Here is a 115,343-nt window from a genome sequence, read left to right on the forward strand (position 1 = left end):
GGAGCGATGAGACGACGAACGACACGAGAGCGGACAGCAGGATGCCGACCAGGATGAGCGGGAAGTCCCCCCGCGCGGCGACGCCGAAGTAGGCGATGATGCTGCCCGGCGAAGCCGGCCCGACGAGCCCGAGTCCGAAGGCCGAGAACCAGGCGATCCCCGTGGCGCCACCGGCGACGGCGGCGATGAGCAGGATCGGCTTCATGAGGATGTAGGGGAAGTAGATCTCGTGGATGCCGCCGAAGAAGTGCACGATGATCGCGGCGGGGGCCGACGGGCGGATGGCACGCGGGCCGAAGAAGAGGAACGCGAGGAGGATGCCGAGCCCGGGGCCGGGGTTCGACTCGAGCATGAACAGGATGGACTTGCCGGCGTCTGCGGACTGGATGGCGCCGAGCGGGGTCAGGAAGCCCTGGTTGATGGCGTTGTTGAGGAACAGCACCTTCGCAGGCTCGATGATGATCGAGGCCAACGGCAGGAGACCGAGGTTGACCAGGAACTCGACGGCCTCACCGAACCGGTCGGTGAGCCACGTCGTGATCGGGGCGAGGCCGAAGAAGGCCGCGATGGCCATGGCCGCACCGATGATGCCGAGCGAGAAGTTGTTGACCAGCATCTCGAACCCGGACTTGATGCGACCCTCGACGAGCTTGTCGAACTGCTTCAGCACCCAGGCGGCCAGCGGGCCGACGATCATGGCGCCGAGGAACTGCGGAACGTCCGTCGCGGAGATGACACCGAGGACGGCGACGGCGGCGATGACCGCTCCACGCTGACCGTGGATCATGCGACCACCGGTGTAGGCGATCAGGATCGGCAGCAGGTACGTGATGATCGGACCGACGATGCCGCCGTAGGGCTCGCCGGCGGAGTCCGTTCCGAAACCGCCGAGCTGCGGGACGGGCGTCCACCCGGTCTCGATGAACAGAGCCGTGATGAGACCCCAGGCGATGAACGCGCCGATGTTCGGCATGATCATGCCGGAGAGGAAGCCTCCGAACCGCTGTACGCGAGCGCGCACACCGGTCCCGGTGACCGTGGGGGTGAATTCGGACATGAGGGCGGTACTCCTTCGTACTCAGTGACGAGCGTGGGGGTGCGGGAGGGGGATGGTGCTTCGGGTGGGGCTGTGGGGGGAGGTCGTCATCAGACGATCACGACCCTGGGGCCGGCACGCTCGACGTCGTCGGCGAGCTCGCCGTCGACCCCGGAGTCGGTGACGATCGTGTCGACGTCGGAGAGCGGGGAGACCTTCGCGAAGTCCTCGCGGCCGAACTTCGTGTGGTCGGCGAGGACGACGGTCCGCCTGGACGACGCGAGGAGGGCGCGCTTGACCCGCGCCTCGGCGAGATCGGGCGTGCTGAGCCCTCGCTCGACGGAGACGCCGTTCGTCCCGACGAAGGCCACGTCGGCGAAGACGTCGGCGAGCTGGCTGCGCGTCCAGTCCCCGACCGAGGAGTACGTCCTGGTGCGGATCAGTCCACCGAGGAGGTGCAATGTGACGTTGGGCCGGCTGATGAGGATGGTCGCCACGGCGAGCGAATGGGTGACGACCGTCAGCACGCGGTCCACAGGCAGCAGCTCGGCGAACCGGATGGCCGTCGTGCCGGCGTCGATGATGATCGAACCCTCTTCGGGCAGCTCATCGAGCGCAGCTCGGGCGATGCGGTCCTTCTCGGCCGCCGCGGTGCCCTCACGATCGACGACGGGGGGCTCCATGCCGAGGCGCTCGACGGCGATGGCGCCACCGTGGACACGTCGGAGGACGCCACGCCGTTCGAGCTCGGTCAGATCCCGGCGCACTGTCTCGGGCGCCACCGAGAGGTCACGGGCCAGACCCGCCACCTCGACCCGACCTCTGCTCAATGCCGTATCGAGGATCTGCTGATGACGCTCAGGTGCGTACATGCGAGACCTCGTCGTCGTGCGGGGATGACTCACCGGAAGGAAGTCATCAGCTGTTCAGTGAATTAAGAGCCGTTTGGTGCCCGACGTTCACCGAGCAGATTTCATATAAGCCCGTTTGTGTCTGTTCGTCAAGTCGGGACCGCGTTTCTGCTTTGTTTGCGCCCGCTTCGAGTCGTCGCCGGGGCTTGAGGCGCGCGCAGGCTGCCACGGTCGCGCCCGAGTGTGCCCACTCCGAGCGGATCGAGCCGTTCTGGACCGACGCGGCGGGTCGGCGGGCCGACGATCGCGTCGGGCGGGCCGTCAGTGCGCCGCGGCGTCCCAGCTCTCACCGAGACCGACGCTGACGTCGAGAGGCACTCGGAGGTCGGCGGCACCGCTCATCTGGCGGCGGACGATGTCGCGGATCGCGTCGACCTCGCCGGGTGCGACCTCGACGATCATCTCGTCGTGCACCTGCAGGAGCACACGCGACGCGAGTTCACGAGACCCGATCTCGGACTGCACTCCGAGCATGGCGATCTTCATGATGTCGGCGGCCGAGCCCTGGATCGGGGCGTTCAGCGCTGCACGTTCGGCGTTCTCGCGCAGCACCCGGTTGGGCGACTTGAGGTCGGCGAAGGGTCGACGGCGACCGAAGATGGTCTCGGTGTAGCCGTCTTCGCGGGCCTGCTCGACGACGTTGCGCAGGTACTCGCGGACGGCCCCGAAACGCGCGAAGTAGTCCGTCATCAGCTGCTTGGCCTCGGAGCTCTCGATCCGGAGCTGCTTCGACAGGCCGAATGCGCTCAAGCCGTAGGCGAGACCGTACGACATGGCCTTGACCTTCGTCCGCATGGCGGGTGAGACGTCGGCCGGTTCGACCCCGAAGATGCGGGCACCCACGAAGCGGTGGAGGTCCTCACCCTCGTTGAACGCCTGGATCAGGCCCTCGTCGCCCGAGAGGTGCGCCATGATCCGCATCTCGATCTGCGAGTAGTCGGCCGTCAGCAGGGTCTCGTACTCCGGGCCGTGGATGAACGCGGCCCGGATCTCACGACCGACGGCGGCCTTGACCGGGATGTTCTGGAGGTTCGGGTCGACCGATGAGATCCGCCCGGTGGTCGTGCCGGTCTGGTCGTACGTCGTGTGGATGCGTCCGTCGTCGGCGATCGACTTCTCGAGCGTCTCGATGATCTGCCGCAGCTTGGTGGCATCGCGGTGCTTGAGGAGGAGATCGAGGAACGGGTGGGGATGCTTCTCCTGCAGGTCGGCGAGAGAGGCCGCGTCGGTGGAGAAGCCCGTCTTCGTCGCGCGGGTCTTCGGCATCTCGAGCTGCTCGAACAGCACCTCCTGCAGCTGCTTCGGGGAGCCGAGGTTGACCTCGCGGCCGATCTCCGCGAACGCCTCGGTGGCGAGTCCGGCTGCGGACTCGCCCAACCGCACGGACAGGGCCTGGAGCGTCGGGCGATCAGCGGCCACCCCGGTGAGCTCCATGTCGCCGAGCACCGGGACGAGCGGGAGCTCGATCTCCGTCAGGACGCGCCGCGACCCTTCATCGAGTGCGTCGACCAGGGAGTCCGAGAGGCGCAGCACGAACCACGCCTCGGATGCCACGCTGAAATCGTCTTCGCTGGCGACGAGCTGGTTGGGGTCGCCGACGGGGAGCGACTCGCCGAGCTGCTCGTAGACGAGGTCCGAGAGGGCGAACGACGTGCGGGCCGGTCGGAGGAGCCAGGCGGCGACACGGGGATCGCCGACGACGCCCGTGAGATGCAGACCCACTCGCGACAGTGCCTTGTAGGCGCGCTTGGCGTCGTGGACGACCTTGGGGGTCTCTCCGTCGAGCCAGGCCTCGAGGGCCACGTAGTCGCCGCGCCCGGCGGCCCACGGGATGTACGCCGATTCGACCCGCGTCGAGAGGCCGAGCCCGACGACGCCATCGTTGCCGTACTCGACCACGAGCCCCACGGGGCTCTGCGGGTCGGAGGCGTGCTTCTTGAGCCAGAAGGCGAGCTCTTCGTCGACGAGGGTCCGGACGACGGGCATGCCGACCGGTGCTGCCGTCACGGCGGGCTCGGACGCCTCGCCGGTCGACGAGGACTCGGACAGGAGGAGGACGCGCTCGAGCAGCGTCCGGAACTGCAGCTTGTCGAACAGCTCTCGGACCGCAGCCTCGTCGATGCCCCGGCGCTCGAGGTCGGCCGGCCCCACGGGCAGCTCGACATCGGTGACCAGACGGTTCAGGCGACGATTGCGGATCGCGTTCTCTTTCTGCTCTCGCAGCTTCTGACCGACGACGCCCTTGATCTCGTCGGCGCGCTCGATGATCTGGTCGAGCCCCCCGTAGAGGTTGATCCACTTGACCGCGGTCTTCTCGCCGACCTTGTCGATGCCGATCAGATTGTCGCTGGTCTCGCCGACCAGGGCGGCCACCTCGGGATACTGATGCGGCTCGATGCCGTAGCGCTCGAACACCTTGTCGCGGTCGTAGCGGGTCAGTTCGCTGACGCCCCGAGCCGAGGGGTAGAGGAGGGTGACGTCGTCGTTCACCATCTGGATGGCGTCTCTGTCGCCGGAGACGACGAGCACTCGGAAGCCCTCGTCTCGACCGCGCGTCGCGAGGGTCGCGAGGATGTCGTCCGCCTCGAAGTCCTCTTTGGTGATGGTCGTGATGCCCATCGCGTGAAGGGCCTCCTCCAAGAGGGGGATCTGACCGACGAACTCGGGCGGGGTCTCGGAGCGCGTGCCCTTGTACTCGGGGTACTCGCGGGTGCGGAAGGAGAATCGCGAGATGTCGAACGCGACGGCCAGGTGCGTGGGCTTCTCAGCTTTGAGAAGACTCAGAAGCATCGAGATGAAGCCGTGGATCGCGTTGGTGTGCTGGCCCTCGCGGTTGACGAAACTGTCGACCGGTAGGGCGTAGAACGCGCGGAAGGCCAGCGAATGACCGTCGATGACCAGGAGGGTAGGCTTTGCTTCGTCCGACACCCCGTCAGCCTAGCGGGCACCTCCGACACGGCCGTCGGGGAGATCCACCGGACCACGGCCCCACGGAGCGCAATGACCTCCCACTCCCCCGCCGCCTCCTCCGAGGGCGCCGCCCATCAGGTCGGCGGATCCGGTGCCGTGCGCCCCGAGCTCAGTGACGCGGCGTCCGAGCTCTTCGGTCGTCGTGGAGTCGGCGACCTCGCCGAGAAGATGGGGATCGAGATCCTCGAGATGAGCGCCGAGCGCGCCGTGGCGCGGATGCCCGTCGCCGGCAACACGCAGCCGGTCGGCATCCTGCACGGCGGGGCGCACGTCGTCCTCGCGGAGACCCTCGGCTCCATCGCGTCGACGGTCCACGCTGGCCCGGGGCGGCTGGCCATGGGGATCGAGCTCAACGCGAGTCACAGTGGCTCGATCTCGACCGGCTGGGTCATCGGCACCTGCACCGCGATCCACCTGGGCCGGACGCTGGCGACGCATCAGATCGTGATGACGGACGAGGCAGGGCGGCTCCTCTCCACCGTCCGCATCACGAACTTCCTGACGGACGCGCGCTCCTGATCGGGAGCCGCAGCGGACGACGCGACAGACGGATCGAGGCCGCCACCCCGTGGGGTGGCGGCCTCGTCTCGCGACTCGGGTCTACTTCTTGGCGCTGAGCTGCTCGATGATCGCCTGTGCGACGTCGTGCATCGTGAGTCGGCGGTCCATCGACGCCTTCTGGATCCAGCGGAAGGCCTCGGGCTCGGTCAGCCCCATCTTCTCGTTGAGCAGGCCCTTGGCCCGGTCGACGAGCTTGCGGGTCTCGAAGCGCTCGACGAGGTCGGCGACCTCGGCCTCGAGCGTGATGATCTGCGTGTAGCGCGACAAGGCGATCTCGATCGCCGGCAGGAGGTCGTTCGGTGTGAACGGCTTGACGACGTAGGCCAGGGCTCCGGCCTCGCTCGCCCGTTCGACGAGCTCCTTCTGGCTGAAGGCCGTCAGGAGGACGACGGGCGCGATGTGGTTCTTGCTCAGCGTCTCGGCCGCGCTGATGCCGTCGAGCTTCGGCATCTTGACGTCCATGATGACGAGATCGGGCCGGAGCTCGGTGGCGAGGGCGACGGCGGTCTCGCCGTCTCCGGCCTCGCCGACGACCTCGTAGCCGTTGTCGCGGAGGATCTCGACGATGTCGAGCCGGATGAGGGACTCATCTTCGGCCACGACGACACGACGGGGTGCTGCTGGGGTTGCTTCCTGGTCACTCACGAAGCAGAGCCTACGGTATTCTTGCCTCGGTCGTCGTGAGCCGGATTGGCGGAATGGCAGACGCGGAGCACTCAAAATGCTCTGTCCGAGAGGGCGTGTGGGTTCGAGTCCCACATCCGGCACGAACGCGGCCAGCGACTTTTTCCGACATCTCCGTCGATGAAGTGGCGTGCGGGCCGGTCTTGTGCACTACAGTTGCATCACTGGTTGTTGTGTTACGCATTTGTATCTCGCGACGTTCCAGGTCGGACTTCTCCGGAAGTCGGGTCAGGTGGCGTCGTTCTCAGAGGGAGCGGACAAAAAGGCACCGCGACGAGCGTTCTCGAAATCGGGAATGACAACTCTGAAAATATAAGGAACAAGAAAAATGGCTACAGGTACCGTTAAGTGGTTCAACTCCGAAAAGGGCTTCGGCTTCATCACCCCCGACGACGGATCCACTGACGTCTTCGCGCACTTCTCCGCGATCGCCGGCGACGGCTACCGCAACCTGGAGGAGAACCAGAAGGTCGAATTCGACACCGCTCAGGGCAACAAGGGCCTCCAGGCCGAGAACATCCGCGTCATCTGACTCGGCGGCGTCCTCGAGGCGCCGGTGATCTCGGGTCCGCCCGATATCGACGAGAAAGCCCCGATCCACTCCGGTGGGTCGGGGCTTTCTTCTGTGTCGCCGACGTCTCGCCTCATTCGCGGCCTGGTGGGAGACCGAGGAGGCGCGCGACCGTCTCGTAGTCCCGAGCCGCTTCGAGATGCTCTGCTCCCGAGGCCGTCGCGTCCGCTCGCCGGTACCGCGACACGAGCGTCGACCAGAGAACGAGCTCGTCACCGGTCGAGTCGTCAGGAGCCGACGACGCGACGTCCTCCGGGACCTCGATGGCGTGCGAAGCCCGGGGAGCCGCCTGCCCTTCGCCGGTCGCCGCCCCGACGAGCGAATGCGTCCCCGCTGCGAGGAGGGCCCCGACGAGCGCGCCCATCGTGAAGCACAGCAGGAGCGAGAGGAGCGCGGTGACATGCCAGCCGCCCGCGGCGGCGATCACGGCGAAGGCGACCCCGCCGCCGACGGCTCCTGTCACGACCCAGTGAGCCGCGCCTCCCGGGGGCGTCGGACCGGACAGCTCGATGGCGGATCGGGAACGCAGGGCTCGCGCCGATTCGGACACGCTGAGATCGGATCCGCTCGGGACGACGTACAGGCGTCCGTCGAAGACGAAGCACGCTGGGTGAGAGGGGCCGACCGACATGGCCACAGGGTACGCCCCGAGCACACGACGCCGCCGAGTCCGTCGAGGACCCGGCGGCGCCGGTGCGGTGCTGGTGTGTCCGGCTAGGCGAGCTCGGCGTAGGCCGGAGCCGCCTCGCCGTGCGCGTCGCCGACCCGGTGCACGCGGAGGTCGTTCGTCGACCCGGCGATTCCCGGAGGGGTGCCGGCGATGACGATCACCTTGTCACCGACGTCGGCCAGTTTCTTGCCGAGCAGGATGTCGTCGACCTGCGCGAACATGGCGTCGGTGTGGGTGACGTTCTCGACCAGGTGCGACTGGACGCCCCAGCTGAGGGCCATCCGGCGACGGGTCGCCTCGTTCGGGGTGAAGGCGAGGATCGGGATGGAGTGGCGGAGGCGCGACATCCGACGGACGGAGTCACCGGACTCCGTGAACACGCAGAGGAACTTCGCCTGGACGAAGTCGGCGACGTCGGCGGCGGCGAGGGTGATCGCGCCACCCTGCGTGCGCGGCTTGGTACCGAGGGGCGGGATGCGCTCGAGTCCGTGCTCTTCGGTGGACTGCACGATGCGGGCCATGGTCTGGACCGTGATGACGGGGTACTCCCCCACGCTGGTCTCGCCGCTCAGCATCACGGCGTCCGTACCGTCGAGGACGGCGTTGGCGACGTCGGACGTCTCGGCTCGCGTGGGGATGGGGCTCGAGATCATCGACTCGAGCATCTGCGTGGCGACGATGACGGGCTTCGCCATGCGACGGGAAAGCTCGACCGCGTGCTTCTGCACGATCGGCACGGCCTCGAGGGGGAGCTCGACGCCGAGGTCGCCGCGGGCGACCATGATGCCGTCGAACGCGTCGATGATCGCCTCGAGGTTGTCGACCGCCTGGGGCTTCTCGATCTTCGCGATGACCGGGACCTTCCGGCCCTCCTCCGCCATGATCTCGTGCACGCGGTCGACGTCGTCCGCATCGCGCACGAACGACAGGGCGATGAGGTCGGCACCCAGGGTCAGCCCCCACCGCAGATCGGCTTCGTCCTTCTCGGACAGCGCGGGCACGTTCACCGCGACGCCGGGGAGGTTGATCCCCTTGTTGTTCGAGACGGTGCCGGCGACGACGACCTCGGTCGTGACGGTCGTGCCGTCGGACTCGAGCACGCGGAGCTTGACGCGACCGTCGTCGATGAGCAGCGGATCGCCGGCGCTGACGTCGGCGGGCAGGCCCTTGAACGTCGTGCCGCAGATGTCTCTCGTGCCGAGGATGTCCTCGGTCGTGATCTTGAAGACGTCGCCCACGGCGAGATCGTGCGGGCCGTCGGAGAACTTGCCGAGCCGGATCTTCGGCCCCTGGAGATCGACGAGGACCGCGACGGGACGCCCGGCGTCGTCCGCCGCCTGACGGACGTTCTTGTACACGCTCTCGTGGACGTCGTAGCTGCCGTGGCTGAGGTTCATCCGGGCCACGTCGACACCCGCGTCGATGATCGCTCGGATGTCGTCGTAGCTCGATGTCGCCGGCCCGAGGGTGGCGACGATCTTTGCGCGTCTCATGTGTTCCTAACGTCTGGGGATGGTGTCGGACGACTCAGGCCCGCCGTATTAGCTTATTCCCGCCCGGGCGGACGATCAGACCGAAATGGAGCGATCGGTGGGTGCGACCGGGAACGGCAGAGTCGTCTGACCCTCGAGATAGGCGTCCACCGACGATGCGGCCGCCCGCCCCTCGGCGATCGCCCACACGATCAGCGACTGACCACGACCCGCGTCGCCGGTGACGAACACGCCGGCCTCGCTCGTCTCGTAGGTCTTGTCGCGGACCAGCGCGCCGCGACCGTCGAAAGGCAGTCGCAGCTGCGCCTCGAGCTCGTCGCGCTCGGGGCCCGTGAAGCCGAGCGCCAGGAGGACGAGGTCGGCGGGGATCTCCCGCTCGGTGCCCGCCTTGGGCACCCGGCGGCCGTCGAGGTACTCGGTCTCGGCGACGCGGATCGCCCGCACCTCGCCGACGTCGTTGCGGAGGAACTCCACCGTCGACGCGAGGAACATCCGCTCGCCGCCCTCCTCGTGGGCGCTCGAGACCTCGAACACCGTCGGGAACATGGGCCACGGCTGGGTCTCGGGCCGCTCCTCCGGAGGCTGTTGACCGATGGCGAGGTTCGTGACCGAGAGAGCGCCCTGACGGTGCGCCGTGCCGATGCAGTCCGCGCCGGTGTCGCCGCCCCCGAGGACCACGACGTGCTTGCCCTCTGCGGAGATCTGGTCGACGACGGTGTCGCCTGCACCGACCCGGTTCTGCTGGACGAGGTACTCCATCGCGAAGTGGATGCCCGACAGATCACGGCCCGGGATCGGCAGATCGCGGGGCACCGTGGCCCCGGTGGCCACCACGACGGCGTCGTACCGCGCCCGGAGGTCGTCCCAGGCGATGTCGCGACCGATCTCGACGCCCGCTCGGAAGCGGGTGCCCTCGGCCTGCATCTGCGCGAGACGGAGCTCGATCTGCTTCTTCTCCATCTTGAAGTCCGGGATGCCGTAGCGCAGCAGGCCGCCGATGCGGTCGTCGCGCTCGTAGACGGCGACGGTGTGACCGGCGCGGGTCAGCTGCTGCGCAGCCGCGAGCCCGGCCGGGCCGGACCCCACGACGGCGACGGTCTTGCCGGTCAGACGCTCGGGCGGGTGGGGGGTGACCCAGCCGTTCTGGAACGCCTGGTCGATGATCGAGACCTCGACCTGCTTGATGGTCACGGGCGGCTGGTTGATGCCCAGCACGCACGACGATTCGCAGGGGGCGGGGCAGAGGCGACCGGTGAACTCGGGGAAGTTGTTGGTCGCGTGCAGGCGCTCGATGGCCTGTCGGCCCTCGCCGCGCCACATGAGGTCGTTCCACTCGGGGATCAGGTTGCCGAGCGGGCAGCCCTGATGGCAGAAGGGCACGCCGCAGTCCATGCAGCGGCCGGCCTGCCGGCGGAGCTCGCCCGACTCCTGCTGCTCGTAGACCTCTTTCCAGTCCATGAGCCGCACCGACACGGGACGCCGCTTCGGGAGCTCACGCTTCTGCGTCTTCAGGAATCCCTTGGGATCAGCCACCGGTCACCTCCAGGATTCGCTTCCAAGCTTCGTCGCCATCGGGGTCGAGACCCTCGTCGACGGCCGTCTGCCGGGTGGCGAGGACGGCGGCGTAGTCCCGCGGGAGGACCTTGACGAACTCCGAGACGGTCGTCTCGAGGTCGGCGAGGAGTCTCTCGGCCACGGGCGACCCGGTCTCGGCGAGGTGCCGAGAGAGCAGATCGGTCAGGATCTCGGCGTCGGCGCTGCCGAGCGGGTGGAGCTGCAGCTCGCCGGAGGCGAGCGCGTCGGAGTTGACCCGCTCCGTCCGCAGACGGTGCACGTAGGCCGTGCCTCCGGACATGCCCGCACCGAGGTTCCGGCCGGTGTCGCCGAGGATGACCGCGAGACCACCCGTCATGTACTCGAGCGCGTGGTCGCCGACGCCCTCGACGACGGCGCTGGCACCCGAGTTGCGGACCAGGAAGCGCTCGCCCACGATGCCCCGGATGAACATGCTCCCCCGGGTGGCTCCGTAGCCGATGACGTTGCCCGCGATCACGTTGGCCTCGGCCGTGAACGTGCTCGAGCGGTCGGGACGGACGACGATGTCGCCGCCGGAGAGACCCTTCCCGACGTAGTCGTTGCTGTCACCCTCGAGTCGGAGGGTGATGCCCGCGGGGAGGAACGCCCCCAGCGACTGACCCGCCGAGCCCGTGAGGGTGACGTCGATGCTGCCCTCGGGGAGTCCGTTCTCGCCGTACCGCACGGTGACCTCGTGACCGAGCATCGTGCCGACCGCGCGTTCGGTGTTGCGGATGGGGAGTCGGAGTTCGACCCGCCCGCCGTTCTCGAGCACGGACATGCTCTGCTCGATGAGTCCGACGTCGAAGTGCTTCTCGAGCTCGTGCTCCTGCGGGCGGTGGTTGCGTCGAGGCTCGTCGTCGGCGAACGCCGGACCGACGAGCACCGGCGCGAGGTCGAGACCGGAGGCCTTCCAGTGGTCGATGGCCCGGTCGACGTCGAGCACGTCGGTGCGGCCGATCGCCTCGTCGAGGGAGCGGAATCCCAGCTCGGCCAGGTACTCGCGCACCTCCTGGGCCAAGAACTCGAAGAAGTTGACGACGAACTCGGGCTTGCCCGAGAACCGGGCGCGGAGCTCGGGGTTCTGCGTCGCGACGCCCACCGGGCAGGTGTCGAGATGGCAGACGCGCATCATGATGCAGCCCTCGACGATCAGCGGGGCCGTCGCGAAGCCGAACTCCTCGCCGCCGAGCAGCGCCGCGATCATCACGTCGCGACCCGTCTTCATCTGGCCGTCCACCTGGACGACGACTCGGTCGCGCATGCCGTTCAGCATGAGCGTCTGCTGCGTCTCGGCGAGGCCGATCTCCCAGGGGGTGCCCGCGTGCTTCAGCGAGTTCAACGGGCTGGCACCCGTTCCGCCGTCGTGCCCCGAGACGAGGACGACGTCGGCGAGGGCCTTGGTGACCCCCGCGGCGACCGCGCCGATGCCCGACTGGCTGACGAGCTTCACATGGACCCGAGCGGTCGGATTCGCCCGCTTGACGTCGAAGATCAGCTGCTTGAGGTCTTCGATCGAGTAGATGTCGTGGTGCGGCGGCGGCGAGATGAGACCGACGCCGGGGGTCGCGTGACGAGTCCGGGCGACCCAGGGGTAGACCTTGGTCGGCGGCAGCTGGCCGCCCTCTCCGGGCTTGGCGCCCTGCGCCATCTTCAGCTGGATGTCGGTCGCATGGGTCAGGTACATGCTCGTGACGCCGAAGCGTCCGGATGCGACCTGCTTCACGGCGCTGCGGCGTTCGGGGTCGAGCAGACGCTCGACGTCTTCTCCGCCCTCACCCGTGTTGGACTTGCCGCCCAGACGGTTCATGGCGATCGCGAGAGTCTCGTGCGCCTCCTTCGAGATCGACCCGTAGCTCATCGCACCCGTGGAGAAGCGCTTGACGATGGCCTCGATCGGCTCGACCTCGTCGAGCGGGATCGACGGACGGACGCCGTGCTTGAAGGCGAACATGCCGCGGAGGGTCATGAGGTCTTCGGCCTGGTCGTCGACGAGCTTCGTGTACTCGCGGAAGATGTCGTAGCGGCGGGTGCGCGTCGCGTGCTGCAGACGGAAGACCGTGTCGGGGTTGAAGAGGTGCTTGGGCCCCTCGCGACGCCACTGGTACTCACCGCCCGTCGCCAGACGCTCGTGGGCGACGACGGAGCCGTCGGCCGGGTAGGCGCTGAGGTGACGCTCCTTGTTCTCGGCCGCGATGACGTCGATGCCGATGCCGCCCAGCATCGTCGAGGTGCCCGTGAAGTAGGTGTCGACGAACTCGCGGCTGAGGCCCACGGCCTCGAAGGCCTGCGCCGCCGCGTAGCTCGAGACGGTCGAGATGCCCATCTTCGACATGATCTTCAGCACGCCCTTGCCGAGCGCCTTGATGAGGTTGTGCACGGCGTCTTCGGGCGACAGACCCGTGATCATGCCCGACCGGACGAGGTTCTCGCTGGTCTCCATCGCGAGGTACGGGTTCACCGCCGACGCGCCGTAGCCGATCAGGGTGGCGACGTGGTGGACCTCGCGCACGTCGCCGGCCTCGACGATCAGCCCGACCTTCATCCGGTTCTCGGTGCGGATCAGGTGATGATGCACGGCGGCGATCATCAGAAGCGAGGGCACCGGCGCGAAGTCCTGGTTCGAGTCGCGGTCGGAGAGGACGATGAAGCGCGCCCCGGCCTCGATCGCGTCGTCGACCTCGTTGCACATCGCCGCGATGCGCTTCTCGAGCGCACGAGGTCCCTTGTCGGAGCGGTAGAGACCCCGGATGGTCGACGTGGCGCGCGAGCCGGGGCTCGGGTCGATGTGCTGGATCTTCGCCAGCTCGTCGTTGTCGATGACCGGGAAGTCCAGGATGACCTGGCGCGCATGCTCGGGTGTGGCCGCGAGAAGGTTGCGCTCTGGGCCGAGGCCGAGCTTCAGCGAGGTCACGACCTGCTCGCGGATCGAGTCGAGCGGCGGGTTCGTCACCTGGGCGAACTGCTGCGTGAAGTAGTCGAACAGGAGGCGCGGGCGCTCGGACAGGACGGCGATGGGCGTGTCGCTGCCCATGGCCCCGAGGGGCTCGGCGCCGGTCTTCGCCATCGGGGCGAGGAGGATGCGCACCTCTTCTTCGGTGTATCCGAAGGTCCGCTGGCGCCGCGTCACCGACGCGGGGGTGTGGACGATGTGCTCGCGGTCGGGGAGGTCGGACAGGTGGATGCGCCCCTCGGCCAGCCAGTCGCCGTACGGAGCCTCCGCCGCGAGGTCGCGCTTGATCTCGTCGTCCTCGATGAGTCGCCCGGCCTCGGTGTCGACCAGGAACATCTTGCCGGGGCGCAGGCGCCCCTTGCGGACGACCTTGGCGGGGTCGATGTCGAGGACGCCGATCTCGCTGGCGAGCACGACGAGCCCGTCGTCGGTGACCAGGTAGCGGCCCGGACGGAGACCGTTGCGGTCGAGCGTCGCCCCGACGACGGAGCCGTCGGTGAAGGTGATGGCGGCGGGGCCGTCCCACGCCTCCATGAGCATCGAGTGGTACTCGTAGAAGTCGCGCAGCTCGGGGTCGATGTCGACCTGGTTCTCCCACGCCTCGGGGACCATCATCATGATCGCGTGAGGGAGCGACCGGCCGGTCAGGCTGAGCAGCTCGACCACTTCGTCGAACGAGGCGGAGTCGCTGGCACCCGGGCTGACGATCGGCAGGAGCGGCTTAAGGTCGCCGATCAGCTCGGACTCGAGCTGCGACTGCCTCGCGCGCATCCAGTTGCGGTTGCCGCGGACCGTGTTGATCTCGCCGTTGTGCGCGATCATGCGGAACGGCTGGGCGAGAGGCCACGACGGGAACGTATTCGTCGAGTACCGCGAGTGGACGATGGCCAGCTTCGAGGCGAAGCGCTCGTCGCTGAGGTCGGGGTAGAACGGCTCCAGCTGGAGTGTCGTCACCATGCCCTTGTAGACCATGGTGCGACTGCCGAGGGAGGTGAAGTAGGCGGAGAGCTTGCGCTCGGCGCGCTTCCGCAGACGGAAGGCGCGGCGGTCGAGCTCGACGCCCGACAGGCGCCGACCGTCGGCGCCTCTCTGACGGCTCGCCAGGAAGAGCTGCTCGAAGGCGGGCATGGCGTTGCGCGCCAAGGTCCCGAGTTCGTCCGGGCGCACGGGCACGTCGCGCCACCCGAGCACGTCGAGGTGCTCCAGATCGGCGATGCGCTCGATGCCGGTCTTCAGCTCGGCGCGCTCCTGCTCGTCGAGGGGCAGGTAGGCGATGCCGACCGCGTACTCCCCCGCCTCGGGCAGCTCGAAGTCGACCTCGTCGCGGAAGAACGCGTCGGGGATCTGGCAGAGGATGCCGGCTCCGTCGCCGGTGCCGGCGTCCGATCCGATGGCACCGCGGTGCTCGAGATTGCGCAGGGCGCCGAGGGCCGCGTCGATGATGTCGTGCCCGGCGGTGCCCCGGAGGGTCGCGACCATGGCGAGACCGCAGGCGTCCTTCTCATTGCGGGGGTCATAGAGCCCGACCGCGGAGGGGACCGTGCTGAACTGCTGATGGGCTGGCGTGGGGGCCATGGAATCCGTCCTCACGAAGAGATCCTGTAGGAGTCGGGACGTCGTCGGCCCGTGTCACTGGACGTCGCCGCGGAGGTGCGGCTGACGTCGGTCGCCGACCGGACGGTGGATCGGTTGTCCGGTGGTGCTTCGGCTCAGCGGAGTTGCCCTGACAGCTTGTGGCGGTCGTGAGGTGGTTCTCGATGCGGGAGCGGCTCCGGCTGGAGGGAGGCCGTGACTCGGTCGAGTCGTGGGATCCCTGGCCTGGTGCGGTGGTACCGGGGCGGTGTGCCCTAGGACCGCGGTGTCGTATCGGCGGTGTCGTCCGATGCTCCGACGGCGACGAGTTCGGGGTCGTCGTCGTCCGCTTCCGTGCGTCGCGAGTCTAGCTCAGTGTCGCGATCGATCGGGGACCGCCCCGGGGCGTAGGCGCTGGGCACCCGACCGGGGTGCCGGCGCGTGGCGACCACGTAGATGACGATGCCCAGGAGGATCGCGGCGAAGCTCATCCAGACGTTGGTGCGGATGCCGAAGAAGAGCAGGCTGGGGTCGGTGCGGATCGACTCGAACCAGGCCCGGCCGATGCCATACCAGACGAGGTAGAACGACAGCGCCTTGCCCCATTCGAGGGTCGTCTTGCGCTCGATCAGCAGCAGGATCGCGACACCCGCGAGCATCCACACGATCTCGTAGAGGAACGTCGGGTGGAACAGCGTGCCCTCGGGGAGCCCGGTGGGGTACGCCGGGTTGCTCGACTGGATCTCGAGACCCCAGGGCAGGTCGGTCGGCATGCCGAAGAGCTCGTTGTTGAACCAGTTGCCCAGTCGACCGCAGGCCTGAGCCACGAGGAGCCCGGGGGCCAGGGCGTCGGCGAAGGTCCAGAAGCGCAGACCCGAGTACCGGCAGCCCAGCCAGACGCCGAGGGCGCCGAACAGGAGGGCGCCGTAGATCGCGAGACCGCCCTCCCAGATGAAGAACACGTGGACGTACTGGTCGGGCGACGAGAAGTAGTCGCCCGGGTGCGTGATGACGTGGAAGAAGCGACCGCCGATGATGCCGAGCGGAACGGCGAACAGCATGACGTCGATCACGACGCCGCTCTCGGCCCCGCGGCGCTTCAGGCGCTGGTTCGTGATGATGCCGGCGATGACGATGCCGGCCAGGATGCAGAGGGCGTAGGCGTGGATGCGCAGCGAACCCGGCACCGAGGCGCCGAAGGTCTCGTTGATCCAGGCCGTCACGTCGAAGTACTGCCATTCGGCGGACGGACTCGGGATGCTCAGGGGAACGAACACGGGCGGAAACGCCTTTCACGGGGAACACGGGGTGTCGGCGGGCCGACGCGGGAAGACTCTAGCGCGAGCAGGAGTCAGCGTGAGACGGTGGCGCCCGACGACAGATCGGCTGCGACCTCGGCGAGGGCGTCGAGCCCGCCCTCGGCGAGGGCGCGCACGAAGGCCGAGCCGATGATCGCCCCGTCGGCGTAGGCGAGGACCTCACGCACCTGGGTGGCGGTCGAGATGCCCAGACCGACGCACGCGTACTCGACACCTGCCTCACGAAGGCGGTCGACGAGGGTGTGCGCCGCGGAATCGACGTCGGTGCGGGTGCCGGTGATGCCCATCGTCGACACCGTGTAGACGAATCCGCGGCTGGCCTCCACCGACTGGCGGAGTCGAGCCTCGCTGGAGGACGGCGCGGCGAGGAAGACCCGATCGAGGTCGGCGGCCTCGGCGGCGGCGATCCACGCGGAGCCCTCGTCGGGGATGAGGTCGGGGGTGATGAGACCGGCACCGCCCGCAGCGGCGAGGTCGTCGGCGAAGCGCTGGACGCCGTACTGCTCGACCGGGTTCCAGTACGTCATGACGACGACCGGGGTGTCGACACGGGAGGTGATCTCGCGGACGGCCGTGAAGACGTCGCGGACTCGAAAGCCCTCGGCGAGTGCCTTCTGCGTTGCAGCCTGGATGACCGGTCCGTCCATGACGGGATCGGAGTACGGCATGCCCAGCTCGATGACGTCGATGCCGTTCTCGGCGAGCGTCACGGCGGCCTCGATGCTCGTCGCCAGATCGGGGAACCCCACGGGGAGGTATCCGATCACGGCGCCGGACCCGGCTTCGCGACGAGCTCGGATGGCCGCCGCCACCTTGCTGCCCGTGGGGGCGTCGGCGCCGCTCACAGCTGCTGCGCCTGCTCGTCGAGGACGCCGAAGTAGCGGCTGGCAGTCGCCACGTCTTTGTCGCCTCGGCCGCTCATCGAGACCAGGATCGTCCAGTCGGGGTGACGCTGACCGAGCTTGATCGTGCCGGCGAGGGCGTGCGCCGTCTCGATCGCGGGCAGGATGCCCTCGGTCTGAGTGAGGAGCTTGAACGCGGCCATCGCCTCGGCGTCGGTCACGGGCTCGTAGTGGGCCCGTCCGCTCTCGGCGAGCCAGGCGTGCTCGGGCCCGACGCTCGGGTAGTCGAGGCCGGCCGAGATCGAGTGGCTCTCGAGCGTCTGCCCGTCTTCGTCTTGCATGAGGTACGACTTAGTGCCCTGCAGGTTGCCGATCCGACCCAGGGTGATCGACGCCGCGTGACGACCGGTCTCCACGCCGTCTCCCCCGGCCTCGTAGCCCCAGAGCTCGACCGAGGGGTCGTCGAGGAACGCGTGGAAGATGCCCATGGCGTTCGACCCGCCGCCGACGCACGCCGTGACGGCGTCCGGGAGCGACCCGGTGAGCGCCAGGACCTGCTCGCGAGCCTCTTCGCCGATGATCTTGTGGAAGTCGCGCACCATCGCCGGGAAGGGGTGCGGACCGGCGACCGTGCCGAGGACGTAGTGCGTGGTGTCGACGCTGGCGACCCAGTCGCGCATCGCGTCGTTGATGGCGTCCTTCAGCGTGCGCGACCCGGTCGTGACCGAGACGACCTCGGCCCCGAGGAGGCGCATGCGGGCCACGTTGAGGGCCTGACGTTCGGTGTCGACCTGGCCCATGTACACGACGCAGGACATGCCGAACAGGGCGGCCGCGGTGGCGGTCGCCACACCGTGCTGCCCGGCGCCCGTCTCGGCGATCAGCCGGGTCTTGCCCAGCTTGCGGGCGAGCAGCGCCTGTCCGAGCACGTTGTTGATCTTGTGCGAACCCGTGTGGTTCAGGTCTTCGCGCTTCAGGATGACGCGCGCCCCGCCGGCGTGCTCGGCGAAGCGCGGGACCTCGGTGATGATCGAGGGTCGACCCGTGTACGTCGCGTGCAGGGCACGGAGCTCCGCCTGGAACTCGGGATCGACCGCCGCGGCCTTGTAGGCCGAGTCGAGTTCGTCGAGTGCAGCCACCAGGGATTCGGGGACGAAGCGCCCCCCGAAGGAGCCGAAGTAGGGCCCCGTCTCGTCGCGCAGTGCCATCAGACCTCCAGGAAGCGGGTGAGTGCGTCGACCGGGTCGCCGTGCGTGACGAGGGCCTCGCCCACGAGCACGACATCGGCGCCGGCGCGACGGTAGTGGGCGACGTCGTCGGGTGACGCGACGGCGGATTCGGCGACGCGGACGACACCGGACGGGATGCCGTCGGCGAGTCGACCGAACAGATCGCGGTCGAGTTCGAACGTCGAGAGGTCGCGGGCGTTCACGCCGAGCAGCTCGGCGCCGGCGTCGAGACCGCGTCGGACCTCGTCGGCCGAGTGGGTCTCGATCAGCGCGGTCATACCGAGCGACCGCACGAGCTCGTGCAGCTCGACGAGTCTGGGCTGCGAGAGGCCGGCGACAATGAGGAGGACCAGATCGGCGCCTGCGGCACGCGCCTCGAAGACCTGGTACGGGTCGGCGATGAAGTCCTTGCGGAGCACGGGGACGTCGACGACCTGTCGGACGGCCTCGAGATCGGCGAGGGTGCCCTTGAATCGGCGGCCCTCGGTGAGGACGCTGATCGCGCTGGCCCCACCCGTCGCGTACGAGACGGCGAGGGAGGCGGGATCGGCGATGTCGGACAGATCGCCGCGGGACGGGCTGGCCCGCTTCACCTCGGCGATGATCTTGACGCGTTCGTCGGGTCGGAGCGCGGCCAGGGCGTCGAGTGCCGCAGGACGTTCGAGGGCGGCCGCCTCGACCGACGCGAACGGCACCAGCTCACGCCGGGCCTCGGCATCGGCCAGGGAGCCGGCGTAGAGGTCTTCCAGCACTTAGTTGTGCGCCTTCGGGACATAGCGGTGACCGCCGACGCCGTACCCGACGCGCTTGAGCACGAGCCCGACGACGAGCCCGACGATCACGAGCCCGGCGGAGGCCCAGACGATCCACGGGATGGCGAGGAAGAAGGCGACGGTGCCGATGGAGAAAGCGACCAGCATGATGATCACAGCCGTCCACGCGGCGGGCGAGTTGCCGTGACCGAGGTCTTCGGCGGCCTCGTGGCGGTCGTCGGGCTTCGTCTGAATGCTCACGGTGCTCCTTGGATCAAGATGGGACGCGACGAGTCTACCGGCTGCGGGCCGTCTCGTCGGGACTCTCGGTGGGGTCGTCCCCGCTCGAGAGGGTGTCCCAGGCGGCGGCCGGGTCGGTCGCGGGATCGGCGGCCACGAGCCGGGTCGCCGAGTACTTCCGGGTGGCCTGGGGCCACATCCCCGAGAGGACGACGACAGCGACGCCGAGCAGCGCCGAGACGATGCCGGTCACCAGCGCCACCCACGGCCAGGGCGTGGCCGAGACGGAGTCGACGAGCGACACGAGCGACTCGGCCCCCTCGACGCCGGTCGCCGTGGTGATGGGGGTTCCGGAGGCGCCGATCGGGTCAGCCAGGGATGTTCCGGCCCCGAGGGCGACGCAGACGCCGAGCAGGGTCTGCAGCACGCCGAGCACGATGCGGAAGACCCGACCCGCGATGGTCAGCGCGGCGAACAGGGCGAGGCTCGCGAGCGAGAGCGCCGACAGGGCGCCGCCGGCGACGTCTCCGCTGGCCGTCACGCGGTCGGAACCGCCCTGGGGCAGGCTGATCACGAGTTCGAACCACGGCTGCGTCCAGGCGAGGAGCACCACGGCGGCCAGGAGGATCCCGAGCAGGATCGTCGTGAGCTTGATGCGGCGGGCGCTCATCAGACGAGCCTCGTCATGGCGTTGGCCACGGCCACGGCACGCAAGGGGGCCGCGGCCTTGTTGCGCGCCTCCTCGTTCTCCGCGACGGGATCGCTGTCGGCGACGAGACCGGCGCCGGCCTGGACCCGCGCCGTGCCGCCCTGCAGGAGCACGGTGCGGATGGCGATCGCGACGTCGGCCGAACCGGCGAAGTCGAAGTAGCCCACGACCCCGCCGTAGACCCCCCGCTGCGCCGGTTCGAGCTCGTCGATGATCTCGAGGGCGCGGGGCTTGGGCGCGCCCGACAGGGTGCCTGCGGGGAACGTGGCCCGGAAGGCGTCGATGGCGTTGCGCCCCCGAGCGAGATCCCCCTCGACGCTCGACACGAGGTGCATGATGTGGCTGAAGCGCTCGACCTGCATGAACTCGGTCACCTCGACGGAACCCGGGGTGCAGACCTTGAGCAGGTCGTTGCGGGCGAGATCGACGAGCATCAGGTGCTCGGCTCGCTCCTTCTGGTCGGAGGCCAGCTGGTCGGCGAGCAGCTGATCCTCCTCGGGGTTGCCGCCACGCGGCTTCGAACCGGCGATGGGGTGCGTGTAGGCGCGCCGTCCGTCGACCTTGACCAGGGCCTCGGGCGACGATCCGACGATCGAGTAGGGCCGACCGTCGACGTCGTCGAGGCTCACGAGGTACATGTAAGGGCTCGGGTTGAGAGTGCGGAGGACGCGATAGACGTCGAGCGGATCGGCCGTGAGCTCGTGGTCGAACCGCTGCGACACGACCACCTGGAAGACGTCGCCGTCGCGGATGTACTGCTTCGACCGCTCGATGGCCTCCCCGTACTCGGCGTCGCTCGTGCGTCGGACCGGGTCGGGGGCGATCGTGAGATCGACGTCGGAGAGGAACGCCTCGCTGGGCTCGGCCAGACGACTCTGCAGACCGTCGAGGCGCGACTGCGCGTCGGCCCACAGGGCGTCGGAGGTGTCGGTCTCGTCGTTCAGCACCGTGGCGATCAGCATGACGGCGCCAGTGCGGTGATCGAGCGCCACCAGCTCGCTCACGAAGCTGAGGGCCTGGGACGGGACCTCGAACTCGGCGGGCGGCGCGTCGGGCAGCGACTCGAGCTCGCGGACGGCCTCCCAGCCGATGAAGCCGACGAGCCCACCGGTCAGGGGCGGCAGCTCGCGGAGGCGCGGCGTCTGCCAGCGCTCGAAGAGCGCGGAGAGCACCTCGAGGGGTCGCCCGGTCGTATCGCCCAGCGCACGCTCGCGGCTCATGCCGTAGTCGATCCATTCGACGTCGTCTCCGCGGGTGGTGAGCACGCCGAAGGAGGACACACCGACGAACGACCAGCGCGACCAGATGCCGCCCTGCTCGGCGGACTCCAGCAGGAACGTGCCGGGTCGCCCCGCCGCGAGCTTCCGGTAGACGCCCACCGGCGTCTCGCCGTCGCCGAAGAGGTCGCGGACGACCGGGACGACGCGGTGGCCGGACAGGGCCGCGTCGAACTCGGCCCGGGAGGTGGTGCCCCGGTCAGACACGAGGATCTCCGTCGATCGACGTGGCCGTGACCGGCGACAACGGGCCGACCTCGAAGCAGGAGTGCGCGCCGGTGTGACAGGCGGCCCCGATCTGCTCGACGGTGACGAGCAGGACGTCGTCGTCGCAGTCGAGCGCCGCCGAGCGGACGAACTGCGCGTGACCCGAGGTGTCGCCCTTCCGCCAGTACTCCTGACGGGACCGCGACCAGAAGGTGACCCGGCCCTCGGTCAGCGTGCGGATCAACGCCTCGGCGTCCATCCAGCCCATCATGAGGACGTCTCGGGAGGACTCCTCCTGGATGATGGCGGGCAGCAGCCCGGCCGAGTCGAAGCGCGCACGAGCGACGATGGGCGCGGCGGACTCGCGGGTGAGGGGGGCGGTCATGAGTGCTCCTGCGATCGACGGACCAGGATGCCGGACGCCGCCAGCTCGCGCTTGACGTCGTCGACGGTCAGCTGACCGGTGTGGAAGACGGAGGCGGCGAGCACCGCGTCGGCGCCCGCCTGGATGGCGGGGGCGAAGTGCTCGACCGCACCCGCGCCTCCTGAAGCGACGACGGGGACACGGCTGACGGCGCGCATCGACGCGACCAGCTCGAGGTCGAAGCCCTCACGGGTGCCGTCGGCGTCGATCGAGTTGACGAGGAGCTCGCCGGCACCGCGCTCGACCGCCTCTCGTGCCCAGACCAGCGCGTCGAGATCGGTCTCGGTGCGGCCGCCGTGGGTCGTCACCACGAAGCCGGACGGGGTTCGCGGGGAGCGCTTCACGTCGAGCGAGAGCACCACGGCCTGGGCGCCGAAGCGGTCGGCGATCTCGCCGACGAGGGCCGGTCGGGCGATCGCCGCGCTGTTGATGCCGATCTTGTCGGCACCCGCGGCCTGCAGACGCGAGACGTCGTCGGTCGAGCGGACCCCGCCCCCGACCGTGAGCGGGATGAAGACCTGCTCGGCCGTGGCGCGGACCACGTCGTACATGGTCGCGCGCTCGTCGACCGTCGCGGTGACGTCGAGGAAGGTGATCTCGTCGGCACCCTGCTCGTAGTAGGTGCGCGCGAGCTCGACGGGGTCGCCCGCGTCTCGGAGATCGAGGAAGTTGACGCCCTTGACGACGCGACCGGCCGCCACGTCGAGGCACGGGATGACCCGGACGGCCAGCGTCGGGTCGGCGGCGGTCATCTCAGAGCCTCGCGGCGTGGATCGGGCTGACGAGGATGGCCCGGGCGCCGAGGTCGTAGAGGGCGTCCATCACCTGGTTCGTGTCGGTCCGCTTCACCATCACCCGCACGGCCGCCCACTCGGCGTCGTGGAGGGGCGCGACCGTCGGGGACTCCATGCCCGGCGCGATCGCCGTCGCGGCGTCGAGCTTGGAGACCGGGATGTCGTAGTCCATCATCACGTACTGCCTCGCCACGAGCACGCCCTGCAGGCGGCGGTGCAGCACGGCCAGCCCGTCGACGCTCTCGTCGGAGGCGATGAGCACGGCCGTCGACTCGAGGATGACGGGGCCGAAGATCTCGAGGCCCGCCGCCCGGAGGGTGCCGCCGGTCGACACGACGTCGGCCACGGCGTCGGCGACGCCGAGGCGGACTGCGCTCTCGACCGCACCGTCGAGACCGACGAGGTTCGCGGTCACCCCGTGCGAGGCGAGGAACGAGCCGACGAGACCCGCGTAGCTCGTGGCGACCCGGGTGCCCTGCAGCTCACGCAGGTCGGTGAACCGCCCGGGAGGACCGGCGAAGCGGAAGGTCGAGCCGCCGAAGTCGAGAGGGGCGACCTCGTGCGCGGGCGAGTGCGAGTCGAGGAGGAGGTCGCGGCCCGTGATGCCGACGTCGAGCGCACCCGAGCCGACGTAGGTCGCGATGTCGCGCGGACGGAGGTAGAAGAACTCGACGCCGTTGCGAGGGTCCTCGACGTGGAGCGTGCGGGTGTCGCGGCGACCCGTGTACCCGGCCTCGCCGAGCATGGCCGTCGCGGTCTCGCTGAGGGAGCCCTTGTTGGGCACTGCTACGCGGAGCATGTGGTGACTCTGTTCTCTCTGGTCGGCCCGTCGGGGCCGGATGACGTCGGACCGCCGGTGGACGACGGTCTCGCGGGGCTGCGGAGACGGATCAGAGATGTCGGTACACGTCGGCGGGGGTCAGCCCCTTGGCGAGCATCAGCACCTGCAGGTGGTAGAGCAGCTGCGAGATCTCTTCGGAGGTCGCCGTGTCGCCCTCGTACTCGGCGGCCATCCACACCTCGGCGGCCTCTTCTACGATCTTCTTGCCGATCTGGTGCACGCCCGCATCGAACTCAGCCACCGTTCCCGACCCCTGGGGGCGGTCGCGGACCTTGTCGCTGAGCTCTGCGAACAGTTCGTCGAAGGTCTTCACGAGGTCAAGGCTACCGTCGCGGCAGCGGCACGGAGAGCCGCGATGCGCTCCGACGGCTCGCCGCCGTAGACGGCCGAGCCGGCGACGACCGTATCGGCCCCGTTCGCGACCGCCGTGACGATCGTCGTGACGTCGATGCCGCCGTCGACCTCGAGCCAGACGTCGAGCCCGGACCGGTCGACAGCCTCACGAGCGCGGGCCAGCTTGGGCATGGTCTCGGTCATGAACGACTGGCCGCCGAAACCGGGCTCGACCGTCATGACGAGGATCATGTCGAACTCGTCGAGCGTCTCGAGGTACGGCGCGATGTCGGTGCCGGGCTTCACGGCGACGGAGGCGCGAGCCCCCGTGCTGCGGATCGCGCGCGCCGTGGCGACGGGATCGGCGGCGGCCTCGGCCGAGAACGTCACGGAGAACGCACCGAGCTCGGCGTACCGAGGAGCCCAGCGGTCGGCGTCGTCGACCATCAGATGCACGTCGAGAGGCAGCGGACTGACCTGCTGGAGGCGCTCGACCACCGGGAGCCCGAGCGTCAGGTTCGGCACGAAGTGGCCGTCCATGACGTCGACGTGGACGAGATCGGCGTCGCCGATGCGATGGAGGTCGCGCTCGAGGTTGGCGAAGTCGGCCGAGAGGATGCTGGGGCTGATGCGGACGGACACCCGACGAGCCTAGCGGGGCCACCCGTCCGGCGCCGCGTCACGACGGCGACGATCGGCGCCGCGTCAGGACTGCGAGGGTCGACGCCGCTTCTCGACGAGTGCGACGAACATCGCGTCCGTCCCGTGCCGGTGCGGCCAGAGCTGGACGTACGGCGCCGAGCCGAGGTCGACGGGTGCGCCCACGATCGTCTCCGCTGAGGCGGTCGCGTCGACGACGGTGAGGTCGTCGCGACCCCGCACGCCGGTCTCCACGATGGCCCGGGTCTCGGCGACATGAGGCGAGCACGTCACGTAGGCGAGGACTCCCCCGGGTGCCAGGGCGTCGATCGCACTGGCGAACAGGCGGGCCTGCAGGGCGGTGAGCTCGCCGACGTCGCGCGGCTGCTTGCGCCAGCGGGCCTCGGGACGACGGCGGAGGGCGCCGAGCCCCGTGCAGGGCGCGTCGAGAAGGATGCGGTCGAACGACTCGGGCTGCTCCGCGCCGAAGCGCGTCGCGTCGCCCTCGACCACCTGCACGCCGCCGGGGACGGGCTCGAGCGCCTGACGGACGAGTCCCGCCCGCGCCGGGACGAGCTCGTTGGCCAGGAGCCGCGCGCCGCCTCCGGCCGCCTCCGCACCGAGCAGCGCCGCCTTGCCGCCCGGCCCGGCGCACATGTCGAGCCACCGCTCGCCGTCCGCGATCGGGCGGTGGCGGCTCAGCAGCAGAGCCGCCATCTGCGACCCCTCGTCTTGAACCCGGGCGCGTCCGTCTCGGACGGCGGGGTGGCTCGCTGGATCTCCCCCGCCGCTGGTCGCCGCGACGGGCGAGAGGACGCCACCCGCGCCTCCCAGTTCGGAGACCTCAGCCAGCCCCGGCAACGCCACGAGACTCACCCGCGGGGCCCTGTTGTCGGCCTCGAGCAGCTCGACGAGCTCGTCGCCCCGCCCCTCGGCGGTGAGCGCCTGACGGAAGGCCCGCACGACCCACGCCGGGTGCGACCACTCGGCGGCCAGCGCCTCGTCGGCACCCCGGGCGCTCTCGAGGACGTGTTCGCGCCAGACCCCGGGGTCGGTGCGGGAGACGGTGCGGAGGACCCCGTTCACGAAGCCGGTGCCCGATCGACTGCCGACCTCGCGGGCGAGCTCGACCGACTCGTCGACCGCGGCGTGCGTGGCGACCCTCGTCGAGAGCAGCTGATGGACGCCCAGCCGCAGGACGTCGAGGAGAGCCGGGTCGATCTTCGACACGGGCCGTCGGGCGGCGATCGCGATGACGAGGTCGTAGTAGCCCTGGAGGCGCAGCGTGCCGTAGGTGAGCTCGGTCGCGAGACCCGCGTCGGCGGCGTCGAGACGGGCACGGGCGATGCGCGACGGGAGCAGCAGGTTCGAGTAGGCGTCGTCGTCGGAGACGGCGCGGAGGACGTCGAGGGCGACCCGACGGGCGGGCTGGACACGGCTCATGAGCGGTCTCCTTCGTCGAGGGGGTCGGAGGGGCGGCCGGGTCCGCCCGGGTCGGGTGCCGAGTCGCTCGCGGTCACGAGGAGGCGCGGGGCGTCATCGCCGGACAGCCCGCGGAACCAGTCGGTCGCCGCCATGGCCTTCTTGCCGGCGGGCTGGACCCGCACCAGCTCGAGGGGCGCGGTGGCCGTGCCGACGAGGAGGCGGCGTCCGGACAGCGAGAGGGCGCCGGGTGCCGGGTCGACGGCGAGATCGGGCGACTCGACGGCGCGCAGCTCGAGGATCTTGAGGCGGGCGCCCTCGAAGGGGACGTGCGCCCCTGGCTCGGGCGTGACCCCCCGCCACCGGTCGAGGACCTCGCCGGCGGGCCGCCCGAGATCGAGCGCCCCGTCGTCGAGGGTCAGTTTGGGGGCCAGCGTCACCGTGCCGTTCTGCGCGACGCCCACGGCCGTGCCCGAGGCGAGGTCGGCGACCGTGCGCTCGAGCAGCTCCGCACCGGAGACCGAGAGGTCGTCGAGCAGGCCGCCCGCGGTCTCGGCGCCGCCGAGACGCTGCTCGACGACGCCGTAGACGTCGCCGGCGTCGAGCTCGGGGACGAGCTGGAACACGACGGCCCCCGTGACCTCGTCGCCGGCCATGAGGGCGCGTTGGACGGGTGCCGCCCCGCGCCACCGCGGGAGGAGCGAGAAGTGGAGATTGACCCAGCCGAGTCGAGGCAGCGAGAGCACGGGCTCGCGCAGCAGCGCCCCGAAGGCGACGATGACGCCGAGGTCGGCGTCGAGTGCCCGGAGGTGCTCGGTCACGTCGTCGGTGATCCGACGCGCCTTGACCACGGGCAGACCGAGACGCTCGGCCTCGACGGCGACCGGCGTCTGCGTCAGCACGCGCTTGCGGCCCTGAGGGGTGTCGCTGCGGGTCAGCACCGCCACGATCTCGTGCTCGCTCTCGGCGAGGGCGCGGAGGGACGGGAGGGCGGCGGCGGGGCTGCCGGCGAAGACGAGACGCACGGGGGTTCCTGAACTCAATCGGTGAACGGCTCGACGTCGTCGAACCGCACTCTGAGTGTAGGGACGGCACGACCGCGCTTCTGACCGATGGCCTTGCGACGCTCGGTGGCCGCCCGGATCACCTGCGACCTGAGGATCTGCGCCACCTCGCCGCCGCGCCGCACGTCGAAGCGGACGATGGCCCGCACCCCGGCCTCGGGCACGTCGACGGGGCCGAGCGTCTCGGCCCGCACCTCGTCGGGGAGCTCGCCGAGGGCTCGGGCGACGGTGTCGACGGTGCCCGTCACCGTCGCGACACGGACGGCCGGCGGGAAGCGCAGCTGCCGACGGTCGGCGAGCTCGGAGGAGGCGAAGCGGGCGAGCTCCCAGGTGGCCAGCGCGGAGGCCAGGGCTCCCCCGACCCCGACGAGCACGACGGGTGCGCGTCGAGACGCAAGAGCCGTCGCATTGGCCCACCAGCGGAGACAGTCTTCGGCGACTCGGAGACTCTCTCTCGCCAGCATGCGCTCCCCGTCGAGGAGGAGGACCGCCCGGTAGCCGCCGGGGGCGACGGGCTCGGCACCGCGCGTGGCGACGACCAGCGCGGGGGCGTCGTCGACGTGGGTGATCGGTCGCGTGCCGTCGGCCACGATGACGCGGACCCCCGGGAAGGCCTTGCCGAGCTCGTCGGCGGTGCGGGACGCACCGGCGCCGACGGCCTTCATCGCCGTGCCCTCGCAGGTCTTGCAGTGCCAGCCGACCGCGAGTGCTCCGCACCAGGAGCAGGCGGGCTGGGCGCCCTGCTCACGCTGGACGACCGGACCGTTGCAGCGCAGGCAGCGCGCGGTGTCGCCGCACTCGGTGCAGGCGAGCCGTGGAGAGTAACCCGGGTGAGCCACCTGGACGAGGACCGGTCCGTGCTCGACGGCGGCTCGGGCCTCCGTCCAGGCCGTGGAGGGGATCCGTGCCCGCTCGGCGAAGCCGTCGTGCGCGGACTGCTGAGACGTCGGGATCACCTTGGGCTGGTACCGCGGATCGGGGCGGACCTCGGCGAGGAAGCCCAGCTCGACCAGGCGCTGGACGTCGGTGCTCCGGGCGTGGCCCAGGAAGACCAGGGCCGTGTCCTGCTGCGCCTGGCGGACGAGCGCGGTGTCGCGGGCGTGCACGTAGGGGCTGAGCGGCTCGGAGAAGAGAGGGTCGCCGTCGTCGAAGACGACGATGACGCCGAGACGAGCCGACGGCGCGAGGAGGACCGAGCGGTTGCCGACGATGACGACGGGGTCGTCGCCGCGGGCACGGAGGAGCGCCCGGTACCGGTCGGCGTTCGACTGCCGGGAGTCGAGACGGACGATCGCCTCGGACGGGACGACCGCGGCGAGGGCCCGCAGGACGTGATCTTCGTCTCGGTAGTCGGGGACGGCGATGATCGCGTTGTCGCCCGCCGCCAGCGCCACCGTGGCCAGCTGAGCGGCGGTGACGGCCCAGTGGCCGACCCACGCGCCGTCGTCGGCCAGTTCGACCAGCAGGGGGACGGCGTCGACGGCGGCCCGGCCCCTCGCGGGGACGAGATCGTGGAGCGAGTCGGCCCGGTACGCGGTGACGGCCTGGGCGACGACGGGCTCGGGCGCCGCGACCGGCTCGTCGGCACCCTCCGCCGCGAGGCGCGCGGCGGCCCAGGCCTTCTCGACCCGCACCTGCCGAGGAGGCACGGCGAGGCGCAGGACATCGCTCGCGGAGCCGCCGGCGCGGTCGGCCACCGCCCGGGCGAGCCGCCAGACCTCGGGGGCCAGCACGGGCACCTCGGACACGATGTCGTCGACTTCGCTGAGCTCGCCCGCATGGTCGGATCCGTCGACGACGTCGACCACGAATCCGTCGGCGATACGGCCGGCGGATCGCAGCGGTACTTTGACCCGGATGCCCGGGACGACCCGTCCGACCAGACGCGCGGGGACGCGGTAGTCGAAGAGACGATCCAGCTGCGGCAGCGGCGAGTCGACGAGCACACGGGCGACGGGCCGACCGGGGGTCTCGGCGGACGTCGCGCTCACGGGGTTCTCGGACGGCGTGGCGGGGTCACCGATGATCAGAGCCCGGCGGCGGCCCGCAGCGCGTCGACGCGGTCGAGGGCCTCCCACGTGAAGTCGGGCAGGTCGCGGCCGAAGTGGCCGTAGGTCGACGTCGCCGCGTAGATCGGGCGCAGCAGGTCGAGGTCGCGGATGATGGCCGCCGGGCGGAGGTCGAAGACCTCGCCGATGGCGTCGATGATCACCTGGTCGGAGACGTGACCCGTGCCGAACGTCTCGACGTAGAGACCGACCGGGGCCGCGCGTCCGATGGCGTAGGCGATCTGCAGTTCGAGGCGGTCGGCGAGACCTGCTGCGACGGCGTTCTTCGCGACCCACCGCATGGCGTAGGCGGCGGACCGGTCGACCTTCGACGGGTCCTTGCCCGAGAACGCCCCGCCGCCGTGCCTGCTCGCGCCGCCGTAGGTGTCGACGATGATCTTGCGGCCGGTGAGCCCTGCATCGCCCTGGGGCCCGCCGATCTCGAAGCGCCCGGTGGGGTTGATGATGAATCGCGTGCCGCTCGAGTCGAGCCCCGCGTCGGCGAGCACGGGACGGATGACGTGCTCGATCACGTCGCTCTCGAGCTGAGCACTCGAGACGCTCGGCGAGTGCTGCGTCGAGAGCACGACGGTGTCGACCGTGACGGGCACGACGCCGTCATAGCCGACCGTGACCTGGGTCTTGCCGTCGGGTCGGAGGTAGTCGAGCTCGCCCGTCTTGCGGACCGAGGCGAGTCGCTCGGCGAGACGGTGGGCGAGCCAGACGGGCAGCGGCATGTACTGGGGCGTCTCGTTCGTGGCGTAGCCGAACATGATGCCCTGATCGCCCGCACCCTGGCGGTTGAGGACGTCGTCGTCGCCGCCCCGCGCCTCGAGCGCCGAGTCGACGCCCTGCGCGATGTCGGGCGACTGCGAGCCGATCGAGACCTCGACGCCGCAGGTGCGGCCGTCGAAGCTGACCGCCGACGAGTCGTAGCCGATGCCGACGATGAGATCACGGACGATCGTCGGGATGTCGACGTAGCCCTTGGTGGTGACCTCGCCGGCGACGTGCACGAGACCCGTCGTGACCATGGTCTCGACGGCGACCCGGCTGGCGGGGTCGACGGCCAGCAGAGCGTCGAGGATGCCGTCGGAGATCTGGTCGCAGATCTTGTCGGGGTGGCCCTCGGTCACGGACTCGGAGGTGAAGAGACGGAGGCCCGTCGGAGTCGTACGGCTCGTGCTGGTGGTGTCGGTCGTGGTCAAGGGGACCCCTCGTGGCTCATGGTCGGCTCGACGGATGCATCGTGCCGTGGGACGTGACGAGGCCCCGCGGGATGGTCTCCCGGGGGCCTCGTTAGAGTCTAGGACCGACCCCTGACAGCTGGTCGTCCCGTGACGTGCCGCCTGTGGGCGGCGGATGCCTAGTCGGCTGTGACGGCGAGCGGCTTGACCTCGAGCCGGTCTTCGTTGATCTCGTGCATGGCGACCGAGAGCGGCTTGTCGTCGATGGTGCTGTCGACGAGCGGGCCGACGTTGTCGAACAGGCTGCCCTCGTGGAGGTCGGCGTAGTAGTCGTTGATCTGACGGGCGCGCTTGGACGCGAAGATGACGAGCGCGTACTTCGACTCGACCTTCGAGAGCAGCTCGTCGATGGGCGGATCGATGATGCCCTTGTTCTTGTCGGCCATGGTTACTCCTCGTTCGTGGTGCGTTGTCTCGGCGTGCCGACCGGGCAGGCTGAGGGGGAAGTCGTGGCGTCGATCAGTCGCGCTGTCGCGCGTCGTCGGACGCAGTCATCAATTCTACGACCTCTCGGGCCGCTTCGGCCACGTCGTGGTTGACGACCTTGACGTCGAACTCGTCTTGGGCGGCCAGCTCGACCTTCGCGGTCTCGAGTCGTCGCTGCTGCTCGGCGGCGTCCTCCGTGCCGCGGCCGATGAGTCGACGGACCAGTTCGTCCCAGGTGGGGGGGAGCAGGAACACGAGCACGGCCTCGGGCATCGCCGCACGGACGAGACGCGCCCCCTGCAGATCGATCTCGAGCAGCACGCTGCGGCCGTCGCGGAGCGCCGCGTCGATCGGAGGGCGCGGCGTGCCGTACCGGTACGAGTTGTGGACGGTCGCGTACTCGAGGAGCTCCCGCTCTCGGATCATCCGGTCGAACTCGGCGTCGTCGACGAAGTAGTAGTGCACGCCGTCGACCTCGCCCGGTCTCGGAGCCCGCGTCGTCGCCGAGATCGACAGGTGGACGTCGGGGTAGTTGTCGCGGATGTGAGCCGAGACCGTGCCCTTGCCGACGGCCGTCGGACCGGCCAGGACGACCAGACGCGATCGGAGCCGCCCGCGCGCCTCGCGATGTGCCAGCCAGTCTCCGAGCGTGCGTCGCTGCCGGACTCCGAGACCGCCGACCCGCTTGGACTCGGCGATGCCCAGATCCGTCATGATGCGCGCCGCCCGGGTCGGGCCGATCCCCGGGATGCTCGTGAGCAGCTCGCGGACGCGGAGGGTGGCCTCGGGTGCCGTGGCCTCACCGGCCCACGCCGTCTCGGCGACGTCGAGCGCCTGACGTCGTCTCTCGGCGATCGCGGACTTCACGGCGGCCCGGCCCCGACGGGCGGCGACGGCGGCGCGGGCCGCGGCCGCGCGGTCGACGGGCGGCGGCGTCAGACGAGGCATCGGCGGATCTCGTCGGAGTCGCGACGGATCGCGTCGGCGAGGTCGGACGGACCGTGCTCGAGCAGCGCCCGGGAGGTCGAGACGACGACCGAACGGCCCGCAGCGCCGAAGAGGGCGGGGATGTCGCGGTAGAGCGCGCCCTGGTGCCCGAACCCGGGCGCGAGGACGGGCGTGGCGGTCAAGCGGTCGGGGTCGACGCCGGCGGCTACGAGGTCGACCGTCGCGCCGAGCACCAGCCCCACGGAGCCGAACCGGGGTTCTCCGGCGATCTGGTTGTCGTGCAGCACGTCGTCGACGATACCGCCCGCGACGGTCGAGACCGTGCCGTCGTCGTCGGTGCGCCGCGCCGTCTGCGTGACCCGCGCCTCCGGATTGGAGGTGGCGCCGAGCACGAACACGCCCGCACCCGCGCGACGGGCTCGTGCGACCAGACCGGTCATGGAGCCGAGACCGAGGTACGGAGACACCGTCAGCGCGTCGACCCGGAGTCTCGATTCCGGATCGAACCAGGCGTCCCCGTAGGCGTCCATGGTGCTGCCGATGTCGCCGCGTTTGGCATCGCCGATGACCAGCAGCCCCGCCTGACGCGCGGCGTGCAGGACCTCTTCGAGGGCGGCGAAGCCGGCCGAACCCCACCGCTCGTAGAAGGCGACCTGCGGTTTCACGATGCCCGCGCCTCCTCGGTGCGCCGCGTCGACCACCCGCAGACCGAAGTCGCGCGCCCCGGCCGCCCCGCCCGGCAGACGCCAGGCGTCGAGCAGGTACGGGTGCGGATCGATGCCGACGCAGAGCGGGCCGAGACGGTCGAAGACCTCGCCGAGCCGCTCGCCGAAGGCCGGAGCCGAGGCCCCGGCCGTCACAGTCGGGCCGCCCGCGCGAGTCCGTAGTCTTGCAGGCTCGTGACCTCGAGCTCGGTCTGAACGGCCTCGATCGACGCGACCGCGGCACCGAGCTGGGCGATGGTCGTGAAGAGCGCCTTGTCGGCGGCGACGGTCGCCGCACGGATCTCGTAGCCGTCGGCACGGGCGCTCGAACCGCTCGGCGTGTTGATCACGATGTCGACCTCGTCGGCGTTGATCAGATCGACGACCGAGTGGCCGCCCGCGCTGAACTTGGCGACGGTGTCCGCCTCGATGCCGTTGCGCACCAGCACGGTCGCGGTGCCCTCGGTGGCGAGGATCGTGAAACCGAGCTGCTGGAGGCGCAGCACCGGCAGGACGATCGCCCGCTTGTCGCGATCGGCGACGCTCACGAAGACGGTGCCCGAGGTGGGCAGGCCGCCGTAGGCCGCGGTCTGGCTCTTGGCGAAGGCCCGCGGGAAGTCGCGGTCGATCCCCATGACCTCGCCCGTCGAACGCATCTCGGGACTCAGCACGCTGTCGACGATCTGGCCGTCCTTCGTGCGGAAGCGCTTGAAGGGCAGCACGGCCTCCTTGACGGAGATGGGCGAGTCGAGCGGGACGTCCGAGCCGTCTCTCGCCGGCAGCAGCCCGACCTCGACGAGCTCGCGGATGCTGCGTCCGACCATGACCAGCGACGCGGCCTTGGCCAGCGGGATCCCGAGCGCCTTCGAGACGAAGGGCACCGTGCGGCTCGCACGCGGGTTCGCCTCGATGACGTAGAGCACGCCGGCGGCGATGGCGAACTGGACGTTCAGCAGACCGGAGACGCCGATGCCGCGCGCGATCTCGAGGGTGGCGGCACGGACCCGGTCGATCTCGCCCTTGCCGAGCGTCACGGGAGGGAGCGTGCAGCTCGAGTCGCCCGAGTGGATGCCGGCCTCCTCGATGTGCTCCATGATGCCGCCGACGTAGAGCTCGGTGCCGTCGTAGAGGGCGTCGACGTCGATCTCGACCGCGTCGTCCAGGAACCGGTCGACGAGCAGCGGCGCATCGGGGCCGATGATGGCCTGGTCTTCGACCCGGACGAAGTAGTCGGCCAGCGAGGGGCTGTCGTAGACGATCTCCATGCCGCGACCGCCGAGGACGTACGACGGGCGGACGAGGACGGGGTAGCCGATCTCCTCCGCGACCGCGACGGCGGTCTCGTAGTCGGTGGCCGTGCCGTTCTTCGGGGCGTGCAGTCCGGCGGCGTCGAGGATGCCCTGGAACAGCCCGCGCTCCTCGGCGGAGTCGATGGCGTCGGGGCTCGTCCCCAGGATCGGGACGCCGGCGGCCTCGAGGCCCTTGGCGAGACCGAGCGCGGTCTGACCGCCGAGCTGGACGACGACGCCGACGAGCTCGCCGCTGGCGCTCTCGGCGTGGACCACCTCGAGGACGTCCTCCAGGGTGAGCGGTTCGAAGTACAGGCGGTCGCTCGTGTCGTAGTCGGTGGACACGGTCTCGGGGTTGCAGTTGATCATGATCGTCTCGAAGCCCGCGTCGCTCAGCGCGAAGCTGGCGTGCACGCACGAGTAGTCGAACTCGACGCCCTGCCCGATCCGGTTCGGGCCCGAGCCGAGGATGATCACCTTGCGGCGGTCGCTCGCGACCACCTCGGTCTCGAAGTCGTAGCTCGAGTAGTGGTACGGCGTGAGGGCCGGGAACTCCCCCGCGCAGGTGTCGACGGTCTTGAACACGGGCCGGACGCCGAGGGCGTGCCGCTCGTCACGGACCTGCTGCTCGGGCAGACCGCGCAGCTGCCCCAGCTGGGCGTCGCTGAAGCCGTGGTCCTTCGCGAAGGCGATCATCTCGGCGTCGAGGGACTCGGTCGCGGCCACCGTCTCGGCGACCTCGTTGATCAGCACGATCTGGTCGATGAACCAGGGGTCGATCTTCGTGGACTCGAAGACCTCGTCCGCCGTCGCACCGGCGCGGAGGGCCTGCTGCACGGTGACGATGCGACCGTCGGTCGGCGTCGCGGCCAACGCGAGCAGCGCCTCCTTGTCTCCGGGGGCGCCCTGCCAGTGGAAGCTCGATCCGCGCTTCTCGAGCGAGCGCAGCGCCTTCTGCAGCGCCTGCGTGAAGTTGCGGCCGAGGGCCATCGCCTCGCCGACGCTCTTCATGGTCGTGCTGAGCGTCGTGTCGGCCGCGGGGAACTTCTCGAACGCGAACCGCGGCACCTTGACGACGACGTAGTCGAGCGTGGGCTCGAAGGAGGCGGGGGTCACCTTGGTGATGTCGTTCGGGATCTCGTCGAGCCGGTACCCGAGGGCCAGCTTCGCGGCGATCTTGGCGATCGGGAACCCGGTGGCCTTCGACGCCAGCGCGCTGGAGCGCGAGACGCGGGGGTTCATCTCGATGACGATGACGCGGCCGTTCGACGGGTCGATGGCGAACTGGATGTTGCAGCCGCCGGTGTCGACGCCCACCCGACGGATGATGTCGATGCTGATGTCGCGGAGGTTCTGGTACTCGCGGTCGGTCAGGGTGAGGGCCGGTGCGACGGTGATCGAGTCGCCGGTGTGGACTCCGACCGGGTCGACGTTCTCGATGGAGCAGACGACGACCGTGTTGTCGGCCGTGTCGCGCATCATCTCGAGCTCGTACTCCTTCCAGCCGAGGATGCTCTCTTCGAGCAGCACCTCGGTGGTGGGGCTCTGGTGCAGACCGTCGGTGACCATGCGGACGAGCTCGTCGCGCGTGTAGGCGAAGCCGGAGCCGAGGCCGCCCATCGTGTACGAGGGGCGGATCACGAGAGGGTAGCCGAGGTCTTCGGCGTACTCGACCGCCTGGTCGACGGTGCGAGCGATGTACGACTTGGCCACGTCGGCGCCCGACTCGAGCACGAGGTCTTTGAAGAGCTGGCGGTCTTCTCCCTTCTGGATCGCCTCGACCTTCGCGCCGATCAGCTCGACGCCGTGCTTGGCGAGGATGCCCTCCTCGTCGAGCTTGATGGCCGCGTTCAGGGCGGTCTGCCCGCCGAGGGTCGGGAGGATAGCGTCGGGGCGCTCCTTCACGATGATCGCCTCGAGCACCTCGGAGGTGATCGGCTCGATGTACGTGGCGTCGGCGAAGTCGGGGTCGGTCATGATCGTGGCCGGGTTCGGGTTGACCAGGATGACGCGCACCCCCTCTTCGCGGAGGACGCGGCAGGCCTGCGTTCCCGAGTAGTCGAACTCGGCCGCCTGGCCGATGACGATCGGCCCGGAGCCGATCACGAGGACGGAGTTGATGTCGGGGCGCTTGGGCATCAGATGCTGCTTTCGATGTCGGAGCCGAAGTCGACGGACTTGCCGTGCGAGCGGGCGACGACCGCCTCGCGGAAGCGGTCGAAGAGATGGTTGCTGTCGTGCGGGCCGGCGGCCGCCTCGGGGTGGTACTGGACCGAGAACGCGGGGATGTCGAGGGCCCGCAGACCCTCGACGACCTGGTCGTTGAGGCTGTAGTGGCTGACCTCGACGCGGCCGAAGCCCGCGGGCGAGTCGAGCACGCCGTCGATGGGCGCGTCGACCGCGAAGCCGTGGTTCTGACTGGTGATCTCGACGCGGTTGGTCGTCTTGTCGAGGACGGGCTGGTTGATGCCCCGGTGGCCGAACGGCAGCTTGTACGTGCCGAAGCCGAGCGCCCGGCCGAACAGCTGGTTGCCGAAGCAGATGCCGAAGTAGGGCAGACCGTCGCGGAGAGCGCCCTGCAGCAGCTCGACCTGCGTGTCGCTCGCGGCCGGGTCGCCCGGGCCGTTCGAGTAGAAGAGCGCGTCGGGGGCGAGTGCGCGCAGCTCGTCGAGCGTCGTCGACTGCGGCAGCACGTGCACCTCGAAGCCGCGCTGGGCCAGGTAGCGCAGGGTCGAGGTCTTGACGCCCAGGTCGAGGACGGCGACCGAGCCGATGCGCTCGCCCTCGGGCTGGACCACGTAGGGCTCGAGCGTGGACACCTGGCTCGAGAGGTTGAGACCGCGCATGTCGCTGCCCGCAGCGACGAGGGCGAGCTGCTCGGCCGGGTCGAGCTCGGCGTCGGCACCGCTGAAGACGCCGCCCTTCATCGAGCCGACGTCGCGGAGGCGCCGCGTTATGGCACGGGTGTCGATGCCGCGGATGCCCACGACGCCGTCGGCGACGAGCTGGTCGTCGAGGCTGCCCTGTGCCCGGTGGTTCGACACGACGCGGCTGGCGTCGCGGACCACGTAGCCGGCCACCCAGATGCGACGCGACTCGGGGTCTTCGTCGTTAACCCCGGTGTTGCCGATGTGCGGGGCCGTCATGACGACGATCTGCCCGGCGTACGAGGGGTCGGTCAGGGTCTCCTGGTAGCCGGTCATGCCGGTCGAGAAGACCACCTCGCCGAGGGTGCGGCCGACGGCGCCGTAAGCGAGCCCGACGTACCGCGACCCGTCTTCGAGGATGAGGACGGCTTTTTCACTCACAGGTTCTCTCCAGTGCTGGTTCCGGCCCGGGGGGCCGTGGGGATGATTCCGCGGATGCCGTCGACGACCGCGGTGGGGTCGTCGACGATGCGCAGGTAGGTGTCGACGTCGGTCTCGCCGAGGGTCCAGGCGATGAGGACGAGCCCGCCCTCTTCGACGACGCGGTCGATCGTCCATGTGGCCCGGCCGACGTCGCGGATCGAGGAGGCGCGGATCAGCTTCGCCGGTTCGCCCGCGATCTCGAGGCGGACGCCCTCGACATGGACCGAGACGCCCGCGCGTCCGCGGAAGCCGAGCCCGCCGATGACGATGCGGTCGAGCGGATCGCCCGCTCGACTCGTGGCCACGTAGAAGCCGTCGGTCTCGATGCTCGGCGTGCCGAGGCCGTCGGGAGCGATCTCGGGGAGGGCGATGTCGGATTGACGTCGGCCGCGGGCACGCCACGATCGCGCCATCTGCCAGAGCAGAGCCGCGAGGAGGACGAGGACTCCGAGGCCGATCCACCAGTAGGTCATCGGGCCTCCGCCCCGGCCGTGGCCTCGACCGACACCCGGTGCGCCGCCACGGCTGCGGCGGCACGCGCGATCGTCTCGGTCTCGACCACCGCGCCGCCTTCGACGGTGGCGTAGCCCTGATGGAAGGTGGCCTCGACGCGGCCCGGCAGGACGCGGTCGATGAACGGCGAGTTGGTGCTCTTGCCCGCGAGGTGCTCGGCGGAGAAGGTGCGCGTCACGCTCCGATCGTAGAGGGTCAGCTCGGCGGGCTCTCCGACGGCGAGGGGTCGCCCCTGCCCCGAGACCCGACCGATGACGGCCGGGGTCGTCGACATGATGCGCGCGACGTCGCCCCAGCCGATGAGCCCCGTGTCGACCATCGTGTGCTGGACGACGGGCAGGGCCGTCTCGAGGCCGACCATGCCGTTCGCCGCGGCGTCCCACTCGCAGCACTTCGCCTCGGAGGTGTGCGGCGCGTGATCCGTGGCCACGATGTCGATGATGCCGTCCGCGAGGGCCGAGCGGAGGGCCTGCACGTCGTCCTTCCCGCGAAGCGGGGGGTTGACCTTGTACCGCGAGTCGTACCCGGCCACCAGGTCTTCGGTGAGCAGCAGGTGGTGCGGCGTGACCTCGGCCGTGACGTCGATGCCCCGGGACTTCGCCCAGCGGATCACCTCGACGCTGCCGGCCGTCGAGACGTGGCAGACGTGCAGCCGGGCACCGACGTGGTCGGCGAGGAGCACGTCGCGCGCGATGATCGCCTCCTCCGCGACCGCGGGCCACCCGGCGAGACCCAGCTCGGCCGAGAGCGCCCCCTCGTTCATCTGGGCGCCGATGGTCAGTCGAGGTTCCTGGGCGTGCTGCGCGACGACTCCCCCGAAGCCCTTGACGTACTCGAGCGCGCGACGCATCAGCAGGGGGTCGCTCACGCAGTGGCCGTCGTCGGAGAACACCCGGACGGCGGCGCGGGATCGGGCCATGGCGCCGATCTCGGAGAGGTGCGTCCCCTCGAGACCCCGCGACACGGCGCCGATCGGTCGGACGGTCACGTACCCGGCCCGGTCGCCGAGCGCCTGCACCTGCTCGACGACCCCCGCGGTGTCGGCCACCGGCGACGAGTTCGCCATCGCGTTGACCGCGGTGAAGCCCCCCGCGGCGGCGGCACGCGAGCCGGTCAGAACGGTCTCGCTGCCCTCGCCGCCCGGCTCCCGGAGGTGCGTGTGGAGGTCGACGAGACCCGGCAGGACGAGGAGCCCGTCGGCGTCGACCACGGTGGCCCCGACGGCGCTGAGACGCGTGCCGAGCTCGACGACCACGCCGTCTCGGACGAGGACGTCGGTGCGGTCGCCGTCGACGGTCTCGACGGCGCGGATGATCTGGGTGGTGGTCACAGGGAGTCCTCCCGGTCGCCGGCGAGTGTGAGGTAGAGCACGGCCATGCGCACGGCGACGCCGTTGGCGACCTGCTCGCGGACGGTCGATCGCGGCGAGTCGGCGGCCTCGTCGCTGATCTCCAGACCGCGGTTCATCGGCCCGGGGTGCATCACGACGGCCTCCGCCGGCAGCGCGCGGAACCGTGCGGCGCTCAGCCCCCAGGCGCGGGCGTACTCGCGGGCGTTCGGGAAGAACGCCTCGTTCATCCGCTCCTGCTGGATGCGCAGCATCATGACCACGTCGGGTCGCACCTGGAACAGGGCCTCGTCGAGGTCGTAGTGGACGTCGACGCCGAACCGGCTGACGTCGACGGGCAGGAGCGTGGGAGGCGCGACCACGGTGACCTGGGCGCCGAGCGTCCGCAGCAGCCAGGCGTTCGACCGGGCCACCCGCGAATGCAGGATGTCGCCGACGATGATGACCCGCAGACCGTCGAGGTCGCGACCCCGACTCGCGGCGCCGTGGACCCGGCGTCGCATGGTGAACGCGTCGAGCAGCGCCTGGGTCGGGTGCTCGTGCGTGCCGTCGCCGGCGTTGACGATGCCCGCGTCCACCCAGCCGCTGTCGGCGAGCACCCGGGGAGCCCCGGAGGACGGGTGCCGGATCACGATGCCGTCGGCGCCCATCGCGGCGAGCGTCTGCGCCGTATCCTTCAGGGATTCGCCCTTCGACACGCTCGAGCCCTTCGCCGCGAAGTTGATGACGTCGGCGCTGAGTCGCTTCGCCGCGGCCTCGAAGGAGATGCGCGTGCGTGTGCTGTCTTCGTAGAAGAGGTTGACGACGGTCGTCCCGCGCAGCGTTGGCAGCTTGCGGACCTCGCGGGTGCTGACGTCGGCCATGTCCTCCGAGATGTCGAGGATGCGCAGCGCATCGTCGAGTCCGAGGTCGGAGGTGCTGAGCAGGTGCCTCATGCGTGAGCACCCGCGCCGACGGCACCCTCTGTCGCCGCGCCTCCTTCGATGGCGACCAGCTCGTCCGCATCGACGCCGGCGAGCCGGACGTAGATCCGCTCCGCGGTCGAGGTCGGCAGGTTCTTGCCCACGAAGTCGGCCCGGATCGGCAGCTCGCGGTGGCCCCGGTCGACGAGGACGGCGAGGCGGACCGCACGCGGCCGGCCGAGCGAGCTCAGGGCGTCGAGCGCCGCCCGGATCGTCCGCCCCGAGTACAGGACGTCGTCGACCAGGACGACGGTCTTGCCGTCGATGCCGCCGACGGGCAGCGACGTGGGCCGGGAGGCGCGGGTCGGCTGGCTGCGGAGGTCGTCGCGGTACATGGTCACGTCGACCGACCCGACCGGGATCGGCTCGCCCGAGATCGTCGCCAGAGACTCGGCGATGCGTTCGGCGAGGACGACGCCACGGGTCGGGATGCCGAGCACGACGAGGCCGGAGGCGCCCCGGTTCGACTCGAGGATCTCGTGGGAGATGCGCGTCAGAGCGCGCGCGATGTCAGCCTGACTCAGCACGGTGCGGGTGCTCAATCGGACCCCCTTCCCCGCCTCTCTGGACGGAACTTAAAGGATGTCGGATGTCGGGATCGTGGAGCTGCGGAGAGGCCCGGCGACCGTGCGGTCGCCCTGCGGCCCCTCGGTTCGGACCAGCCTAGCTGCTGGCGGCGATGCGGCCGAGCAGACCGTTGACGAAGACGGCGGAGTCGTCGGTGCTGAGCGACTGAGCCAGCTCGACGGCCTCGCTGATGGCGACGTGGTCGGGGATCTCGTCGTTGTGACCGAGCTCCCAGATGCCGATGCGGAGGATGGCCCGGTCGAGCGTGGGCATCCGGTTGAGGGACCAGCCCTGCGAGTACGTCTCGATGAGCTCGTCGATCTCCGAGCGGTGGTCGATGACCCCCTGGACGATCTCGCGGGCGTAACCCCAGCTCGAACTGCGCTCGGGTTGACCCATGGCCCGGGTGGTCTCCATGACGAGGGCGTCGGTCATGCTGATCTCGCGGATGTCGGCGACGTACAGAACGTCGAGGGCGCGCTTGCGCGCCTTGGTGCGGGCACTCACTGCTGTGGACGACCCGGACTAGCTGACGCGGCCGAGGTAGCTGCCGTCGCGGGTGTCGACCTTGACCTTGGTGCCGTTCTCGAGGAACAGCGGGACCTGGATCTCGTAGCCGGTCTCGACCGTCGCCGACTTGGTGCCGCCCGTGGAGCGGTCGCCCTGCAGACCCGGCTCGGTGTACGTGACCTCGAGGATGACCGACGCGGGCAGCTCGATGTAGAGCGGCGTGCCGTCGTGGAGGGCCATCTGCACGTTCTGGTTCTCGAGCATGAAGTTCTTCGCGTCGCCGACCACCGTCGCGGGGACGTTGATCTGGTCGTAGTCGCTGGTGTCCATGAACACGTAGCCGTCGGCCTCGGCGTAGAGGTAGGTGAACTCGCGACGGTCGACGTTGGCGAAGTCGATCTTCGTGCCGGCGTTGAACGTCTTGTCGACGACCTTGCCCGACATGACGTTCTTCATCTTCGTGCGGACGAACGCGCCACCCTTGCCCGGCTTGACGTGCTGGAACTCGATCACGTTCCAGAGCTGGCCGTCGAGGTTGAGGACGGCACCGTTCTTGATGTCGTTTGTAGTCGCCATGCGCGCGGGGTCCGTTCGGAGTCGGTGGGTGTCGGCCGGATGAGGCCATCGACGAGTGTAGCGGACCCGTCGAGCGCGGACTCGGAGCGGAACCCCGCCCGGGTCAGGACCCGATCTCCTGGTAGGCCGCGAAGAGGAGGCTCTGATCGGGGCCCTGGATGACCGTCGGCTTGCCGATCCCGTCGAGGACGATGAATCGGAGCATGCCCGCACGGGCCTTCTTGTCGCGCTGCATCGTCGCGAGGAGGGTGTTCCACCGACCCAGCGGGTAGCTCACGGGCAGGGTCAGGGACTCGAGGATGCGGCGGTGACGGTCGACGGCGTCGTCGGACAGCCGGCCGGTCAATCGGGCGAGCTCGGCGGCGAAGACCATGCCGACCGAGACGGCGGCACCGTGACGCCACTGGTAGCGCTCGGCGTGCTCGACCGCGTGCCCCAGGGTGTGACCGTAGTTCAGGATCTCGCGGAGACCCTGCTCGGTGAGGTCCTCTCCGACGACCCGCGCCTTGAGGGCGATCGACAGCTCGACCACCCGCCGGAACTCCGGCGTCGTCGGGTCGGTCGCGCGGTCGACGTCGGCCTCGACGATATCGAGGATCTCGGGTTCGGCGATGAACCCCGCCTTCACGATCTCGGCGAAACCGGCGAGGATCTCGTTCTTCGACAGGGTGTCGAGCATGTCGAGGTCCGCCAGGACGGCGATGGGCGGGTGGAACGCGCCGACGAGGTTCTTCCCCTCCGCCGTGTTGATGCCCGTCTTGCCGCCGACGCTCGCGTCGACCATCCCCAGCACGCTCGTCGGCACCTGGACGAGAGCGACGCCGCGCAGCCAGGTCGCGGCGACGAAGCCGGCGAGATCGGTGATCGCGCCGCCGCCGAGCCCGAGGACGACGTCCGTCCGGGTGAAGTCCGCCTGGCCGAGCACCTGCCAGCAGAAGGCGGCCACCTCGACGCGCTTCGCGTCTTCCGCATCGGGCACCTCGGCGATGAGCGCCTCGTAGCCCGCCTCGACCAGCGTCTCGCGGACCTCGTTGGCCTTCCGACCGAGGGTCGGCGCGTGCACGATCAGCACCTTCTTCGTTTGCGGCGGGAGGAGCCCGGGCAGACCGGCCACGAGGCCCCGCCCGACGAGCACGTCGTACGGCGCGTCGCCGCCGACCCGGATGGTGGTGGTGGTGGTGGTGGGCTGCGGATCGGTCACGGGTTTCCTCTTTCGGGGTCGAGCCAGGCCACGATGTCGTCGACGACCCTCGAGACCGGGCGGTGGGACGTGTCGACGACCACGGACGCGAGGTCGCGGTACAGGGGCTCGCGCTCGGCCGCGATGAGGCGCCAGGCGTCCATGCCCCCTCGGCTGAGCAGTGGACGGTGGCTTCCCGACAGGCGGGACTCGACCGCGGACTCGCTCACGGAGAGCATCACGACCGGGAGGTCCGCCAGGGAGGCGCGGGTCGACAGGTCGAGGACGGCTCCCCCGCCGAGCGACACGACCCCGTCGGACGCCAGCAGCTCGGAGACGACCTCTCGCTCCTTCGCTCGGAAGGCGGACTCGCCCTCGGCGTCGAAGATGTCGGCTATGGCACCGTGACGCTGCACGACGACCCGGTCGCTGTCGGCGAACCCGGCGCCGAGACGGCGGGCGAGCTTCTTGCCGATGCTCGTCTTGCCCGCACCCATCGGGCCGATCAGCACGACAGGACGGCGCCTCACAGGCCGGCGGACTCGGGCTGCTCGGGGGCGGACCCGGTGCGGAGGTTCTCGGGGATGGCGTCGAGGTAGCCCCGGAGGTTGCGGGCGGTCTCGCCCAGCGAGTCGCCGCCGAACTTCTCGAGCACCGAGTTGGCGAGCACGAGCGCGACCATCGACTCGGCCACCACGCCTGCCGCGGGGACCGCGCAGACGTCGGAGCGCTGGTGGTGCGCCTTGGACTCCTCGCCGCTCGTCACGTCGATCGTGGCGAGAGCACGCGGCACGGTCGCGATGGGCTTCATGCCGGCGCGGACCCGGAGCACCGTGCCCGTGCTCATGCCGCCCTCGGTGCCGCCTGCACGGTCGGTGTCTCGCGAGATGACTCCGCCGGAGCGGTGCAGCTCGTCGTGCGCGACCGACCCGCGCCTCCTGGTGGTCTCGAAGCCGTCGCCCACCTCGACTCCCTTGATGGCCTGGATGCCCATCAGGGCGGCGGCGAGCTGGGAGTCGAGACGGCGGTCCCAGTGGACGTGAGAGCCGAGACCCGGAGGGACGCCGTAGGCGAGCACCTCGACGACGCCGCCGAGGGTGTCGCCGTCGCGCTTGGCGGACTCGACCTCGTCGACCATGGCCGCGCTCGTCGCCTCGTCGAAGCAGCGCAGGGGGTCGTCGTCGAGACGGTCGAGGTCGGACGGGAGCGGCAGCGATGAGCCGTCGGGCACGCGGACCGGCCCGATCGAGAGGGTGTGGCTGACGAGTTCGATGCCGAGTTCGGACAGGAACGAGCGGGCGACGGCGCCGAGGGCCACTCGCGCGGCCGTCTCGCGGGCGCTGGCGCGCTCGAGGATCGGTCGGGCCTCGTCGAAGTCGTACTTCTGCATGCCGACGAGATCGGCGTGGCCTGGACGCGGCCGCGTCAGGGGCGCACTGCGCCCGCGCGACGCGTCGCCGATCTCGACCGGCTCGGGGTTCATCACCTCGACCCACTTGGGCCACTCGGTGTTGCCGACGCGCAACGCCACCGGGCCGCCCATCGTGAGGCCGTGACGGACGCCGCCGGAGATGTGCAGCTCGTCCTGTTCGAACTTCATGCGCGAGCCGCGGCCGTAGCCGAGACGTCGACGGGCCAGATCGGCCTTGATCGCGCTCGACGAGACGGGCACCCCCGCGGGGAGGCCCTCGAGGACGGCGATGAGCTCGGGGCCGTGAGATTCCCCTGCGGTCAACCAACGAAGCATGGGAGCAATCCTCCCACAGCACGAGAGCGCCCCCGGTCCGTCGACCGGGGGCGCTCCGAGACACGTCGTGCCGCTACTGGTACTCGGGGTGCTCGCGCATCCACGCCTGCCACTGCGCGACGGCGACCTCGTGCTCGGCGAACGTGGTCGAGAACGTCGTCTCGCCCGAGTCGAGGTTGACCGTGACGAAGTAGCGCCAAGGGCCGTCGGCGGGCTTGACCGCCGCGTCGAGGGCCAGATCGCCCGGGTTCGAGATCGGGCCGACCGGCAGCCCCTCGTGCACGTAGGTGTTGTAGAGGTTCGAGGCGTCGCCGCGCTCTTCGTCGGTGGTGGTGACGAGATGCGTGTTGCCGGTGCCGTAGGCGACCGTCGCGTCGGACTGCAGCAGCATGCCGTCGTCGAGGCGGTTGAGGAACACCCGCGAGACCTTGGGGTAGTCGGCGGCGAGCCCCGCCTCCCGCTGCACGATGGAGGCGAGTGTGATGACACGCTGGTAATCGGCGGGCTGAACGCCCAGAGCCGTCAATCGCGCCACCTGGGTGTCGACCATCAGCTGCAGGTAGCCGTGAGCGTCGAGCGCGGGATCCAGATCGTAGGTCGCCGGGAACAGAAACCCCTCGAGCGAGGTCACACCGGCGGGCAGACCGAACGACGCCACGTCGCCGGCCGCTGCCGTCACCTGGTCGAGCGGGATCTCGGTCGCCTCGGACAGCAGGCTGTAGATGTCCACCGCCGCGGTGCCCTCGGGGATCACCAGGCGGTTGACGATCCGGTTGGCGTCGTCCTGGAGGGCGTCGATGGCGGCCTGCGCGCTCATCTCCTTCTGCAGCGAGTAGGTGCCGGGCTGGAAGGTCACCGTCGTGTCGGCCAGCAGGATCGAGTAGGCGGCCTCGTAGCTCTTCGTGACCCCGCTGTCGGCGAGGGACGCGGCGATGTCCGAGCCGACCTGGCCGTCCACGATCGCGAAGTCGACCTCCTCGCCGTTGCCGGCGCCCGTGTAGTCGGCGGGCGCGTCGTCGCCGGTAATGCGCGCGACGATCGGAGAGATGGCGTTCCAAGCCGCGAACACACCCGCCGTGCCGCCGGCGAGGACGATGACGAGGATCGAGACGAGGATGATCGTGCCGCGATGCCGACCGCGCTCTCGCGGCTCGGAGCCGCGACGATCCCGGGGCGTGCGCTCGCGGGGCGTCCGCTCGCGACGCGACTGTTCGGCGGGACGACGTGGCTCGGACGCCTGCGCCGACTCGATCGACTCGTCGGCTGCCGCGGACCCGCCGGCATCGCCCGCGGGTGAGGCCTCGGCGGCCGAGGCCTGGCGCTCCTGCTCGCGCTGCGCCCGCCGCGAGCCCGGAGCGGGCGGTGAGCTGGGCGTCGCCGGCCGATCGTGGTCGTCACCGGATGGGGAGCCGTCGGTCGGCCGCTCGGCCCCGTCTCGTCGGGGGGGATCGGCGGGAGTGGGCTGCGACGTGAAGATGTCGTCCCATCGGGGGTCGTCGGCCACGAGTCAACGTCCTTCGTCGGTGTCGGGTTCGGTCCCGGCGCCCTCATCGGAGCCGGGGGCGTCGACGAGCTGACCGGGCGGTCTCCCGCTCGATCGCTCGAGATCGAGCGCATGCTGGACGATGATAACAGCGGCGACTTGATCGATCACGGATCGTTGTGTCCGCCCCTTGCGCCCGGAGGAACGAAGTGCGCTCTGTGCACTGACGGTCGAGAGACGCTCGTCGACGAGACGGACCGGCAGATCGGACGCTGCGGCGAGGGCTCCGGCGAAGAGCCGAGCATCGGCGGTCGACGCGGTGTCGCGCCCGGCGAGCGACAACGGCAGTCCGACCACGATCTCCACCGCGTCGAGCTCCGCCGCGTGCTTCATGATCGCCTCGACGTCCGCCGTGCCCGAGGAGGCGCGGGGCACCGTCTCGACGGGCGTCGCGATCATCCCGTGCGGATCGGTCCGTGCGACGCCGATGCGGGCCTTGCCCACATCGACGCCGAGTCGGACTCCGTGACGCACGTCGGCCGCTCAGCTGCGGAGCGCGTCGACGATGCCCGACAGCGCTCGAGGGATCGCCGACACGTCGGAGCCGCCCCCCTGGGCGAGGTCGTCCTTGCCTCCGCCGCCTCCGCCGAGGACGGTCGCGGCGCCCTTGGCGAGCACGCCCGCCTTGGCCCCCGATCGGCGAGCCGGCTCGCTGGTGGCGACGATGACCGCGGGCTTGCCGGCCACATCGGCGGCCAGGGCCACGACGGAGCTCGACTGCGACCCGAGTCGCTCTCGGACCGACGTCACGAGAGAGCGCAGTTCGTCGGTCGACCGGAGCGAGCCGACGGAGTCGGCCACGACCGTGAAGTCGCCGACGTCGGTCGCGGACTCCGCCAGGGCCGGGATCTTCGTCGCCAGCTGAGCGCGCTCGAACTCGGCGATGCGCTTCTCGGCCGACTTGAGACTGGAGACCAGGTCGCCGACGCGGTCGGCGAGCTGCTCCCGCGGCGCTCGGAGCGAGGAGGTGAGCTGGGACACGATGGCCCGCTCCGCGGCGAATTCACGGAACGCGTCGAGACCGACCAGCGACTCGACCCGGCGGTTCGTGGAGCCGACGGAGGTCTCGCTGACGAGGTTGATCAGACCCACCTGGGCGCTGGTGGCGACGTGGGTACCGGCGCAGAGCTCGCGCGACCACGGCCCGCCGATGTCGACCATGCGGACCGTCTCGCCGTACTTCTCGCCGAACAGCGCCATCGCTCCGAGCGAACGCGCCTCATCGAGCGGGAGCTCGCGGGTGACGACCTGCAGGTCGTCGCGGATGGCGCCGTTCGCCACCTCCTCGATCTCGCTGCGCGTCGCCGGGCTCAGGGCCTGGTTCCAGTTGAAGTCGAGGCGCATGTAACCGGCCTTGTTGTACGAACCGGCCTGGTGCGCCTCCGGCCCGAGGACCTCGCGGAGCGCCGCGTGGATGAGGTGCGTGGCGGAGTGGGCCTGGGTGGCTCCTCGCCGGTAGACCGGGTCGACGACGCTGGTGGCCGCATCGCCGACGCCGACCTCGCCCGAGCGGACCTGCACGCGGTGGCTGATCAGACCCTTGACCGGCTTCTGCACGTCGAGCACCTCGAGGTCGAAGCCCGCACCCACGATCGTCCCGGCGTCGGCCTCCTGTCCACCGGACTCGGCGTAGAGGGAGGTCTCGGCGAGGATGACCTCGGCGATGTCGCCTGCGACGGCCCGGTCGACGGAGGCCCCGTCGACGATGAGCCCCAGCACGCGCGTCGGCGTGTCGAGCATGTCGTAGCCCGTGAAGACGGTCTCGCCGCCGGCGCGGAAGGCGCTGTAGACGCTGAGGTCGGCCAGAGCCACCTTGCGGGACTTGGCGTCCGCCTTGGCCCGTGCCCGCTGCTCGGACATGAGCGAATCGAAGGCCGCACGGTCGACCGTCAGGCCGTTCTCCTCGGCGATCTCGAGGGTCAGGTCGATCGGGAACCCGAACGTGTCGTGCAGCAGGAACGCCGTGTCGCCGGCGAGGCGCGGGGTCTTCTCGGAGCTGGCCGCGCGGGTGTCGACGACCGCGTCGTCGAGGATCGCCGTACCGGCGGCGAGGGTGCGGAGGAAGGTCTCCTCTTCGGCGTAGGCGAGGCGCGAGATGCGGCCGAAGTCGCTCTCCACCTCGGGGTACGCCGACTTCATCGCGTCACGGGATTCGGGGAACAGCTGGGGGAAGGTCGCGCCCTCGACGCCCAGGAGCCGCATCGAGCGGACGGTGCGACGAAGAAGGCGGCGGAGGATGTAGCCCCGGCCCTCGTTCGACGGTCGGACGCCGTCGGACATCAGCATCAACGAGCTGCGGACGTGGTCGGCGATGACCCTCATGCGGACGTCGTCTTCGAGGACGGCGCCGTAGCGACGGCCCGACAGCTCGGCGGCCTTGTCGAGCACCGGGCGGACCTGGTCGATCTCGTACATGTTGTCGACGCCCTGCTTGAGGAACGCCACCCGCTCGAGACCCATGCCGGTGTCGATGTTCTTGTTCGGCAGTTCGCGCACGATGTCGAAGTCGACCTTCGAGCGGACGTTCTCGATCTGGTACTGCATGAACACGAGGTTCCAGATCTCGACGTAACGGTCGTCGTCGGTGGCGGGACCGCCGTCGGCGCCGTAGGCCGGGCCGCGGTCGAAGAAGATCTCCGAGCAGGGGCCCGCCGGCCCGGGCTGACCCGTGTGCCAGTAATTCGTGTCTTTGCCGAGGCGCTGGATCTTCTCGTCGGGCAGACCGGCGATCTTCTTCCAGAGGGCGATGGCCTCGTCGTCCTCCTCGTACACGGTGACCCACAGGTCGGCCGGGTCGAAGGCCAGTCCGCCGTCGGCCTCGCTCGAGGTGAGGAGCTCCCAGGCGTAGCCGATTGCGTCTTCCTTGAAGTAGTCGCCGAACGAGAAGTTGCCGTTCATCTGGAAGAACGTGCCGTGACGCGGCGTCTTGCCGACCTCTTCGATGTCGTTGGTGCGGATGCACTTCTGGACGCTCGTGGCCCGGGGGTACGGCGTCGGCACGAGACCCGTGAGATACGGGATGAAGGGGACCATGCCCGCCACGGTGAACAGCAGGCTCGGGTCGTCGCTGACGAGGGAGGCGGAGGGGACGACGGTGTGGCCCCGGTCTCCGAAGTAGTCGAGCCAACGGCGGCGGATCTCGGCGGTCTGCATGGTTCTCCGGTGTGGGGTGATCGGTGTGACGGGGGCGTCGAGGAGGCGCGGGTCGAGTGGGTGGATCAGCTCTCGCCGTCGGAGCGCAGCTCGGCGTCGCGGGCGCGGTAGCCGTCGACGAGCGCTGCGCGGAAGTTCGTGAGGCTGCCGTCGAGCTCGCCGAACAGTCGGCTGCCGCGAGGCGTCTTGTTGTACAGATGCGCCAGGGTGAAACCGGCGACGACGCCGATGGTCAGCAGGAACAGGCTCTTCACGGGGTCTCCTCACGACGGTCGTGCGGACGACGCACGGGACGACACACGAGCTTACCCGTCGCGCAGGAGGAGACCGCCGACGACGAAGGGAGCGCGCCACGGTTCGTGGCGCGCTCCCTCAGGGTGCTGTCGTGACGGGTGTCAGCGGGCGGCGTAGTACTCGACGACCAGCTGGACCTCGCAGGTCACGGGGACCTCGACGCGCTTCGGGCGACGCACGAGGCGGGCCTGCAGCTTGTCGATCTCGACCTCGAGGTAACCCGGGACCTTGGGCAGGACGTCGACGTGACCGCCGGCGGCTGCGACCTGGAAGGGCTCCATCTTCTCGCTCTTCGGCGCGACGTGGATCATCTGACCCGGCTTGACGCGGAACGAGGGACGGTCGACGAGCTTGCCGTCGACGAGGATGTGACGGTGCACGACCATCTGGCGAGCCTGAGCCGTGGTGCGGGCGAAGCCCGAACGCACGATGAGCGCGTCGAGACGCGTCTCGAGCAGCTCGACCAGGTTCTCACCGGTCAGACCGGCGGACTTGCGGGCCTCGTTGAAGACGATCTTCAGCTGCGCCTCGCGGATGCCGTACTGGGCACGCAGACGCTGCTTCTCACGCAGACGGACGGCGTAGTCGCTGTCGGTCTTGCGCTTGGTGCGGCCGTGCTCACCGGGAGCGTAAGGACGCTTCTCGAGGTAGCGGGCGGCCTTCGGGGTCAGCGCGATGCCGAGGGCACGCGACAGACGGGTCTTGCTACGGGTACGTGACTTGGTCGACACGGTTCTTCTCTCTGATCGTGTGAAAGCTGACGGCCGAGGATGCTCGGGCGCAGGAAGCGCCGTTCCGACCAGGACCTCGTGAGAGGACACCGGGTCGGGTCGAGTACTCGACGAAACACGAGGGATGGTGCCACGGGAACCGATCGGCTAAAGACCAGGACCCTTGATCGAATGTCGTCACTGCAGCCGTGCGTGACAGACCGATACCAGGCAGCGATCAGCTTAACACGGGCGGGTCATTCTCCGCGAATGATGCGGCGCAGTTTCTCGAGGCGTGTCGTGACGGCGTTCTCGTTGCCATGACCGGTCGGATCGTAGTAGACGGTGCCGACCAGCTCGTCGGGCAGGTACTGCTGCTTGACGACGCCGAGTTCGGAGTCGTGCGAGTACCGGTACCCCTTGCCGTGCCCGAGTCGTCTGGCCCCCGGGTAGTGGGCGTCTCGGAGGTGCTTGGGCACACGCCCCGCCCGGCCGGCCCGGACGTCGGCTATGGCGGCGTCCAGTGCGCTGTACGACCTGTTCGACTTGGGCGCGGTGGCCAGGTAGACGACGGCCTCGGCCATCGGGATGCGGCCCTCGGGCATGCCGATCATCTGGACCGCCGTCGCCGCCGACACCGCCACGGTGAGGGCGTTCGGGTCGGCCATCCCGATGTCCTCACCCGCGGAGACGATGATGCGTCGGCAGATGAAGCGCGGATCCTCGCCGGCCTCGATCATGCGCGCCAGGTAATGCAGGGCGGCGTCCACGTCGGAGCCGCGGATCGACTTGATGAAGGCGCTGATCACGTCGTAGTGCTCGTCGCCGTTGCGGTCGTAGCGCAGCAGCGCACGGTCGACGGACTGGGCGACGGTGTCCGCCGTGATCACCGGTCGGGTGTCGTCGGGGTCGTCGTCGTAGTCGGCGTCGGGATCGAAGTCGGCCCCCGGGTCCGCACCGGCGGCCTCCGTCGCGCCGGGAGCCTCGAGACTCGAGGCGGCCGCCGACTGGGCGGACGCCTCGAGGGCCGTGAGCGCTCGTCGTGCGTCACCCGATGCGAGTCGGACGATCGTCGCGAGGGCCTCGTCGTCGAGGATGACGGTGTCCGCCAGCCCGCGAGGGTCGTGCACGGCGCGTCGCACGAGATCGCCGAGGTCGTCGTCGCTCAGCTGCTCGAGGGTGAGGAGCAGCGATCGCGACAGCAGCGGTGTGATGACCGAGAACGAGGGGTTCTCCGTGGTCGCGGCGATGAGGATCACCCAGCCGTTCTCGACGCCGGGGAGGAGGGCGTCCTGCTGGGCCTTGGTGAACCGATGGATCTCGTCGAGGAACAGCACGGTCGTCGTGCCGTACAGGTCGCGATTGGTGAGGGCCTTCTCCATCACCTGGCGGACGTCCTTCACGCCGGCCGTCACCGCGGAGAGTTCGATGAACTGCCGACCGGAGGTGTGCGCGATGGCCTGGGCGAGAGTCGTCTTGCCCGTGCCGGGCGGCCCCCACAGGATGACCGAGACGGCGCCCTGCTCTCCGCTCGCGTCGGAGGCCAGCGTCACGAGGGGCGAGCCCGGCCGGAGCAGATGCCGTTGACCGGCGACCTCGTCGAGGCTGGTGGGACGCATGCGGACCGCGAGTGGGGTCGAGCTCTGCGGGAGCGGGCTCATGGGCACTCATGCTAGACCGGGCCGCCGACAGCGACGCCCGGCACGGCTCCGATACAGTGCGGGGCGACCATCGACACGGCATGGAGGACACGTGGCAGCGAACAAGGACGACCGCGAGAACCGCGAGAGGCTCCGGCGCTACACGGCTCGGACGAGCATCCACGCCGGGCAGGTCGCCCGTCGCCGTCGGGACGACATCCGCGCATCCCTCATCGCCCTCGTCGTCGTCTCCGCCGCAGTCGTCTCGCAGGTGCTCTACACGACCTCGGGGCCCGGTGCCGTCGACGACCCGCCCGCCGCCACGGCGACTCCGACGCCGACCGCCACCTCGACCGGGGACGTGCCCAGCTCGGACATCGCGGAGGATCGCGTCTGGACCGGCGATCTCGTGCTGAACGACGACGTCCCGCTGGCGATCAGCCTCGACGGCGCACGGGCCCCGCAGGCGACGTCGGTGCTGGTCGACCTCATCCAGCAGGGCTTCTACGACGGCACCGCGTGTCACCGCCTGAGCGACGCCCCGTCGGCGGAGTTCCTCCAGTGCGGCTCGGCGAACGGCGACGGGACGGGTGACGCCGGTTTCACCTTCGGACCGCTCGAGAACGTCCCCGCCGACGGCGTCTACCCGGCGGGCACCATCGCCATGGCCCGGGGCGAGGACCCGAACTCGCAGTCGACCCAGTTCTTCATCACCTACGGCGAGACGACATTGGACGCCTCGACGGGCGGATACACGGTGGTCGGTTCCGTCACGGACGGTCTCGACGGCCTCGTCTCCTCGATCGCCGCCGAGGGCGTCCGACCGGTCGCCGAGGGTCAGGAGTCGACGGACGGCTCCCCCGTCGTCGCGACCACGATCACGTCGGCGACCATCGAATAGACCACGGTCGTCGACGGTGCAATAGGCTGGAGTCCCATCATCGAGACCCGTCCTGGGCTCCGTGACGAGCACATCCAGCAAGGGACAACAGTGGCTACTGACGATCAGGCACCCTGGGGCCGCGTCGACGACGACGGCACCGTCTACGTCCGGGAGGCCGAAGGCGAACGCGCCGTCGGTCAGTACCCCGATGCGACCGCCGCCGAGGCGCTCGCCTACTACGAACGCAAGTACACCGAGTTGAACGGGCAGGTCACCCTGCTCGAGCAGCGGGTGGCCCGTGGCGCATCGGCGTCCGACGTCGGCAAGACGGTCAAGCAGCTGAAGGCGCTCCTCGTCGAGCCGAGCGCCGTGGGCGACCTCGAGGCGCTGCGGACTCGCGTGACGGCCCTCGACAGCACGGTCGGCGAGCTCACTCAGAAGCAGAGCGCAGAGGCCCAGGAGGCTCTGGCCGAGGCGGTCGCCGTTCGCACCGCCCTGGTCGTCGAGGCCGAGACGCTCGCCGCACAGGACCCCGCCCGGGTGCAGTGGAAGCAGGTCACGGCGACGATCGACGAGATCTTCGCGAGATGGCAGAAGCACCAGCAGGACGGCCCGCGGATCCCCAAGGGCGAGGGCAACGACCTCTGGAAGCGCTTCCGCACGGCCCGGTCGACCATCGACCAGAACCGCAAGTCGTTCTACGCCGAGCTGGACGCGACGCACCGTGAGGCGCGACAGCGCAAGCAGGCTCTCGTCGAGGCCGCCGACGCGCTGGCCGGCAAGGGCGCCGACGGCATCCCCGAGTACCGTCACCTGCTCGACGACTGGAAGCGCGCCGGTCGCGCGGGCAAGAAGTACGACGATGCGCTCTGGGCTCGCTTCAAGCGGGCTGGCGACGTCCTGTACGCCGCGAAGGGCGAGGTCGTCGCTCAAGACAACGTCGAGTACGAGGGCAATCTCGCGGCGAAGCTCGCGCTCCTCGACGAGGCCGAGAAGATCCTCACGGTCACCGAGCGGGTCGCCGCCCGCGAGGCGCTCACCTCGATCCAGCTCCGCTGGGACGAGATCGGCCGGGTTCCGCGCGAGCAGGTCCGTGTCGTCGAAGACCGACTCCGCAAGGTCGAATCGCATGTCCGCACCCTCGACGAGGAGTTCTGGCAGAAGAACAACCCCGAGCGAAAGGCGCGGTCCGAGGGTCTGGCGAGCCAGCTCCAGGACGCGATCTCGAAGCTCGAGGAGGAGCTCGCCACGGCCGAGGCCAGCGGGGACTCGCGCAAGGTGAAAGACGCGCGCGAGGCTCTCGACGCGCGCAAGGTCTGGCTCGACGCCCTCGGCTCCTGACCTCTCCACCACCGCCCGCACCGCCCGGCTCTCTCTCCACAAGGAGGGGCCGGGCGGTTCGTCGTGCAGGCGATGGTCGGGCAGGCTGGCAGCATGCCACCATCGCTCCCCCGCCTCCTGACGTCGGCTCAGCTGCCGGAGGCCGAACTGCGCGCTGCCGCCCTGGACGGCGAGTTGTACGCGGTCGGGGACGGCTGGGCCGAGATCGCGACCGTCGACGCTCCCTGGATCCGCGCCTCCTCGGTGATCGGGATGTACGGTCGGCAGGTGATCGCTGCACGGGACACCGCCGCGTGGATCTGGATGGCCGCGTCCTCCCCACCGTGGAGGCATGACGGCATCGTGCCCCCGGATGCTCGGCACCGCGACACGAGCGGACGCGTCTCGATCCGTGAGATGACCATCGATCGGGACGAGATCGCCGAGGTCGCGGGACTGCGCGTCACCGCACCGGCGCGCACGGCACTCGACCTCGCCCGAGCCTCCGTCTGGACGCCGTCCGACGAGAGACGCGTCGGCGACCTCTGCCGGCTGTACGGGGTCACGTGGGTGCAGGTCGCGCGTCTCATCGATCGACGCGCACGACTCCCCCACCGGCAGCGCGCCGAGGCCCGGCTGCGGTCCCTCCTCGACCCGCTCGGGGCCTGATCGGTCAGCCGGCGCTGACCCGATACACGTCGTAGACGGCGTCGATGCGGCGCACGGCGTTCAGCACCCGGTCGAGGTGGGTCGTGTCACCCATCTCGAAGACGAACCGACTGAGGGCGAGACGCTCGTCGGATGTCGAGACGCTCGCCGACAGGATGTTCACGTGGTGTTCGCTGAGCACCCGGGTGACGTCGCTGAGCAGGCCGCTCCGATCAAGGGCCTCGATCTGGATCTGGACGAGGAACACGCTCTTCGACGACGGTGCCCACTCGACCTCGATCATCCGCTCGGGCTCGTTCATCAGGCTCTGGACGTTGTGGCACGTCGCCTGATGCACGCTCACCCCCTGCCCGCGTGTCACGAAGCCGACGATCTGGTCTCCCGGCACCGGCGTGCAGCATTTGGCGAGCTTGACGAGGATGTCAGGAGCACCCCGGACGAGCACCCCCGAGTCGCTGTTGCGGAGGGGACGGGTGGCGCCCTTGCTCGGGAACTCGAACTCGCCCTCCTCGACCTCGGTCTGCTGCTGGACGGCCGACAGGATCTTCTCGATGACGGACTGGGTCGACAGGTGACCCTCGCCGACGGCCGCGTAGAGACTCGACACGTCGTCATATCGCAGCAGGGCGGCGACCTCGGCGATGCTGTCCTGGTTCATCAACTTCTGCAGCGGCAGGTTCTGCTTGCGCATGGCCCGGGCGATGGCGTCCTTGCCCTGCTCGATCGCCTCGTCGCGGCGTTCTTTGGTGAACCACTGCCGGATCTTGTTGCGGGCGCGGGGGCTCTTGACGAACATGAGCCAGTCCTGGCTCGGCCCGGAGTCCGGGTTCTTCGAGGTGAACACCTCGACGACGTCGCCGCTGGACAGCGCGCTCTCGAGGGGGACCAGCCGACCGTTGACCTTGGCGCCCATGGTGCGGTGACCGACCTCGGTGTGCACGGCGTAGGCGAAGTCGACCGGCGTCGCACCGGAGGGCAGACCGATGACCTTTCCCTGAGGCGTGAAGACGTAGACCTCCTTCGCACCGATCTCGAAGCGGAGGCTGTCGAGGAACTCCCCCGGGTCGGCCGTCTCGGCCTGCCAGTCGGAGATGTGCGCGAGCCAGGCCATGTCGGTGTCGGTCCGGGTGCCGGTGGCGGACTCGTCGCGCCCGCCGTTCATCCGCTGCTTGTACTTCCAGTGTGCGGCGACGCCGAACTCGGCACGCTGATGCATCTCGTGCGTGCGGATCTGGATCTCGACCGGACGTCCCTTGGGGCCGATGACGGTGGTGTGCAGCGACTGGTAGAGGTTGAACTTGGGTGTCGCGATGTAGTCCTTGAAACGACCGGGGATCGGGTTCCATCTGGCGTGGATGGACCCCAGCACGGCGTAGCAGTCACGCAGCGAGTTGACCAGCACTCGGATGCCGACGAGGTCGTAGATCTCGTCGAATTCGCGGCCTCTCACGATCATCTTCTGGTAGATCGAGTAGTACTGCTTCGGTCGGCCGACCACGTCGCCGCGGATCTTCGTCGACTTGAGATCGGATTTGACGGCGTTGATGACGTTCTGGACGAACTGCTCCCGCTGCGGCGTCCGCTGCTTCACGAGGTTGTCGATCTCGACATAGAGCTTGGGGTGGAGCACGGCGAACGAGAGGTCTTCCAGCTCCCACTTGATGGTCTGGATCCCGAGACGATGGGCCAGCGGCGCGTAGATCTCGAGCGTCTCGGTGGCCTTGCGCGTCGCGGAGGCGCTCTCGACGAAGCCCCAGGTGCGGGCGTTGTGCAGACGGTCGGCGAGCTTGATCACCAGCACGCGGATGTCCTTCGACATCGCCACGACCATCTTGCGGACCGTCTCGGCCTGCGCGCTGTCGCCGTACTTCAGCTTGTCGAGCTTCGTGACGCCGTCGACGAGCATCGTGATCTCGTCACCGAAGTCGTTCTGGAGCATCGCCAGCGTGTAGTCGGTGTCTTCGACGGTGTCGTGGAGCAGGGCTGCCGCGATGGTCTTCGAGCCGATGCCGAGATCGGCGAGGATCTGCGCCACCGCGACGGGGTGGGTGATGTACGGCTCGCCGCTCTTGCGCAGCTGGCCGCGGTGGGCCTTCTCTGCCACCGAGTAGGCCCGCTCGATGATGACCAGGTCGGCCTTGGGGTGATGCATCCGCACCGTCTTGACGAGGCGGTCGACGGCGCCCGCGGGCTGACTGCGCGAGAAGAGACGCGGGAGGAGGGTACGGAGCGACGCCGTGCCTCCGGCGGGCTCGGACGAGGGCGCACTCTGACTGGTGGTGATCTCGGTCACGGACGACCCTCGCTCTCGTGGTCACGGACGCCGATGCGGACGGCCCGCGATGTGCAGAGGGTCCGGCAGGGCAACGCTACTCGCTCTGGTTCAGTCGACCGACGCCGGGGCGCCGTTCTCGGAGGTGAGGTCTCCGTCGGCATCTCGCCAGGCGAGCATCCCGCCCTCGACGTTGACCGCGTCGATGCCGGCACGCCGCAGTGCCGCCGTCGCCCGGAGTGAGCGCATGCCCGCGTGGCAGACCACGAGCACCTGCTGATCGGCGGGTACGTCGTCGAGACGATCGCCGAGTTCGGAGAGCGGGACGAGCCGCGCCTCGGGGGCGTGCCCGGCGTCCCATTCGGACTGCTCGCGGACGTCGATCAAGGGCGTGCCCGCTCGGGCTCGCTCGATGGCCTCGGCGGCACTGACCCCGGGGAGGTCGTCGACGGGGCTCACGGTGCCTCCACCAGGGTCGCGTCGGAGGCTTCGACCTTGCGGGCGTCTCGCTTGGCGATCTCCGGCTCGCGGATCCGCAGGGTGGCGTACAGAGGCGACGCGATGAAGATCGTCGAGTACGTGCCCACCAGGATGCCGATGAACAGGGCCAACGAGATGTCACGCAGCGTGCCGGCACCGAGGACGAATGCGCCGATGAAGAGGATGGCCGCGACCGGGAGAAGGGCCACGACCGAGGTGTTGATCGACCGGACGAGCGTCTGGTTGACGGCCAGGTTGATCGACTGACCGAACGTGCGCCGCGAACCCTCGCCGTCTTCGGAGGTGTTCTCCCGGATCTTGTCGAACACCACGACGGTGTCGTACAGCGAGTAGCCCAGGATGGTCAGGAAGCCGATGACGGCGGCCGGAGTGACCTCGAAGCCGACGATGCCGTAGATGCCCGCGGTCAGCACGAGGTCGTGCAGCAGGGCGGTCATCGCGGCGAGGGACATCTTCCAGGTGCGGAAGTAGAGCGTCATGCCGATGGCGGCGAGTAGAAGGAAGATCACCAGGCCCTTGATCGCCTGCCCCGTGATGTCCGCGCCCCACGACGCGCCGATGAACGACGAGGTCACGCGGTCGTCGGGGACGTCGTACGCCGTCGCCAGCGCCGCGGCGAGGTCGTTGGTCTGGGCCGCCTCGAGCTGGGAGGTCTGGACACGGATCGTGTCGGTGCCGACCTGCGTCACCCGGGGGTTGGAGTTCGGGACGACCTCGTCGACCGTCTCGGCGGCGATGTCCTGATCGAGTTCGGCGGGCTGGGCGATCTGGAACTCGGAGCCGCCGGTGAACTCGATGCCGAAGTGGAATCCGCCGCGGAGGAACGGGACGGTGACGGAGATGAGGATCATCAGTGCGGCGATCCAGTACCAGGTCTTGCGTCGACCGACGATGTCGAACGATCGCGAGCCGGTGTAGAGGTCGTTACCGAACTTCGAGAAGCTGGCCATCAGGAGTTGGTCCCTTCGTCGCCGGACGCGTTGTCGCCCGGACGGGTGTTCTTCTCGGCGGCTTTACGCTCGGCGATGGTCTGGCGGATGACGGCCTCACGACCGCCCGCCTTCTTCCGACCACGGGCCACGACGGGTTCGCGGAACTGCGCCCTGCCCCGGTAGACGGCACCCAGCGCTCTCGGATTGAGGCCGCTGAACGAGTGCCCCTCGCCGAAGAACCGAGTGCGGGCGATTAGCTGCAGCATCGGATGCGTGAAGAGCGACACCACGATCAGGTCGATCACCGTCGTGATCCCCAGAGTCAGGGCGAAGCCCTTGACGTTACCGACGGCGAGGATGAAGAGGGTGATGGCCGCGAGGAAGTTGACCGTGTCGGAGGCGATGATCGTGCGGATCGCGCGCTTCCAGCCGGACTCGACGGCGTTCTCGAGGATCCGCCCGTCGCGCAGCTCGTCTCGGATCCGCTCGAAGTAGACGATGAAGGAGTCCGCGGTGATGCCGATGGCGACGATCAGCCCCGTCACCCCCGCGAGCGACAGGCGGTACCCCTCGCGCCACGACAGGATCGCGATCACGAGGTAGGTGAGCACGGCGGCGATGATCAGCGACAGCACGGTCACGAACGCCAGCGCCCGGTACTGGATCAGCGAGTAGATCACCACGAGGATGAGGCCGATCAGACCGGCGATGAGCCCGCTGACCAGCTGGGTCTGCCCCAGTGTTGCGGTGATCGTCTCGTTGCTCTGGACGGAGAAGCTGAGCGGCAGAGCGCCGAACTTCAGCTGGTCTGCGAGTGCCTTCGAGCTGTCTTGCGTGAACTGGCCGGTGATCTGCGCGCGACCGTCGGTGATGGCGGCGTTGGCGGACGGAGCCGTGATCACCTGGTTGTCGAGGGTGACCGCGAACTGGTTCTGCGGGGCCTGGAGGGTGACGAGTCGCGACGTGACGTCGGCGAACTGGTCGGTGCCCTGACCGTCGAACTCGAGGTTGACGGCCCAGGTGTTGGTCGAGTTGCCCTGCGCGTCGGTGGCCAGCCCGTTCGTGGCGTCGCTGATGTCGCTGCCCGCCACCTCGACGGGGCCGAGGATGTACTTGGCCGTGCCGTCGGTCGAGCAGGTCACGAGGGGCTCGTCGTCGGGCGCCGTCGCGAGGTCGTTGTCGGCCGCGCAGTTGTAGTTCTCGTAGACGTCTGCGAGCTGGGGTGTGATCCACGCGAGGTCGGAGCCGTTGGTCGGCGACGCCGTCGGTGTGCTCTCGAGGTCGGGGTTCGGCGTGTAGGGCGCGGTGGTCGAGCCGGCGCTCGGACTGGCGCTCGCGCCGTCGGCCTCGCCGCCCACCTCGGCGCTGGACGCCGCCCCGGTGAACAGGACCGGGCGGAAGGACAGCTTGGCCGAGGCCTCGATGCGCTCGAGAGTCGCGTTGTCGGGTCGACCGGGGATCGAGACGACGATGTTCTGGCTGCCCTGCTTGGTGATCTCCGACTCGGAGACGCCCGCGGAGTCGATGCGCTGACGGATGATCGTCACCGCCTGGTCGAGCTGCTGACTCGACACCGTCTCGCCGTTCTGCAGCTGGGCGGCCAGCGTGATCTGCGTGCCACCCTGCAGATCGAGCGCCAGCTCGGGGACCCAGCTCGCGCCGTTCCACCAGCCGTCTCGACCGGAGTCGTTCAGCACGGTCGCCGTGCCGTTCAGGGCCGTCAACCCGGCGATGATGACCAGGAGCCAGGTCAGCGAGCGGATGGCTTTCTTCACCGGCGTCGAACGTGCCACGGAGGAACTCAGCTTTCTCATGGGAACGCGCGCCCGGTCGGAGCGCGCGCGTGTCGGGCCCGGTCGTCAGGACACGACCGGGCGGACGGATCAGGCAGTGGGCTTGTCGGAGTCTTTCGACGGGGTCGTGTCGATGCGCGGCTCGTCGGCACGCTCGCCGTATGCGGGCGACTCGTCGAGGGAGCCCGTGGAGGTCGAGTCGATCACGGGGCGGTCGAGGGCGTCGTCGCCGTCGGTCTCGCTGCTCGTCTCGACGACGACGGGCTCGACGACGCGGCCCAGGGTCTGACGGTGCACCTTGACGATCGTGCCGGGTGCGACCTCGACCTCGGCGACGTTGGTCTCGTCGTCGATCGAGACGACCGTGCCGTAGAGCCCGAACGTGAGCATGACCTCGACGCCGGGGACCATCTTGCGCTGGAGGTCGGCCTGCTGGTTGTCCCGCTTCTTCTTGTTGCGGAACATGAAGAAGACGAGGACCACTAGGAGGAGGACCATGATCAGGGTTGTGGCGTCCATGCGGAACTGCCTTTCGAAGCTCGTGGGGTGTGGGCGTCGGCGACCCGGTTAGCTCTGTGCGCCGACCGACCTGGTGGAATTATAGATCATCGGCGAAGAGGCCCCCTGAGTCGCGGGCGAGGCCGAAGTGCCGCCAGGCCTCCGGCGTCGCGATCCGGCCCCTCGGGGTCCGCGTGACGAGACCCGCCCGGACGAGGAACGGCTCGACCACCGACTCGATGGTGTCGGCCTCCTCGCCGACGGAGACCGCGAGGGTGTTCAGCCCGACGGGACCTCCGCCGAAGCGCTTCAGGATCGTCGACAGCACCTCGCGGTCGAGTCGGTCGAGACCCAGGTCGTCGACGTCGTAGAGAGCCAGAGCCTCGCGCACCGTCGCGAGGTCGGCGGGTCGCTCGTGCACGAGCGCGTAGTCGCGGACCCGTCGGAGGAGGCGGTTGGCGATTCGAGGGGTGCCTCGGCACCGGCCGGCGATCTCGGCCAGAGCCCGGGCGTCGACGTCGACGCCGAGCAGCGACGCGGCCCGGCGCAGCACCTCGGTGAGCTCGGCCTCGTCGTAGAACTCGAGATGCGCCGTGAAGCCGAAGCGGTCGCGGAGGGGATTCGGGAGCATGCCGCTCCGGGTGGTCGCCCCGACGAGGGTGAAGGGCGACAGCTCGAGGGGGATGCTCGTGGCCCCTGCCCCCTTGCCGACCATGATGTCGATCCGGTAGTCCTCCATGGCGAGGTAGAGCATCTCCTCCGCCGAGCGGGCCATGCGGTGGATCTCGTCGATGAAGAGCACCTCGCCCGGGACGAGCGCCGACAGGATGGCGGCGAGGTCCCCGGCGTGCTGGATGGCCGGACCGGACGACATCCGGAGCGGGCGGGAGCTCTCGTGGGCGACGATCATCGCGAGCGTCGTCTTGCCGAGCCCGGGCGGGCCGGCCAGGAGGATGTGGTCTGGAGACCGGTTCTGCATCTCGGCCGCCCGGAGGAGCAGCTGCAGCTGTCCTCTGACCTTCGTCTGGCCGACGAACTCGGCGAGAGACGACGGGCGGAGGGCCCCCTCGAAGGCGAGCTCCGTCTCGGACTCGATGGTCGGGCGGGTGACGTCGTCGTCGCTCATGCGCGCGACGCCGGGGACTTCTGCGGACCCAGTCGACCGAGCGCAGCACGCAGCAGCTGCGGCACGGCGAGCCCGGAGTCCTGACCGGTCTCGGCCACGACGGCGTCGATGGCCGCCTGAGCCTCGCGCTCGGCCCACCCGAGACCGACGAGGGCCACGAGGACATCGGACGCCGTGGTCGAGGCCGCGGTGACGCTCGGAGCGGACGGCGCGACATCGAGCTTGCCGGCGAGCGAGAGCACGATGAGCTTCGCGGTCTTGGGGCCGATGCCGGAGACCCGCCGGAACGCGGCGTCGTCCTCGTCGAGGACGGCCTGCGCGATCTGGTTCGGGGTGAGGGTCGCAAGGACACCCTGGGCGGACTTGGGGCCGACGCCCGTCACGCCGCGCAGGAGGTCGAACACCTCGAGCTCTTCCAGCTCGAGGAATCCGAACAGCGAGAGATCGTCCTCTCGGACGATGAGCGTGGTGAAGAGGCGCGCCGTGTCGCCGGGGTGGACGGTCAGAGCGACCTGCGGGGTGACGCCCACCCGGAGGCCCACTCCCCCGACCTCGACGACGACGGACGCCCCGGAAGAAGACAGGACGGTGCCGCGGACACTCGAGATCATGCGCCCAGCCTAGGAGTTCGGAGGGACTTCTCGGCGTCCCGCCACGCCCGTTGCGCTGGGGTGAGCGTGCTGGCGCCGGGAGGCGCGGTCGCGGTGCCGCCGGCCCCGCCGCCCAAGCCGTCGCGACGCCACGCATGGCAGATGGCCAGAGCCAGGGCGTCGGCTGCATCGGCGGGCTTCGGCGCCTCGGTCAACCCCAGGAGGCGCGCGACCATCGCCCCCACCTGGGCCTTGTCGGCCGAACCGTAACCCGTGACCGCAGCCTTCACCTCGGAAGGGGTGTGGAGCGCGACGGGGATCGAGCGCTCTGCGGCGGCCCGGAGGGCGAGGCCGCTGACCTGGGCGGTGCCCATCACCGTGCGCAGGTTGTTCTGCGCGAAGACGCGCTCGATGGCCATCGCGTCGGGCCGGTGCTCGTCGACGAGCGCCTCGATGCCCCGGCCGATGGTCAGCAGTCGCTGCTCGAGGGGCGAGTCGGCAGCCGATCGGATGACGTGCACCGCCACCAGGGAAGGCCGCCGGGTCGCCGACACCTCGATCACACCCACGCCGCACCGGGTGAGCCCCGGGTCGATGCCGAGCACCCGGAGCGTCACCGGGGGCTGCTACTCGTCGTCGTCGTCGAGCGCCGACTGGACGTCGGCGGGGACATCGTGGTTCGCGTAGACGTTCTGGACGTCGTCGTCATCGTCGAGCGCGTCGATGAGCCGGAAGACCTTGCGTGCCGTCTCGAGGTCGACCTCGATCTTGAGACCGGGGACGAACTCGATGTCGGCCGAGTCGTAGTCGATGCCGGCCTCTTGCAATGCGGAGCGGGCCGGCACGAGATCGGAGGGCTCCGTGACGATCTCGAAGCCCTCGCCGCGGTCCGTGACCTCTTCGGCGCCGGCGTCGAGGACCGCCGTCAGCACGTCGTCCTCGGTGAGGTCGCCGTTCTTCATGACCGCGATGACGCCCTTGCGGCTGAAGTTGTAGGCGACGCTGCCCGGGTCGGCCATCGTCCCGCCGTTGCGGGACATCACGGTCCGCACGTTCGCCGCCGCGCGGTTCTTGTTGTCGGTGAGGCATTCGATCAGGAGGGCGACGCCGTTCGGGCCGTAGCCCTCGTACATGATCGTCTGGTAGTCGACGCTCTCACCGCTGAGACCGGCACCGCGCTTGATCGCCCTGTCGATGTTGTCGTTCGGGACGGAGGTCTTCTTCGCCTTCTGCACGGCGTCCACCAACGTCGGGTTGCCCGACATGTCGGCCCCGCCCTGCTTGGCTGCGACCTCGATGTTCTTGATGAGCTTGGCGAACGACTTGGCACGGCGGCTGTCGATGACGGCCTTCTTGTGCTTGGTCGTTGCCCACTTGGAATGCCCGGACACGGTGCTCCTTCAACTGCTGGCGGAAATCGGGACGAGTCTACCGCGATGCCCGGGCACGGGCCTTGTCGAGGAAGTACGCGTGGAACCGGTAGTCGTCGGTCACCTCGGGGTGGAACGAGGTGCCGAGCAGGTTGCCCTGCTCGACGGCGACGACACGGCCGTCGTCGAGGACGCCGATCGCCGTGGCCAGCGGCCCGACCTCGGTGACCACCGGGGCCCGGATGAAGACGGCGTGCACGGGCGGCGACCCGATGACGGGGACGTCGACATCGGTCTCGAAGGAGTCGGTCTGACTGCCGAACGCGTTGCGTCGGACGGCGACGTCGAGACCGCCCAGGCTCTTCTGCCCGGCGATGCCGTCCACGATGCGGTCGGAGAGCATGATGAGCCCGGCGCAGGTGCCGTACACCGGCAGGCCGTCGTCGATCGCGGCGCGGAGAGGAACGGCGAGGTCGAACAGGCGGGTCAGTTTGTCCATCACGCCCGACTCGCCCCCGGGGATCACGAGACCGTCGACGGATGCCAGCTCGGATGCCCGGCGAACCGGCACCGCTTCTGCACCGAGTGACGTCAGGACGCCGATGTGCTCACGGAAGTCGCCCTGGAGCGCCAGGACACCGACGCGAGGTGACCGCCGACCCGCCTCCGTGCTGTTACCAGCCACGCTCGGCGAGACGGTGGGGCGCAGGCAGGTCGGGCACGTTGATGCCGACCATGGCCTCGCCTAGACCGCGCGACGCGTCGGCCACGACCTGCGGGTCATCGAAGAAGGTGGTCGCCTTGACGATGGCCCGGGCACGCTCGGCCGGGTTGCCGGACTTGAAGATGCCGGAGCCCACGAAGACGCCGTCGGCGCCGAGCTGCATCATGAGCGCGGCGTCGGCGGGCGTCGCGACCCCGCCCGCGGTGAAGAGCACGACCGGCAGCTTGCCCGTCTCCGCGATCTCCTTGACGAGCTCGTAGGGTGCTTGGAGCTCTTTCGCGGCGACGTAGAGCTCGTCGGTCTTGAGGCCCTGCAGCTGCGCGATCTCCTTCGAGATGGTGCGGATGTGCTTGGTGGCCTCGGAGACGTCGCCCGTGCCGGCCTCGCCCTTGGAGCGGATCATGGCCGCACCCTCGGTGATGCGGCGGAGCGCCTCGCCGAGGTTGGTCGCACCGCACACGAACGGCACGGTGAAGTTCCACTTGTCGATGTGGTTGACGTAGTCGGCGGGGCTCAGCACCTCGGACTCGTCGATGTAGTCGACACCGAGGGTCTGCAGGATCTGCGCCTCGACGAGGTGGCCGATGCGGGCCTTGGCCATGACGGGGATCGAGACGGCTGCGACGATCTCGTCGATCATGTCGGGGTCGCTCATCCGCGCCACGCCGCCCTGCGAGCGGATGTCGGCGGGGACGCGCTCGAGGGCCATGACGGCGACGGCCCCCGCGTCTTCGGCGATCTTGGCCTGCTCGACGTTGACGACGTCCATGATGACGCCGCCCTTGAGCATCTCGGCGAGACCGCGCTTGACGCGGTCCGAACCGGTTGTGGCGGACGAGGTGGAGGCGGGGGTCGTGTCGCTCATGATGCCTTCCATTCTAGGGCTGTTCATGACTCTCGGGTCGTCGTCGGGTCCGACGCCCGATCGGTCGCGGGCCAGGCCTCGGCGACGGCGGCGCGGACGTCGCCCAGAAGTCGGGTGACAGCCTTGGTCTCGGCGATGATCGGGAAGAAGTTCGAGTCGCCGCCGTACCGCGGCACGATGTGCTGGTGGAGGTGCTCGGCGATGCCCGCTCCCCCGACCTGGCCCTGGTTCATCCCGATGTTGAACCCCTGGGCACGCGATACGACGGTGAGCACCCGCATCGCGATCTGCGTGAGGGCGGCGATCTCGGTCACCTCGTCGACGGTCGCCAGGTCGTAGGTCGCGACGTGGCGATACGGGCACACCAGGAGGTGCCCCGGGTTGTAGGGGAAGAGGTTGAGCACGACGTACGCGTGCTCACCCCGCGCGACGATGAGCGCGTCGTCGTCGGACTTCGACGGCGCCTCGCAGAACGGGCAGTCGTCGTCGTGCGCGCCCTGTCCCTGCCCGACGTAGACCGCACGGTGCGGGGTCCACAGACGTTGGAAGGCGTCGGGAACGGCGGCGAAGTCGCCCGAGGCCTCGGTGGCCGCGGGATCGGACACGGTCAGACCTGGGCCTTGGTCTGGATCGCCGTGAGGATCTTCGCGATCGCGTCGTCGATCGGGACGCCGTTCTCCTGCGTTCCGTCGCGGTAACGGAAGCTCACGGCGCCCGCGGCGCGGTCCTCTTCTCCGGCGATCAGCTGGTACGGCACCTTGGACTTCGTGTGCGTGCGGATCTTCTTCGGGAACCGGTCGTCGCCGTGGTCGACCCGGGCGCGGACGCCCTCGGCTCGGAGACGCGCGACCACGCCGTCGAGGTACTCGCCGTACTCGTCGGCCACGGGCACGGCGACGACCTGCTCGGGCGAGAGCCAGACGGGGAACGCACCGGCGTAGTGCTCGGTCAGCACACCGAAGAAGCGCTCGATCGTGCCGAAGAGGGCGCGGTGGATCATGACCGGGCGCTGGCGCGTGCCGTCCGCCGCCGCGTACTCGAGGTCGAAGCGCTCGGGCAGGTTGAAGTCGAGCTGGACAGTCGACATCTGCCAGGTGCGCCCGATGGCGTCGCGAGCCTGGACGGAGATCTTGGGCCCGTAGAACGCGGCCCCGCCGGGGTCGGGCACGAGGTCGAGACCGGACTCCTCCGCGACCTCGCGGAGGGTCGCCGTCGCGGTCTCCCAGATGTCGTCGTCGCCGACGTACTTCTCCGGGTCTTTGGTCGAGAGCTCGAGGTAGAAGTCGGTCAGGCCGTAGTCGCGGAGCAGCGAGAGCACGAAGTTCAGCGTGCCGGTCAACTCGTCTTTCATCTTGTCGCGGGTCGTGAAGATGTGCGCGTCGTCCTGGGTCATGCCCCGGACCCTCGTCAGCCCGTGGATGACGCCGGACTTCTCGTTGCGGTACACCGTGCCGAACTCGAACAGGCGGAGCGGCAGGTCGCGGTACGACCGGGGCTGCGACCGGTAGGCGAGGATGTGCATCGGGCAGTTCATGGGCTTGAGGTAGTAGTCGGCACCCTGACGGGTGATCTCGCCCTCGTCGTTCCGGGCCTCGTCGAGCTTCATGGCCGGGAACATGCCGTCCTTGTACCAGCCGAGGTGACCCGAGGTCTCGAACAGGCTCGCCTTGGTGATGTGCGGCGTGTAGACGAAGTCGTACCCGGCGGCCTCGTGACGTCGCCTGGAGTAGTCCTCCATCTCGCGACGGATGATGCCGCCCTTGGGGTGGAAGATCGCGAGACCGGAGCCGATCTCGTCGGGGAACGAGAACAGGTCGAGCTCGACGCCGAGCTTGCGGTGGTCGCGCTTCGCGGCCTCCTCGAGTCGCGACTGGTACGCACGCAGCTCGTCTTTGGTGGGCCAGGCGGTGCCGTAGATGCGCTGCAGCTGCGGGTTCTTCTCGGAGCCCCGCCAGTAGGCCGCCGCCACCCGCATCAGCTTCGTCGCGTTGCCGAGGAGGCGCGTGCTCGGCAGGTGAGGACCCCGGCAGAGGTCGTACCAGATCACGTCGCCGGTCTTGGGGTCGACGTTGTCGTAGACGGTGAGCTCGGCGCCACCGACCTCGACGGACTCGCCGTCGTCGCCGATCTCGTCGCTCGACCCGCCCTTGAGGCCGATCAGCTCGAGCTTGAACGGCTCGGCCGCCAGCAGCTCGCGGGCCTCGTCGTCGGTGACGACCCGGCGACGGAAGCGCTGGCCCTGCTTGATGATGCGCTCCATCCCCTTCTCGATCGCCTTGAGGTCGTCGGGGGTGAAGGGCTCGGCCACGTCGAAGTCGTAGTAGAAGCCGTCGGTGACGGGCGGGCCGATGCCGAGCTTGGCCGCGGGGTTGATCGCCTGGACGGCCTGCGCCATGACGTGCGCGGCCGAGTGCCGAAGGATGGCGAGCCCGTCGGGCGACCCGATCAGGACCGGCTCGGCGACGTCGCCCGCGTGGAGCTCGGTCGCCAGATCGCGCAGCTCGCCGCCGACCCGCAGAGCCACCACCGAGCGGTCCGTGAAGATCTCGAAGCCCGTCGTCGTCTCGGACACCTCGACGGGCTGCAGGTCGGTCGAGGCGGGGGCGGCGGGGACGGTCTGATCTGTCACGGTCGTGAGGTTCCTTACGTGGGAGGGACCAAGTCAGTTTAGACGGGCGCGGAGCCGGGATCGATCGTGCCCCGCGCCTCCTCGGCCCTCCCGGTCGGGACGACCGCGAGCTCGGTCGCGCACGCCTCGGCGGCCACCCAGGCGAGCATCCCGCATTTGACGCGCATGACGAACTTCGAGACGCCGTGGAACGCGACCGCGTCGCCGAGCACCTCGTCGTCGGGCTCGCCCGCCCCGCGGGAGCGCATCATCGAGCGGTACTCGTCGATCAGCAGCCGCAGCTCGGGCAGGGTGCGGCCGGGAGCCAGCTCGCTGAGGACCGAGGCGGACGCCATCGAGATGGAGCAGCCGGCGCCCTGCCAGGCGAACCCGTCGATGCGCCCGGTGGCCTCGTCGACCGAGAGCCGGACGGTGATCTCGTCGCCGCAGGTGGGGTTCCGCTCGAAGTGCTCGGCCTGCGCGCCGAGCAGCTCGCCGTCGCCGTGCCGTCGCTTCGCGTGATCGAGGATGACCTGCTGGTAGAGGGAGTCGAGGGAGGCGCTCATCGCTCGGACCCCTCGACCCCGAAGTACGCCCGGACTCCGGCGACGCCGTCGAGGAGGCGGTCCACCTCGGCCTCGGTGCTGAACAGGTACGTGCTGGCGCGGGTGGTCGCGGCGACGCCGAGGCGCCGGTGCAGCGGCTGCGCGCAGTGGTGCCCCACGCGGACCGCGATGCCCGAGGCGTCGAGGTACTGCCCGACGTCGTGCGCGTGCACCCCGTCGACGACGAATGACGCCAGACCGGAGCGGGCCACGCCCGCGGGCGGTCCGACGACGCGGACGCCGGGGACGGCGGCGAGACCCGCGACGAGTCGCTCGGCGAGCGTCTCTTCGTGCACGCGGATGCGATCGAGACCGACGGCGTCGAGGTAGCGGACGGCTTCGGCCAGCGCCACGGCCTGCGACACCGGCTGGGTGCCCGCCTCGAAGCGCTGCGGCGAAGGCAGGTACTCGGAGCCCTCGAGCGTCACGGTGGTGATCATCGATCCGCCCGTCTTGAACGGCGGCAGCGCGTCGAGCAGCTCGGCCCGCCCGTAGAGGACGCCGATGCCGGTCGGACCGAGCATCTTGTGCCCCGAGAAGGCGGCGAAGTCGACCCCCAGGGCCGGGAGGTCGAGCGGTCGGTGCGGCGCCGACTGACAGGCGTCGAGCACGACGAGGGCGTCGACAGCGTGGGCGGCCTCGACGAGGCGCTCGACCTCGGCGATCTGCCCGGTGACGTTCGACACGTGCGCGAACGCCACGATCCGGGTGCGGTCGCCGAGCAGCGCGATCAGGTCGTCGGCCGACCAGACGCCGTCGTCGTCGACGGGGACGAACCGGAGCACGGCGCCGGTCGTCGCCGCGAGCTCCTGCCAGGGCACCAGGTTCGCGTGGTGCTCGGCCTCGGTGAGCACGATCTCGTCTCCGGGACGGAGGGCGAACCGGCGGGCCGGCGCTCCCCCGCGACCGTGCGTCGCGTTCGCGAAGCCGTAGGCGACGAGGTTCAGGGCGTCGGTCGCGTTCGCCGTCCAGACGATCTCGTCGACGGAGGCGCCGACGAACCCGGCGACGGTGGCCCGGGCGTCTTCGAAGGCCTCGGTCGCGAGACCGGCCAGCGTATGCGCGCCGCGGTGCACAGCCGAGTTGATCGTCTCGAGGAACACCCGCTCCGCGTCGAGCACGCTCGACGGGCGCTGCGCCGTGGCCCCCGAGTCGAGGTAGGCGAGCGGCTCGTCGTTCACCGTCTGGCCGAGCAGGGGGAAGTCGGCACGGAGACGCTGCACCTCGGACTCGGAGAGCCCCGAAGCGAGGGAGGCGCGGGTCGCGTCGGCAGCGCCGGTCACGTCGGCAGCGCCGGTCGAGTCGGATGGGCTGGGCCTTGCGGAGATCTGGGTCACGGTGTCCTTTCCCGTCGATCCTATTGATCGTCGCCGACGGTACGACGACCCAACGGCCCGGCCGCCCCGCGTGTTCCCACCACTCCGGCGCATGACGCCGTGTGACGCGCGCCGCGGAGGGGGTGGCGCCGGGTCCGCAGCCCGGCCAGCATGAGGGCATGAGCCCTGACCGCATCGAGACCAGTCACGCCGGCAGTCTGCCGCGCACCCCCGAACTCATCGCCGCCAACGACGCCCGCGCCCTCGGGCCCGACGGCTTCACGCTCGAACGGACCCCCGAGTTCGACGAGCTGCTGACCGCGGCCGTCGCCGACCTCGTCCGCCGGCAGGAGGATCTCGGCATCACGATCGTCGGAGACGGCGAGTACGGCAAGGCCATGACGAGCGCCGTCGACTACGGCGCCTGGTGGTCGTACTCGTTCCAGCGGGTCGGCGGGCTGTCGCTGACCGGCTCGGACATCTTCAGCCAGCAGCCGGTGCGCTCGGGCCCGGGCGACGTGCGCCTGACCTCGTTCCCCGATCGACGCGACTGGCAGAGGTTCCACGACGCGTACACCGACCCGACGTCGGGCATCGGCACGGGCTCGGGGGCGACGCCGTTCCCCAGCACGACCGGGCCGCTGGCCTACGTCGGGCAGAACGCCATCGCCTCCGACATCGCCAACCTCACGACCGGCGTCGCGGCCGGCCACGCCACGTCGGCCTTCATCACCTCGCTGTCGCCGGGCAGCGGAGCCCGCATCGCGAACGACTTCTACGCCACCGAGGAGGAGCACATCTGGGCCTGGGCCGAGGTGCTGCGCGAGGAGTACCTCGCCATCACCGGTGCGGGCCTCGTCGTGCAGATCGACGACCCCTCGATCGCCGAGAACTGGGACCAGATCAACCCCGAGCCGAGCATCGACGACTACCGGGCGTTCACCCGCATCCGGGTCGAGGCGCTGAATCACGCCCTCCGCGGCATCCCGCCCGAGCTGGTGCGATTCCATCTCTGCTGGGGATCCTGGCACGGCCCGCACACCACGGACATCGAGTTCCGGCTCATCGTCGACCTGATGCTCGAGATCGACGCGGGCTCGTACTCGTTCGAGGCCGCGAACGTACGCCACGAGCACGAGTGGAAGATCTGGCGCGACGTCGAGCTGCCCGCCGGCAAGACGATCGCCCCCGGTGTGGTGAGTCACGCGACCAACGTCGTCGAGCATCCCGAGCTGGTCGCGGACCGCATCGAGGCGTTCGCGTCGACCGTCGGCCCCGACCGGGTCGTCGCCTCGACGGACTGCGGTCTCGGCGGGCGGATCCACCCGCAGATCGCCGTCGCGAAGCTCGCGTCGCTCGGCGAGGGCGCCCGCATCGCGTCGCACCGCCTCTTCGGCTGAGGGTAAAGGCGGTAGCTATGTAATGCGCACCGTGCGGTGACACGGAGCCGAAGGGGACGGGAGCCGGGAGAAATCCAGAAGTCGTTCCATCAGCTTTTGCTCAGCAGAACCAGTGCGTCTCATGCTTCGAAAAGTCTCATCAATTGTGTCCAGCAAGACGGCGTCTTCTAGCTCCAGGGCATATCTTCTCGCATCACGCAGTAGAGGAATTACGTTGTAATCCTTTTTTATCAGAAGAGAGATGGCTGCACAGCCGGCAACGAAACGTACGTCCTCTCGAGTGGCCAGAGGAACATTGTTAGCATCACGCCCTTTGAACAGCATCGCCAAGAGGCTCGCTGCACCGGCGAATTCATCCATATCGGAATGTGAGTTGAGATAATTGATAACATCACTGCGTTGCAGTAAACAAGATGCCGGGAAGTCAGACTTTTTTAGCACATTAGTCACTTGAACCGAGCATTTAACCGGGTCACTTAATGTGATGAGGGACGCGGCAACCGAAAAGGCAGAATGAGTAGCCTCGAGATCAAAGGACCAAATGCCCTCTTGTTGATTTGCCGAAACAATCTTTCCATACTGACTAAGCGCAAAACTAGTCATTCTAAACGTACCTAAGCCCATAGCATCTCGATCCGCTGTTGACACATTGCTCTCAATACCTAAGGCACTGAGTCGGACGCGCAGAGCTATGCTCATCGACGCCATAGCTTCGAGGAGAGCCAGTAGCTTGTCGCCGATCTGACCTACAGACTGCGTTTCACTATACGAACGAAGAGTAAAAATAACACGCTCACCGTCAACGCTGTAGCTGTGGCCGTGGCTGGCTGCGTGACGAATATACTTATCAAGGCCGGAGACAATGGCCTTTGGTGCAGTTGCCTCGTTTAGAGCTTCCACGAGCCGAGTCGCATCGTCCTGGAGGAGAGCCTCGAAGGAGCGACTCTTCGCCCCTGTTCCGAGAAGATACCAGACAGCCAGCGGCAAGAATCCCTCCTCAAGCACCTCTGCATATAACTTGAGCCATTGTCGAACGAGGAAAGTCACGTCAGAGTCACCGCTCGCAATGACAGCTTCATAGGCTCGAAAGGTATCGTGCAAAGTTCGTTCGGCAGCACCAAGTGCTTGAAGACTAGAGGGCTGCTTGGCGATATTGAGGAGTAAATCACTGTCTTCCAGTAGGCCACTGGACTGTTGCAATATGTCGATGAATCGGGACTTGTCAAGAAATACTCTCGAAATAGCCTCGTATAATAAGTATTGAACTCCAAGGCCAGGTGAAAATTGTTCTACAAGTGTCAGGTTCCGCAGGCGCTCTGCACCTTCATGATCCATTTCAATGACCGTCTTGCCGGGGTGTAGTTCCTGCAAAGTTGCGACAGCACGATCAAAAAAGTCACCCGCCTCAGGGTTATGCAAGAGAACTAATTTATCCTCCAACTCACGGTATGCCGTCAAAGGCGCGACTGCGATGTCAATTAATTTCTGGCCCTCGGTTGAGCCAGCCTGGGCTTCTTGCATGGACGTTGAACATAAAACCCGTGAATATATCGGCCACAACCCTGTCAAGGATTGCGTGATTTCCAGCAGCGCCTTCTTCTTCGAGAGTTCGGGCCGTAATTGCTCTTTCTCGAGTTCACCGATCCACATATCAAGCTTGTTGAGAAGTGCAGCGATCGACGAAGCAGACGAACGCTTGAGCGGCTCCCGCAGGCCAGTGCCAAGGGCGTCCAGGAATTGCTGGACCCAGAGCCCCAGTTCGGTCGCCGATGGCGCATCCCCGTCGATTGCCAACCTGTAGGAATCTACTCGCGTAACAAGTGTTTGGCGACGTACCACATCGCCGTTCACTTCATTTGGTCGGCCAGGCTTTCCACATTCACCACAGGGCCCCCCGATTACGCGTTGACTGCCACACCGACCACACTCAATCGTTTGAAACCGGATCGACTTCAATTTTGCCACCCTATAACTATCTTCCAGGGCTCAGTCGTCGAGCGGTTTGAGCACGCGCCGGAGGAACTGCTGCGTGCGGGCTTCGCGCGGGCGGCTCAGCACGTCGGCCGGGCGCCCGCGCTCGACGACCACGCCGGCGTCCATGAAGACGAGTTCGTCGGCGACGCGCCGGGCGAACTCGAGCTCGTGGGTGACGACGATCATCGTCCAGCCGTCGTCGGCCAGCTCCTTGACGACCGTGAGGACGTCACCGACCAGCTCGGGGTCGAGGGCCGAGGTGGGCTCGTCGAAGAGCAGCAGCTCGGGGCGGAGCGCCAGGGCGCGGACGATGCCCACGCGCTGCTGCTGCCCGCCGGACAGCTCGGCGGGGTAGGCGTCGGCCTTCTCGGCGAGGCCCACCCGGGCGAGGAGCGTTCCGGCCTCGGCCCGCGCCTCCTCCTGGTCGCGCTTCTGCACGCGCACCGGACCCTCGACGACGTTCTGCAGCACGGTCAGGTGCGGGAACAGGTTGAAGTGCTGGAAGACCATCGACGAGCGGTCGCGGAGGGCCGTGAGGTCTCGCTTGCCGACCTTGGAGCCGAAGTCGATCGATCGGCCGTCGGAGAGGGTCACCGTCCCGGCGTCGGGGACCTCGAGGCTGTTCAGCGACCGCAGGACGGTCGTCTTGCCCGAGCCGGAGGGCCCGATGATGGCGACGACCCGACCACGACGGACGTCGAGGTCGATGCCGCGGAGGACCTCGTTCTCGCCGAAGCTCTTGCGCAGACCACGGACGGTCAGGACGGTCGCATCGGCGCCCGATGCCGGAGGCGGGGTGACGTCAGCGGGCAACGTGGCGGTCCAATCTCTTCTCGAGGGCGTCCTGTCCGAACGACAGGATGAGGCAGATGACCCAGTAGACCAGGGCTGCCTCGAGGTAGATCAGGAGGAACTCGTTCGAGACCGAAGCGATCTGCTGCGCCTGACGGAACAGCTCGACGACGAGGATGACGCTCGCGAGCGAGGTGTCCTTGACGAGGCTGATGAACGTGTTCGACAGCGGCGGCACCGACACCCGGGCCGCCTGCGGCAGGATGATCCGCCGGAGCGCCAGCCCCCGCGACATGCCGATCGTGTGCGCGGCCTCCCACTGGCCCTTCGGCACCGAGAGGATGGCCGCGCGGATGACCTCTGCGGCGTACCCGCCCACGTTCAACGAGAACGCGATGATGGCGCTGGGCCACGGGTCGAGTCGGATGCCGAGCGACGGCAGACCGTAGAAGACGACGAACAGCTGGACCAGCAGCGGGGTTCCGCGGATGACCGAGGTGTAGAACCGGGCGATGCCGGCCAGCCAGATCCGCCCCGACAGTCGCATCAACGCGATCACGATGGCGATCACGAGGCCCAGGGCCATCGAGATCAGCGCCAGCGGGATCGACGCCACGAGCGCTCCCGACACGATCGGCCAGAGCGACCGCGCGAAGAGGTCGAGGGTGGACTGCACGACTACTCGCTGACGTCCTGGCCGAAGTACTGGTCGGAGATCTCCGCGAGAGTGCCGTCGGCCTTCAGCTCGGCGAGGGCATCGTCGATGGCCGCGACGAGGTCGTCACTGCCCTTGGTGGTGACCAGCGCCGAGTTCGAGACGTCGTCGGTCGTCGCCGCGATCTTGATCGCGGCCGCCTTGTCGGGGTTCGTCTTGACGTAGTCGAGGAACGTCAGCTCATCGTTCACCGTCGCGTCGATGCGGCCCTGCTCGAGCAGGGCGACCGACTGGGCCCAGCCCTCGACGACCTGCACGTCGGCGCCGGCGTCCTTGGCCGTCGTGTAGAAGTTGCTCGACTGCGACTGCGCGGTGGTCTTGCCCTCGAGGTCGGCCAGCGAGGTGATGTCGGTGTTGTCGGCGGCCGTGATGACCGCACCGCGACTCACCGTGTACGGCGTCGAGAAGTCGAAGCCGGCCTCACGCTCGTCGGTGATCGAGATCTGGTTGGCGACGATGTCGAACCGCCCCGCGTCGAGCCCGGCCAGCAGGGCGTCGAACTGGGTCTCCTCGAAGGTCGGAGTCAGGTCGAGCTTCTCGGCGACGGCCGTGGCGACGTCGACGTCGTAGCCCGTGAGCGCCCCGGAGCCGCCCTCGTGGTAGGTGAAGGGCTGGTACGTGCCCTCGGTGCCGATGACGAGCTCGCCGGACTCCTGGATGTCGTCGAGGCTCTTCGCCGCGCTCGTGTCGGCGGTCGCATCGCCGGTCTGCGTGACGACGCCGTCGGTCGAGGCGGGGGCGCAGGCCGTCAGCGCGAGGGCTGCAGCGGCGACGACGCCGGCGACGGAGAGGCGACGGACGGAGCGGGGGGCGGTGATCTTCACGGGGTTCCTTTGCGGAGACTCGGGGTCGGACGAGCCACCCGACCCTAACGCCGACGGCGGCGGTGGGATTCCCGATGTCCTTTCGTGACCTCGGGACGGCTGCGATCGGACTCTCCGGACGGGACCGGTGGTGGGCCCGGTGGTGAGCTCGGGGGGGGGGGGTCAGCGGCGGGCCAGCGCCTCGGTCACCGACGGGGCGCCGTCGAGCCGGATGTGCCGGTGGGCGACGCTCGTCGCCGAGACCGCGACGGCACTCAGCGACAGGGACGAGAAGAGCTTCCCGTCGACCAGGTCGGAGCGGATGAGCGCGTCGTCGTCGTCCGCCGCGAGGGCGCTGCTCTCGCGGATCAGATCGAGCCACGGAGCCCAGTCGCCCTCGCCGCCGGCGTCGGCAGCGGCGGCCGATGCGAGAGGCCCTGAAGGAGGCGCGACGTCGCGGAACCGGGGCAGCCAGCGATCGACGCGGGGCACGCTCCGATCGTCGGGTGCGGCGTGGGTCAGCATGTGGACGCCGGGGTCGAGACGGATGGACCGGGTGGCCGAGCCGTCCCAGATGGAGTGGGTCGCGCCTCCTCGGTCCGCGGTCAGCAGGTTGAAGGTCCGCGTCCGTTGCGGTCCGACGGGCAGGGCGCCGTCGGCCGCGGCCCGCAGAGGGAGGGAACCCCGCGTGGCCCAGCCGCCCTCGGGCGCGGGCGGCTCCTCGTGGCGGTTCAGCACGACGCTCGCCCGGCTCGGCCGCGTGGCGACGGCCAGCCAGGCGCCCCCGGCCTCACGGTCGTGCACGCCCGTGACCCGGTCTCCGAGCTCGGGCCACCAGGCGCCGGGCTCGTCCCACGGGCGGTCGGGGGATTCGTCGCGCAGACCGAAGAACACCACGGGCCAGTCGGAGTCGGGTGCGATCGAGACGACGACGGTGCACATGAGGGTCCTCCGGGTGGGTGTCTCGCGTGGGGTCGCCGTGCGGCGACGCGCACGACGATCAGACGGGCGGCCACGAGATGCGGCATCGTGGGAGTGCAACGCTACCGACCGGGGCCCCGGGTCGGCCGACCGTCCGCCACCGATCGACAGGGCACTCCCGTGACGCACGACTCCTCCCCGCACTCCCCCGCCGACGCGACCGACCCGACCGACCCGACCGACCCCGCCGACCCGACCGGATCGTCGCGGCGGCTGAACGTCGTGGTCGGCATCTCGGGCGGGATCGCGGCGTACAAGGCCGTCGGCGTCGTCCGCGGGCTCGTGCTGCAGGGTCACGACGTGCACGTCGTGCCGACCGAGGCGGCCCTGCGATTCGTCGGCGCACCGACCCTCGAGGCGATCAGCCGCAACCCCGTGCGCACCTCGGTCTTCGACGACGTGGCGCAGGTGCGGCACGTCGCGCTCGGGCAGCAGGCCGACCTGATCGTCGTCGCCCCCGCCACGGCTCACACCCTCGCCAAGATCGCGCACGGTCTCTCGGACGACCTGCTCGGCACGACGATCCTCGCCAGCACCGCGCCGCTCGTCGTCGCCCCCGCGATGCACACCGAGATGTGGCGCAACGCGGCGACCGTCGCCAACATCGAGCTGCTGCGCGCACGCGGGGTGACGGTGGTCGGACCCGCCGACGGACCGCTCACCGGCGGCGATTCGGGGCCGGGTCGACTGAGCGAGCCGGACGAGATCGTCGCGGCGGCCCTCGCGGTGGCGACCCACGCCTCCTCGACTGATCCGGCGGGAGCCGAGGAGGCGCGGGTCGCCGACCTCGCCGGCGTCCGCCTGGTCGTATCGGCAGGCGGCACCCGCGAACCCCTCGACCCGGTGCGGTTCATCGGAAACCGCTCGACAGGCAAGCAGGGTGCGGCCATCGCCCTCGCCGCGGCTCGACGAGGCGCCGACGTGACCGTCGTCGCTGCCGAGTTGGACGGGGCCGTGCTGCAGTCGCTGGCCGCAGCACCGACGATCCGCGTCGTCCCGGTCTCGTCCGCGCTCGAGCTGGAGACCGCCATGGGCGCCGAGGCGGCCGCGCACGACGTCGTCGTGATGACCGCCGCGGTGGCCGACTACCGGCCGGCCGAGGTCGCCCCCGGCAAGATCAAGAAGGACGACACCGGCGACGAGATGACCGTGCGACTCGTCCGGAACCCCGACGTGCTCGCGGGTCTCGTCGCCGCTCGCCGCGACGGTCAGGTCGTGGTGGGGTTCGCCGCCGAGACGACGGAGGACCGCGACGAGCTCGTGGCGCTGGGTCGGACGAAGCAGCTGCGGAAGGGCGCCGACCTGCTCGTGCTGAACTCGGTGGGATGGACGACCGGCTTCGGCGCCGACGACACCTCGGTGATCGTCATCGACCGTGAGGGTGCGGAGGTCGCCGAGGCCCGCGGGTCGAAGCGGGAGGTCGCCGACGCCCTGCTCGACGCGGTGGCGGAACGCCTGGTCGAGTAGCGCCGGACGGCGAGGCGTGGGGAGATCGGCGCCGAGTCCGGGCGAGTGCGGCCGAGACGGTCGTCGCGAGCCGACCGCTTCGACCGGACACGCCCGCATGGGCGGCCTGCGCACGGACAGCCCGATGGGCCGCCGCGCGGACAGCCCGACGGGCCGACCACACCCGGACATGACGAAAGCCCCGGCGGATGCCGGGGCTTTCGGTGTGTGAGCGATACTGGGATCGAACCAGCGACCTCTTCCGTGTCAGGGAAGCGCGCTACCGCTGCGCCAATCGCTCAAAACTGTGTTCACATCTGTTGCGGATTACTGCATCGAGTGTAGACCTGAGTCTGCATCGATTGGAGGTGGAGACGGGATTTGAACCCGCGTGAACGGCTTTGCAGGCCGGTGCCTCGCCTCTCGGCCACTCCACCATACGAGCAGCCCCCCAGAAGGAGGCCACCAGTCGGTGGACCACCCTCTGGTGAGCTTGACACTCGAGCGGATGACGAGATTCGAACTCGCGACCCTCACCTTGGCAAGGTGATGCGCTACCACTGCGCCACATCCGCATTTCGCTTTGCATTTCTGCGTGCAAAAGAACAATACCCACACCCCGGACCAGATACCAAATCGAGTCACCCTCGTGTCTTGCTGGGGCCCATCCGGCCGCACCGCGCCTCCTTCGGGGCCGTGTCGAATGGCGCTCCGGCACCCGTATGCACTAGCATCGACGAGTCCCGCAGGGGCGATTGGCGCAGTTGGTAGCGCGCTTCCTTCACACGGAAGAGGTCATCGGTTCGAGTCCGGTATCGCCCACCAGGCAGACGAGTTCAGGGCCCCGCAGATGCGGGGCCCTGTTCTCGTTCCGGTCGCTTCGACCCGGCTCGAGTGCGGTGCACGGGCGTGTCCGCACAGACGAGCGAGCTGGGGGACGCGGAACGGCCCCGGTCGTCTGACCGGGGCCGTCCTCGTGGTGCGTGTGGTGCTGGTGGGGTGCGCCTACTGGCGCGAGTTCTCGAGGACGTAGCCCTCTTCGCCGTGGATGGCGAGGTCGATGCCGGCCACCTCGTCCTCGTTCTTGACGCGGAACCCGATGGTCTTCTCGATGACGAAGCCGATCAGGTAGGCGAGAACGAACGAGTAGACCATGACGGCCAGGGCCGAGACGGCCTGGATGCCCAGCTGGTCGAGCGAACCCGAGAAGATCAGACCGCTGCCGTTGGCGAAGAAGCCGAGGTAGAGGGTTCCGATCAGACCGCCGACGAGGTGGATGCCGACGACGTCGAGCGAGTCGTCGAAGCCGAGCTTGAACTTGAGGTCGATCGCGAGGGCGCAGACCGCACCGGCGACGACGCCGAGCACCATGGCCCAGAACGGCGTGAGCGCGGCGCAGGCGGGGGTGATCGCGACGAGACCGGCTACGGCACCCGAGGCGGCGCCGATGGAGGTCGCCTTGCCGTCCTTGATCTTCTCGACGACGAGCCAGCCGAGGATGGCTGCCGCCGGCGCGGCGATCGTGTTCAGGAAGGCGAGGGCGGCAACGCCGTCGGCCGCGAGCTCGGAGCCGGCGTTGAAGCCGAACCAGCCGAACCAGAGCAGACCGGCGCCCAGCAGCACGAAGGGCGGGTTGTGCGGCTTGTCGGCGCCCTTGGCGAATCCGACCCGCTTGCCGAGCACGAGGGCCAGGGCGAGGGCCGCGGCTCCGGCGTTGATGTGGACCGCCGTGCCGCCCGCGAAGTCGATCACTCCCATGCTGGCGATCCAGCCGCCGTCGACCACCGAGCCGTCCTCACCGAGCGTGAAGTTGAAGACCCAGCTGGCGACCGGGAAGTAGACGATGGTCACCCAGACCCCGGCGAAGATCATCCAGGCGCCGAACTTGGCGCGGTCGGCGATGGCACCCGAGATGAGGGCGACCGTGATGATCGCGAAGGTCGCCTGGAACGCCGCGAACGCGATGGTCGGGTAGGCGCCGGCCGGGTCCAGGCTGTCGACGAACAGCGAGTTCAGGCTGAACATCGAGGGGTCGAAGCCGAAGACGCCGTCCCAGCCGATGTAGGTGTCGGTGCCGGCGGGCCCCTCGGGTCCGTTCGAGAAGGCGATCGAGTAGCCGAACAGGACCCAGAGGACGGCGATGAGGCCCATGGCCCCGAAGCTCAGCATCATCATGCTGATGACGCTCTTGGCCTTGACCAGGCCGCCGTAGAAGAACGCCAGGCCGGGGGTCATGAGCAGCACTAGTGCTGCTGTGATCAGCATGAAGGCGGTATTGCCTTGATCCATCTGTGAGTCACCTCTCGATTCGGGAGCCAGGGGCAACGGTCGGCCGCCCGACCGTGAGTGTTCACGGGCTGCGGGGGCGGGACCGGGGTGCGGCTCTCAGTGTCGTGGGGTGAGGTTTCGTTGCGTGTGCACCGATGTTTCGGGAATGTAACGCGATTCGGGCGCGTGTAAACAACGTGTTTCACACCGGCCCGAAACGACCGCCGACGGCCTGTGGAGGTCATCGGAGCGATGTCGGAAGAACGTCGGGGCGGCTCTGGAAGGGCGTCGGGCCGACGTCAGAGGGACGTCAGCGCCACCAGCCGCGAGACGGCCCGCAGGTACTTCTTGCGGTACCCGCCGGCCAGCATCTCCTCGCCGAAGACCGAGTCGAGGGGGGTGCCGGAGGCGACCACGCGCACCTGACCGTCGTACAGCCGGTCGACGAAGGCGACGAAGCGCAGAGCGTCGGTCTGACTCGTGAGCGGCGAGACGTCGCGGAGCCCGACGGCCTCGAGCCCGGCGACGAGCTTGACGTACCGGCTCGGGTGGACCGTCGACAGGTGGGCCACGACCGCGCCGAAGTCGTCGACGGAGACCGGCCCGGTCACGGTGGCGAGCGCGGCGTCGACGTCGTCGGTCACGGAGGCGGACGCCTCGACCTCGCGGCGCCGGTAGTCGTCGCCGTCGATCCGCAGCGTGCGGAACCGGTCGGAGAGCCCCTGGATCTCGCGCAGGAAGTCCGCGGCGGCGAAGCGCCCCTCGCCCAGGGCGTTCGGCGGGGTGTTCGAGGTCGCGGCGATCCGGGTGCCGTCGTCGGCGAGATCGCCGAGCAGTCGCGTCATCATCATCGTGTCGCCCGGGTCGTCGAGCTCGAACTCGTCGATGCAGACGAGCGACGCGCCCTTCAGCTGGGCAGCCGCACCGGCGTAGCCGACCGCCCCGACCAGCGCCGTGTACTCGATGAACGTGCCGAAGTAGCGGCGTCCGCCGCTGCGGTTGAAGAGCGCGGCGAGCAGATGCGTCTTGCCGACGCCGAACCCGCCGTCGAGATAGAGGCCGGGCAGCACGGCCGGAGCCTCGGCGCGCCTCCTGAACAGGCCTCGTCGGGCGGCGCCCGCGGGTGCCGCGTCGAACGAGCGCACGGCCTCGACGGCCTCGTGCTGCGAGGGGAAGGCGTCGTCGGGGCGGTAGTTCTCGAGCGACGCGTCGACGAACTGCCGAGGAGGCACGAGCGCGGTGACGATCTCGGCACCCGTGATCGAGGGGGTGCGGTCGACCAGCGAGACGACGCTGGCGGTGGGATCGGGTGACATCGGGGCGGCCTCACGGTCGATCGGGCACGGAGCGCGGTGGCGCCCGGCGTCCGCCGAGCGATGTGTGGAAGAGTCTCTGGAGTCCCTGTGCGAGGCCAAAGCGCGGTGCGTAGCCTCGACGGGGTCGTACTGCCCCTGAGTTTAGTGCTCACCGGCAACCCGAACATCAGCCGCTCACGCGGCGCTCCGCAGCAGGCGGAGACACACACCCGGAGGTAAGTCCATGGTCGTCGAGCACGACACGTCCGCCCGTTTCAGCGACTACGCGCACCCCGAACGCCTGGTGAGCACCGACTGGCTGGCGCAGCACCTCGGCTCCCCCGGTCTCGTCGTCGTCGAGTCCGACGAGGACGTCCTGCTCTACGAGACGGGCCACATCCCGGGCGCCGTCAAGATCGACTGGCACCTCGACCTCAACGACCCCGTCCGCCGCGACTACATCGACGGCGAGGGATTCGCCCGGCTGATGTCGTCGAAGGGCATCGGACGCGACACGACGATCGTCGTCTACGGCGACAAGAACAACTGGTGGGCCGCCTACGCGCTCTGGGTGTTCTCGCTGTTCGGTCACGACGACGTGCGGCTGCTCGACGGCGGCCGCGCCGCCTGGGAGGCCGAGGGACGCGAGTACACGACGGACTCCCCCGAGCCCGAGACGAGCGACTACCCGGTCGTGGAGCGCGACGACACGGTCATCCGCGCCTACAAGGACGACGTGCTCGAGCACCTCGGCAAGCCCCTGATCGACGTCCGCTCCCCCGAGGAGTACTCGGGCGAGCGGACCACCCCCCCCGCCTACCCCGACGAGGGAGCCCTCCGCGCCGGGCACATCCCCTCGGCCGCGAACGTCCCCTGGGGCAAGGCCGCGGCGGAGGACGGGCGGTTCCGTCCCGTCGCCGAGCTCGACGCCATCTACCGCGACGGCGCCGGCCTCGAGACCGGCGACGAGGTCGTCGCCTACTGCCGCATCGGCGAGCGGTCGAGCCACACCTGGTTCGTGCTGCACCACCTGATGGGCTTCGAGAACGTCCGCAACTACGACGGCTCGTGGACCGAATGGGGCAGCGCCGTCCGTGTGCCCATCGTGCAGGGCAACGAACCCGGAGAGGTCCCCGCCCGGTGACCGGGACCACGCTGCCCGCCGCGCTCGTCGAGATCCGCGAGGAGTTCACGGCGCTGGAGGTGCGCGACCGCCTGCAGCTGCTGCTCGAGTTCTCGAACGAGCTGCCCGACCTGCCGGCCCGGTTCGCCGACCACCCCGACCTGCTCGAACGGGTGGTGGAGTGCCAGAGCCCCGTCTACCTCTTCGTCGAGGTCGTCGACGGTCGCGTCCACCTGCACGCCACCGCCCCGCGGGAGGCCCCGACGACCCGCGGCTTCGCCTCGATCCTCGCTCAGGGTCTCGACGGCCTGACCGTCGACGAGGTGCTCGACGCCGTGCCCGACGACTACCCGCAGACGATCGGCCTGACCGAGGCCGTCAGCCCGCTGCGCATCCGGGGCATGACCGCCCTCCTCGCGCGCGCCAAGCGTCAGATCCGCGACAGGATCGCCACCGCGTGACCCTGCGCGTGCTGCACACGACCGGGCGTCCCCTCGAGACCGGTCTCGAGCTCGACATCGAGCACGAGGCGACGCCCGGTCGCCTGCGCGACCTGTACGCGCCTCCGGCCGCGACCTGGACCCGCCTCAACCTCATCACCGCGGTCAGCGGCGACGCCGCCGGGTCGGACGGCACCTCCGAGACGCTCAGCAACCCGACGGACCGCACCATCCTCGCGGCGATCCGGGCGGTCGCCGACGGGGTCGTCGTCGGAGCGGCCAGCGTCCGCGCCGAGGGCTACCGGGTGCCCAAGACCTCCCGGCTGGTCGTCGTGACGTCCTCGGGCGACCTCTCCGGGCACCGGATGGACCCGGAGGCCGCCGAGCGCGTCGTCGTCGTCTGCCCCGAGGCCGCGGTGGCGGAGGTCCGGCGCACGCTCGGCGGCGAGGTCGCCCGCGCCGCGACCGTCCTGACCTGCGCCGACGAGTCCCGCCGCCTCGAGCCCGCCGCGGTGCTCGACCGGCTGCACGCCCACGGCCTGCTGTCGCTCGTCTGCGAGGGCGGGCCGTCGCTCGCGGGGCAGTTCCTGCACGACGGACTGGTCGACGAGCTCTGCCTCTCCACCTCGCCGATCGTGATCGGCAGCGGTCTGCCGGTCTTCGGACGCGAGCGCTTCGACCCGTCGCGTCTGACGCTCAGTCAGCTACTGATGGACGAGCAGAGCGCGCTGTACGCCCGCTGGCTCGTGGAAGACGGCCCAGCCACCCGTCGATGACCCGCTCGAAACGCTGCGGGTCGAAGTTGTAGAGCTTCGTGTGGCGCGCGGTGCGGAACACCTCGAGACGCACGAGATCGGGTCGTGCATCCGCGAGGGCGTGCGACGCCGTCGACGGGACGAACCCGTCGTCGTCGCTGTGCAGCAGCAGGACGGGCACGTCGAGGGCGTCGGCGCCGGCCACCAGGTCGAGTCGATCGAGATCGATCGGGCCGCGCCGCCCGCTCAGACGCGAGAGCGCGGGAGACATCAGGAGGCGCAGCACGAGATCCTGGACGACCCGCGGCACGTGCATGGCCGCCCCCTGGAATCGGAGGGTGGTGCGCCAGTCGACGACCGGTGACTCGAGCACGACGCCCGACACCCGACCGGCCAGCGTCGACCGCGTGGCCGCCTGCAGCACGAGCGCCCCGCCCATCGACCAGCCCATCAGCACCAGCGACGTCGCCCCGTGCAGCAGGGCGTAGGCCATCGCCGACTCGACGTCCGCCCACTCGTCGTCGCCCAGGGCGTAGCGGCCATCAAGCGATCGGGGCGCGTCGCCGTCGTTCCGGTACGAGACGAGCAACGACGTGTAGCCGTGCCGGCGGAACACGGGCACCGACCGGATCGTCTCGGCGCGGGTGACGCCGCGACCGTGCACGCCGATCATCCAGGGGCCCGGTTCCCCGCCCTCGGCCGGCACCAGCCAGGCGGGGGCCGGGCCGACCTCGGTGTCGACCCGCACCTCCTCGGCATCGAGATCGGCCTCGCCGGGGTCCGACCACAGCCAGCCGCCGATGCGCCCCGAACGGGCCCCGTCGAGCGAGCCGGCGGTCACCTGCTCGACCCGCCGGACGACGACCCGCCCGTCGTCGCTCAGCACCTCGCCCAGACGCGCATGACCACGACCGCCGTCGAACCAGAGGCTGTAGCGGCCCGGGAGGCGCGTGTCGGCCGTCGAGGTCAGGCTCACGGTCGACGAGGCGGCATCGTGACCGACGATGCGCAGGTCGTCGCGGCGCCGGCGCTCGGGCGTGACGATCTTGCGCATCACAGCCACGACGCCCCCCGCGATGGCGACGAGCGAGAGCGTGACGGACGAACCGACCACGATCGCGGTGACGGCCAGGGCGGCCCTCGATCCCCCGGCGGGTGGACGGGACGCTCTGCTGGTCACGACGGACTCCGGACACTCGACGCGGGCACGGGGCGACCGGCGCGGACGGCCGACGCCCGTCGTGCAGCCCGACGCGGCGTGCCGTCTGCCTGACGGTCTGCTCGGAGCCTAGTCTGCACACGTGTCCGACAATCCCTCGACGCCGTCGCCTGCGCCCGCGTTCCTCGACGCCGTCGACGCGGTGCGTCGAGCAGCCACCCGCGACGACCTCGCCGTGACCGAGATCCCCGCACCCGGCGGCATCGCTCCGAACTCGCTGGCTCTCGCCGGCGACGTGGTCGGGGCGAACGGCCGGGCCGACTCCGACCTCGGCACCGGACGCTTCACCCTCCTCCACGACGCGTCCGAACCGGAGGCCTGGGGCGGGCCCTTCCGGGTCGTCTGCTTCGCCCAGGCTCCCCTCGAGACCGACCTCGCCCTCGACCCCTTCGTCGCCGACGTCGCCTGGTCGTGGCTGGTCGACTCGCTCGACGCCCGCGGCGCCGCCTACGATTCGGCCTCGGGCACTGCCACGAAGCTGCTCTCGACCGGCTACGGCGAGCTGGCCCGTCACGGCGACGGCGCCCTGCTCGAGCTGCGCGCCTCGTGGAGCCCCACCAGCACCGACCTCGGCCCCCACATCGAGGCCTGGGGCGAACTGATCTGCACGCTCGCGGGCCTCCCGCCGACCGTCGAGGGCGTCACCCTCCTCGCGTCGCGGCGTGTCGGTCGGGACTGAACCAGAAGGACACGACCATGAACCCCGCCGCATCCGAATCCCGCAGCGTCGACTCCGGCGTCGTCGGCAGCGCAGGCGACCCGTCCGGGGGCGATCAGCCCGTGGTCTCCGTGTCGCCGAGCGTCCTGACGACCGCCGACGACCTCCACGGCAGGGTCGACGTCATCGCCGACCGGCCGGGGTACCTCGCAGCGGTCGAGGCGATCCGCTCCGGCACGGGGCCGGTGTCGATCGACGCCGAGCGCGCCTCCGGCTTCCGGTACTCGCAGCGGGCCTATCTCATCCAGGTGTTCCGTCGCGGCGCCGGGGTCTTCCTCTTCGACCCGCCCGCGATCGGCTCGTTCGCCGAGCTGCAGGAGGTCATCGGCCACGAGGAGTGGGTGCTGCACGCCGCCAGCCAGGACCTCGCGTGCCTCCGCGAGGTGGGGCTCGACCCCGCGACCGTCTTCGACACCGAGCTCGGGGCCCGGATCGCGGGGCTGCCCAAGGTGGGGCTCGGCGCCGTGGTCGAGCAGCTGCTGGGCGTCCACCTGGCGAAGGAGCACTCCGCCGCCGACTGGTCGACGCGTCCGCTTCCGCAGAGCTGGCTCGTCTACGCCGCCCTCGACGTCGAGCTGCTCGTCGACCTGCGGGACGCCATGGAGGCGCGGCTCGTCGACGCCGGCAAGCTCGAGATCGCGCGTGAGGAGTTCGCCGCCACGGTCGCGCGCGAGGCGAAGCCGCCGAAGGTCGACCCCTGGCGTCGTCTCACCGGACTGCACACCGTGCGGGGCACGCGCGGTCTGGCCGTCGCCCGTGAGCTGTGGCTGGCCCGCGACGAGTACGCGCGGCAGATCGACACCGCACCCGGTCGACTCGTGCCCGACTCGTCGCTGGTGGCGGCGACCAAGGCGATGCCCGCCGACAAGCGCGCCCTGGCGGGTCTGCGGGAGTTCGTCGGACGCGCGAGCCGGAGCGAGCTCGACCGCTGGTGGGGCGCCATCGAGCGCGGCCTCGCGACGACCGACCTCCCGTCGACCCGCGGTCCCGCGGCGGAGACGCTGCCGCCGCCCCGCAGCTGGGCCGACAAGAACCCGATGGCCGACGCCCGCTACCGGTTCGCGCGCCCGCGCATCGCCGAGATCGCCGAGACGTTCGACATGCCCGTCGAGAACCTGCTGACCCCCGAGCACCTGCGGCGTCTCGCCTGGGAGCCGCCCATCCCGTTCGAGACCGACGCCGTCGCGGCGGCGCTCGAGGCGCTCGGCGCCCGACGCTGGCAGATCGACGCCGTGGCCGAACCGCTCGCCGAGGCCTTTGTCGACGCCCACCAAGAGCCCGAGGACGGCGACGGCGCGACTTCGTAGACATCCGCGAAGGATTCTCCGCCCGGCAGGCGTCGTCCCTAGGATCGGACCAGATCCGAGCACTGGAGGCAATGTGGCCGAGAGAACAGATGTCGTCTTCGTCGACGGGGTACGCACCCCGTTCGGGCGGGCCGGCGACAAAGGCATGTACTGGAAGACCCGGGCGGACGATCTCGTCGTCAAGGCGATGAGGGGTCTGCTCGAACGCAACCCGTCCCTGCCGCTCGACCGCGTCGACGACGTCGCCATCGCGGCGACGACCCAGCAGGGCGATCAGGGTCTGACCCTCGGGCGGACGACCGCGCTCCTGGCCGGTCTGCCGAAGTCCGTCCCCGGTTTCGCGATCGACCGGATGTGCGCCGGGGCCATGACGAGCGTCACGACTCTCGCCGGGGGCATCGCGTTCGGCGCCTACGACGTCGCCATCGCCGGGGGCGTCGAGCACATGGGCCGCCACCCGATGGGCTTCAACGCCGACCCCAACCCGCGGTTCGTCGCCGAGAGGATCGTCAGCGGCGAGGCCCTCAACATGGGAAACACGGCTGAGCGGATCCACGATCGGTTCCCGCAGCTGACGAAGGAGCGGTCGGACCGCTACGCCATGCGGTCTCAGCAGAAGCTGGCCGCGGCCTACGACGCCGGCCACATCCAACCCGACCTCGTGCCCGTGGCCGTGGCCACCGACGAGGGCTGGGGTCTCGCCACCCGTGACGAGGCGCCGCGCCCCGAGACGACCCTCGAGGGTCTCGCCGCGCTCCGCACGCCGTTCCGGCCGCACGGCCGCGTCACCGCCGGCAACTCCTCCGGGCTGAACGACGGAGCGACCGTCAGCCTCCTCGCCTCGCAGCAGGCGGCCGACGAGCTCGACCTCACCCCCAAGATGCGACTCGTGAGCTTCGCCTACGCCGGCGTCGAACCCGAGATCATGGGCATCGGACCCGTCCCCTCCACCGAGAAGGCCCTCCGCAAGGCGGGCCTGTCGATCGACGACATCGGGCTCTTCGAACTGAACGAGGCCTTCGCGGTGCAGGTGCTGTCGCTCCTCGACCACTTCGGCATCGACGACGACGACCCGCGGGTCAATGCGTGGGGCGGTGCGATCGCCGTGGGGCACCCTCTGGCCTCCAGCGGGGTCCGCCTGATGATCCAGCTCGCGCGCCAGTTCGAGCAGCGACCCGACGTCCGCTACGGCCTGACGGCCATGTGCGTGGGTCTCGGTCAGGGCGGCAGCGTCATCTGGGAGAACCCGCACTACTCGCGAAAGGCGGCCCGCGCATGACGACGGCCCTCGAGACCCTGACAGCCCTGTCCGCCGACGAGGTCGTGACGCACTCGCACGTCCGCGACGTGCCGATGCCGTCCGGTGGCGTGCTGGCCCTCGTCACCCTCGACAACGGCCGCGACCACACCCGACCGAGCACCCTCGGGCCGGCGACGCTGGCCGAGTACGGCGCGACCCTCGACGCCCTCCGGGCCCGCGCCTCCCGGGGTGAGATCGCCGCCATCGCCGTGACCGGCAAGCCGTACTTCCTCGCCGCGGGGGCGGACCTCAGCAAGGTCGGGCAGATCCCGAGCCGCGAGGTCGGGCTCGAGCTGGCCCGGCAGGGCCACGCGGTGCTCGGCAAGCTGCACGACGCGGGTGTGCCCACGTTCGTGTTCGTGAACGGACTGGCGCTCGGCGGCGGGGTGGAGATCGCGCTGCATGCCGACTACCGCACCGTCGACTCGTCGGCGGCGGCGATCGCGCTGCCCGAGGTGTTCCTGGGGCTCATCCCCGGCTGGGGCGGCGCGTGGCTCCTGCCCAACCTCATCGGGATCGAGAACGCCCTGCGCGTGATCGTCGAGAACCCCCTCAAGAACAACCGCACCCTCAAGCCCGCGCAGGCTCTCGAGCTCGGCATCGTCGACGAGATGTTCGGACCCTCGTCGTTCCTCGAAGACAGCATCCGCTGGGCCGACGGCGTGGTGACCGGGCGCATCACGGTCAAGCGTCCGAACGTCCCCGGGCGGCTCGAGAGGGCCGTCAAGTGGGATGCCGCCATCTCGATCGCCCGAAAGTCGCTGCAGTCGAAGATCGGCACCGTGGCGGCCTCGCCCTACGCGGCCCTCGACCTGCTCAAGGCCGCCAAGAACACCGACCGGGCGACCGGCTTCGCGGCGGAGGACGAGGCGCTGGCCGATCTCGTCTCGGGCGATCAGTTCCAGGCGAGCATGTACGCGTTCGACCTCGTCCAGAAGCGCGCGAAGAAGCCCGCCGGGGCCCCCTCCCCCGAGGTCGCCCGCGCGATCGGGAAGGTCGGGGTCGTGGGCGCGGGGCTCATGGCCAGCCAGTTCGCCCTCCTCTTCGTCCGACGTCTGCGCGTGCCCGTCGTCATCACCGACCTCGACCAGGGGCGCGTCGACGCCGGTGTCGCACGGATCCGAGCCGACATCGCCGAGTTGGCGGCGAAGGGCCGGATCACGAGCGACGAGTCGAACCGGTTGGAGGCGCTGGTCACCGGCACCACCGACCTCCGCGACTTCGCCGACTGCGACTGGGTCATCGAGGCCGTCTTCGAAGAGCTCTCCGTCAAGCAGAAGGTCTTCGCCGACGTCGAGGCGATCGTCTCCGAGACGACGATCCTGGCGACGAACACGTCGTCGTTGAGCGTCGAGGCCATCGGCGCCGAGCTGCAGCACCCCGAGCGTCTGGTCGGCTTCCACTTCTTCAACCCGGTCGCCGTCATGCCGCTCATCGAGGTCGTCAAGACGCCGAAGACCGACGAGGCGACGCTCAGCACCGCGATGGTGACGGCCAAGGTCCTCCGCAAGAACGCGGTCATCACGGCGGACACCCCGGGGTTCGTCGTGAACCGCATACTCGCGAAGGTCCTCGGCGAGGCCATGCACGCGGTCGAGACGGGCACCCCCTTCGAGGTCGTCGACCGGTCGATGGATCCCTTCGGGCTCCCGATGACCCCGTTCGAGCTGCTCGAGCTCGTCGGGCTGACCGTCGGCGCGCACGTGCTCGACACCCATCACGCCGCGTTCCCGGACAGATTCCACGCCAGCGAGGCCCTCCACCGGCTGGCGGACCACGGGCGGATCCTCGACCGCGATTCCAAGGGCCGACGCCAGGGGTTCGACAAGAAGGCCGTCGCGCTGACAGCGGGGAAGGGCACAGCGCTGTCCGCCGACGAGCTCCGGATCCGCATCGAGGACGGCCTGGCCGACGAGGTCGGGCGCATGCTCGACGACGGCGTGGTCTCCGCAGCCGAGGACATCGATCTGTGTCTGATCCTCGGGGCGGGCTACCCGTTCCAGATGGGCGGGCTCACGCCGTACCTCGACCGGGTCGGCGCCACCGAGCGCGTCCGGGGCACGACGTTCCACTCACCCGTGATCCGCGGTGTGGCCGGCTGAGCCTCCGCGTCGACGACGACGGCCCCGCTGCTCTCGAGCAGCGGGGCCGTCGTCGGTCGAGGCGGGGACGCCCGCGTGTCGCTTACTGGTCGCGGAGGCGACCGGAACCGGTGGCGTCGGCCTGCGCACCGTCCGTCAGCGGTCGGGCCACGGGGATCTTGCTCCCGAGGACCTGAGCCACCACGTCGCGGGCGATGGCCTGCGGGGTGAGCCCCACCTCCTCGAGGATCTCGGCTCGTGAACCGTGCGCCAGGAACTCGTCTGGGAGACCCAGCTCGGTGACCGCAGTGTCGACGCCTGCCTGACGGAGATCCTGTCGGATGCGCGTCCCGATGCCGCCGACGCGCACGCCGTCCTCGATGGTCACGACGAGTCGATGCTCCGCCGCGAGATCGATCACCGAACGCGCCACGGGGACGACCCACCGCGGGTCGACGACCGTGGCGCCGATGCCCTGATCGGCGAGGCGCGCGGCGACGTCGAGACCGACGGAGGCCATCGGGCCGACGCAGACGAGCAGGACGTCGGCCCGATCACCGCGATGCAGAACGTCGACACCGTCGTCGAGTCGTTCGATCGCATCGTGCTCGGTGCCGACGCTGCCCTTGGAAAAACGGACCACGGTGGGCGCGTCGGTGACGGCCACGGCCTCGCGGAGCTCTTCGCGGAGGCGCGTCGCATCCCTCGGGGCCGCCAGACGGATGTGCGGCACGATCTGCAGCAGTGCGAGATCCCACATGCCGTGGTGGCTCGGCCCGTCGGGGCCCGTGACACCCGCCCGATCGAGGACGAACGTGACGCCGGCCTGGTGCAGCCCGACGTCCATGAGGATCTGGTCGAACGCCCGGTTGACGAAGGTCGCGTAGAGCGCGACCACCGGGTGCAGCCCGCCGAACGCGAGCCCGGCGGCGCTGGTGACCGCGTGCTGCTCGGCGATGCCGACGTCGAGCACCCGGCCGGGGAACCGCTCGGCGAGGAGATGCAGACCCACCGGACGGAGCATGGCCGCCGTGATGCCCACCACCGTCTCGTCCCGCTCGGCGATCGAGACGATCTCCTCGGCGAAGACGGACGTCCACGACGGGGCGCCCGCCGAAGCGAGCGGCTCACCCGTCTCGGGGTCGATCTGCCCCACCGCATGGAACTGGTCGGCCACGTCGGCCCGCGCCGGATCGTAGCCCCGGCCCTTCTCGGTGATGGCGTGCACGATCACCGGGGTGCCGTAGTTCTTGGCCTGCTGGAGAGCTTCCTCCATGGCCGACTGGTCGTGACCGTCGACCGGGCCGACGTACTTGATGTCGAGGTTCGAGTACAGCGCCTCGTTGTTGGTGAATCGACTGAGGAACCCGTGCAGCCCGCCCCGAACCCCGCGGTAGAAGGCGCGACCGGGGTGCCCGAGGTGATCGAAGACGGCACGGCTGCCACGATGCATGTCGCGATACGTGCTTCTCGTCCGCACCGTGTTGAGGAACCGCGCCATGCCGCCGATGGTGGGCGCGTACGAGCGGCCGTTGTCGTTCACGACGATGATCAGCCGACGGTCGTTGTCGTCGGAGATGTTGTTGAGGGCCTCCCACGTCATGCCGCCGGTCAGAGCGCCATCGCCGACGACGGCCACGACGTGGCGGTCGGACTGCCCGGTGAGCTGGAAGGCGCGCGAGATGCCGTCGGCCCACGACAGCGAGCTGGAGGCGTGCGAGCTCTCGACGATGTCGTGCTCGGACTCGGAGCGCTGCGGATAGCCCGCGAGACCGCCCCGGAGGCGCAGCATGCTGAAGTCCTGGCGCCCGGTGAGGAGCTTGTGCACGTACGACTGGTGGCCGGTGTCGAAGACGATGGCGTCATGCGGCGAGTGGAAGACCCGGTGCAGAGCCAACGTGAGCTCGACGACCCCGAGGTTGGGGCCGAGATGACCGCCGGTCTTGGAGACCTCTGCGACGAGGAATCTGCGGATCTCGCCCGCGAGCTCGATCATCTCGTCGTCGGTCAAGCGGTCGAGGTCGCGAGGTCCTCTGATCGTTTCGAGCAGGCTCATACCGGCTTCCCTTCCACGCCCCGGAGGGCATCGGTCCAGTCTAGGCACGAGGGGTGTGCGGAGCGTGGAAAGACCCCCGGGCCGCCGCGGATCGGCGGCGGCCCGGGGGTCTCGCGGGGCGAGGGATCAGACCAGACTGCGCAGCACGTACTGCAGGATGCCGCCGTTGCGGTAGTAGTCCGCCTCGCCGGGGGTGTCGATCCGGACGACGGCGTCGAACTCGACGACCGACTTGCCCTCGGGTGAGTGGTCGCTCGGCGTCGCGACCACGTGGACGGTCTTGGGCGTCGTGCCCTCGTTGAGGTCGGTGAGCCCCGAGATGCTGATCGACTCCGTGCCGTCGAGCCCGAGGGACTCCCAGCTCTCACCCGCCGGGAACTGCAGGGGCACCACACCCATGCCGATCAGGTTCGAGCGGTGGATGCGCTCGAAGCTCTCGGTGATGACGGCCTTGACGCCCAGGAGGCTCGTGCCCTTCGCCGCCCAGTCGCGCGACGAACCCGAGCCGTACTCCTTGCCGCCCAGGATCACGAGCGGCGTGCCGGCATCCTGGTAGCGGGCGCTCGCGTCGTAGATGAACGACTGCGGGGCGTCGGGCTGCGTGAAGTCGCGCGTGTACCCGCCCTCGACGCCGTCGAGCAGCTGGTTCTTCAGACGGATGTTGGCGAAGGTGCCGCGGATCATCACCTCGTGGTTGCCACGACGCGATCCGTAGGAGTTGAAGTCCTTGCGGTCGACACCGTGCTCCGCGAGGTAGTGACCCGCCGGGCTGTCGACCTTGATCGAGCCCGCCGGGCTGATGTGATCGGTCGTGACCGAGTCGCCGAGCTTGGCGAGGACGCGAGCATCGACGATGTCGGTGACCGGCGTGGTCTCGATCGTCATGCCGTCGAAGTACGGGGGCTTCCGCACGTAGGTCGACTCGTCGTCCCACTCGAAGGTGGCGCCGGTGGGCGTCGGAAGCGAACGCCAGCGCTCGTCTCCGTCGAAGACCCCGGCGTACTCGTGGGTGAACATCTCGGTGTCGATCGACTCGTCGATGGTCTTCTGGACCTCGGCGGCATCGGGCCAGATGTCTCGGAGGAAGACGTCTCCGCCGGCCTCGTCGGTGCCGAGGGCGTCGTTCTCGAAGTCGAAGTTCATCGACCCGGCCAGCGCGTAGGCGATGACGAGCGGCGGGCTCGCCAGGTAGTTCATCTTAACATCGGGGTTGATCCGCCCCTCGAAGTTGCGGTTGCCCGACAGGACCGCCGTCACGGCGAGGTCGTTGTCTTGCACGGCCGACGAGATCTCGTCGATCAGGGGGCCCGAGTTGCCGATGCAGGTCGTGCAGCCGTAGCCGACCGTGTAGAAGCCGAGGTCTTCGAGGTAGGTCGTGAGACCGGCCTTCTCGTAGTAGTCGGTGACGACCTTCGAACCCGGTGCGAGGGTGGTCTTGACCCACGGCTTCGCCTTCAGGCCCTTCTGGCTGGCGTTGCGTGCCAGGAGACCCGCGGCCAGCATGACGGAGGGGTTCGACGTGTTCGTGCACGACGTGATGGCCGCGATCGCGACGGCGCCGTGATCGAGGGTGAACTCGCGACCGTCTTCGAGCGTCACCGGCGTGGGCTTCGAGGTCTTGGCGGGGGCGTGCGAGGTGTGGATGTGCGTCGGGGGCTCCGTCGCGTCGTCCTCCGCCGTGAGACCGACCGGGTCGGAGGCCGGGAAGGTGCCCTCGACCGCGGCGTCGACGCTCGTGTGGTCGGTGGTCGCGTACGAGCCCAGGTCGATCTCGAACTGCGACTTCGACTCGGTCAGCTCGATGCGGTCCTGGGGGCGCTTCGGCCCGGCGATCGACGGGACCACGGTCGCGAGATCCAGCTCGAGGTACTCGCTGAAGACGGGCTCGGTCGACGGGTCGTGCCAGAGCCCCTGCAGCTTGGCGTACTTCTCGACGAGTTCGATCTGCTCCTCGCTGCGACCGGTGAGACGCAGGTAGTCGAGCGTCACGTCGTCGATCGGGAAGATGGCCGCGGTCGAGCCGAACTCGGGGCTCATGTTGCCGATCGTGGCTCGGTTGGCCAGGGGCACCTGCGCGACCCCTTCGCCGTAGAACTCGACGAACTTGCCGACGACCCCGTGCTTCCGCAGCTGCTGCGTGATGGTGAGGACGACGTCCGTCGCGGTGACGCCGGTGGGGATCGAGCCGCTCAGCTTGAAGCCGACGACGCGCGGGATGAGCATCGACACCGGCTGACCCAGCATCGCGGCCTCGGCCTCGATGCCGCCGACGCCCCAGCCGAGCACGCCGAGGCCGTTGACCATGGTGGTGTGCGAGTCGGTTCCGACGAGCGTGTCGGGGTAGGCCTGCAGCACGCTGCCGCCGTCCGCCGTGGAGACCGTGCGGCTGTAGGTGACACGGGCCAGGTACTCGATGTTGACCTGGTGGACGATGCCCGTTCCGGGCGGGACGACCTTGAAGTCGTCGAACGCCGTCTGCCCCCAGCGGAGGAACTGGTACCGCTCGCCGTTGCGCTCGTACTCGATCTCGACGTTGCGCTCGAGGGCGTTCTCGCTGCCGAAAAGGTCGGCGATGACCGAGTGGTCGATCACGAGCTCGGCCGGAGCGAGGGGGTTGATCTTGGTCGGATCACCGCCGAGAGCCGACACGGCCTCGCGCATGGTCGCGAGGTCGACGATGCAGGGGACCCCGGTGAAGTCCTGCATCACCACGCGGGCGGGTGAGAACTGGATCTCCGTGTCGGGCTCGGCCGAGGGCTGCCACGAGCCCAGGGCGCGGATCTGGTCGCCTGTGACGTTGGCACCGTCTTCGGTGCGGAGCAGGTTCTCGAGAAGGACCTTGAGGCTGAACGGGAGCTTGTCGGCCCCGTCGACCGCGTCGATGCGGTAGACCTCGTAGTCGGTGTCGCCGACCCTCAGTGAATCCTTCGAACCGAAACTGTTGATTGCAGACACGTGCCGTCTCCCTTGCTGACTCCGTCGTCATCATGGTCGCTGGGCTGATACCGCACCAGCGAGGCAAGCCTAAGTCCGCGGACCGTCCGATGACCGACGTCGTCGATTTATCTCGATGTCAAGATAAAGCTACCACCGAGTAGCTGAGCGGCCGGCGCTCAGAGCCTGCCCGGGGCCGCGTCGGCCTCGAGACGCGCCCGGTAGACCGTCCGCACCAGCAGCCAGGTGATCCAGAGGACCGCCGCGTACAGCGGGACGCCCATGACGAGCTTCGTCGTCGCCAGGGCGGTGATCTGCCCGGCGAAGAAGAGGGGCAGCTGCACGGCGAGTCGTGCCGCGAACAGCCCGCACCAGAGCCACGTGGTCAGCACCAGGACCCGGCGCTTGGCCTTGTCGTCTCGCCAGGCGCTCCCCTCGTTCGTCAGCAGCCCGACGATCACGCCGATGACGGGCCACCGCACCGCGATGCTCACCAGCAATGCCAGGAGGGACACGACGTTCACGACGAGACCGGGGATGAAGTTGCCCTCGGCCCGTCCGCTGAGGAGGGCGATGGCGGCCGAGATCGCGATCCCGAACACGCCGGCCAGAGCCTGGGCCACGGGGCCGCGCTGCACGATGCGGGCGACGACGAACAGGACCGCGACGCCGACCGGGATGAGCACGGAGGGTACGAGGCTCCCCGTCAGCGTGTAGACGACCACGAATCCGAGACCCGGCAGGATCGACTCGGCGAGCCCGCGGACGCCTCCGATGGCCGAGAGCAGGGCTCCCGCCGTGGGGACCTCGCCCGGTGCGACCTGGCCGATGCCGGCCTTGCTCGCCGCCGCCCGCAGCTGCGCGGCGAGGGAGACGCGGGGATCGTCGGACGGGGACTCCGCGCCGATCCCGGTGCGGTCGTCGTCGGTCATGCCGGCCTCAGACCTGGGAGGGCGTGGTGCCCGGTGCGTCGGTCGGCCCGGCCTTGGGCATCGACAACGGGATGAGGTCGCGGGGCGCCATCGGGTTCGAGCCGCGCACCACGACGATGCTGCGGAAGAGCTCTTCGATCTTGGCCGCGGCGTCGTCGTCGACGGTCGCGTCGCCGGCGATGACCCCTCGGAGGAACCAGCGGGGGCCGTCGACCCCGACGAAGCGCGCGAGACGCGTGTGCCCGGCGTCGCCGCCCATGACCGGGATCTCGGCGCGCACCTCGGGACCGAAGGGTCCGTCGATCTCGGTGGTCGCGCCTCCTTGGCGTTGGATCTGCTCGGAGATCTGACCGCGGATCTCGTTCCAGAGACCTGCGCTGCGCGGGGCCGCGAACGGCTGCACCTGCAGGGTCGACTTCGCGAAGTCGAGCCCGACGGCCACGACCCGCTTGCTGCCCTCCTCGACCTCGAGGCGGAGGTGGAGGCCCTCACGGGGCACGATCTTGACACCGCCGAGATCGACGTAGGGCCTGACCGGGTTCGCCTCGGTCTCGTCGAGCGGACCCTCTTCGGCGCGATCGGCCGGTGCGGACTTCGAGTCGTCGAAGACCTCGACCTCGTCGAGACCGCTCACATCGATCTCGACGTCGTCTCCGTCGACCTGCTCGATGTCGATGGCGACCTCGGCGGCCTGCTGCGCGCGCTTGGACTTCCTCATGCTGATGCCGTTCCTGTCTCGTGTGCGTATCCCGTGGATCCGAAGCCGCCGTCGCCCCTGACGCTCTCCGGGAGGGTCTCGACCGTGAGGAAGTCCGCTCGGACGACCGGCACGATCACGAGCTGGGCGATCTTGTCGCCGACCGCTATCTCGTGATCGGCGTCGAGATCCGTGTTGAGCAGAGCGACCTTGATCTCGCCGCGGTAGCCGGCGTCGACCGTTCCGGGGCTGTTCACCACCGTGATGCCGTGCTTGGCCGCGAGGCCGCTGCGCGGGACGACGAAGGCGGCGTGGCCGTCGGGGAGGGCGATCCGGACCCCCGTTCCGACGAGAGCCCGGCGACCGGCCCGGAGGGTGATCGCCTCGGTGGACAGGAGGTCCGCGCCGGCGTCGCCGGGGTGCGAATAGCGCGGGACGAACGCGGAGCCGAGGGCCCCGTCGACCGCGATCTGGACGTCGAGGGTCTGAGTCACGTGTCGAGGGTAGTCCAGAAGTCTGGTCGAATGGACCCATGCACAACTACCGCGAGCGGCTGTCGCCGCCGGTCACCGTCTTCCTGGCCTCGGCGCTCCTGCTGCCGGCGACGCTCCTGGTCTTCCTGCCCATCAATGTCGGGGTGGGCGTGGTCATGGCGATCGTCTTCTACGTGGCGGCCGTGCTGGCGCTGCTCCTCGGCTCGCCCGTGCTGACCATCGACGACGAGGGGTTCTCGGCGGGTCGCGCGCGCCTCCACGCCCACGAGATCGGAGACGTGACCGCCTACCGCGGGGCCGCCGCCACAGCACAAAGAGGGCCCCTGCTCGATGCACGAGCATGGACCCTCTTCCGGGGATGGGTGAAGCCGGTCGTCAGGATCGAATTGACCGACGTGTCGGACCCGGCTCCCTACTGGCTGGTCTCGACCCGTCGGCCCGACGAGATCGTCGACCGGCTGACGGCCGTCAGGCGGCGCACTCCCGGCAGATAGCCCCGAGCTTGGTCTCGTGGTCGAGCTGCGAACGGTGCTTGACCAGGAAGCACTCGACGCAGGTGAACTCGTCGAGCTGCGGGGGCAGGACGACGACGTCGAGATCGAGGTCGGAGAGATCCTGACCGGCGAGCTCGAACGAGCCCGGGTTGTCGGCGTCGTCGTCGACGACACCGGTCATCTTGTCGGGGACCCGCTCTTTGAGCCCCTCGATCGACTCCGAGTCGTCGTCGTTCTTGCGAGGTGCGTCGTAGTCGGTTGCCATGCCCATCCAGTTCTATTACGTTCGTGTACCCAATTCGGCGCGCACAGTTTGCATGACTCGTTCCCGAATAGCAAACCGGTCGGCAGGGCCTCCCGGGCGCCTCGAAAGAACTGGCGGCACGCCCGTTCTATTCCCCGGTCGGAGGCCCTCGACGTGCGAGTCTTACGGGCGAATCACGACGGCGAAAGGCGTGCTACATGCAGGATCTGAGGGTCATCGGAGTCGAGAGCGGTGCGCTGCTCGTGGCGACCGACGGCGGAAGCGAGTACCGCCTCCCGGTCACGCATTCGCTCCACACGCATCTGCGCGCCGCCGCGCCCGACGGCTCCCCCGCCCAGCGCAAGGCGCCACCTCGCGAGATCCAGGCGCACATCCGCGCCGGCCTCTCGTCCGAGCAGACCTCCGCGGTCACCGGAGCCGACCTCGACTACATCCGTCGATTCGAGGGTCCCGTCCTCGCCGAGCGCGCGTTCGTGCTCGAGACCGCGATGGCCGTCCCGGTGACGGTGGCCGGCGACGACGACGGCGACTCGGGCCCGTCCACCTTCGGAGGGGTGATCGAAGCCCGCCTGGACACGGCGGAGGCATCGGACCGCTCGTGGACCAGCTACAAGGACGTCGAGCAGGGCTGGCTGGTCCACGTCTCGTACGTGACCCGCGAGGTCTCGCGAGACGCGACCTGGCGGTTCGACCCCAAGAAGCTCCTCCTCGCCCCCGCCGGCGGAGACGCCAACACCCTCTCTCAGCATCGCGAGGACGTCGGCCCTCTCGCACCGCGCCTCCGGGCCGTCGACCGCGACTCGGGATCGACCCCGGGTCGCTTCGACAGCGGCGCGTTCATGGTCGACACGACCCCCGAGACCGACGTGGAGATCGAGGTCCCCCGGGTCGTCGAGCCCGAGCGTCATCGGAGCGACGCCCGCTCGGCCGCCTCGCTCGCGGCCATGAACCGCTCGCCCGACCCGGCCACGTCGCACAACCAGACGGCCGATCTGCTCGAGGCCCTCCGTCGCCGACGGGGCGAGCGGGAGTCCGCGCGCTTCTCCGACGACGACGCCCCGCAGCACCCGGCGGCGGGATCCATCCGCGTCATCGACGTGCCTCTCGACGACTTCGGACTGCCCGAGGGCTCGACGGACACGACCGCCGCCCGACCCGACGCCGAGCAGGGCCGCGACGACGACTCGTCGGCTGCTGCGCATCCCCTGCCGGGCGCAGCCCGCACCGGCCGACCCCGCCGTGCCAACCCGATGCCCCCCGTGGTCACGCCGCTCTCGTCGAGCGGCAAGAAGGGCCGCGGCCGGGCGTCGATGCCGAGCTGGGACGACATCGTCTTCGGAGCGCGTTCGGACGACGACAAGTGAGTGGTCCGACCACCGGGGGGCGTCAGCGCGCGTAGGCGCCGAATCGTCTGAGCGGGACCTGCGTCTCGTCCGTCGACCAGCTGCCGTGCTGCCCGATCATCGAGCCGGCCAGACCGCCGGTACCGCGCCCGTCGTAGTAGACGACGCCGCGACGCGCGGCGACGAGGATGTCGCCGATCCGGGGCAGCACCTCGGCGTCGACCGGTCCGAACCAGCCCGCCTCGACGGCCTCCTCGCGCGTGATCACCCAGGCCCGTTCGCCCTCCGCCTCGCGCCAGGCCGCGAGTGTGGCCGCTCGCCGGTCGTCCGTCACCTCGTCGCCGAAATGCAGCTGCAGGCAGCGCGGCTCGCCCGCCACGTGCCGCACACCGTCGACGAGCTCGGGTCTCCCGCCGAAGACGATGCGACGGCGTTCGCCGATGTCGAGCACCCCGTGATCCGCCGTGACGAGCAGCCCCGTGTCGTGCCCGAGCCCGGCGTCGAGGCGGCGGATCTCGGCGTCCACCTGCTCGAGCGCGGTCGTCCACTCCGGCGACTCCCAGCCGGCGCGATGCGCGATCATGTCCAGCTCGGGGACGTACAGATACACCAGGGAGGCGCGGGTCGCCTGAGCGGCGTCGCGAGCCGCGTCGAATCGGTCGGCCATCGACTCCGCCGACAGATAGGTCGTGCCGGAGAGGATGGCCTCCGTCAGCCCGGACGTCGCGTAGCGCTTCGGGCCGACCGAGAAGCTCGTCACTCCCTCGTCGGCGGCTCGCTCGAAGACGGTGCTGCTGCGCTGCCAGGTGTCGGGCCGCATGCCGGCGTCCCAGCCCGAGAGCTGCTTCACGACGCGATCGCGGTCGCGGTCGAGCACCGAGTAGCCGACGAGCCCGTGCTCGCCGGGGAGGACCCCGGTGGCGAAGGTGGTGAGCGCGGCCGCCGTCGTCGTGGGGAAGCCCGACCAGATGCTGCCGCCCGGGGCGGAGGCGAGCGTGCGGGCGTGGCCCTTCCGAGCACCGAGCGAGGAGCTGCCGAGACCGTCGACGAGGAGGACCACGGCGGACCGCGCGGGGGGAAGAGCGAGCGGGTTCGCCGCGCCCGAGAGCGAGGCGACCGAAGAGGGGAGCACGTCGGCCAGGCTCACGGCGTGCGGGGGGCGCCCCGGTACGATGGACGTCATCGGCACCAGTCTGCCATAGCCGAACCATCCATCCGAGGTGCTTCGCGCCTCCTGCCCCCGAGAAGTGCATGACGACGACCGACACCCTCTCCACTCCCGACGACGGCGAACGCATCGAGGACATCGACGTCTCGCTCGAGATGCAGGGCTCGTTCCTCGAGTACGCGTACTCGGTCATCTACTCGCGGGCCCTGCCGGACGCCCGCGACGGGCTGAAGCCCGTCCAGCGGCGGATCCTCTACCAGATGTCGGAGATGGGGCTGCGTCCCGACCGCGGGCACGTCAAGAGCGCGCGCGTGGTGGGCGAGGTGATGGGCAAGCTGCACCCGCACGGCGACACCGCCATCTACGACGCCATGGTGCGCCAGGCGCAGCCGTTCACCATGCGGGTGCCCCTCATCGACGGGCACGGCAACTTCGGCTCGCTCGACGACGGGCCGGCCGCCCCCCGCTACACGGAGGCCCGACTCGCCGAGGCGTCGCTGGCGATGACGCAGGGGCTCGGCGAGGACGTCGTCGACTTCGTGCCCAACTACGACAACCAGCTGATGCAGCCCGAGGTGCTGCCCGCCGCGTTCCCGAACCTCCTCGTCAACGGCGCCAGCGGCATCGCCGTCGGCATGGCGACCAACATGGCCCCGCACAATCTCATCGAGGTCGTCGGGGCTGCCCGGCATCTGATCGACCACCCCTCCGCGAGTCTCGACGACCTCATGGCCTTCGTGCCCGGCCCCGATCTGCCGACCGGTGGCACCATCTCGGGGCTCGCCGGTGTGCGTGACGCCTACGCCACCGGCCGGGGGAGCTTCAAGACCCGCGCGAAGGTGTCGGTCGAGAGCATCACGGCCCGGAAGAACGGCCTCGTCGTCACCGAGCTGCCGTACCTCGTCGGGCCCGAGAAGGTGATCGAGAAGATCAAGGACGGCGTGCAGGCCAAGAAGCTGACCGGCATCACCGACGTCACCGATCTGACCGACCACAAGCACGGCCTGAGACTCGTGATCGGCATCAAGACCGGGTTCAGCCCGCAGGCCGTGCTCGAGCAGCTCTACCGCTACACGCCGCTCGAAGACGGCTTCAGCATCAACAACGTCGCCCTCGTCGAGGGGCAGCCGCGCACGCTCGGGCTGAAGGAGATGCTCGAGGTCTACGTCGCCCACCGCATCGACGTGGTGACCCGGCGCACGCGGTACCGGCTCGCGAAGAAGGAGGACCGCCTCCACCTGGTCGAGGGGCTGCTCGTCGCCATCGTCGACATCGACGAGGTGATCCAGGTCATCCGCAGCAGCGACGACACCGCCGCGGCCAGGGCTCGTCTGCGCGAGGTCTTCGACCTGAGCGAGATCCAGGCCGAGTACATCCTCGATCTGCAGCTGCGCCGCCTCACGAGGTTCAGCCGCATCGAGCTCGAGGCCGAGCGCGACGAACTGCTCGCCGCCATCGCCGACCTCAAGGCGCTGCTCGCCGACAAGCGCCGCCTGCGCGCCCTCGTCTCGAGCGAGCTGGGCGAGATCGCCGAGCAGTTCGGCACGCCCCGCCGAACCCTCCTGACCGAAGCCGCGCCCAGTGTGGCGACCGTGGGTCGAGGCAGTAAGAAGTCGCCCGTGCTCGAGATCGCGGACACCCCCACGAGGGTCTTCCTCTCGACGACGGGTCGCATCCTCCGCGTCGACCACCAGGACCCGGACTCGGGGCTGCCCACTCCCCCACCGCGTCGGACGAAGCACGATGCCGTCCTGTCGTCGATCGACACCACGAGTCGGACCGAGATCGGGGCGGTGACCACCCATGGTCGTCTGATCCGCTTCACCCCGGTCGACCTCCCGTCGGTTCCGCCGACCTCGGTGCAGCTCGGTGCGGGTGTGCCCGTCCGCGACTACATCGGACTGACCGATCGCACCGAACGGGTGCTCGCCCTCGTCTCCCTGACGGCCGAGCGGCCCATCGCCCTCGGCACCGCACGAGGCGTGGTGAAGCGCGTGGCCCCGGGTCAGTACCCCTCCCGCCCCGATTTCCCGGTCATCGGTCTGAAGAAGGGCGACTCGGTCGTCGGAGTGGCGCAGGGCGGCGACGACGACGAGCTCGTCTTCGTCTCGTCGTCGACGCAGCTGTTGAGATTCCCGGCGTCGGCCGTCCGTCCGCAGGGCCCGGCGGGTGGTGGTGTGGCCGGCATCAACCTCCCCGAGTCGTCGACCGTGCTGTTCTTCGGCGCCGTGCCCGCCGGGCACGAGGCGGTCGTCGTGACGGTGTCGACCAGCTCCTCCACCATCGCCGGCACGGACCCGGGGCGCGGCAAGACCAGCGCGTTCGACGAGTACCCCGGCAAGGGCAGGGCCACCGGCGGTGTCCGGTCGCACGCCCTGCTCAAGGGCGAGGACGGCCTCACCCTCGCCTGGGTCGGACCCGCGCCCGCTCGTGCCGTCGGTGCGGACGGCGCAGTCCGCGAGCTCCCGGCCGAGCTGTCGCGACGCGATGCGTCGGGCACGCCCCTCGCCGCGGAGATCGGCTCGATCGGGGCGTCCGTCGCGCACATCGCGGACTCCGCCACCGGCGCGGAGGCAGGCGCGGACGCGGGCGCGGACGCCGGTGACGACTCGGCGGCCGGCGCCGTCCAGTCGGCCCCCGCAGAGTGACGGCGGGCGAGCGGACAGCGTGGTCCGCTCGCCCGTCTCACGCGCCTGACCGCGCCGAGCCTCGCTGTGCCCGCCTCACGCGACGATCATGCGCAGTGGTGCCGAGGGCGCCGGCAAGCCGCCTGAGGCCTCCGTGCGCCCCTGCTCTCAGACGTCGATGCGGTCGCGGCTGATACCCGAGCCGTCGATGATGAACTCCTTGCGCGGAGCCACCTCGTTGCCCATCAGCAGCTCGAAGACCCGGGCGGCGTTCTCTGCGTCGTCGACCTTGACGCGGCGGAGCATGCGATGCTGCCGCTCCATCGTCGTCGTCCGCAGCTGCTCGGCATCCATCTCGCCGAGGCCCTTGTACCGCTGGATCGGGTCCTGGAACTTCTTGTTCGTCCGCTTCAGCCCGGCGAGCACGCCGTGCAGTTCCTTCTCGGAGTACGTGTAGATCGTCTCGTTCGGCTTGCTGCCGGGGTGCATGACCACGACGCGATGGAGGGGCGGCACAGCCGCGAAGACACGCCCGGCCTCGATCATCGGTCGCATGTAGCGGAAGAACAGCGTCAACAGCAAAGTGCGGATGTGGGCGCCGTCGACATCGGCGTCGCTCATGATGATGACCTTGCCGTACCGGGCGGACGAGAGATCGAAGGAGCGCCCGGACCCCGCGCCGAGCACCTGGATGATGGAGGCGCACTCGAGATTCGAGAGCATGTCGCTGACCGAGGCCTTCTGCACGTTCAGGATCTTGCCCCGGATCGGCAGCAGCGCCTGGAACTCGCTGTTGCGGGCGACCTTGGCCGTGCCGAGCGCGGAGTCGCCCTCGACGATGAACAGCTCGCTGTTGGCGACGTCGTTCGACCGGCAGTCGACGAGTTTCGCGGGCAATGACGAGTTCTCGAGGGCGTTCTTGCGCCGCTGGGTCTCTTTGTGGGCGCGTGCCGCGATGCGTGACTTCATCTCGGCGACGACCTTGTCGAGCACGAGCGCCGTCTGCGTCTTGTCGTCGCGCTTCGTCGAAGCGAAGCGCTCGGCGAATTGCTGCGCGACGACGTTGGCCACGATGGCCCTCACGGCCGGCGTGCCGAGGATCTCCTTGGTCTGACCCTCGAACTGCGGTTCGGGGAGGCGGACCGTGAGCACGGCCGTGAGCCCTGCCAGCACGTCGTCCTTGTCGATCTTGTCGGTGCCGACCTTCAGCCGACGGGCGTTCTGCTCGACCTGCTGACGGAGGAACTTCAGCAGCCCCGCCTCGAACCCGGCCTGATGCGAACCGCCCTTGGGTGTCGAGATGATGTTCACGAAGCTCCGGAAGACCGTCTCGTAGCCGCTGCCCCAGCGGAGGGCGATGTCGACCTCGCACTCACGCGTGAGCTCGGTGGCGACCATGGCGCCGCCGTCGGTGAGGACCGGCACGGTCTCGGTGTACGAGCCGGTGCCCGTCATGCGCCAGGTGTCGGTGACCGGGGCGTCGGGGGCGAGGAACTCGACGTACTCGCTGATGCCGCCGTCGAAACGGAAGGTGCTCTCGAGCGGGAACCCGCCGTCGGTGAGCGAGCCGGGGCGCTCGTCGCGGATGCGCAGGGTGAGACCCGGGATGAGGAAGGCCGTCTGACGGGCACGCGCCGTGAGGTCGTCGGGCTGGAAGGTCGCGCCGCGTGTGAAGATCTGCCGGTCGGCCCAGTACCTGATGCGCGTACCTGTGACGCCTCGCTTGACCTTGCCGACCTCGCGCAGCACGCTGCCCGACACGAACGGCGTGAACGGAGCGTCGGGGGTGGGCTCGCCGGAGTCGTCGAAGGTGCCGGGCTCGCCACGCCGGAAGGACATGGCGTAGGTCTTGCCGTTCCGGTCGACCTCGACGTCGAGACGCTCGGAGAGCGCATTGACCACCGACGCGCCGACGCCGTGCAGCCCGCCCGACGACCCGTAGGACCCCCCGCCGAACTTGCCGCCGGCGTGCAGCTTCGTGAACACGACCTCGACCCCGGTCAGGCCCGTCTTCGGCTCGATGTCGACGGGGATGCCCCGGGCGGTGTCACGGACCTCGACGCTGTCGTCGGCGTGCAGCAGGACGTCGATCGAGTCGCCGTGACCCCCCAGAGCCTCGTCGACCGAGTTGTCGATGATCTCCCAGAGGCAGTGCATCAGACCTCGGGAGTCGGTGCTGCCGATGTACATGCCCGGGCGCTTGCGCACGGCCTCGAGCCCCTCGAGGACGGACAGATGACGGGCCGAGTAGTCGGACGTGGCCAATGGGTGCTCCTGACGCGTTGCGGGCGACCACGAGCGGGGAATTCCGGAGGCGGTGGTCGCGTTCCATGGTAACGAGGGCCACCGACACGGAGACCCCGACACTCTCTCGTCGTCGAGCGTCTACGCGATGAGCGAAATCCCCCCGAATGTCTCACCATCACTCCACAGCCGTGTTTTGATGAGGACACGTATCCACAGCACCACCGTCAGGAGGAGCACCCCTATGACTCAGATGGCCACCGACCAGACAGCCGTCGACGAGTTCGGCTCCCGCTACCAGTTGAGCGCAGCCGACCGCTGCGACAGCTGCGGAGCCCAGGCGTACATCCGTGCGACCCTGGCCACCGGTCAACTCTTCTTCTGCGCCCACCACGGCGCGAAGCTGAAAGACAAGCTGGAGCCGACCGCGATCGAGTGGCTCGACGAGAGCGCCAAGCTCTCCGAGCACTGACCGGACTCTCGGCGCCTCAAGGCGCCCTGTTCGACGAAGAAGCCCGCACCCTCCGAGAGGGTGCGGGCTTCTTCGTGGTCACATCGCCTTGAACGACCGTTCCAGGTTGTCGGCGATCACCCGTTGCGACGCGGCCGCGTACTGATCGAGCTTCTCGTGGGCCGGGGTGAGACCGTACGAGATGCCGCGACGCGAGAGCGCCGTCCGGAGGATCCGGTCCGTGAGACCGGGATTGAGGGGAAGCAGGGGGCCCTTCAGCTGCGTGCCGAACGACGTGCCCCGGACGACACCCTCGGCGCCGTCTGACCCGTTGCCGCCGCCGTGGACGACGGTCGCGAACGGACGCGAGCCCGCGCCGAGCTCGAGGTGGGCGGCGTGGTCCTCGAAGCCGAAGAGGGTGAGGTCGTCTCCCCCGTACTGGGTGGTGACCTGGAAGTAGTTCGTGCGTCGCGGTGCGCCGCGACGGACGAGCGCATCGAAGAACCCGACGCCTTCGACGGTGTCGCCCTCGACCGTGACGACGCCTCGTGTGAGGAGCTCCATGCCGCCGCCGACGGCGACGACCGGGACCCCCGACCGGGCGAAGCCCTCGAAGGCGTCGCGGAGTCGGACGGCGTCGACGCTGACTGAGCGGACGCCCGAGAGCGGACCGTGGCCCAGCACGACCACGTCGGCCACCGAGGGGACGTCGTCCCCGATGCGGTACTCGGTGACCTCCGAGTCGATCCCGGCGCGTCGTGCACGTTCGACCAGGGTCGTAACGTTGCCACGATCACCGCTCACCCCGAGTTCTTCGGGGTAGACGTGGACGATTCTCAGGACGTCGTCGCTCACGCGCTCTTCTCCAGATCGGGGTGGCCGAGGATGCGGCGCGCGAGCATCATCTGCTCGTAGTTCGTCACGAAGTGCTTGGTGCGATCACCGGGCGACGGGAGAGCGCGCATGAGGCGGATGGCCTTCGAGATGTCCTCCTCGATGACGTGCACGGGGATCCCCTCGTGTTCGAGCCGGAGGGCCAGCTGCCAGGCTTTGGCGCCCGCGAGCACGTCGACGTGATCGAGGTGGGAGAAGTCGATGTCGTAGATCCACGAGATGTCGGGCGTGCCCTCGTCGATGGCGAGCATCACCTGCTCGACCCCCTGCGGAAGCGCGTCGAGGTTCATCTGCAGACTCGCTGCGTTTTTGAACATGATGAACTCGGCCTCGTCGGTGCCGAGCGACATGCGCTCACCCCGCCCGTAGGCCGGCTTCATGCCGTCGAAGGCGCGAGAGACGGCCACGGCGTCGACCGGCCCGCCCAGCACGACGGAGGCCGTCTGCAGAGCTGCCGCCGCGTCGACGGCGTAGTGCAGACCGCGGGCCGGCAGCTGCACGTCGACCGTGACGTCGCCGACCCGGATGGTCGCACCCGCGCCGTCGAGAGTCAGGACCTCGGCTTGCGCGTCGAGCGAGTCGTCGGCCCGCCTGGTGAAGTCGTTGGCGTTCTGGAGCCCGTTGGGCGATGCCGCGACGACCGCCGGTGCGGCGCCGAAACGCGTGACCGACTGACCGGGACGGGCCGTGTACGGCCCGAGGTGCTGGTCGTCGCGGTTGGTGATCACCGACGACGTCGCCAGGGCGGCTGTGTCGGTCATCATCGTGCCGACGCGCTCCGTCTCGAAGAAGCGGTACAGCTGGTCGACCTGCACGTTCAGCATGAGCACGGTCGAGGGGTTCAGGGACTTCGTCAATTCGACGGCGAAGGCCTCGTCGACCTCGATCACGCCGATGTCGTGCTTCACGTCGCCGAACGGCGTGACCTCACGGAGGAACGCCGACGCGATCCCCTGCGGCAGGTTGGCGCCGGTGGGGTTCGTGAACACCGTGAGACCGTGAGCCCGCAGCGTCTCGGTCAGCATCATCGTCGTCGTCGACTTGCCGTTCGAACCGAGGACGAAGACGACCCCGCGCTCGAACTGCGACGAGACATGGGTGAGGAAGTCGGGGGCGAGGGCGAGGACCGTGCGCCCCGGATAGGCGGATCCCCCGCCTCGGAGGCGCGCGAGGGCGCGGACGATCCGGCCCGCCAGGACGGGGACGACGTACTTCATGTCTCTACTCGAGGTAGTCGCGGAGCGACTGCGATCGGGACGGGTGGCGCAGCTTGGCCATCGTCTTGGACTCGATCTGGCGGATGCGCTCGCGCGTCACGCCGAAGGTGTCGCCGATCTGATCGAGCGTCTTGGGCATGCCGTCACCCAGGCCGAAGCGCATCCGGATGACGCCCGCCTCACGCTCGGAGAGGCTGTCGAGCAGCGACTCGAGCTGCTTCTGCAGCATGGTGAAGCCCACGGCGTCGGCCGGGACGACAGCCTCCGTGTCTTCGATGAGGTCGCCGAACTCGCTGTCGCCGTCTTCACCGAGAGGAGTGTGCAGCGAGATCGGCTCGCGCCCGTACTTCTGGACCTCGACGACCTTCTCGGGGGTCATGTCGAGCTCGCGCGAGAGCTCTTCGGGCGTGGGCTCGCGACCGAGATCCTGGAGCATCTGACGCTGCACGCGGGCGAGCTTGTTGATGACCTCGACCATGTGCACGGGGATGCGGATGGTGCGGGCCTGGTCGGCCATGGCCCGGGTGATGGCCTGACGGATCCACCAGGTGGCGTAGGTCGAGAACTTGAATCCCTTGGTGTAGTCGAACTTCTCGACGGCGCGGATCAGACCGAGGTTGCCCTCTTGGATCAGGTCGAGGAACTGCATCCCACGGCCCGTGTAGCGCTTGGCGAGGCTGACCACGAGGCGGAGGTTGGCACCGAGCAGGTGGCTCTTCGCACGCTGTCCGTCGCGCGCGACCCAGCGGAGTTCGCGCTCGAGCTCTTTGCTCAAACCGGAGCTGGCCGCCAGCTTGTCTTCGGCGAACAGACCGGCTTCGATCCGCATCGCCAGCTCCACCTCTTCGGCGGCGTTCAGAAGGGCGACCTTGCCGATCTGCTTCAGGTAGTCCTTGACCGGGTCGGCCGTGGCGCCCGTGATGGTCGTCGAGTAGACCGGCATCTCGTCGTCGTCGTCTTGAGAGATGACGAGTGCGCCCTTGGGCAGGATCTCGGGGGCCTTGTCGGTCGCGTCGGCGTCCGTCTCGGCGGGGGCCTCCTGCGACTCGGCGTCGTCGTCGGCCGGAGCCTCGTCGGCGGCCTTGGCAGCCTTGGGGGCGGCCTTCTTGGCCGGAGCGCGCTTCGCGGGCGCCTTCTTCGCGGGGACGTCGGCCGCGACCTTCGTCTCGTCGGTCACGGACTCGTCTGAGGCCGTGGTCGCCTTGCTGCGGGTAGCCATGCGAACACCTTTCACATCTCTATTGCTCGGGTCCGGGTGCGACCAGCGTGATCGGTGGGACCGTGCTCGTCGGACCTCGACCGGCAAACGGATGGCGTCGGTCGATTTCGGGCAGTACTAGGACCCATGTCAAGTCTCGTGCCGGAAGTCGATCGCGACAGCGACGACGGGGTGAACGAGAAACGAACGGGTCCGTGATCCATTATTACACGCCCCGCGCCCACGGCCCGACACCGCGGAGGCGGCTCTCAGCCCCGTGGCCCGCGCCGCATCCGCCAGCGCCGGAGAGCCGCGACCCAGATGGGCGCGACCTCGATGCCCTCCTCGTGTCGCAGGCCCCGGCGGGTCCGACGTCGCTCGACGACGAGGCAGGCGACGCCCGTCCCGACGACGAGGTACTGGACGAGGAACGCGATCCGGAACGACTCGAACGCGAAGATGTCGCTCGGGGCCCCGGAGGCGACGCGGGCGGAGTCGAGCTGATCGAGCACCACGCCGATGAGGAACATCATGACGAAGCTCGCCAGGAAACCTCCGACGTTGACGATGCCGTTGGCGACGCCGAGACTGCGCAGGGGGTTGAAGGTCCGTGCGAAGTCGAAGCCGATGATCGACCCCGGTCCGCCCACGCCCAGGACGACGACGAGCACGACGGCGAGCCAGGGAGGCGGGGTCCCGGGCCAGGCCAGCACGAGGGTCCAGACGGCGGCCATGGCGAACACGATGCCGAGCACGAGGTTCGAGCGCCGGAGGGGGAACCGGGCGACGAGCAGGCCGAGGATGGGGCCGGCGACGACACCCGAGGCGACGAGGACGGCGAGCAGACCGGACGCCTCGCCCGAGCTCAGCCCCAGGCCCCCGACCAGGAACGGCACGCCCCAGAGCAGGCTGAAGACCGTACCGGAGGACTGCGTGACGAAGTGCGACCAGAATCCGAGACGGGTCCCCGGGCGGCGGGCGCTCTCGACCAGCTGACGCCCGGCGGATCGCCAGGTCGTGGTCGTAGAGCGCGGTATCACGCCCTCGGGCGCCTCGGACACGAGCATGACCACGACGGCGACCGCGATGACGGAGAGCGCCGCGGCGCTGATGAAGGCCGGCGACCATCCCACGCCGTGCAGCACGATCGACAGCGGCACGGCCGAGAGGATCTGACCGAACTGACCGATGTTCCCCGTCCACTGCGACACCTGCGGCAGGATCGGCCCCCGGAACCACGACGGCAGCAACCGCATCACCGAGATGAAGGTCATCGCGTCGCCCGCGCCCACGAGCATGCGGCCGACGATCGCGAAGCCGATCGTCGGGGGTGAGACGGCGACCACGAGCTGTCCGACGCCGAGCAGCACCCCTCCGGTGACGATCAGCGCCTTCGGTCCGACCCGATCGAGCATGACGCCCACCGGGATCTGCAGACCGGCGTAGACCACCAGCTGGACGACGGCCAGGGTCGAGAGGGTCGATGCGGAGACGTCGAAGAGCTGGCGGGCCTCGACGACCGACACCCCGAGGGACGATCGCTGCATCACCGCGACGATGTAGGCGAAGACGGCCGCGCCCCAGACGAGCCAGGCGCGCTTCGAGTTCACCCGACGAATCTACCCGAGCGACGAGCGCATCCGCCGCCGACCACGCGTGCCCGTGGACGGGACGACGGCCGAGGAGGCGCGGGTCAGGCGGACGTGTCGCCGTCGGTCCTGCGCGCCAGGAACTTCTCGAGCTCGGCCGCCAGCGCGTCGGCCGTCGGCACCTTGCCGTCCTGGTCGGTGAGCGGCGACGGCAGGGGGTTGCCCTCCATGTACGTGTCGTGGCGCTCTTCGAGGGTCGCGACGAGTCTCGACAGCTCGGTGTTGCCGTGCACCTGCTCCTCCACCTTGACGAGGAACTCGCGCCCCTCCTCGCGGAGACGGTCGGTGGGGAAGATGAGCCCGGTGGCCGCGCTGATGCTCGACAGCGCGGCGACCGCCGCGTCGGGGAACTCCGTGTCGGCGAGGTAGTGCGGCACGAGGAGGACGAATCCGGCCGTGGGGTGACCGTCCTGGCCGAGACGGTGCTCGATGAGGTGGAGGGCGTTGGCCGGCGCCTGCGTGACGGGCTTCCACACCGAGAGCGACTCGATGAGGTCCGCGCGGTTGCCGCTCACCGTGACGCCGATCGGCCTGGTGTGAGGCACGGGCATCGGGATGGAGTGGACCCAGGTCGTCGTCGAGACCCGGTAGCGCTCCACGAGCTGGACGACGGCCGCCGTGAAGCGGTTCCACTGGAAGTCGGGCTCGAAGCCCGACAGGAGGAGGAACGGCTGACCGATGTCGTCGCTCATCAGGTGCAGGGACAGACGGGCGACCGAGACCTCGCTCACGTGGTCCTGGTCGAAGGTGAAGACCGGACGACGCGCCCGGTAGTCGAGGAGCTCGTCGGTGTCGAACGAAGCGACCAGCGTGCTGTCGAGAGTGTCGATCATGTACTCGGCGAGTTGACTCACCGCCGAGCCGGCGTCGGCGAAACCGGTCAGGCCCGCGACGAGGGGCAGCCCGTCGGGGACGTTCGGGGCGTCGATCGAGAGGTCGTAGAGTCCGGCGGGGTCGTGCATGTCGACAAGCCTAGATACCGGCGAGGTGCTCCGCAGGCCGTCGCCACGTGCCGAGAGCGAACAGAGCCGTGGCTACCATCGAGGCATGACCGTTTCGACTCTGACCACCAGCACGACCACCCCCGCCGAGATCGAGGGGGACGTCCTCGTCGTCGGCGTCCGCAAGACCTCGTCGGGCCCGGAGCTCACCACTCCGGTCGAAGGCCTGGCTGACGTCCTCTCCGCCGTCGGCGTGACCGGGGCGCGCGACGAGCTGGTCCGGCTGCCCGGCACGGCCGTGCGCGCCTCCGGAATCGCACTGATCGGACTCGGCGACACCGTCGACGCCGAATCGCTGCGCTACGCGGCCGGATCGGCCGTCCGTCAGCTGACGGGCGTCGACCGCGTCGTGATCGCCCTCCCCGTGACCGGCACCCAGGAGGCGCTGGCCGCGCTGGAGGGAGCCGCCATCGCCTCGTACGAATTCGACGCGTTCCGCTCCACGACCGCGTCGGACTCCCGTCGACACGCACACGACATCGTGCTCGCCACCGACGTGCCGGTCGATCCGGCGACCGCCGAGCGGGCCCGCATCGTCGCGACCGCCGTGCACACGGTCCGTGACCTCTCGAACACTCCCCCGCAGCAGATGTTCCCCCAGGCGCTCGCCGACAAGGCCGTCTCGCTGGCCGAGGGCACCGCCCTCGAGGTCACCGTGCTCGCCGAGGACGAACTGCTGGCGGGCGGCTTCGGAGGCATCCTCGGCGTCGGCCAGGGCTCGAGCCGGGGCCCGCGCCTGGTCAAGGTCGAATACCGCCCCGAGGGGGCGACGAAGCACCTGGCCCTGGTCGGCAAGGGCATCACGTACGACACCGGCGGGCTCTCGCTGAAGCCCGCAGCCTCGATGCTCGGCATGAAGGACGACATGACGGGTGCGGCCACCGTGCTCGCCGTCACCGTCGCGGCCGCCGAGCTGGCGCTGCCCGTGCGTCTGACCGCCTGGCTGTGCGTCGCCGAGAACATGCCGAGCGGCACGGCGATCCGGCCCGACGACGTCCTGACCATCAAGGGCGGCACCACCGTCGAGGTGACGAACACCGACGCGGAGGGCCGCCTGGTCATGGCCGACGGTCTCGTCGCGGCCAGCGAGGAGCAGCCGGACGCGATCGTCGACGTGGCGACCCTGACCGGCGCCCAGGTGGTCGCACTCGGGATGCGCACCGTCGGAGTCATGGGCAACGACGCGCTGGCCTCCCGCGTGGTCGAGCTGGCCGACTCGATCGGCGAGACGTTCTGGCGCATGCCCCTGCCCGGCGAGCTCAAGGCGCGCCTGGCGTCCGACGTGGCGGACCTCGTGAACGCGACCCCCGGCAACACCGCTGCGGGGATGCTGCTCGCCGGGGTGTTCCTGAACGAGTTCGTGGGGAAGAAGGACGGCGCCGACACCGCACTCCCGTGGGTCCACCTCGACATCGCCGGCCCGTCGAACAACAAGGCCGGCGGCTACGGCTACACCGGCAAGGGCTCTACCGGCGTTTCCGTGAGAACCCTGCTAGAGCTGGCCTCCGACTTTTCGGCCGCGTAGTAGGGTCGACGAGGCGGGAGAATCCCGTCGAGAACGGTCCCTGAACGCCGGTCCGCCTCCACGACACGTCGGAGGCGAAGCGGGCGACGTGTCGTCGTCACCACGACGGCGCCTCCCCACCCGGCGCGGGGTACCTCCGAACGCACGAGGGAGTTGCTGGGTGTCGGAACAGAATTTTGACCTGGTGGTGCTCGGTGGCGGGAGCGGCGGATACGCCGCGGCGCTGCGGGCGACCGAGCTGGGGCTGAGCGTCGCGCTGGTCGAGAAGGACAAGGTCGGCGGGACCTGCCTCCACCGGGGATGCATCCCCACCAAGGCGCTCCTGCACTCGGCCGAGGTGGCCGACGTCTCGCGCGAGTCGGCCAAGTACGGCGTGCACACCGACTTCCACGGGATCGACATCCCGGCCGTGACGACCTACCGCGAGGGTGTCGTCGCCAGCAAGTACAAGGGTCTCCAGGGTCTGCTGAAGGCGCGCAAGATCACGACCGTCGAGGGCGAGGGTCGACTCACGTCGCCGTCGACCGTCCAGGTCGGCGACACGACCCTGAAGGCGAAGAACATCGTCCTCGCCACCGGTTCGTACTCGCGCAGCCTCCCCGGGCTCGACATCGGAGGGAAGGTCATCACGAGCGAGCAGGCTCTCGCCCTCGACCACGTCCCGAACAAGGTCGCCATCCTGGGCGGCGGCGTGATCGGCGTCGAGTTCGCCAGCGTCTGGAAGTCCTTCGGCGCCGAGGTCACCATCATCGAGGCGCTCCCCCACCTCGTCCCCAACGAGGAGGAATCGATCAGCAAGCAGTTCGAGCGCGCGTTCCGCAAACGCGGCATCGAATTCTCGCTCGGTGTGCGATTCCAGGGAGTCACCCAGAACGACGATGGCGTCGTCGTGACGCTGGAGGACGGCAAGACGTTCGACGCCGACCTCCTGCTGGTCGCGGTGGGTCGCGGCCCCTCGACGGCCGGTCTCGGCTTCGAGGAGGCCGGAGTGACGGTCGACCGCGGCTTCGTCATCACGAACGAGCGCCTCGCCACCTCGGTGCCCGGCGTCTACGCCGTGGGCGACATCGTCCCCGGACTCCAGCTCGCGCACCGGAGCTTCCAGCACGGCATCTTCGTCGCCGAGGAGATCGCGGGCCTGAAGCCCGTCGTGATCGAGGACGTCAACATCCCCAAGGTCACGTACTCCGACCCCGAGGTCGCCTCAGTCGGTCTCACCGAGGCGAAGGCCTCGGAGAAGCACGGCTCCGACAAGATCACCAGCTACGACTACAACCTCGCCGGCAACGGCAAGAGCCACATCATCGGCACTGCGGGTTCGGTCAAGGTCGTCCGCGTCGTCGACGGGCCCGTGGTCGGCGTCCACATGATCGGCGCCCGCGTGGGCGAGCTGATCGGCGAGGCTCAGCTGGCCGTCAACTGGGAGGCCTACCCCGAGGACGTCGCGCCCCTGATCCACGCGCACCCGACGCAGAACGAAGCTCTCGGTGAGGCGATGCTGGCTCTGGCCGGCAAGCCGCTTCACGCGATGTAGCACCCACCGCACTTACACACACAAAGACACGCAATGTCGTCAAAGGAGTTCCACAGATGAGCGAATCCGTCAACCTCCCGGCACTCGG

101 protein-coding genes and 5 tRNA genes (2 of these 106 only partly in view) are annotated in these 115,343 nt (G+C 69.5%); 23 read left to right on the top strand and 83 right to left on the bottom strand.

Annotated elements, in window-relative coordinates; all coding sequences use genetic code 11:
* The 3 genes from ACZ6JE_RS03705 to polA form a co-directional block, all read right to left on the bottom strand.
* Nucleotides 1–1,057, bottom strand: partial view of a PTS mannitol transporter subunit IICB gene (locus ACZ6JE_RS03705; RefSeq protein WP_192060340.1) — the 5' portion only. The gene continues 143 nt to the left of window position 1, outside the view; only the first 1,057 of its 1,200 coding nucleotides appear in the window; it begins with the start codon at nucleotides 1,055–1,057; its stop codon lies beyond the left edge, outside the window.
* Between the two features lie 89 nt (nucleotides 1,058–1,146).
* Nucleotides 1,147–1,908, bottom strand: coding sequence for a DeoR/GlpR family DNA-binding transcription regulator (locus tag ACZ6JE_RS03710; protein ID WP_192060339.1), 762 nt, complete (start codon nucleotides 1,906–1,908; stop codon nucleotides 1,147–1,149).
* Nucleotides 1,909–2,208: 300 nt separating this feature from the next.
* Nucleotides 2,209–4,875, bottom strand: coding sequence for a DNA polymerase I (gene polA / locus ACZ6JE_RS03715; protein ID WP_464318238.1), 2,667 nt, complete (start codon nucleotides 4,873–4,875; stop codon nucleotides 2,209–2,211).
* 72 nt (nucleotides 4,876–4,947) lie between these two features.
* Here polA and ACZ6JE_RS03720 point away from each other — a divergent pair, with 72 nt between their 5' ends.
* Entirely contained in the window at nucleotides 4,948–5,436 is a 489-nt protein-coding gene (locus tag ACZ6JE_RS03720; protein ID WP_192060337.1) for a PaaI family thioesterase, read from the top strand.
* An 81-nt stretch (nucleotides 5,437–5,517) separates the two neighbouring features.
* Here ACZ6JE_RS03720 and ACZ6JE_RS03725 read toward each other — a convergent pair whose 3' ends face one another.
* On the bottom strand, nucleotides 5,518–6,123 hold the full coding sequence (locus ACZ6JE_RS03725; RefSeq protein WP_192060336.1) for an ANTAR domain-containing response regulator: 606 nt from the start codon (nucleotides 6,121–6,123) through the stop codon (nucleotides 5,518–5,520).
* Nucleotides 6,124–6,162: 39 nt separating this feature from the next.
* Here ACZ6JE_RS03725 and ACZ6JE_RS03730 point away from each other — a divergent pair.
* Nucleotides 6,163–6,245 (top strand) — tRNA-Leu (locus ACZ6JE_RS03730).
* A gap of 245 nt (nucleotides 6,246–6,490) precedes the next feature.
* Nucleotides 6,491–6,694, top strand: a complete 204-nt coding sequence (locus ACZ6JE_RS03735; protein WP_055797427.1) for a cold-shock protein — start codon at nucleotides 6,491–6,493, stop codon at nucleotides 6,692–6,694.
* A 112-nt stretch (nucleotides 6,695–6,806) separates the two neighbouring features.
* On the opposite strand, the gene ACZ6JE_RS03740 is transcribed toward ACZ6JE_RS03735, so the two are convergent.
* The 40 genes from ACZ6JE_RS03740 to ACZ6JE_RS03935 all read right to left on the bottom strand — a co-directional run bounded on the left by ACZ6JE_RS03740 (nucleotide 6,807) and on the right by ACZ6JE_RS03935 (nucleotide 51,864).
* Nucleotides 6,807–7,364, bottom strand: a complete 558-nt coding sequence (locus tag ACZ6JE_RS03740) for a hypothetical protein (protein ID WP_464318239.1) — start codon at nucleotides 7,362–7,364, stop codon at nucleotides 6,807–6,809.
* 83 nt (nucleotides 7,365–7,447) lie between these two features.
* Complete coding sequence (gene pyk, locus ACZ6JE_RS03745; protein WP_192060334.1) at nucleotides 7,448–8,896, bottom strand: pyruvate kinase; 1,449 nt, start codon at nucleotides 8,894–8,896, stop codon at nucleotides 7,448–7,450.
* Nucleotides 8,897–8,971: 75 nt separating this feature from the next.
* Complete coding sequence (locus ACZ6JE_RS03750) at nucleotides 8,972–10,429, bottom strand: glutamate synthase subunit beta (RefSeq protein WP_463462711.1); 1,458 nt, start codon at nucleotides 10,427–10,429, stop codon at nucleotides 8,972–8,974.
* Nucleotides 10,422–14,999: a glutamate synthase large subunit gene (gene gltB / locus ACZ6JE_RS03755; protein ID WP_192060332.1), complete on the bottom strand. Its 4,578-nt coding sequence runs from the start codon at nucleotides 14,997–14,999 to the stop codon at nucleotides 10,422–10,424. Before gltB ends, ACZ6JE_RS03750 begins: the two co-directional genes overlap by 8 nt.
* 272 nt (nucleotides 15,000–15,271) lie before the next feature.
* Nucleotides 15,272–16,273, bottom strand: a complete 1,002-nt coding sequence (lgt, locus tag ACZ6JE_RS03760; protein ID WP_243213403.1) for a prolipoprotein diacylglyceryl transferase — start codon at nucleotides 16,271–16,273, stop codon at nucleotides 15,272–15,274.
* A 74-nt stretch (nucleotides 16,274–16,347) separates the two neighbouring features.
* Nucleotides 16,348–17,160: a tryptophan synthase subunit alpha gene (gene trpA, locus ACZ6JE_RS03765; protein ID WP_374231363.1), complete on the bottom strand. Its 813-nt coding sequence runs from the start codon at nucleotides 17,158–17,160 to the stop codon at nucleotides 16,348–16,350.
* The gene (gene trpB / locus ACZ6JE_RS03770) at nucleotides 17,157–18,365 is read right to left on the bottom strand and encodes a tryptophan synthase subunit beta (RefSeq protein ID WP_243213402.1); all 1,209 of its coding nucleotides are present in this window, start codon (nucleotides 18,363–18,365) and stop codon (nucleotides 17,157–17,159) included. Before trpB ends, trpA begins: the two co-directional genes overlap by 4 nt.
* Complete coding sequence (gene trpC / locus ACZ6JE_RS03775; RefSeq protein ID WP_192060331.1) at nucleotides 18,365–19,138, bottom strand: indole-3-glycerol phosphate synthase TrpC; 774 nt, start codon at nucleotides 19,136–19,138, stop codon at nucleotides 18,365–18,367. Before trpC ends, trpB begins: the two co-directional genes overlap by 1 nt.
* A complete protein-coding gene (locus tag ACZ6JE_RS03780) occupies nucleotides 19,139–19,393 on the bottom strand; it encodes a DUF6704 family protein (RefSeq protein WP_192060587.1) in 255 nt (84 codons plus the stop codon).
* 40 nt (nucleotides 19,394–19,433) lie between these two features.
* Entirely contained in the window at nucleotides 19,434–20,048 is a 615-nt protein-coding gene (locus ACZ6JE_RS03785; RefSeq protein WP_243213398.1) for a Trp biosynthesis-associated membrane protein, read from the bottom strand.
* The gene (locus ACZ6JE_RS03790; RefSeq protein WP_464318307.1) at nucleotides 20,048–21,577 is read right to left on the bottom strand and encodes an anthranilate synthase component I; all 1,530 of its coding nucleotides are present in this window, start codon (nucleotides 21,575–21,577) and stop codon (nucleotides 20,048–20,050) included. Before ACZ6JE_RS03790 ends, ACZ6JE_RS03785 begins: the two co-directional genes overlap by 1 nt.
* Entirely contained in the window at nucleotides 21,564–21,956 is a 393-nt protein-coding gene (gene hisI / locus ACZ6JE_RS03795; protein ID WP_192060329.1) for a phosphoribosyl-AMP cyclohydrolase, read from the bottom strand. The genes ACZ6JE_RS03790 and hisI overlap by 14 nt, the downstream gene beginning before the upstream one ends.
* Complete coding sequence (gene hisF, locus ACZ6JE_RS03800; RefSeq protein ID WP_320477182.1) at nucleotides 21,953–22,747, bottom strand: imidazole glycerol phosphate synthase subunit HisF; 795 nt, start codon at nucleotides 22,745–22,747, stop codon at nucleotides 21,953–21,955. Before hisF ends, hisI begins: the two co-directional genes overlap by 4 nt.
* Before the next feature lies 1 nt (nucleotide 22,748).
* Nucleotides 22,749–23,588 (bottom strand): ATP phosphoribosyltransferase, encoded by an 840-nt coding sequence (gene hisG / locus ACZ6JE_RS03805; RefSeq protein WP_243213393.1) that lies wholly within the window; start codon nucleotides 23,586–23,588, stop codon nucleotides 22,749–22,751.
* Between the two features lie 91 nt (nucleotides 23,589–23,679).
* Nucleotides 23,680–23,943: a phosphoribosyl-ATP diphosphatase gene (locus tag ACZ6JE_RS03810; RefSeq protein WP_320477181.1), complete on the bottom strand. Its 264-nt coding sequence runs from the start codon at nucleotides 23,941–23,943 to the stop codon at nucleotides 23,680–23,682.
* Nucleotides 23,940–24,605: a ribulose-phosphate 3-epimerase gene (gene rpe, locus ACZ6JE_RS03815; RefSeq protein WP_192060325.1), complete on the bottom strand. Its 666-nt coding sequence runs from the start codon at nucleotides 24,603–24,605 to the stop codon at nucleotides 23,940–23,942. The genes ACZ6JE_RS03810 and rpe overlap by 4 nt, the downstream gene beginning before the upstream one ends.
* Before the next feature lie 63 nt (nucleotides 24,606–24,668).
* Entirely contained in the window at nucleotides 24,669–26,045 is a 1,377-nt protein-coding gene (locus ACZ6JE_RS03820) for an RsmB/NOP family class I SAM-dependent RNA methyltransferase (protein WP_464318240.1), read from the bottom strand.
* A complete protein-coding gene (gene fmt, locus ACZ6JE_RS03825) occupies nucleotides 26,042–27,049 on the bottom strand; it encodes a methionyl-tRNA formyltransferase (protein ID WP_464318241.1) in 1,008 nt (335 codons plus the stop codon). Before fmt ends, ACZ6JE_RS03820 begins: the two co-directional genes overlap by 4 nt.
* A 14-nt stretch (nucleotides 27,050–27,063) precedes the next feature.
* Nucleotides 27,064–29,079, bottom strand: a complete 2,016-nt coding sequence (locus ACZ6JE_RS03830; RefSeq protein ID WP_464318242.1) for a primosomal protein N' family DNA-binding protein — start codon at nucleotides 29,077–29,079, stop codon at nucleotides 27,064–27,066.
* Nucleotides 29,080–29,114: 35 nt separating this feature from the next.
* Nucleotides 29,115–30,344, bottom strand: coding sequence for a methionine adenosyltransferase (gene metK, locus ACZ6JE_RS03835; RefSeq protein WP_243213383.1), 1,230 nt, complete (start codon nucleotides 30,342–30,344; stop codon nucleotides 29,115–29,117).
* Between the two features lie 158 nt (nucleotides 30,345–30,502).
* The gene (gene rpoZ, locus ACZ6JE_RS03840) at nucleotides 30,503–30,769 is read right to left on the bottom strand and encodes a DNA-directed RNA polymerase subunit omega (RefSeq protein WP_192060321.1); all 267 of its coding nucleotides are present in this window, start codon (nucleotides 30,767–30,769) and stop codon (nucleotides 30,503–30,505) included.
* Nucleotides 30,770–30,842: 73 nt separating this feature from the next.
* Nucleotides 30,843–31,757, bottom strand: a complete 915-nt coding sequence (gmk, locus tag ACZ6JE_RS03845; RefSeq protein WP_192060320.1) for a guanylate kinase — start codon at nucleotides 31,755–31,757, stop codon at nucleotides 30,843–30,845.
* Entirely contained in the window at nucleotides 31,745–32,617 is an 873-nt protein-coding gene (gene pyrF, locus ACZ6JE_RS03850; RefSeq protein ID WP_464318243.1) for an orotidine-5'-phosphate decarboxylase, read from the bottom strand. The genes gmk and pyrF overlap by 13 nt, the downstream gene beginning before the upstream one ends.
* On the bottom strand, nucleotides 32,614–35,889 hold the full coding sequence (carB, locus tag ACZ6JE_RS03855) for a carbamoyl-phosphate synthase large subunit (RefSeq protein ID WP_192060318.1): 3,276 nt from the start codon (nucleotides 35,887–35,889) through the stop codon (nucleotides 32,614–32,616). Before carB ends, pyrF begins: the two co-directional genes overlap by 4 nt.
* Nucleotides 35,889–37,058 carry a glutamine-hydrolyzing carbamoyl-phosphate synthase small subunit gene (gene carA, locus ACZ6JE_RS03860; RefSeq protein WP_464318244.1) on the bottom strand — a complete coding sequence of 390 codons (1,170 nt, stop codon included), beginning with the start codon at nucleotides 37,056–37,058 and terminating at the stop codon, nucleotides 35,889–35,891. Before carA ends, carB begins: the two co-directional genes overlap by 1 nt.
* On the bottom strand, nucleotides 37,055–37,573 hold the full coding sequence (locus tag ACZ6JE_RS03865; RefSeq protein WP_192060316.1) for a PH-like domain-containing protein: 519 nt from the start codon (nucleotides 37,571–37,573) through the stop codon (nucleotides 37,055–37,057). The genes carA and ACZ6JE_RS03865 overlap by 4 nt, the downstream gene beginning before the upstream one ends.
* The gene (locus tag ACZ6JE_RS03870) at nucleotides 37,570–38,943 is read right to left on the bottom strand and encodes a dihydroorotase (protein ID WP_464318245.1); all 1,374 of its coding nucleotides are present in this window, start codon (nucleotides 38,941–38,943) and stop codon (nucleotides 37,570–37,572) included. Before ACZ6JE_RS03870 ends, ACZ6JE_RS03865 begins: the two co-directional genes overlap by 4 nt.
* Entirely contained in the window at nucleotides 38,940–39,896 is a 957-nt protein-coding gene (locus ACZ6JE_RS03875; RefSeq protein ID WP_464318246.1) for an aspartate carbamoyltransferase catalytic subunit, read from the bottom strand. The genes ACZ6JE_RS03870 and ACZ6JE_RS03875 overlap by 4 nt, the downstream gene beginning before the upstream one ends.
* Nucleotides 39,893–40,465: a bifunctional pyr operon transcriptional regulator/uracil phosphoribosyltransferase PyrR gene (gene pyrR, locus ACZ6JE_RS03880; protein WP_192060313.1), complete on the bottom strand. Its 573-nt coding sequence runs from the start codon at nucleotides 40,463–40,465 to the stop codon at nucleotides 39,893–39,895. Before pyrR ends, ACZ6JE_RS03875 begins: the two co-directional genes overlap by 4 nt.
* A gap of 121 nt (nucleotides 40,466–40,586) precedes the next feature.
* A complete protein-coding gene (gene nusB / locus ACZ6JE_RS03885; RefSeq protein ID WP_192060312.1) occupies nucleotides 40,587–40,997 on the bottom strand; it encodes a transcription antitermination factor NusB in 411 nt (136 codons plus the stop codon).
* Nucleotides 40,998–41,015: 18 nt separating this feature from the next.
* Complete coding sequence (gene efp, locus ACZ6JE_RS03890) at nucleotides 41,016–41,576, bottom strand: elongation factor P (RefSeq protein ID WP_055797347.1); 561 nt, start codon at nucleotides 41,574–41,576, stop codon at nucleotides 41,016–41,018.
* Nucleotides 41,577–41,679: 103 nt separating this feature from the next.
* Nucleotides 41,680–42,777 carry a 3-dehydroquinate synthase gene (gene aroB, locus ACZ6JE_RS03895; RefSeq protein WP_464318247.1) on the bottom strand — a complete coding sequence of 366 codons (1,098 nt, stop codon included), beginning with the start codon at nucleotides 42,775–42,777 and terminating at the stop codon, nucleotides 41,680–41,682.
* The gene (locus tag ACZ6JE_RS03900) at nucleotides 42,774–43,286 is read right to left on the bottom strand and encodes a shikimate kinase (RefSeq protein WP_243213372.1); all 513 of its coding nucleotides are present in this window, start codon (nucleotides 43,284–43,286) and stop codon (nucleotides 42,774–42,776) included. Before ACZ6JE_RS03900 ends, aroB begins: the two co-directional genes overlap by 4 nt.
* Nucleotides 43,283–44,503: a chorismate synthase gene (gene aroC / locus ACZ6JE_RS03905; protein WP_464318248.1), complete on the bottom strand. Its 1,221-nt coding sequence runs from the start codon at nucleotides 44,501–44,503 to the stop codon at nucleotides 43,283–43,285. The genes ACZ6JE_RS03900 and aroC overlap by 4 nt, the downstream gene beginning before the upstream one ends.
* A gap of 73 nt (nucleotides 44,504–44,576) precedes the next feature.
* The gene (mltG, locus tag ACZ6JE_RS03910; protein ID WP_464318249.1) at nucleotides 44,577–46,007 is read right to left on the bottom strand and encodes an endolytic transglycosylase MltG; all 1,431 of its coding nucleotides are present in this window, start codon (nucleotides 46,005–46,007) and stop codon (nucleotides 44,577–44,579) included.
* A gap of 3 nt (nucleotides 46,008–46,010) precedes the next feature.
* Nucleotides 46,011–46,520, bottom strand: coding sequence for a Holliday junction resolvase RuvX (gene ruvX / locus ACZ6JE_RS03915; RefSeq protein ID WP_192060308.1), 510 nt, complete (start codon nucleotides 46,518–46,520; stop codon nucleotides 46,011–46,013).
* Between the two features lie 9 nt (nucleotides 46,521–46,529).
* A complete protein-coding gene (gene alaS / locus ACZ6JE_RS03920) occupies nucleotides 46,530–49,199 on the bottom strand; it encodes an alanine--tRNA ligase (RefSeq protein WP_464318250.1) in 2,670 nt (889 codons plus the stop codon).
* A 65-nt stretch (nucleotides 49,200–49,264) separates the two neighbouring features.
* Complete coding sequence (locus ACZ6JE_RS03925) at nucleotides 49,265–49,453, bottom strand: hypothetical protein (protein WP_192060306.1); 189 nt, start codon at nucleotides 49,451–49,453, stop codon at nucleotides 49,265–49,267.
* A gap of 141 nt (nucleotides 49,454–49,594) precedes the next feature.
* Nucleotides 49,595–50,224 carry a 30S ribosomal protein S4 gene (gene rpsD, locus ACZ6JE_RS03930; RefSeq protein ID WP_192060305.1) on the bottom strand — a complete coding sequence of 210 codons (630 nt, stop codon included), beginning with the start codon at nucleotides 50,222–50,224 and terminating at the stop codon, nucleotides 49,595–49,597.
* Nucleotides 50,225–50,460: 236 nt separating this feature from the next.
* Nucleotides 50,461–51,864: a replication-associated recombination protein A gene (locus ACZ6JE_RS03935; RefSeq protein WP_464318251.1), complete on the bottom strand. Its 1,404-nt coding sequence runs from the start codon at nucleotides 51,862–51,864 to the stop codon at nucleotides 50,461–50,463.
* Between the two features lie 91 nt (nucleotides 51,865–51,955).
* On the opposite strand from ACZ6JE_RS03935, the gene ACZ6JE_RS03940 reads away from it, so the two are divergent.
* The 3 genes from ACZ6JE_RS03940 (at nucleotide 51,956) to ACZ6JE_RS03950 (ending at nucleotide 54,715) form a co-directional block, all read left to right on the top strand.
* On the top strand, nucleotides 51,956–52,744 hold the full coding sequence (locus ACZ6JE_RS03940) for a peptidylprolyl isomerase (protein ID WP_464318252.1): 789 nt from the start codon (nucleotides 51,956–51,958) through the stop codon (nucleotides 52,742–52,744).
* A 90-nt stretch (nucleotides 52,745–52,834) separates the two neighbouring features.
* Nucleotides 52,835–54,067 (top strand): DUF349 domain-containing protein, encoded by a 1,233-nt coding sequence (locus ACZ6JE_RS03945; RefSeq protein ID WP_243213366.1) that lies wholly within the window; start codon nucleotides 52,835–52,837, stop codon nucleotides 54,065–54,067.
* A 93-nt stretch (nucleotides 54,068–54,160) separates the two neighbouring features.
* Nucleotides 54,161–54,715: a type IV toxin-antitoxin system AbiEi family antitoxin gene (locus tag ACZ6JE_RS03950; protein ID WP_464318253.1), complete on the top strand. Its 555-nt coding sequence runs from the start codon at nucleotides 54,161–54,163 to the stop codon at nucleotides 54,713–54,715.
* Between the two features lie 4 nt (nucleotides 54,716–54,719).
* Here the strand turns inward: ACZ6JE_RS03950 and ACZ6JE_RS03955 are convergent, their stop codons facing one another.
* From ACZ6JE_RS03955 to ACZ6JE_RS04025, 15 genes are all read right to left on the bottom strand, one after another.
* Nucleotides 54,720–57,008, bottom strand: coding sequence for a RelA/SpoT family protein (locus ACZ6JE_RS03955; protein ID WP_371740722.1), 2,289 nt, complete (start codon nucleotides 57,006–57,008; stop codon nucleotides 54,720–54,722).
* Between the two features lie 90 nt (nucleotides 57,009–57,098).
* Nucleotides 57,099–57,446 carry a rhodanese-like domain-containing protein gene (locus tag ACZ6JE_RS03960; protein WP_192060300.1) on the bottom strand — a complete coding sequence of 116 codons (348 nt, stop codon included), beginning with the start codon at nucleotides 57,444–57,446 and terminating at the stop codon, nucleotides 57,099–57,101.
* On the bottom strand, nucleotides 57,443–58,438 hold the full coding sequence (gene secF, locus ACZ6JE_RS03965; RefSeq protein ID WP_464318254.1) for a protein translocase subunit SecF: 996 nt from the start codon (nucleotides 58,436–58,438) through the stop codon (nucleotides 57,443–57,445). The genes ACZ6JE_RS03960 and secF overlap by 4 nt, the downstream gene beginning before the upstream one ends.
* Nucleotides 58,438–60,213, bottom strand: a complete 1,776-nt coding sequence (secD, locus tag ACZ6JE_RS03970; RefSeq protein ID WP_243213361.1) for a protein translocase subunit SecD — start codon at nucleotides 60,211–60,213, stop codon at nucleotides 58,438–58,440. The genes secF and secD overlap by 1 nt, the downstream gene beginning before the upstream one ends.
* 90 nt (nucleotides 60,214–60,303) lie before the next feature.
* Nucleotides 60,304–60,732, bottom strand: coding sequence for a preprotein translocase subunit YajC (gene yajC, locus ACZ6JE_RS03975; protein WP_243213359.1), 429 nt, complete (start codon nucleotides 60,730–60,732; stop codon nucleotides 60,304–60,306).
* 79 nt (nucleotides 60,733–60,811) lie between these two features.
* Nucleotides 60,812–61,837 (bottom strand): Holliday junction branch migration DNA helicase RuvB, encoded by a 1,026-nt coding sequence (gene ruvB, locus ACZ6JE_RS03980; protein ID WP_192060296.1) that lies wholly within the window; start codon nucleotides 61,835–61,837, stop codon nucleotides 60,812–60,814.
* A complete protein-coding gene (gene ruvA, locus ACZ6JE_RS03985; protein ID WP_464318255.1) occupies nucleotides 61,834–62,448 on the bottom strand; it encodes a Holliday junction branch migration protein RuvA in 615 nt (204 codons plus the stop codon). Before ruvA ends, ruvB begins: the two co-directional genes overlap by 4 nt.
* Nucleotides 62,445–63,044: a crossover junction endodeoxyribonuclease RuvC gene (gene ruvC, locus ACZ6JE_RS03990; RefSeq protein WP_464318256.1), complete on the bottom strand. Its 600-nt coding sequence runs from the start codon at nucleotides 63,042–63,044 to the stop codon at nucleotides 62,445–62,447. Before ruvC ends, ruvA begins: the two co-directional genes overlap by 4 nt.
* A gap of 9 nt (nucleotides 63,045–63,053) precedes the next feature.
* Nucleotides 63,054–63,818: a YebC/PmpR family DNA-binding transcriptional regulator gene (locus tag ACZ6JE_RS03995; RefSeq protein WP_464318257.1), complete on the bottom strand. Its 765-nt coding sequence runs from the start codon at nucleotides 63,816–63,818 to the stop codon at nucleotides 63,054–63,056.
* 37 nt (nucleotides 63,819–63,855) lie between these two features.
* Entirely contained in the window at nucleotides 63,856–64,482 is a 627-nt protein-coding gene (gene pdxT, locus ACZ6JE_RS04000; protein WP_464318258.1) for a pyridoxal 5'-phosphate synthase glutaminase subunit PdxT, read from the bottom strand.
* On the bottom strand, nucleotides 64,472–65,386 hold the full coding sequence (gene pdxS, locus ACZ6JE_RS04005; protein WP_464318259.1) for a pyridoxal 5'-phosphate synthase lyase subunit PdxS: 915 nt from the start codon (nucleotides 65,384–65,386) through the stop codon (nucleotides 64,472–64,474). The genes pdxT and pdxS overlap by 11 nt, the downstream gene beginning before the upstream one ends.
* Nucleotides 65,387–65,409: 23 nt before the next feature.
* Nucleotides 65,410–65,991, bottom strand: coding sequence for an HIT family protein (locus ACZ6JE_RS04010; protein WP_464318260.1), 582 nt, complete (start codon nucleotides 65,989–65,991; stop codon nucleotides 65,410–65,412).
* A gap of 2 nt (nucleotides 65,992–65,993) precedes the next feature.
* Complete coding sequence (gene thrS, locus ACZ6JE_RS04015; protein WP_464318308.1) at nucleotides 65,994–67,958, bottom strand: threonine--tRNA ligase; 1,965 nt, start codon at nucleotides 67,956–67,958, stop codon at nucleotides 65,994–65,996.
* 95 nt (nucleotides 67,959–68,053) lie between these two features.
* Nucleotides 68,054–68,560 (bottom strand): Fe-S cluster assembly sulfur transfer protein SufU, encoded by a 507-nt coding sequence (gene sufU / locus ACZ6JE_RS04020; RefSeq protein WP_192060291.1) that lies wholly within the window; start codon nucleotides 68,558–68,560, stop codon nucleotides 68,054–68,056.
* The gene (locus ACZ6JE_RS04025; protein ID WP_464318261.1) at nucleotides 68,557–69,882 is read right to left on the bottom strand and encodes an aminotransferase class V-fold PLP-dependent enzyme; all 1,326 of its coding nucleotides are present in this window, start codon (nucleotides 69,880–69,882) and stop codon (nucleotides 68,557–68,559) included. Before ACZ6JE_RS04025 ends, sufU begins: the two co-directional genes overlap by 4 nt.
* A 212-nt stretch (nucleotides 69,883–70,094) precedes the next feature.
* On the opposite strand from ACZ6JE_RS04025, the gene ACZ6JE_RS04030 reads away from it, so the two are divergent.
* On the top strand, nucleotides 70,095–71,315 hold the full coding sequence (locus ACZ6JE_RS04030; protein ID WP_464318262.1) for a cobalamin-independent methionine synthase II family protein: 1,221 nt from the start codon (nucleotides 70,095–70,097) through the stop codon (nucleotides 71,313–71,315).
* Between the two features lie 15 nt (nucleotides 71,316–71,330).
* Here the strand turns inward: ACZ6JE_RS04030 and ACZ6JE_RS04035 are convergent, their stop codons facing one another.
* The 5 genes from ACZ6JE_RS04035 to ACZ6JE_RS04055 form a co-directional block, all read right to left on the bottom strand.
* Entirely contained in the window at nucleotides 71,331–73,109 is a 1,779-nt protein-coding gene (locus ACZ6JE_RS04035; protein WP_464318263.1) for a hypothetical protein, read from the bottom strand.
* Nucleotides 73,110–73,301: 192 nt separating this feature from the next.
* A complete protein-coding gene (locus ACZ6JE_RS04040) occupies nucleotides 73,302–74,102 on the bottom strand; it encodes an amino acid ABC transporter ATP-binding protein (RefSeq protein WP_464318264.1) in 801 nt (266 codons plus the stop codon).
* A complete protein-coding gene (locus ACZ6JE_RS04045; protein WP_243213352.1) occupies nucleotides 74,092–74,757 on the bottom strand; it encodes an amino acid ABC transporter permease in 666 nt (221 codons plus the stop codon). The genes ACZ6JE_RS04040 and ACZ6JE_RS04045 overlap by 11 nt, the downstream gene beginning before the upstream one ends.
* A gap of 2 nt (nucleotides 74,758–74,759) precedes the next feature.
* Nucleotides 74,760–75,620, bottom strand: a complete 861-nt coding sequence (locus tag ACZ6JE_RS04050; RefSeq protein ID WP_371740719.1) for a transporter substrate-binding domain-containing protein — start codon at nucleotides 75,618–75,620, stop codon at nucleotides 74,760–74,762.
* Nucleotides 75,621–75,782: 162 nt separating this feature from the next.
* A complete protein-coding gene (locus ACZ6JE_RS04055) occupies nucleotides 75,783–76,541 on the bottom strand; it encodes an NRDE family protein (RefSeq protein WP_192060286.1) in 759 nt (252 codons plus the stop codon).
* Between the two features lie 252 nt (nucleotides 76,542–76,793).
* On the opposite strand from ACZ6JE_RS04055, the gene coaBC reads away from it, so the two are divergent.
* Complete coding sequence (gene coaBC / locus ACZ6JE_RS04060) at nucleotides 76,794–78,047, top strand: bifunctional phosphopantothenoylcysteine decarboxylase/phosphopantothenate--cysteine ligase CoaBC (RefSeq protein WP_464318309.1); 1,254 nt, start codon at nucleotides 76,794–76,796, stop codon at nucleotides 78,045–78,047.
* Between the two features lie 208 nt (nucleotides 78,048–78,255).
* Here the strand turns inward: coaBC and ACZ6JE_RS04065 are convergent.
* From ACZ6JE_RS04065 to ACZ6JE_RS04075, 3 genes are all read right to left on the bottom strand, one after another.
* Nucleotides 78,256–78,327: transfer RNA gene (locus ACZ6JE_RS04065), tRNA-Val, on the bottom strand.
* Nucleotides 78,328–78,389: 62 nt separating this feature from the next.
* A tRNA-Cys gene (locus ACZ6JE_RS04070) sits at nucleotides 78,390–78,463 on the bottom strand.
* Between the two features lie 66 nt (nucleotides 78,464–78,529).
* Nucleotides 78,530–78,601: transfer RNA gene (locus ACZ6JE_RS04075), tRNA-Gly, on the bottom strand.
* 174 nt (nucleotides 78,602–78,775) lie between these two features.
* Here ACZ6JE_RS04075 and ACZ6JE_RS04080 point away from each other — a divergent pair.
* Nucleotides 78,776–78,851, top strand: a tRNA-Val gene (locus ACZ6JE_RS04080).
* 180 nt (nucleotides 78,852–79,031) lie between these two features.
* Here ACZ6JE_RS04080 and ACZ6JE_RS04085 read toward each other — a convergent pair.
* Nucleotides 79,032–80,315, bottom strand: a complete 1,284-nt coding sequence (locus ACZ6JE_RS04085; RefSeq protein ID WP_192060285.1) for an ammonium transporter — start codon at nucleotides 80,313–80,315, stop codon at nucleotides 79,032–79,034.
* 278 nt (nucleotides 80,316–80,593) lie between these two features.
* Nucleotides 80,594–81,610: a cell division protein ZapE gene (zapE, locus tag ACZ6JE_RS04090; RefSeq protein WP_464318265.1), complete on the bottom strand. Its 1,017-nt coding sequence runs from the start codon at nucleotides 81,608–81,610 to the stop codon at nucleotides 80,594–80,596.
* Between the two features lie 223 nt (nucleotides 81,611–81,833).
* On the opposite strand from zapE, the gene ACZ6JE_RS04095 reads away from it, so the two are divergent.
* The 3 genes from ACZ6JE_RS04095 to ACZ6JE_RS04105 are packed head-to-tail and all read left to right on the top strand — an operon-like array spanning nucleotide 81,834 to nucleotide 83,928.
* Nucleotides 81,834–82,733 carry a sulfurtransferase gene (locus tag ACZ6JE_RS04095; RefSeq protein ID WP_464318266.1) on the top strand — a complete coding sequence of 300 codons (900 nt, stop codon included), beginning with the start codon at nucleotides 81,834–81,836 and terminating at the stop codon, nucleotides 82,731–82,733.
* Nucleotides 82,730–83,173 carry a SufE family protein gene (locus ACZ6JE_RS04100; RefSeq protein WP_243215059.1) on the top strand — a complete coding sequence of 148 codons (444 nt, stop codon included), beginning with the start codon at nucleotides 82,730–82,732 and terminating at the stop codon, nucleotides 83,171–83,173. The genes ACZ6JE_RS04095 and ACZ6JE_RS04100 overlap by 4 nt, the downstream gene beginning before the upstream one ends.
* The gene (locus ACZ6JE_RS04105) at nucleotides 83,170–83,928 is read left to right on the top strand and encodes a dihydrofolate reductase family protein (protein WP_192060281.1); all 759 of its coding nucleotides are present in this window, start codon (nucleotides 83,170–83,172) and stop codon (nucleotides 83,926–83,928) included. The genes ACZ6JE_RS04100 and ACZ6JE_RS04105 overlap by 4 nt, the downstream gene beginning before the upstream one ends.
* Here the strand turns inward: ACZ6JE_RS04105 and ACZ6JE_RS04110 are convergent.
* Nucleotides 83,849–85,087 (bottom strand): alpha/beta hydrolase family protein, encoded by a 1,239-nt coding sequence (locus ACZ6JE_RS04110; RefSeq protein ID WP_464318267.1) that lies wholly within the window; start codon nucleotides 85,085–85,087, stop codon nucleotides 83,849–83,851. The two genes, ACZ6JE_RS04105 and ACZ6JE_RS04110, sit on opposite strands and share 80 nt — an antisense overlap.
* 121 nt (nucleotides 85,088–85,208) lie before the next feature.
* Here ACZ6JE_RS04110 and ACZ6JE_RS04115 point away from each other — a divergent pair, with 121 nt between their 5' ends.
* The 4 genes from ACZ6JE_RS04115 (at nucleotide 85,209) to ACZ6JE_RS04130 (ending at nucleotide 90,553) form a co-directional block, all read left to right on the top strand.
* Nucleotides 85,209–85,805, top strand: coding sequence for a DUF3000 domain-containing protein (locus ACZ6JE_RS04115; protein WP_192060280.1), 597 nt, complete (start codon nucleotides 85,209–85,211; stop codon nucleotides 85,803–85,805).
* A 17-nt stretch (nucleotides 85,806–85,822) separates the two neighbouring features.
* Nucleotides 85,823–87,151 carry an HRDC domain-containing protein gene (locus tag ACZ6JE_RS04120; protein ID WP_320477161.1) on the top strand — a complete coding sequence of 443 codons (1,329 nt, stop codon included), beginning with the start codon at nucleotides 85,823–85,825 and terminating at the stop codon, nucleotides 87,149–87,151.
* Nucleotides 87,152–87,224: 73 nt separating this feature from the next.
* On the top strand, nucleotides 87,225–88,430 hold the full coding sequence (locus tag ACZ6JE_RS04125) for a thiolase family protein (RefSeq protein ID WP_320477160.1): 1,206 nt from the start codon (nucleotides 87,225–87,227) through the stop codon (nucleotides 88,428–88,430).
* Nucleotides 88,427–90,553, top strand: coding sequence for a 3-hydroxyacyl-CoA dehydrogenase NAD-binding domain-containing protein (locus tag ACZ6JE_RS04130; RefSeq protein WP_464318268.1), 2,127 nt, complete (start codon nucleotides 88,427–88,429; stop codon nucleotides 90,551–90,553). Before ACZ6JE_RS04125 ends, ACZ6JE_RS04130 begins: the two co-directional genes overlap by 4 nt.
* Before the next feature lie 82 nt (nucleotides 90,554–90,635).
* Here the strand turns inward: ACZ6JE_RS04130 and dxs are convergent, their stop codons facing one another.
* The 5 genes from dxs to dut all read right to left on the bottom strand — a co-directional run bounded on the left by dxs (nucleotide 90,636) and on the right by dut (nucleotide 97,645).
* Nucleotides 90,636–92,588 carry a 1-deoxy-D-xylulose-5-phosphate synthase gene (dxs, locus tag ACZ6JE_RS04135; protein ID WP_320478945.1) on the bottom strand — a complete coding sequence of 651 codons (1,953 nt, stop codon included), beginning with the start codon at nucleotides 92,586–92,588 and terminating at the stop codon, nucleotides 90,636–90,638.
* 126 nt (nucleotides 92,589–92,714) lie between these two features.
* Entirely contained in the window at nucleotides 92,715–95,543 is a 2,829-nt protein-coding gene (gene acnA / locus ACZ6JE_RS04140) for an aconitate hydratase AcnA (protein ID WP_464318269.1), read from the bottom strand.
* 158 nt (nucleotides 95,544–95,701) lie between these two features.
* Nucleotides 95,702–96,454, bottom strand: coding sequence for a DUF3159 domain-containing protein (locus ACZ6JE_RS04145; RefSeq protein WP_464318270.1), 753 nt, complete (start codon nucleotides 96,452–96,454; stop codon nucleotides 95,702–95,704).
* Between the two features lie 7 nt (nucleotides 96,455–96,461).
* Nucleotides 96,462–97,172: a DUF3710 domain-containing protein gene (locus ACZ6JE_RS04150; protein ID WP_320478948.1), complete on the bottom strand. Its 711-nt coding sequence runs from the start codon at nucleotides 97,170–97,172 to the stop codon at nucleotides 96,462–96,464.
* Complete coding sequence (gene dut, locus ACZ6JE_RS04155; protein ID WP_414655440.1) at nucleotides 97,169–97,645, bottom strand: dUTP diphosphatase; 477 nt, start codon at nucleotides 97,643–97,645, stop codon at nucleotides 97,169–97,171. The genes ACZ6JE_RS04150 and dut overlap by 4 nt, the downstream gene beginning before the upstream one ends.
* Before the next feature lie 38 nt (nucleotides 97,646–97,683).
* Here dut and ACZ6JE_RS04160 point away from each other — a divergent pair, with 38 nt between their 5' ends.
* The gene (locus tag ACZ6JE_RS04160) at nucleotides 97,684–98,139 is read left to right on the top strand and encodes a DUF3093 domain-containing protein (protein ID WP_192060271.1); all 456 of its coding nucleotides are present in this window, start codon (nucleotides 97,684–97,686) and stop codon (nucleotides 98,137–98,139) included.
* On the opposite strand, the gene ACZ6JE_RS04165 is transcribed toward ACZ6JE_RS04160, so the two are convergent.
* Entirely contained in the window at nucleotides 98,114–98,404 is a 291-nt protein-coding gene (locus ACZ6JE_RS04165) for a DUF4193 domain-containing protein (RefSeq protein WP_192060270.1), read from the bottom strand. The genes ACZ6JE_RS04160 and ACZ6JE_RS04165 overlap by 26 nt on opposite strands.
* Before the next feature lie 197 nt (nucleotides 98,405–98,601).
* Here ACZ6JE_RS04165 and sepH point away from each other — a divergent pair, with 197 nt between their 5' ends.
* Nucleotides 98,602–99,768, top strand: a complete 1,167-nt coding sequence (gene sepH / locus ACZ6JE_RS04170) for a septation protein SepH (protein ID WP_464318271.1) — start codon at nucleotides 98,602–98,604, stop codon at nucleotides 99,766–99,768.
* Between the two features lie 22 nt (nucleotides 99,769–99,790).
* Here sepH and ACZ6JE_RS04175 read toward each other — a convergent pair whose 3' ends face one another.
* Nucleotides 99,791–100,930 (bottom strand): alkaline phosphatase family protein, encoded by a 1,140-nt coding sequence (locus ACZ6JE_RS04175; RefSeq protein ID WP_192060268.1) that lies wholly within the window; start codon nucleotides 100,928–100,930, stop codon nucleotides 99,791–99,793.
* A 68-nt stretch (nucleotides 100,931–100,998) separates the two neighbouring features.
* Here ACZ6JE_RS04175 and ACZ6JE_RS04180 point away from each other — a divergent pair, with 68 nt between their 5' ends.
* On the top strand, nucleotides 100,999–103,563 hold the full coding sequence (locus ACZ6JE_RS04180) for a DNA gyrase/topoisomerase IV subunit A (RefSeq protein ID WP_464318272.1): 2,565 nt from the start codon (nucleotides 100,999–101,001) through the stop codon (nucleotides 103,561–103,563).
* 147 nt (nucleotides 103,564–103,710) lie between these two features.
* On the opposite strand, the gene ACZ6JE_RS04185 is transcribed toward ACZ6JE_RS04180, so the two are convergent.
* The gene (locus tag ACZ6JE_RS04185; protein WP_243215735.1) at nucleotides 103,711–105,807 is read right to left on the bottom strand and encodes a DNA gyrase/topoisomerase IV subunit B; all 2,097 of its coding nucleotides are present in this window, start codon (nucleotides 105,805–105,807) and stop codon (nucleotides 103,711–103,713) included.
* A gap of 223 nt (nucleotides 105,808–106,030) precedes the next feature.
* Here ACZ6JE_RS04185 and ACZ6JE_RS04190 point away from each other — a divergent pair, with 223 nt between their 5' ends.
* Nucleotides 106,031–106,258: a DUF7455 domain-containing protein gene (locus ACZ6JE_RS04190; protein ID WP_192060265.1), complete on the top strand. Its 228-nt coding sequence runs from the start codon at nucleotides 106,031–106,033 to the stop codon at nucleotides 106,256–106,258.
* A 78-nt stretch (nucleotides 106,259–106,336) separates the two neighbouring features.
* On the opposite strand, the gene ACZ6JE_RS04195 is transcribed toward ACZ6JE_RS04190, so the two are convergent.
* The 5 genes from ACZ6JE_RS04195 to ACZ6JE_RS04215 all read right to left on the bottom strand — a co-directional run bounded on the left by ACZ6JE_RS04195 (nucleotide 106,337) and on the right by ACZ6JE_RS04215 (nucleotide 112,157).
* Complete coding sequence (locus ACZ6JE_RS04195; RefSeq protein ID WP_192060264.1) at nucleotides 106,337–107,092, bottom strand: type 1 glutamine amidotransferase; 756 nt, start codon at nucleotides 107,090–107,092, stop codon at nucleotides 106,337–106,339.
* Nucleotides 107,089–108,348, bottom strand: coding sequence for a MurT ligase domain-containing protein (locus ACZ6JE_RS04200; RefSeq protein WP_192060263.1), 1,260 nt, complete (start codon nucleotides 108,346–108,348; stop codon nucleotides 107,089–107,091). Before ACZ6JE_RS04200 ends, ACZ6JE_RS04195 begins: the two co-directional genes overlap by 4 nt.
* 4 nt (nucleotides 108,349–108,352) lie before the next feature.
* On the bottom strand, nucleotides 108,353–109,567 hold the full coding sequence (locus ACZ6JE_RS04205) for an RNA polymerase sigma factor (protein ID WP_192060262.1): 1,215 nt from the start codon (nucleotides 109,565–109,567) through the stop codon (nucleotides 108,353–108,355).
* Nucleotides 109,568–109,815: 248 nt separating this feature from the next.
* Nucleotides 109,816–111,156: an MFS transporter gene (locus ACZ6JE_RS04210; RefSeq protein ID WP_464318273.1), complete on the bottom strand. Its 1,341-nt coding sequence runs from the start codon at nucleotides 111,154–111,156 to the stop codon at nucleotides 109,816–109,818.
* An 83-nt stretch (nucleotides 111,157–111,239) separates the two neighbouring features.
* Nucleotides 111,240–112,157, bottom strand: coding sequence for a proteasome assembly chaperone family protein (locus ACZ6JE_RS04215; RefSeq protein WP_192060260.1), 918 nt, complete (start codon nucleotides 112,155–112,157; stop codon nucleotides 111,240–111,242).
* A gap of 85 nt (nucleotides 112,158–112,242) precedes the next feature.
* Here ACZ6JE_RS04215 and ACZ6JE_RS04220 point away from each other — a divergent pair, with 85 nt between their 5' ends.
* The 3 genes from ACZ6JE_RS04220 to sucB all read left to right on the top strand — a co-directional run.
* Nucleotides 112,243–113,721, top strand: a complete 1,479-nt coding sequence (locus ACZ6JE_RS04220; protein ID WP_192060259.1) for a leucyl aminopeptidase — start codon at nucleotides 112,243–112,245, stop codon at nucleotides 113,719–113,721.
* 160 nt (nucleotides 113,722–113,881) lie between these two features.
* Nucleotides 113,882–115,255, top strand: coding sequence for a dihydrolipoyl dehydrogenase (gene lpdA / locus ACZ6JE_RS04225; protein ID WP_243215737.1), 1,374 nt, complete (start codon nucleotides 113,882–113,884; stop codon nucleotides 115,253–115,255).
* A gap of 56 nt (nucleotides 115,256–115,311) precedes the next feature.
* On the top strand, nucleotides 115,312–115,343 hold the beginning of the coding sequence (sucB, locus tag ACZ6JE_RS04230) for a 2-oxoglutarate dehydrogenase, E2 component, dihydrolipoamide succinyltransferase (protein WP_192060257.1). Its footprint extends 1,462 nt past the window's final position; the window shows 32 of its 1,494 coding nt (coding positions 1–32); its start codon is at nucleotides 115,312–115,314; the stop codon falls past the right edge of the window.

Source organism: Frigoribacterium sp. AC759, from assembly GCF_979256015.1.

Coding starts and splice junctions, on each gene's coding strand:
- ACZ6JE_RS03710 (WP_192060339.1), bottom strand. CDS start 1,908: ATGTACGCACCTGAGCGTCATCAGCAGATCCTCGATACGGCATTGAGC.
- ACZ6JE_RS03720 (WP_192060337.1), top strand. CDS start 4,948: ATGACCTCCCACTCCCCCGCCGCCTCCTCCGAGGGCGCCGCCCATCAG.
- ACZ6JE_RS03735 (WP_055797427.1), top strand. CDS start 6,491: ATGGCTACAGGTACCGTTAAGTGGTTCAACTCCGAAAAGGGCTTCGGC.
- ACZ6JE_RS03740 (WP_464318239.1), bottom strand. CDS start 7,364: ATGTCGGTCGGCCCCTCTCACCCAGCGTGCTTCGTCTTCGACGGACGC.
- pyk (WP_192060334.1), bottom strand. CDS start 8,896: ATGAGACGCGCAAAGATCGTCGCCACCCTCGGGCCGGCGACATCGAGC.
- gltB (WP_192060332.1), bottom strand. CDS start 14,999: ATGGCCCCCACGCCAGCCCATCAGCAGTTCAGCACGGTCCCCTCCGCG.
- trpB (WP_243213402.1), bottom strand. CDS start 18,365: ATGGCACTGCGCGACGAGACGGGGCCCTACTTCGGCTCCTTCGGGGGG.
- ACZ6JE_RS03785 (WP_243213398.1), bottom strand. CDS start 20,048: ATGAGCGCCCGCCGCATCAAGCTCACGACGATCCTGCTCGGGATCCTC.
- hisI (WP_192060329.1), bottom strand. CDS start 21,956: ATGACCGCCCCCCTCACCCGCGAGTCCGCCGCGCCCATCGTCGCTCGT.
- hisF (WP_320477182.1), bottom strand. CDS start 22,747: ATGACCGCCGCCGACCCGACGCTGGCCGTCCGGGTCATCCCGTGCCTC.
- hisG (WP_243213393.1), bottom strand. CDS start 23,588: ATGCTCCGCGTAGCAGTGCCCAACAAGGGCTCCCTCAGCGAGACCGCG.
- ACZ6JE_RS03820 (WP_464318240.1), bottom strand. CDS start 26,045: ATGAGCCGTGTCCAGCCCGCCCGTCGGGTCGCCCTCGACGTCCTCCGC.
- rpoZ (WP_192060321.1), bottom strand. CDS start 30,769: ATGGCCGACAAGAACAAGGGCATCATCGATCCGCCCATCGACGAGCTG.
- gmk (WP_192060320.1), bottom strand. CDS start 31,757: ATGCCTCGTCTGACGCCGCCGCCCGTCGACCGCGCGGCCGCGGCCCGC.
- carB (WP_192060318.1), bottom strand. CDS start 35,889: ATGCCCAAGCGCCCCGACATCAACTCCGTCCTCGTGATCGGCTCCGGG.
- ACZ6JE_RS03865 (WP_192060316.1), bottom strand. CDS start 37,573: ATGACCTACTGGTGGATCGGCCTCGGAGTCCTCGTCCTCCTCGCGGCT.
- ACZ6JE_RS03875 (WP_464318246.1), bottom strand. CDS start 39,896: ATGAGGCACCTGCTCAGCACCTCCGACCTCGGACTCGACGATGCGCTG.
- efp (WP_055797347.1), bottom strand. CDS start 41,576: ATGGCGACTACAAACGACATCAAGAACGGTGCCGTCCTCAACCTCGAC.
- aroC (WP_464318248.1), bottom strand. CDS start 44,503: ATGCTTCGTTGGTTGACCGCAGGGGAATCTCACGGCCCCGAGCTCATC.
- alaS (WP_464318250.1), bottom strand. CDS start 49,199: ATGCAGACCGCCGAGATCCGCCGCCGTTGGCTCGACTACTTCGGAGAC.
- ACZ6JE_RS03935 (WP_464318251.1), bottom strand. CDS start 51,864: ATGAGCCCGCTCCCGCAGAGCTCGACCCCACTCGCGGTCCGCATGCGT.
- ACZ6JE_RS03950 (WP_464318253.1), top strand. CDS start 54,161: ATGCCACCATCGCTCCCCCGCCTCCTGACGTCGGCTCAGCTGCCGGAG.
- secF (WP_464318254.1), bottom strand. CDS start 58,438: ATGGCCAGCTTCTCGAAGTTCGGTAACGACCTCTACACCGGCTCGCGA.
- yajC (WP_243213359.1), bottom strand. CDS start 60,732: ATGGACGCCACAACCCTGATCATGGTCCTCCTCCTAGTGGTCCTCGTC.
- ruvB (WP_192060296.1), bottom strand. CDS start 61,837: ATGAGCGACGACGACGTCACCCGCCCGACCATCGAGTCCGAGACGGAG.
- ruvA (WP_464318255.1), bottom strand. CDS start 62,448: ATGATCTCGAGTGTCCGCGGCACCGTCCTGTCTTCTTCCGGGGCGTCC.
- pdxS (WP_464318259.1), bottom strand. CDS start 65,386: ATGAGCGACACGACCCCCGCCTCCACCTCGTCCGCCACAACCGGTTCG.
- sufU (WP_192060291.1), bottom strand. CDS start 68,560: ATGAGCGCCTCCCTCGACTCCCTCTACCAGCAGGTCATCCTCGATCAC.
- ACZ6JE_RS04030 (WP_464318262.1), top strand. CDS start 70,095: ATGAGCCCTGACCGCATCGAGACCAGTCACGCCGGCAGTCTGCCGCGC.
- ACZ6JE_RS04055 (WP_192060286.1), bottom strand. CDS start 76,541: ATGTGCACCGTCGTCGTCTCGATCGCACCCGACTCCGACTGGCCCGTG.
- ACZ6JE_RS04085 (WP_192060285.1), bottom strand. CDS start 80,315: ATGGATCAAGGCAATACCGCCTTCATGCTGATCACAGCAGCACTAGTG.
- zapE (WP_464318265.1), bottom strand. CDS start 81,610: ATGTCACCCGATCCCACCGCCAGCGTCGTCTCGCTGGTCGACCGCACC.
- ACZ6JE_RS04095 (WP_464318266.1), top strand. CDS start 81,834: ATGGTCGTCGAGCACGACACGTCCGCCCGTTTCAGCGACTACGCGCAC.
- ACZ6JE_RS04120 (WP_320477161.1), top strand. CDS start 85,823: ATGAACCCCGCCGCATCCGAATCCCGCAGCGTCGACTCCGGCGTCGTC.
- ACZ6JE_RS04130 (WP_464318268.1), top strand. CDS start 88,427: ATGACGACGGCCCTCGAGACCCTGACAGCCCTGTCCGCCGACGAGGTC.
- dxs (WP_320478945.1), bottom strand. CDS start 92,588: ATGAGCCTGCTCGAAACGATCAGAGGACCTCGCGACCTCGACCGCTTG.
- ACZ6JE_RS04145 (WP_464318270.1), bottom strand. CDS start 96,454: ATGACCGACGACGACCGCACCGGGATCGGCGCGGAGTCCCCGTCCGAC.
- ACZ6JE_RS04150 (WP_320478948.1), bottom strand. CDS start 97,172: ATGAGGAAGTCCAAGCGCGCGCAGCAGGCCGCCGAGGTCGCCATCGAC.
- ACZ6JE_RS04160 (WP_192060271.1), top strand. CDS start 97,684: ATGCACAACTACCGCGAGCGGCTGTCGCCGCCGGTCACCGTCTTCCTG.
- ACZ6JE_RS04165 (WP_192060270.1), bottom strand. CDS start 98,404: ATGGCAACCGACTACGACGCACCTCGCAAGAACGACGACGACTCGGAG.
- sepH (WP_464318271.1), top strand. CDS start 98,602: ATGCAGGATCTGAGGGTCATCGGAGTCGAGAGCGGTGCGCTGCTCGTG.
- ACZ6JE_RS04175 (WP_192060268.1), bottom strand. CDS start 100,930: ATGACGTCCATCGTACCGGGGCGCCCCCCGCACGCCGTGAGCCTGGCC.
- ACZ6JE_RS04180 (WP_464318272.1), top strand. CDS start 100,999: ATGACGACGACCGACACCCTCTCCACTCCCGACGACGGCGAACGCATC.
- ACZ6JE_RS04190 (WP_192060265.1), top strand. CDS start 106,031: ATGACTCAGATGGCCACCGACCAGACAGCCGTCGACGAGTTCGGCTCC.
- ACZ6JE_RS04200 (WP_192060263.1), bottom strand. CDS start 108,348: ATGAAGTACGTCGTCCCCGTCCTGGCGGGCCGGATCGTCCGCGCCCTC.
- ACZ6JE_RS04205 (WP_192060262.1), bottom strand. CDS start 109,567: ATGGCTACCCGCAGCAAGGCGACCACGGCCTCAGACGAGTCCGTGACC.
- ACZ6JE_RS04215 (WP_192060260.1), bottom strand. CDS start 112,157: ATGCACGACCCCGCCGGACTCTACGACCTCTCGATCGACGCCCCGAAC.
- ACZ6JE_RS04220 (WP_192060259.1), top strand. CDS start 112,243: ATGACCGTTTCGACTCTGACCACCAGCACGACCACCCCCGCCGAGATC.